We start from the raw sequence: 115,343 nt of genomic DNA on the forward strand, positions 1-115,343 counted from the left end.
AAAGCTAGTAGTTCTAAGAGAGATTGTGAAACGATTTGATCCAAATAAAATCTATCATGAAAAAGAGATTAATGAAGTGCTAACAACTATCTACGATGATTATGTGATCTTAAGAAGATATTTAATTGAGTACGGTTTTATTGATCGTAAACCTGATGGTAGTCAATATTGGCTAAAAGAATAATAAAAGTGAGGTTAATAAAAATGAATCGTAAAAAAGAATTAAAGATGCAGTATAAAGAAACAAAGATTCAAGCTGGAGTTTATCAAATTAAGAATTTGGTGAATGGTAAAGTTTTTATTGGAAGTACAATGAACTTTAAAACTTTAAATGGGAAGAAATTCGAATTAGTGGCGGGTTCTTCTACAAATAAACAACTCCAAAAAGAGTGGAATGAATTTGGAAAAGATCAATTTATGATAGAAGAATTAGAAACGCTAAAAGTAAAAGAAGAACCATACTTTGATGCAAAGCGTGAATTGAAGAAACTAGAGGAGAAATGGTTAAATGAGCTTTCTCCATATGGTGAGCGAGGCTATCATACAGAAAAAATAAAATAAGGAGGGAGGTTAATGATTCAAACTGAAAAAGTGAGTACAGTAGATGTAAATACGTCTAAACAAAAACTCACATTATTACGTCCAATGGTCATATTTCTTATACCATTATTATTCAGTAATATTTTACAGTCTATTGGCCAAGTATTTAGCATGATCGTTGTGGGGCATTGGCTAGGGGAGAGTGCATTAGCAGCAATATCGGCATTCTTTCCATTATTTTTTCTATTAATATCTTTTGCGATTGGGATTGGATCTGGTAGTTCGATATTAATAGGGCAAGCATATGGCGCAAAAATGACTGAAAGATTAAAGTCAATTGTTGGTACAACGTTAACTTTTACTTTTATACTAGGTCTTGTTCTTGCAATCATAGGGAGCTTTTTTACAGAGGATATCTTAAAAGGTATGGGTACTCCTGGGGATATATTAGAGGTTAGTGTTAAATACGCCAGAATATTATTTTGGTCAATTCCAATTATGTTTTTATATACGGTATACACGACTCTCATGCGTGGGACGGGTGATTCGAAAACACCATTCTACTTCCTAGTCCTTAGTACAATATTAAATGTAGTATTATTACCGCCATTTGTATTTGGGTGGTTAGGAATTCCGAAGTTTGGCATATATGGTGCGGCGTATGCAAGTCTTGTTTCAACAGTCATAACTTTTTTAGCACTACTAGTGTATTTACAGAAAAAACAACATTTAATTCAAATAGACTTTAAATCAAGTAGATATCTGCGTATAGATAGTGGAATCCTAAAACTATTATGTAAACTCGGAATTCCGACAAGTATTAATATGATCTTTCTATCACTGTCTGAAATAGCAGTTATTACTTTCGTAAATAAATATGGGTCTGATGCAACTGCTTCATATGGAGTAGTAAATCAACTACTGAGTTATGTACAAATGCCGTTGCTCTGTATCAGCATTACTGTATCAATTTTTGCTGCCCAATCGATTGGTGCGAAGCAATATGATAGATTAAGTCAAGTTGTTAAAGTAGGTTTGATTCTTAATTATATACTTGGTGGAGTAATTATCTTATTAATGTATTTATTCACAAAACCAATTCTTCAGCTTTTTTTAACAAGTCAAACAACATTATCTATTGCAAATAGCTTGTTAATGATCACCTTATGGAGTTATTTAATACTCGGACATACATTTATCATCACTTCAACAATGCGTTCTAGTGGAACAGTTCTGTGGCCAACTATTATTAGTATCATTTCAATTTGGTTAATTGAAGTACCCGTTGCATATCTACTGTCCCATTTTACAAATTTAGGGATGAAAGGTATTTGGATTGGTTATCCGGCAGCCTTTATCGTAGGTCTTGGCTTACAATATTTATACTACCGTTTATCATGGAAGAAAAAGAGCATTACTCGTTTAGTAACATAACTCATAGTTTCATTGAATACGTTATTTAAAGTGAAAGCTAATCTTTACAGATTAGCTTTTTTTTCTAATGGAAACCTAATTATGAAAGACTTCGTTTTGTCATTTTTTGTCGTATACCTTTAATGTAATAAGTCCATACTTTTATAGATACCAACAAATGTATTTTCGTAATCATTACTACAAATTAGTAGGTGAAACATAACTTTTTGATTAGAATAATTTTCTTTCATAGACAATATGATAGGAAATTGTAGGGGGGATTTCAGATGGAGTTGGATAATGTAACGCTCAGTAGATTACTAACGAGCATGACGTTAATTTTTCATATTATTTTCGCGACGATTGGTGTAGGAATACCCTTAATGATTGCAATTGCTGAAGGTCTTGGCATATTAAAAAAAGATCCACATTATACGCTTATGGCAAGAAGGTGGGCAAGAGGTTATACCATTACAGTTGCAGTAGGTGTTGTAACAGGGACGTGTATTGGTCTACAACTATCTTTATTGTGGCCAAGCTTTATGCGAATTGCGGGCCAAGCCATCAGTTTCCCATTGTTTATGGAGACATTTGCCTTCTTTTTTGAAGCGATTTTTCTTGGTATTTACTTATATACTTGGGACAGATTTAAAAAACCAATCTATCACTGGCTCATTATTATACCTGTCATATTAGGTTCAACATTATCTGCATTTTTTATCACAACTGTTAATGCGTTTATGAATACACCTCAAGGATTTACATTACAAAACGGTGTCATTAAAACTGTAGATCCGATTGCTGCAATGTTTAATCCTGCAGCTCCGTCTAAAACACTTCATGTAATTGTTACAGCATATGTAGCTTCGGCATTGATTTTAACGTCAATTGCTGCAATCCAAATGCTAAGAGGAAAAATTACCGATTACACGAAGAAAGGTCTTCGATTAACAGCAACAATGGGATTAATTTTTGCAGTGTTGACTGGTGTAACTGGAGATATCTCCGCAAAATTTCTTGCTCATTATCAACCTGAAAAACTAGCTGCAATAGAATGGCATTTTGAAACTGAAAAGGGAGCAGACTTTGTTTTATTTGGAACGTTAGATGATGAAACACATGAAGTAAAATATGAGATTCGCATACCGAAATTATTAAGCTTTCTATCTTTTTCTGATTTTAACGCGCCAGTTACAGGTCTAAATGAGTTCCCAGAGGATGAAATACCACCTTTATATATTCACTATTTATTTGATATTAAAATGACATTTGTTGGATTGATTATTTCTATGACCTTTTTATTTGTTGCTTTTTCAATTAAGAAAAAAAATTGGATGCATAATAAATTGTTATTAACCGGATTAGCTCTTACGGGGCCTTTAGCGATGATCAATATTGAATTAGGGTGGATGATTGCTGAAATTGGTCGTCAACCGTGGATATTAAGAGGATATATGAAAGTAGCGGAAGGGGCGACTACTGCAAAAGGATTAGGCAGTATGTTTTGGTTATTTTTCGCTTTGTATTTATTCCTTGGCATATTTTGTACAATTGTCATCCGAAAAATGTTTATTCATAATCCACCTGAAGAAGAGTTAGCATATCGTAACAAAAAATGATGTAAAAAGGAGGGTGAACTATGAATACTGAATTATTAGGAATTATTGTGTTATGGACTTTTCTTTATGGATATATTATTGTAGCTTCTATTGATTTTGGAGCGGGTTTTTTCGCATACTATGGAAAAGTTACGAAGAAAGACCATCTAATTAGTAATATTATTAGTCGTTATTTATCTCCTGTTTGGGAAATAACGAATGTGTTTTTTGTTTTTTTCTTTGTCGGTATCATCGGCTTTTTTCCTAGTGTAGCGTATTACTATGGAACGGCTTTATTAATCCCTGGAAGTATTTCTTTAGTGCTATTAGCAATTCGTGGATCGTTTTATGCGTTTTCGAATTATGGTTCAAAGGAAAATAAAATATATCTTTTTCTTTACGGAGCAACTGGATTATTAATCCCTGCATCTTTATGTACGGTTCTCACAATTTCTGGTGGTGGCTATATCGTTGAAAAAAACGGTGAAGTAGAATTTCTGGCAGAAAAACTATTATCAAGTATTTATTCCTGGAGTGTCGTCATCATTGCAATCATTTCAGTACTATACATAAGCGCTACATTTTTAACGTATTATGCAAGTAAAGCGAAAGATGAAGGTGCATTAGCAATCGTTAGACAATATGCACTGTTTTGGACAGTTCCAACTATTTTATCAAGTTTCTTAGTGTTTGTTGGTTTAAGAGATAACAATCTACACTTTTACCAAAATATTATTGACCGTTATTGGTGGATGTTTTTATTATCATTAATATGTTTCTTGGTTGCTTCATTGTTAATATTGTTAAAACGCTATTATGGAGTAGCTTTTATATTTGTCATGCTACAATTCTTTTTTGCATTTTTTGGGTACGGGGCTGCACATCTGCCATATATTTTAGACCCGTATATTACAATCTATAATGGCTATACAAATGAAACATCTGGTACGATGTTAGTTATTGTATTTGTATTAGGATTACTCTTACTAGTTCCTTCGCTATTATTTTTATTTAAACTATTTTTATTTGATGCAGAGTATGTTCAAGGGAAAAAATAAAAAGGGGAGATGGAATTGCACTCTTCTAACAAACAGGAAAAGCGGCTTGTCATCTTATGTTTTATCGTAGCATTTATCATGATACTCTCGTTTATTAGTAAATTATTTCATTAAAAAAATCCTCCAATTGGAGGATTTCATTTTTGTAAACAAAGTACAAAAACTAAGAGATTCAGTCTGATTGAAAACATTTGTCTTTCGAGGCGCGAACGTTTGTCAACAGTCTTCTGAAATGATGTTTCCTTCTTTAACGATTAAAGTGCGTGTAGAGACATTTTTAGCGAATTCCATATCGTGAGTAATTACTAGTATGCTCATTCCTTCTGCTGCAAGGTTTTTCATAATAGAAGCTACTCCATTTGTTAATTCTGGATCGAGAGCGGAAGTCGGTTCATCGAAACAAAGTATTTTTGGCTGAAGTGCACATGCTCTTGCTATGGCAACACGTTGCTGTTGACCACCGGATAATTCAAAAGGATACGCATCTGCTTTTTGACTTAAACCGACTTGCTCTAATAAAGTAAGCGCTCGACGTTTAGCCTCTTCATTATTCAAGCCTAATACTAGTATTGGGGCTTCAATAATGTTTTCAAGTACTGTTTTATGTGGAAACAAATTAAAGTTTTGAAAAACAAGGCCAACATCTTTTCGAACTTTTAATAAATCTTTTTGTGATTGAATGATTTGTCCATTAAGTTGAATTGTTCCACTATCAAAGTTTTCTAGGCCATTAACGCAGCGTAGGATTGTTGTTTTACCTGCTCCGGATTGACCTAGTAAAGTGACAATTTCACCTTTATTTACTTCAAAAGAGACTTCTTTTAAAACAGTTTGTTTTCCAAATCGTTTTGTTAATGAATTTACTTTTAACATGAAAGTCCCTCCTTATTCATAATACGAAAATCGATTTTCTAATCGCTTAAAGATATTCGTTAAAATAGCGGTTAAAAGTAGATATAAAATAGAGACAAATAGTAAAGGTATTAATGAAGCACTTGTATTTGATGCGATTTTTGCGACACGTAGCATATCATCAAGCCCAACAACATAGACAAGAGCAGAATCTTTAATGAGTGTGATGACTTCATTCGATACTGGTGGTAATACTTTTTTTGTCATTTGCGGTAAGATAATTCTTTTGAAAGCTTGAGATTTGCTAAGTCCTAAAACTTCTGCAGCTTCATATTGGCCTTTATCAATTGATTGAATGCCAGCTCTAAATATTTCACCAAAATATGCAGCATAGTTTAGTGTAAAAGCTATGATAACCGTAGTAAAACGATCAAAGACTATGCCGATTAAAGGTAAGCCAAAAAATATGAAAATTAATTGTAAAAGTAGAGGTGTTCCTCTCATTACAAGGATATATGATTGTATAAATGTTCTAAGTGCTTTATTTTTTGATAATCTGCCAAGTGCGATTACAATTCCAAGTGGAATGGATAACGCTAGAGTAATCATAAATATTTCTAGCGTTACTGTAAGTCCATCCAGCATTGAAGGAATTAAGGATATGATTGTTTCCATTGCGAATGCTCCTTTATTTCAATGTGCCAAACCATTTTTGATAAATTTTGTCATACGTACCATCTTTTTTCATTGCATCAATTTGTTTATTAATTTTATTTAGTAATTCTTTATCGTCTTTTCTAACACCAATTCCGTAATCTTCTTCACCAAAATTATCTTCTAAAATTTTGTATTTACTTTCGCCTCGTTTATTCATGTAGTAACGTGCTAATGTTTCATCTGCAACAACAGCATCAACTCGTTTTGCTTCTAAGTCCATTAATGCTTGATTATTGTTTTCGTATAATACAGGTTTGCCATCTTTGAATGAATCTACTAAGTCTTTCTCTTTATTAACAGCTTCTAAAGAACTTGAACCTTCTTGAATCCCGACAATTTGATTTTTTAAATCTGATTTAGATTGAATACTTGAATTTGCTAGTGTGATAATGACTTGTCGATTACTTAAGTAAGCTTTTGAGAAGTTAACTTTTTTCTTGCGTTCGTCAGTAATTGAATAACCATTCCAAATTGTATCGATATTACCAGAGATTAATTCAGTTTCTTTCATTGACCAATCAATTGGTTGGAATGTAACTTTCATATTTTCACGTTTGAATACTTCTTTTGCTAAATCAATATCAAAACCTACAAATTTACCTTGATCATCTTTAAAACCCATTGGTACAAAAGTATCGTCTAAACCAAGGACTACTTCATTTGCATTTCTTTTTTCTTTACCACAACCTGAAACGATTAAAATTGATATCATAAGCAAAATAATTGCTGTTATATATTTGTTCTTCATTTTTCTCTCTCCTTAAAATAATATTTATTTTATATAAACAAAAAACTCCCGTCCTCTAGCTATATAGTATAGCTAGAGGACGGGAGTATTACTCACGTGGTTCCACCTCTATTTATTGATACCTCACGATACCAACCTCTTCGAGTACAGCATTTGAATGCGTACACTCTAGCACGATAACGGGTGCAAAGGATTCCGGAAACAGTCTACTACCTAAAAAGGGTTCGGTGCTCAGCTCAGAGATGTGTTCGAAATATTGTCTTATGCCCCTCGCACCAACCGGGAACTCTCTGTTTAAGAACTTAATATTTTTACTATTTCTCATCATTGCTTTAAATGGTTTATATTATAAAATTTTTATCAACTGCTGCAGTTAAAAAATCAAACTAGTTTTTGTTTTGCGATGAACAAATAATATTACAGTTTGCAAATACCTGTCAACATATTTTATTTGAATTAAATATGACCATTGTAAAACTTTTCCACAAAAACATTAGATAAATCATGTGTTTGTCGAAAGATTTTTGTTGAAAAATCATTAATATTATCTATTTTTAACCGTTATTATTTTTAAATAAGTTTTATCCAAAAATTTCAAGATTAAATCCAAATTTTTAAAAAGTAAGTAAAACTTAGGGGGAATAAAAGTGTTAAAAAAAATAATCGCATTAATCATTGCACTTTTTATTTTTTTCAGCGTAAATTCTGGCTGGACGAAAGCTGAATCAATCTATACAGATACATTTCTAAACGCTATTCCTCTAAGTTTTGACAGTTCAGATGAATTGTCAGAGTCATATACATCGGGTGTTTTAAACCAACAAGGAGATGCAAAATACTATTCAATCAATATGCAAAAAAATGGAGAATTGTATTTTAGCATGCAACAAAATCCTTCAGTTGAAATCGGTGTTACCTTATACGATGCAAGTGGTAAGGAATATGAAACGTACTATGCGGATAAAGGTGTTAAAATAGAGGAATTATTTGGTCAGGGACTAGTAAAAGGAAATTACTATATTAAGGTTTTTGTGTATGAGGGAACAGGTACAGAATTACCTTACCAATTACATGTGATGCGTTTTTATGGTGATGATGTAGAGTATGAAACAAATAACACAATCGAAACAGCGACTCCGATTAAAATTGGGCAATACTACCTCGGCTATACTGATCAATTAGATACGAGTGACTTATTTCGTTTTAAAACAAACAATATTGGTTTGATTAACATAAAAGGCACAGCTGCACTTAAATCAGATCTTAATTATAGACTTTTAGATGAGAAAGGACACTTGATCGAAGCGAAGGTTGTAAAAGCAAGTGATCAATACTCGTTTTCATCAATATTTACGAAACAGTTAAAGCCAGGAACTTATTTTATTTCCGTTTCTGGTGATAGTAGAGTTTATTCTAATGAGAAATACGAATTTGTTGCAACGTTTATTGAAAGTATAAAATTTGAAAAAGAGTCAAATAACACGCTTAAACAAGCAAATTCAATTAGTTCAAATATACAATATCATGGGTTATTAACCGAGAAATCAGATAAAGATATTTTTAAATTTTATGCTTCTACGACTAAGTATGTAAGCGTTTATTTTAATCGCCTTGAAAAGACGGCATTTAAGATTCATGTGATCAATAGTAAAGGTAGAGTCGTTAAAACGTATACAACTAAAAAAGGTAATGAATCAATCGTAAAACTTGGTGAACTGAGACTAGCAAAAGGTAGTTATTATTTAGATGTTGAATATTACGAAGGCGAAAGTGAAAACGTATTATATCAATTTTTATTGAAATAGACTTTATATCAATTATTTAAATATTTCAATATAACGTTCAGTACCGTGAATGAGTCCTCTATATGGACTCATTTTTTATGTTTAAAAAGTAATAAAATGTATTTTGTCGAATTTTATTTGTGGAAATATCGTGTAAAAAGACCGTTAATACATAAGAATTATTTTTCCATTTTTTAGGAGAAGGAATGGTTAAGTAATCTATAAAAAAATAGTAATTGGGATGTTTAGGGGGAAAGAAAATGTTTAAAAAAGTAACTGCATTACTTGTAACACTATGTTTATGTTTTAGCATGAATGTTGGATTTACTTCTGCTGAGACAATAAGCTCTGAAGTATTCAAGGATGCAACTGCATTGAACTTTGATAGCTTAGAGGAAATGTCTGAGTCGGCAACAATGGGTGTGCTTAAAAATCAAGAAGAAGTGAAGTATTATTCCATTGAGATGAAAAGAAATGGTGAATTATATTTTACAGTTCAACAAAATCCAAATGTTGAAATCGGTGTAACACTTTATGATGCAAATGGAGAAGAGTATGAAACATACTATGCTGATCAAGGCAATGAAGAAGAAGATATATTTGGACAAGGTGTAGCAAAAGGTACTTATTATGTAAAAGTCTTCGTATATCATGGCACTGGTGAAACTCTTCCTTACAAATTGGATGTACTACGTATGTATTATGATCAAATAGAAATTGAGCGAAATAATACACTTCAAACAGCAACTCCAATTAAAGTAGGAAAAGATTATCTTGGATACACTGATCAAAAAGACACAGATGATTTATATCGTTTCACGACAACTAAAGATGGTTATTTAAATTTAAAAGGTACTTTTGGAAATGATTCAGAACTAAATTACCGTCTTTTAAACGCGAAAGGTGAAGTTTTAGAGGATTGGGTTTTAGAAGAATATGATTATTATGAAATGACTTCAATATTTACTAAATTTCTAAAATCAGGTACTTATTATATATCGGTAATGCAAGAAAATGGTAAATATTCGAATGAACAATATATATTTGAAACTTTATTTATCGATAACAAACAATTTGAAAAAGAAGCAAATAACTCAATTAAACAAGCTAATGTAATTAGTGCAAATAGTGTTTATCATGGCTTATTAAACCAAAAGACAGATAAAGACTTTTATAAGTTTAATGTAGCAAAGAATAAAACAGTAGCATTCAACTTCAAACGCCTTGAAGATACAGCTTTCAAAGTGAAAGTATTAAACAGTAAAGGGAAAGTAGTGAAAACATTTACTACGAAAGTAGGGGATGAAGCCTTTGTTAAAATTGGTAGCTTAAATTTAGCAAAAGGTACATATTATCTGGATGTTGAGTACCTTCAAGGATATAGTGAGAAAGTATTGTATAATTTTTCTTTGAAATAAATATGAAATAAAATGGCTGGATTGAATTAAACGTAGGTTTTGGAACCCTGGTTAGATTGAAGGTTTAGTAAAAACAATTTATACAGTAAGGATTAATAAAATTGGTTGAAAAAAATTAAATTATTATTGATAGCAATCTTTTCAACTAGTTTATTATTAGTTATTTATAACTTCTTACCAGGAACTATTATGTATTACACCTCACTTTGGGAGTACAAAGTAAGAGATTTTGATATTTATAAAGACGATTTCCAGACGTTAGCAAACTTGGCTTATCGTGAATACAACAAAAATCAAAAAAAAGGATATTTTTTGTATATAGATGAGGTCTTTGAGATATCAAAGTTAAATTTAATTGATATGACAAGAGATGATAGTGTGATTGTGATGAGCGAAAAAGAGCGGAAATCTCTTGAGACAGTGGTAGCAGAAGCTTTTCAAGAAGGGGATGGCGGATATTTATCACTAATTAAAGTACATAAAAACCAAGTAGAATTTGAAACCGAAAATGGACTATATTCATTGGTATACAGAAAAGATAGGAATAAACCTAAATATGTCAATAACGAATACAGGAAAGGCAAGTTTAAGTTAAAGAAGATTTTAGATCATTGGTATCACGCAAGGTTTGTAGAAGATTAAGTAAGCATTCAAAAAATTGTCCACTACTTAATATAAAAAAGCTCCCTTATTAACTAAAGGGAGCTTTTCTAACTCATTAGCCAAATATTTAGCTTTTTACAGCCCATTTCAATGTAGTCGTATTCATAAATGGAACTGTATAGATACCTTTAAGCTTTGAGCTTTGGAGAACACCAATGCTTCTTTGGTAAAGTGGGATAATGACAGTATCATCTAATAATTGTTTTTCAGCATTTAAGAAGTATGTCCAACGAACATCCAAATCTGTTTCTTTATTTGCTAGATCAATGTAATTATCATAGGTTGAATTAGAATAGCCAGTTGAATTAAATCCACTATTGGATGTAAACAAGTTTAAAAACGTAGAACTATCTACATAGTCTGGCCCCCAGCCAAAGGTAATTAAATCATAGTCTTTCATATAATCTTTATCTAAAAGTTGAGAAAACGGTACAGCTTTTACATTGATGACTAAGTTCTCTAAATTCGACTCTAATTGCTGTTTAATACGTTTTCCATATAAAATACTTAGTGAAGTGTCGCTTACAAGTAAGTTTAATTTAATTGTATCTGAATTTAGTTGTGATTTCCCTTTTTGCCAATATTCTTTTGCTTTTTGGGAGTCTTTTAATAAAATTGATTGGTTAATACTAGAAAAATCAATCCCTTTATTATAACTTAAGCCTTTAGGAACTATTGTATTTAATGCAGAATTAAATGTCCCTTCTGATAATTTGGATTTATCTAGCGTTAATGCAATTGCTTTTCGTATATCAAGATTGTTTAATGCTTTATTTTTTAAATTCGTTTTTAAGTAAAAACTAGTTTGTTCCAATTGTTGCTTTAAGTCTTTTCTATTTTTAGCTGTTGAGTAAAGTGTACTGCCCAGTATAATTCGATCTAACTTACCTTTTGAATACATAGAGTACATTGTATTTTCATTTGGGATAATTGATAAGTTTACTTCTTTTATCTTTACTGCTTTTTGATCCCAATAATATGAGTTTTTAACTAGCTTAATTGATTTGTTATAGTTCCAAGTTTTTACAATAAATGGACCATTAAATAATGTTTTTGTTGCTGTTACCCCATAGTCGTCTGAATGTTTTTTAGAGAAACTCTCTTTTTGTGGATAAAAAGTTGGGAATGCAAGTAATGAAAGAAAGTAAGGTGTAGGATTTTCTAGTTGAACTTGAAGTGTTTGGTTATCAATCGCTTTTACGCCTAATTTATCAACTGGTAATATTCCATTAATAATATCGTCTCCATTTTTTATCGAACTCATTAGGAAACTATATGCTGCTGCTGTTCTAGGGTTAACTACTTTACGCCATGCATACACAAAATCATGAGCTGTAACTTGAGCACCATCTGACCATCTAGATTTTCTAAGTGAAAATGTATATGTTTTTAAATCCGAACTTACTTTATAATTAGCAACCAAACCTGGTTTTACTTCGTTTTTACTATCCAAAAAGAATAATCCTTCCATCACATCATCAAGTACATCAAATGAAGCATCATCTGTTGCGATTGTAGAATCCAAATATACTTCTGATGAAAGAGCAAGATTTAATACATCTTTCGCTGGTGATTTTTTTTGTACAACTGCATTACTTTGAATGGGCAAGATACTAAGAGATATCAAACTTGCACAAACAATTGAAACTAACTTTTTCATAAAATCCTCCTACTATACATAAAAAATTAAGAAAATTGTAACATTTTGTCACTAGGAAGATTATACTTCTAAATGGAAAATTCTAAATGGGTATATTTTCCTTTTTTAATCGAAAACTATCATAACTTGTTGCGTTCAAAATTACTAACCCTTAGCTGGAAACTAAGGGGCTATTTTTTTCTGTTCGGTTGGCAAAAATTGTACAGTATGTTGAATTATCAATATTTATTAGAATGTAGTATGATAGAATGTATGATATTTTTATACGATAGTAAGATATTCGTGAATATAGATAAAATAATCAACAAATAGTAGGAGAGCTCAATGAGAAAATTTAAGAAGGTTTATATAGAGATTACGAATATTTGTAATTTAAAATGTAATTTTTGTCCAAGCCCAACGTTAGAACGCCCTTTAAAGTTTTTGGATGAAAAAGCATTTACACATGTTGTTAATTCAGTAAAACCATATACAGATTATATTTATTTTCATTTGATGGGTGAGCCATTTTTAAATAAGCAGCTAGGACGATTTTTAGATATTAGCCATGAGAATGGTCTGAAAGTTAATTTAACGACAAATGGTACGTTAATTAATAAAGTAAAAGATTTATTAATTGAATCTAAAGGATTAAGACAAATCAATTTTTCACTTCATAGCTTTGAGGCAAATGATTTAACAAAGGATTTGCATGATTATGTAGAAAATATTACAAATTTCATTAATGAAGCAAATGAAAAAAGTGATATGATTTGTGCGATTAGATTATGGAATATGGATAGCGAAGAATTGAAGGCAAGTAATACATTAAATATCGATATCTTAAATTTATTAGAAGAGAAATTAAACTTAGATTTTTCTTTAAGTGAAAGATTACAGGAAACGCATAATATTAAATTACGTAATAATGTGTATTTAAATATGGCTGAAAAATTCCAGTGGCCAGATATGGGTAATGATATTATTGATGAAAATGTTTTCTGTTACGGATTAAGGGATCAAATTGGCGTATTAGTTGACGGAACTGTAGTACCTTGTTGCCTAGATAGTGAAGGGAAAATCCCATTAGGTAATATTTATGAAACGTCTTTAGAGGATATTTTAAATTCTGAACGTGCAAGAGCGATTTACGATGGATTTTCTAGAAGATGTGCAGTTGAAGATTTATGTAAAAGATGTGGATATGCCACAAGACATAAGAAATAAAAAAGCAAAGCGCTTTCTTTTTTTAAAAGAAAGTGCTTTTTTTATTGATTCGTTCTGTTATGAAAAAAAGTTATATTAATATCACAAATTTTATAGTAGTATAGTTTAGTCTGTTTAAAAATTTAGGAGGATTTACATTAATGAAAGATAATATTCAGCAAGTTAAAATAACAACAGCTGATCCATCAGCAATTGGTTTATTTGGATTAGCAATGGTTACGTTAGTAGCTTCAACACAAAAGCTAGGAATTACCGATGGTGTTTCTTTAGTATTACCATGGGCGATATTTTTAGGTGCGATTGCACAATTATTTGCAAGTATTCAGGATTTTAAACATAAAAATACATTTGGCGCTACTGCATTTGGTGGCTATGCATTTTTCTGGCTTGCAGTAGGCACTACTTGGTTAATTCAATTAGGATGCTTTGGTGAAACATTAGCGAAAGCAGCTGATGTTAAACAATTAGGTTTTGCATTTATTGGTTATTTAATTTTCTCTATCTTTATGACGATTGGTGCAATGGAAACTCATAAAGTATTATTTATTATTTTTGTACTGATTGATTGTTTATTTATCGGACTTTCATTAAGCACTTTAGGAATTATGGAACATGCAACACATACATTTGCTGCTTATAGTGAATTAGGTATAGCAATTATGTCATTTTATGGTTCAGCTGCAGCAGTATTAAATGTTCATTTTGGTAGAGAGTTTTTACCAGTTGGTAAGCCATTTGGTATTTTTAAGAAATAATATGTAAGAAACTAAAACCTTATCTCTTAGTTAAATGAGATAAGGTTTTTTTTCATCAATGAAGTATCGAATTTTTATTTTTGCAAAAGATAGTATAGTGTTTTTAATTTGCTTATGATAACCTAAAAAATTTGGAAGGTGGAAATTTATATGGCAACAGTTTTGTATATCACAGCACATCCACATGATAAAACTACATCATATAGTATGGCAGTTGGAAGTGCATTTATCGACAGCTATAAAGCATCTCATCCTGATGATCAAGTAGTACATATCGATCTTTATAATGAACAAATTCCAAATATCGATGCTGAAGTGTTTTCTGGTTGGGGGAAACTTCAATCTGGTGGAGGATTTGATACATTATCCACAGGAGAACAATCAAAGGTTGGCAGATTAAATGAAATTGTAACACAATTCGTTGAGGCAGATAAATATGTTTTTGTAACGCCAATGTGGAATTTTTCTTTTCCACCAGTTATGAAAAGTTATATTGATGCAGTATGTGTTGCTGGAAAAACTTTTAAGTATACAGAAAACGGTCCTCAAGGATTATTAGGGGGTAAAAAAGCATTACATATTCAAGCTAGTGGTGGGGTGTATTCAGAAGGTCCTGCAGCTGGTATGGAGATGGGGCACAGATATATTGGTGTCATTATGAGTTTCTTCGGTATTACAGATTTTAATGGTATTTTTGTAGAAGGTCAAAATGCATTCCCTGATCGTGCTGCTGAAATTAAAGAGCAAGCAATTCAAAAAGCGACACAAGCGGCGAAGGATTTTTAAGAGTTTATAAAACCGAAAGCTCACTTTTCAGTGAGCTTTTGATGTTATTCGAGAATGTGAATTGGTAAGTAGATTCTAAAAGTTGTTCCTTTACCTTCCTTACTATACACTTCGATACTCCCCTTGAATTTTTCGATGATATTATAACAAACTGTTAAACCAATCCCGGTTCCTCTTTCTTTTAAAGAATAAAAAGGTGTTCCTAGTTTTTCAATCGTTTCAGGAGACATCCCAATTCCAGTATCAATCATTTCAATTAGTGCATAGTCATTTTCTCTTGTTAAATTAATTGTAATATACCCAGGCTCAATCATTGATTCAATTGCATTTTTAACTAAGTTAACAAGAACTTGTTTAAACTCAATTGGATTAATTTTTGTGGTAAGTATTTCATTTAAATTTAGCTGAAACCCTATATTTTGGCTATTTGCCATTGAAGCCAATAAATCTGTGATATTCAGTATTTCTTGGTTTATTTCTACTTTTTGAATTGTTTCGGTTTGTGGCTTTGCAAGAGACAAATAATCATTAATAATAATTTGGGCGTATTCTAATTCTTTTAGCATTGTTTCAATATAGAATTGATCATCAGAAGTCATTGATTTCTTTTTTTGTAAAAGTTGAACAAATCCTTTAACAACTGTAATTGGATTACGAATCTCATGAGCAATTGTTGCGGCTAATTGCCCGATTGAATTTAGTTGCTTCGCTTGTTGAATTTCATTATGATATGTTTTTAATTCGATAACTTTCGTTTCAGTTTGCAAGAATACAAATAATAGTATGAACTGAATAGCTAAGAACTCTAAAATATTTCCAACTGGATCTAAGGCAATATAAGTAAATCGATTTTTTAAACTTGTAAAAGTGATTAAAAGAACAAAAGTTGGACCAATTATTACATTTAATATCCAACCGATATAAAAGGCAACACGATTATATAAAAATATTGTAAAAATAGGAATGATCGCTACAAAACTATACATTGTTGAAGTTTCAGGGTAGGTCCAAAATTTTATATACACGTATAAAGAAGCGATTGTTGTGAATAGAACCTTTGAAAATGTATTGTCCGTTTTTACAAAATGTATTAAAGCATAAATGACAATACACATTAAAATAATTTGAGTAATAAGCTCTACTGGTTGCTCCTTAAATGTTAGTGGAGACAGAATTATTCCGATTGTAAGCAGTGTAACAATTGTAGCCATGAAGATAATATAAATTCGACGACTTCTATTATTGTAGTACTCTGTATTTTTCATCATTTAATCTCCATTCTAAAATAGAAACTCATACCTTAACATTTTACACTTTTCAGAATATTATTTATAGTTAAAATTAATGTAATTTATAAGAAAATTGTAATATATTTGTTAAATCATGCTCTTAGTCAACTGGTTATTAGGAATTACTTCAATGAATGAGCTATGAAAATACTCATAATATATCTAAAGAAAAGATACATTTTTTAAAAAACGAAAAAAGCACCTTTAAAGGTGCTTTCAGTTTGTATACAAAGTACAACAACTGAGATATTCAGACTCTTTTCAATTACTACTCTCTTGAAAAGTAACGTTAATTGTGACAATTTCAGATGGATTACCTGTACGAATTGGTGGTCCCCATGTGCCAAATCCAGAAGAAACGACAAAGTGTGATAGATTCTTCTGCAGATAGCCCCAATCTAATTCGTATAGCTTACGTGTAATAAGATGATTTGGCTTAAATTGTCCGCGGTGCGTATGACCTGATACTTGTAGGTCTACGCCTAAGTTTGTTGGAATATCTAATCGATAGGGCTGGTGATCTAATAAGATAATTGGTTTTGTATGATCAATGTCTTTTAATAAATCATGTAATTCTAACCTATTTTTACTTGCTAAGTCTTTTCGGCCAACGATATAAAAACTATTTTCAACTAGTTCTTTTTCGTCTAAAAGAATGTGAATCCCTGCGTCATTTAAATGATCAACAAGTAAATCTAAATGGCCACCGTAATAATCATGATTTCCAGGTACAGCGTAAGTGCCTATTGATGGTTTTAATTTTTTAAAAGTCTCCACCATATTTTCTTCAACAAATGGCGTAATATCTTCGTCGATGATATCACCTGCGATTAAAACTAAATCAGGAGATAGTTTATTAATCTCATCGATTAAGAACGCTAATCTTTTATTTGTTACGAGTGTGCTTAAATGTAAATCAGATACTAAAACAATCGAAAGTGCTTTCGAATGTAAATTTGATTTTTCTACGTGAATATCATAATGAATGAATTGTGTATTTAATGCATTTCTTCTTCCTTTTACAATCAGAAAAACTATGGAGAGTAAAACAATCGTCCCTAAACTTATGATTAGTTTTTCAGAAGAGAGAGGCGTAAATGTTAACAATAACCAACCGATTAAATCAGAAATCAATAATATAAAGATTAAATAGTAAATAACAGCTAGCCAGTAAGCACCTATATGATGTAAAAACTTAAAAATAGGTCTTGGGAGATGCTTTTTTAATACTCTTGATAAAATATAGGCAAAAGTAAATAACCAAAAGATGGACCAATATATTAGTTTACTAACTGTATGTAACTCGTGCTTCAATATTGTATTTATATAAATCCAACCGTGAATTCCTAAATAAAAATTTATCAATAAAAAGAAAAAGGTAACGATCACAAGATTGATAATGACTCTTCTATTCATAAATAATCCTTTCATTAATTTTTTTATTTGCATTTATAGTATAAATGTTTAAATAAATAAACTCATCTTTTATGTGAGCATAGTCCCAAATATATTCAACTTATCGTTTACAATAAATGGAGAATTACATAATATGGAAATATTAGGGATAATATCGAATATTAAAGGATATTTAGAAATTTTGTCGTAATATTAAGATTGTTATCATATAGTGTAAAAACTTCAATCAGCGAGGACTAAAATCATGTTAGTTGAGAAACTTTTATTACATGTCTTAATCATATTAAGTCCAATATTAATTTACAGTATTATTTATGAAAATCATGGTTATAAGGATAAAATTTATCTTTTCGGTATGTTTCAAGCAGTGGCAGGCTTTCTTTGTATGGCGTTTCCGTATCCCGCATATGGCCTGTTTTGGGATTTACGTTATATACCATTAGCGATTGCTTTTCTATACTGTGGTTTTGGATGGGGTATGTTAACGTTTTTATCAATCCTATTAGCAAGACTCATGTTAGGTGGAGATGCAATTCTCTTTGGAATGGTTAGTGTAACTTTATCATCATTAGGGGCACTTGCTTTATCAAGATGGTTTTGGAGATTCAAACCAAAGCAAAGAATTATATTAACTGCGGCCATAGGATTTTGGCCAGCACTCGTTCAATTTTGCATTTTATTTACATATTTAATTTTAAACAACGTCAGTTTTAAAAGGGATTATCGACTATTTGGATTAATCTTAGTATTTATATTAATTGAATTAGTGGCGATCACACTAGCTGCTAAGCTAAATGAGATATTAATAGAAAAAAAGCTTTTACAAAGAGAGATTCAGCGTGCAGAGAAGTTGAACACTTTAAGTGAAATGGCTGCATCTATTGCACATGAAGTAAGAAATCCACTTACGGTCGTAAAAGGTTTCCTTCAGTTAATGCAGCAAAATAAAGATAAGCAATCTGGGGAGTACTTACCGTTAGTATTGAGCGAGTTAGGTAGGGCAGAAGGAATCATCAATGATTATTTAAACTTTGCAAAACCACAGTTTGATAAAGTTGAGGTAGTGAATCTAAAGGAAAGTGTTTCAGATGTAGTAACATTATTAGAACCATTGGCTTTGAAGCAAAATGTAAAATTAAAAGGTGAAATTTTAGTTGAACCTTTTTTACATACTGATAAAAATCAATTAAAACAAGCACTTATTAATCTTATTAAAAATGCAATTGAAGCGACCGAATCTGGCGGTTATGTCCATACGAAACTATATGATGATGGTTACAAAGCAGTCATAACGATTCAAGACAATGGTAAAGGTATGACCAAGGAACAACTTTCACGTATCGGAACATTATTTTATTCTACGAAAGAAAAAGGCACTGGAGTAGGAACAACTGTTTCAGTTCGTATTATAGAAGCCATGAATGGAACCATCACTTTTTCAAGTAAAATAAATGAAGGAACAAAAGTTACGATTAAATTACCTAAAGTAGAAATAGTGAAACCAAAGTAAAGCTAATAAAGAATGATTGTTGGGGGAAAAGGATGCCATACGATGTAAATTGTCCGTTTTGTAATCCACTACAGGATCGTGAACAAAACATCATTTTCGAAAATGAAACATGTTATTTTTTACAACATAATTTGGAGCAGGACGTTTTGGAAGGTTGTGGAGTAATCGTTCCCAAAAAACATCGTATCACTACTTTTGATTTAACATTAGAAGAATGGAACGATACTTATGAATTGTTACAAAGTGCAAAAGATTATTTAAATGAAAAATTCTCGCCGGATGGATATACTTTAGGATGGAATGTTGGTAAGGTTTCAAATCAAACGATTCCTCATTGTCATTTTCATATCATCCCAAGATATCATGATGAACCATTTGCAGGAAAAGGTGTTCGGAACTGGATTAAGCAGCCTGAAAATAAAAGAGAAAAACTCATTCAGAAAAGGTAAATATGATTTAATGTACTTTCTTCAGTATGTAGAGGAAGTACAAAAACTATGAAATTCAGTCTGAAGGTAAGTACCAAGTATTGTACTTACCTTTTTTCTTATTTCTTTATCGCAATCCATATTGTCCAACGGTCCTTTTCAATGATAGCTGTTTGATGATTCAATTTGCTTTGTATAGTTTGGATTAACATACTAAGCTCATCATTAGTTAGTTCATGCAGTATGGAACGCCCAGTTCTTTGGCGTAAATCATCACTTAATTGTTCAAAGTTTTGATAATGTCTTCTAGCTTCCCAGAGTTTTTCTTCTGTCGTGATATAAAAGCCATTCGATTCCAAAGCCTGTATCACTTTTTGCGAAGGATATCTTCGTGATGATTCTATGCTTTCCAGTTTGGGATACTTTTCAAAGAAATAACCTCTAATGTGGTTAGGGTCTCCAGGTAGTAAACAATCCTCCGGGGTTCTATCTTGAATAATGAGCAAACCATTCTTTTTTAATAATCGATTTGCTTCTTTAAAGCATGCATCTAAATCTTTCAAGTGATGAATTAAAGCTCTTTGTAAAATAATATCGAAGCTGGATGAAGCAAGATTTGTATGGTAGGCATTTCCTTGTAAAAATGCAATGTTCTCGAGTCCTTTACAATTTTCAGTGGCTCCCTTTAACATTTCCTCTGAAAAATCTACAGCCGTTACTTTAGCACCTAACATAGCCAAAGCTTTAGAATAAATACCACCACCACAGCCGATATCAACAACCATTTTACCGTTCACATCAATATGATTCTTTATAAAATCAATCCAAGATTGATCTGCTAATCTGGTGGTATAACTAAGTTTATTTTGCTCTTCATGAAAATTAATGGACATACAAGATACCTCCTTACATATGTCATAATTTGGTGATACTCTTATTATAGTTCACCTATATTTTCTGGCTAATATTGAAAAGTTATAAAGATTAATAAGTTCTCGTTATGGCGTTTATACAGGGTATATTAAGGAAATGGTATGGTTGTTTAAACTAATAGTTTGAAATGATTAGGGAGGTATGAATCGTGTCAGGTACAATTGAGCATTTTGAAAGTCTTCGTTCTGAATTCATCAACGATTATGATGCAACAAAAGGAAGTATCTTTGGACATAAAGGTTTAAAAGTGCAAGGGAAAATTTTTGCGTTTTATAATGAACCAAATCTTGTCGTAAAGTTAAAAAAAGAGGATGTTGAAGAAGCATTAAAAGTAGTAGGAACACAAAACTTTGATCCGATGGGTGGTAAACCGATGAAAGAATGGGTTGAGATTCCATATGATCAAAAGCAATGGTTTGATTATGGATTAAAAGGCATGATGTATGTAAAAAGTTTAATAAAATAAAACCTCCGAATCGGAGGTTTTATTTTATTAAACAAGCAACAATTCCTACGATTGGAATGGCGGTTACTAAAGCATAGCTAATCTTTTCAAGAGCTGAAATAAGAGGCTTTGCTTCTTCTTTTGTAGAATGATTAATTAGTAATTCTTTACTTTGTCTTCTAATTAGAAAAGCATTAATAGCCGCTACAATTAGAATTAAGATAGCAGGTATTGTACTGTTCATTGTAGAAGATTCTATTCCGTTATAGCCTAGGATGATGAACAGGATTGGTAGTGCTTCAACAACGGCTACGCCAATAAACATTTTTGATTGAATACTAGCACTCTCATCTGGTTTTACTGCTATATTCTTTAAAGCGTTACGTACAACAAAGCTAATCCCTGTCGTAGCAATGAAGCTTGCAATGATAAAATAAATTAAAGCATCCATGATGTCACCTCAAACGTTTCTAAGTTAATTATACTAGATTAATTATACAAGATTAAATAAAAGTGAAAAGGGGTATGGTGAAATGGCTGAAAGAATTGCAATCTCATGGAGTGGAGGAAAGGATTGCTGTTTGGCATTACATAGATTAATAGAAAGCAATCAAGAAGTCGCTTGTTTATTTTCAATGGTTTCTAAAAAAGATGGTCGAAATCATGCTCACGGTACACCACTTCCTTTTTTACAAATGCAGGCAGATGCACTGGGGATACCACTTATTATGATAGATTCAGCTGGTGATTATGAACAATCGATTATAAATGGATTAAGGGAAATGAAGGAAGAATTAGAGATTACGGCTGTAGCATTTGGTACTTTATATGTAGATGAAGATAAAAAATGGAATGAAGAAATCACAATAAAAAGCGGGTTAAAGCCACTATTTCCAGTTTGGATCCATAAAAATGAATCAATAATCTTGTTAGATGAATGGATAAATAGTAACTATAAAGCTATCATCTGTAGAGCAAGAGATTCGCATTTCGATGCTAATATTGTTGGACAAACAGTAACTGAAGAGCTGAAAGAGCTACTCATTCCAAAAGAAATATGTGTTATGGGTGAGGGTGGAGAGTACCACACATTTGTAGTAGATGGTCCTTTATTTACTAAAAGGCTAAACATAACGGAGTCGGAAACGATTCTAAATACTGATTTATGGTCATTGAATATTAAAGAGATGAAAATGGTAGAATAGTAAATAAGTATACTTTAGATTTTAAAAGTATATACTTTTAATACATCACTCATATATAATAGTAGAAAGAAAGATTACTAAATTAGGAGTGATCAAGATGAAATATTCATTTGAAAAGGGATTTTTATGGGGAGCGGCTACCTCTGCAACTCAAATTGAGGGCGCTGCATTTGAGGGTGGAAAAGGTAAAAATATTTGGGACCATTGGTATGAAATAGAACCAAATCGTTTTTATAATCAAGTTGGTCCAACAAAAGCGTCTAACTTTTATGTTACATATAAAGAAGATATTCAAAGAATGAAGGAAATTGGCTTTAATTCTTATCGTACTTCGATTTCATGGTCACGTTTAATTCCTGATGGTAACGGTGCAGTGAATGAAGAGGCAGTCGCTTTCTATCAATCTTTAATAGATGAGTTAATTAATCAGAATATCGAACCAATTATTGGCTTATACCATTTTGACATGCCTTTTGCTATGCAGGAAATCGGTGGGTGGGAAAGTCGCGAAGTTGTTGAAGCGTATAGTCGTTTTGCTCGTATTTGTTTTGAGTTGTTTGGAGATAGAGTGAAAAAATGGGCAACTCATAATGAACCAATCGTTCCTGTTGAGGGTGGTTACTTGTATCAGTTCCACTATCCTTGTGTAGTAGATATGAAGCGTGCTGTCCAAGTTGCTTACAATACAATGATTTCAAGTGCTATGGCAATTAGAGAGTTTCGTAAAGTAAAAGTAGAAAATGGGCAAATCGGAATTGTAATTAATTTGACACCATCTTACCCAAGAGATGCTCAAAACCAAGATGATGTGAAAGCAGCGAATATTGCAGATTTACTCTTTAACAGAAGCTTCCTAGATCCCTCAATAAAAGGAACTTATCCAGAAGAATTAATTTCATTAATAAAAGAAAATAACTTACTACCTGTTACCAATCCGGAAGATTACACACTAATGAAAGAAAATACAGTCGATTTTCTGGGGGTTAATTATTATAGTCCACGTAGAATTAAAGCAAAAGAAGCTGCTGTTGATCCATCGAAGCCAATTATGCCAGAGTCATTTTTTGATAATTATGATATGCCAGGAAAGAAAATGAATATATACCGTGGTTGGGAAATCTATGAAAAAGCTCTTTATGATATCGCAATCAACTTAAGAGACAATTATGGCAATATCCCTTGGTATGTATCTGAGAATGGAATGGGCGTTCAAGATGAAGAGCGTTTCTTAGATGAAAATGGAATTGTCCAAGATGATTATCGTATTGAGTTTATTAGTGAACATTTAAAGTGGTTACATAAAGGGATCAGCGAAGGTTCAAATTGCTTTGGTTATCACCTATGGACTTTTATGGATAATTGGTCATGGTTAAATGCATATAAAAACCGATATGGATTTTATCGAGTAGATTTAAATAATCATTTTGAACGTACGATAAAGAAAAGTGGACTTTGGTTTAAACAAGTTGCTGAAAGTAATGAACTGGTTATTGAAGATTAATAAGCTTATTTAAAGGGAGAGCAAAACAATGAAACATTATGCAGTCATTGATTTGGGCGGTTCAGCAATAAAATATGCATTAATGAAAGAGGATGGCAGCTTTGTTGAAAAAAGTTCTGTCCCGACACCAAGAGAAGGAATTGAAAATTTTATCGATGAAGTGACGAAAATAGTAAAAGAATATGATCGTAAAGTAAAGATTGAAGGGATCGCATTAAGTATGCCAGGTGCAGTAGATGTAGAAACTGGGATCATCGCTGGGGCAAGTGCCATTCCATATATTCATGGTCCAAATATTAAAGATTTATTGTTTGAAAGCACAGGATTACGTGTTGAACTAGAAAATGATGCAAATTGTGCAGGATTAGCTGAAGCATGGATTGGTTCAGCGAAAGACGTAAATGACTTTATTTGTATTGTAATTGGAACGGGTATTGGTGGAGTTGTTGTCCTTAATAAAAAAGTGCGTAGAGGGAAAAATCTCCATGCAGGTGAGTTTGGTTGTATGCTTGTTAAGGACTATATGTCCGAAACATTAGGCAGAAACTGGAGCGATGTAGCTTCAACGACGAGTTTAGTTCATGCAGTTGCAAAACGTAAAGGGATGGACTGGAAAACACTTAACGGTAAAAAGGTATTTGAACTTTTTGATCGTGGTGATGAAGAAGTTATAATAGAGGTTGAAAAATTTATTAAATACTTAGCTGTAGGTATTTTTAATGTAGCATATGTAATTGATCCAGAGAAAATATTGATTGGTGGAGCAATTAGTGCCCGTAAGGAATTAATTGAACAACTCAATGCAGTACTGGCAACAATGAGAGGGAAGCATGCAACCTTAGATATATCAGTTGAACAGTGTGCATTCGAAAATGACTCAAATTTAATTGGTGCACTGTACCATTATATGCAACAAACAGGAGTGAACATTGTAAGTGAGCAAATATAACGAAATTGCTAAGGATATTCGGCAAAAAATTTCTAATCAAGTGTATGGAGTAGGTGAAATGCTTCCAGACGAGTTTACATTAGCCGAGCAGTATGATTGTAGTAAAATGACAGTTAAAAAGGCAATGGACATTTTAGTAAGTGAAGGGTTGATTGCAAAAAGACGTGGATACGGTACGATTGTAAAAGAAGCACCTTTATTTAATGTGCATCAATTAAATCGAAATGATAAAAAGCATTTTGGCTTAACTCAAAAAGTAGGAGCTAAACGAGTAAATTCTAAAGTTTTACTATTTCAGGTAATTCCGGCATCAGATAAATTAGCTTCATTATTGAATTGTGAAACGAACAGCTTTATATACGAAATTAAGAGAGTTCGTTATATTGACGGAAAACCATTTGCCCTTGAAGAAATATATATGCCAATATCAGTTATTCAAGGTTTATCGGAGAAACATGTAAATAAATCTATTTACCAATTCATCCAAGAAGAATTAGGTTTAAAAATAAAAAGCGCTCAAAAAATCATAAGAGCGGTTAAAGGGAATGCGCTGGACATCCAGCACTTACATATTCATAAGCATGACCCAGTAATGGAAGTAGAGCAAATCGTTTTTCTAGCAGATGGGAAGGTTTTTGAATACTCCATAACACATCATGTTTATCAATTATTTGAATTTCAAACTGTCATCATAAATGAGTAGGAAGAACAGGAAGGACGAACAAAATGTCTTTCCTGTTTTTATTTTGGACTTCGCCTTGTTATGAAAGAAGATTTTTCAAGGATTTTTAAATCAAACAAACGTTTAATTAAAAAGTTAATGGGCGTGGGTATACTAAATCTAGTGGTTGAAATTGGATAGGTGAAACTACAACTGTGAATCAAGTAAGTTAATCTTAATTGTTGGAAAACATCATCCAAGAATCTAAAATAACCAACAATTCATTTTTTACTGACGCGTTAGATAAAAAATTATCATTGTGATAAAAAATTCTTATCATTAGTTGTATTTTCAGATAAAATAGAATCAGAGAGAAAAATGTGAATGGGGGAATGAACGTGAAATTTAACTTTAATGAAGAAATTAGCCGAAAGAATACTAACAGTACGAAGTGGGATTCAATTGATCAGGTATTTGGATGCACAGAAGTTCTTCCACTATGGATTGCAGATATGGATTTAGCATGTGCGCCAGCAATAGTAGAGGCACTTACTAAAAGAGCACAGCATCCTATATATGGGTATGGGCATATTCCAGAGGAATTTTTTGAAGCGGCTATCAATTGGGGTGCAAAGCGCTTTGGTACAAAGATTAATCGTGAATGGTTAACGACTGTCCCTGGTGTTGTTCCGGCTTTAAATTTAGCAATAGATGCATTCACAAAGGTTGGAGATGAAGTCATCATTCAGCCACCTGTTTATTATCCTTTCTTTAGTGTCGTGAAAAATAATGGCCGAAATTTAGTCGAAAATCCTTTGATCGAGCAAGATGGTTACTACTATATGGATTTAGATGATTTAGAAAAGAAGATTACGAGTAAAACAAAATTACTTATTTTATGTAGTCCAGCAAATCCAGTTGGTAGAGTGTGGTCAAGAGAAGAATTGAACGCATTAGTTGAAGTATGTAAAAAGCATAAAATAATTATTATTGCTGATGAAATTCACGCAGATTTAGTGTATGAAAAAGGTACGCATATTCCTTTTTACTCTATAAGTGAGGACGCTGCGAATATGAGTATTACGTTCATGTCACCAAGCAAAACATTTAATATTGCAGGATTATTTTCTTCATTAGCTGTCATTCCGAATCCGGACTTATTTACAGAATTTACCCATTCGATTCTTCGCGCGAGCTTAGAAAATTTAAATATATTTGGAATTGAAGCTGTCATTGCCGCTTATAATGAAGGCGATGAGTGGTTAGATGAGTTACTAATTCATTTAAAAGGTAATGCTGAATATATCCACAATTATTTAAAGAAGCATATTCCAGAAGTTAAAATGAAAGTAACAGAAGCAACTTATTTAGGTTGGTTAGACTTTAGAGATCTTGGCCTAACATGTGATGAACTAAATAAATTTTTAGTAAAAGACGCAAAATTGGGATGCAATGAAGGGCGTGTTTTTGGATCCAATGGTAAAGGATTCATGAGATTAAATTATGCTTGTTCTCGTAAAACTATTGAAGAAGCTATGGTACGGTTAGATCAAGCAGTTAGAAAGTTAAAGGTATGTGTTAATGAATGAGGTAGAAGTTAAGCATTCGCGACAAGTAAATGAGTGTCACAATGAATTATTAAAAATGTATATCCCAATGGTTACATTTATTGCCAATGTGATGGGTAAGCATTGTGAAGTCGTACTTCATGATTTAACAAACCCAGAAAACTCTATTGTTGCAATCGAAAATGGGGAAATTAGCGGACGTAGAGTAGGCGGTCCAATTACTGACTTAGTATTAAAAGTAATGCAAGAGGGTGCTTATAAAGAAGTTGATTTTATCACTAATTATAAAGCAAGTGTAAAAGGCAACCGTACTTGTCGATCTTCTAGTTATTTTATTAAAAATGAAACTGGGGAAATCATAGGCGTACTTTGTGTAAATGTTGATGTAACTGTGCTAGAGAACGTGAAATCTTACTTAGATGATTTCATAATGACTAGTTTTCAAAATGAAGGTCAAAAGCCTTTGAAGGTACACAACTCAGATGTTTTTGAGAATCTTCATGAAACTGTTGAGGATGTTCTAGAAAATATGATTACGAAAGTATTGGGTGACTATCACTTGTCTCCGGATAGATTATCAATTGATGAAAAACTTGATGTTGTTCGAAAATTAAATGAAGCGGGTCTATTCCTTTTAAAAGGTGGAGTAAGTGAGTTAGCTCAAAAACTAAAAGTATCTGAAGCAACGATTTACCGCTATCTTAGCAAGGTAAAATAAAAAAAGACAGAATGATAAGAGGAGATATGCGTAATTAAATTGCATATATCCTCTTTTTTATATGAGATAAACTATTGTGATATGATTGAAGTAAAGGCAGTTCATGTACATAAGAAATGGTAAAATAAAGAAAAAATAAATGTCTATTAGTAAATACTCGATGCGTTAAAGTGAGTTCATAATTTTGAAATAGAAAAATGAAATGATAGAAAATGGATAAGAATTGATATATAGCTAACTTTACTTAGGAGTGGAAAGATGAGAGATATTTCGATATTAATTGCTGATGATGAGGAGGAAATTGCAAATCTGATTGCCATCCATTTAGAAAAAGAAGGGTATCATGTTGTGAAAGTATTGGATGGACAAGAGGCTGTTCGTGTAGTCGAGACTCAATCAATCGATTTGCTGATTTTGGATATTATGATGCCGAAATTGGATGGTTATGAAGTAACACGCCGTATTCGTGAAAAGCATAATATGCCCATTATATTTTTAAGTGCTAAAACATCTGATTTCGATAAAGTTCAGGGTTTGGTAATAGGAGCGGATGATTATATGACTAAACCATTCACTCCAATCGAATTGGTTGCGCGTGTGAATGCTCATCTCCGACGTTTTATGAAGCTAAACCAGCCTAAAACAGAGAATAAAACCTGTTTGGAATATGGTGGATTAGTTATTTCCCCTGACCAACGTACGGTTACGCAATATGGCGTAAGTATTGAGCTAACCCCGAAAGAGTTTGATATTTTATATTTATTAGCGAGTCATCCGAAGAAAGTTTTTAGTGTTGAAAATATTTTTCAACAGGTATGGGGTGAAGCGTATTTTGAAAGTGGGAATACAGTTATGGTTCATATACGTACGCTTCGGAAAAAACTTGAAGAAGATATAAGAAAAGACAAATGGATTAAGACGGTATGGGGAGTAGGGTATAGCTTCAATGGTTAAAATGATGCACAGTTTTCGTTCAAAGATGGTATTGTTATTTGGTTTAAGTATGTTTTTATCAGGTATCATAACGTATCTATTCTATAAAGGACTTCAATTCTATTATCATGTGATGGTTCGTTATGAGGATCCCTTGGCACAGTTTCGTATTTTGGTAGGAAGATTCGGAGACTTTAATATCTTTTTTATCTTATTTATCTTACTATCTTTCCTGTTCTTCTTTTTACTTACTAAACCTTACTCTACTTATTTTAAAGAGATATCAAACGGCATTCATAACCTTGCTCGCGGTGATTTTAAACATAAGGTACAAATCCATTCAAATGACGAGTTTAGAGATATTGCTCAAGATATTAATTTGGCAAGTGAAAAATTGGAAGAGGCGATTTTGCGAGGAGATTATTCAGAAAGCAGTAAAGATCAACTAGTCGTAAACTTAGCTCATGATTTACGGACCCCACTTACCTCTGTTTTAGGATATTTGGATTTGATCCTAAAGGATAAGAGTTTGACGGAAGATCAAGTAAGACATTTTTTAATGATTGCCTTTACGAAATCTCAACGATTAGAAAAGTTAGTTGATGAATTATTCGAGATCACTAGAATGAATTATGGGATGATATCAGTTGAAAAAAAGCGAATCAATTTAACTGACTTACTGAATCAATTAAAGGAAGAATTGTATCCTGTACTTGAAAAGAATCATTTAATTGCTCGAATGAATAGTAAGACCAACTTACCCATTTATGGTGATGGAGATTTGATTGTCCGTGTGTTTGAGAATCTGATGACGAATGCTATACGGTATGGAAATGAAGGACAATATGTCGATTTAAACGGATTTATTGATGGAGATGAAGTGGTTGTTCAGGTTGTGAATTACGGGAATACAATCCCTCCAGATGAACTCCCGCATCTCTTTGATATGTTTTATACCGGTGACAAAGCACGAACTCAACAAGAAGATGGTACAGGCCTTGGCTTGTTTATAGCAAAGAATATCGTAGAGCAACATAATGGATCGATTACTGCAAAAAGTAACGTAATACAAACTACTTTTGAAGTTCGTTTACCACTGGAAAGTGATAAAAATAATGAAGATTAATGAAGGACAATTTCACGATTTAAGAAAAATTTAATATTTACCCTACTCTTTTTTTTAATAGTTTTACTTATTCTTTTAAGCAAAGACGAATAAGGAGGAAGCTAGTAAAAATGAAGAAGTGGGGATTTTTATTGTTTTTATTATTGTTCTTAACTTTACCTTTCATAAAAATTGGATCGTTTTTTGAACCAAAAGTAGTCATACAAAAATATAATCAAGCTGAATACAATGAAATAGAGAATGGAAGTTCTGAAAACACCTATAAAAAAGAAATCACTGATGAACAAATCTACCAGGGAAACTTGCTTTTGGTTAACAGTAAATATCCCGTTCACCCAGAAAGTATTAAATCGGATGTCATAAATTTATCTAGTCAAAATGAATTGGCAAGGGACTTTGGGGTGATCGATAACGATATCTATTTATCAGAGGAAATAGCAAGTAAATTTTCAGAGATGATTACAGCTGCAGAAAAAGAAGGGGTTCGTAATTTCTCCATAACTAGTGGCTATCGAGACTTTGAGAAACAAAATAAACTTTATCAAGAAATGGGTTCTGCTTATGCCTTACCAGCGGGCTATAGCGAACACAACTTGGGTTTATCTCTTGATGTAGGATCTACTCAAGAGAAGATGGCTGTAGCATCTGAAGGGAAATGGATAGAGAAGAATGCATGGAAATACGGGTTCATTCTACGCTATCCAAAAGATAAAACGGATGTCACAGGAATTCAATTTGAACCGTGGCATATCCGATATGTGGGTTTCCCTCATAGTGCGATTATGAAGGAAAAGAATTTTGCTTTAGAAGAATATCTAGATTATCTAAAAGAAGAGAAAGTCATCTCTGCTAAAATAAATGGGAAATCATACGAGATTACCTATTACCCCGTTTCTCAGAGCAGATCAATTAACGTAAACGATCAAATGCATTATGAGATTTCGGGTAATAATATGGACGGCGTAATTGTGACTGTGTACGATTGAAAAATATTTAATTTATGCCTAATGAAGTTAAGAGAGCATGACTAATTAATTCTTTCGCTTTTTGAACAACACATAAGATGGTTCAATTTCAAATTTGCTAGAGTCGCTTAGGTGACTCTTTTTTAATTGCAACCAAAAGGAGTTTACCAATCTTTTTATAAATACTTTAAAGCTTTTTATGCCCTATATGAATATACATGTAAAAATAATTCATTGGAGTGATTAGAATTTTGGGGAAATTAAGTTTAAGTGTTGGATGGATAACTTTATTTCTAATGGGTACCGACTTGTTTGTAGTCTCTCCATTATTACCGTATATTTCTAAAGCGTATAGTGTAAGTCCAACAACTACGGGATGGATGGTAACCACTTTTGCGGTTACATATGCATTGTCGGCTCCTTTATTTGGGTGGCTTTCAGATAAAAAGGGAAGAAGAACATTCATTACGCTTGGTTTATTGTTATTTTCAATTTCTAACGTATTGACTGCTATTGCTCCTACATTTTTATGGCTAATTGTTAGCCGAATTTTAGCTGGTTTGTCCGTGGCTGCAATTACTCCATTGATCTATGCAATCATTGGAGATATTGCACCAACAAATCGTAGAGGTACATGGCTCTCAATTGTTGTATCTGGACACTTAACAGCTCTATGGGCAGGAGCACCATTGGGCACGATATTAGAGCATTTTCTTGGTTGGCGTTCGGTATTTGTTGTAATGGCAATCATAGGAGCTATATTGTCGATAGTGAACTTCAAAGTATGGAAATATAATCCTAAAAAAGATTTTTCAAGGAACCTATTTGATGGGAATCTGCTAAGAATACTTGGTTCAGTAAGTGTTACTACCATTTGGTCAATTTCAATGTATGCACTTTATGTTTACCTAGGTGCATCACTGTACTCCGAAAATAGATTCTCATCGTCAGAAATCGCATTAGCGGTTACATTTTATGGTATGGGAGCTGTTTTAGGAAGTCTTACCAGTGGGCAATTAACTGATAAAATTGGAGAAAGACAAATTTCGATTGCTTCATTATTTTTCTTAATTCTAATACTAATTTGTATAGGCATATTCTTCTCACATGGGGCTTGGGTTTATTGCCTTCTTTTTCTATGGGCTTTAGTCGGTTATGGAGGATTTACGTCATACCAAGCAAGATTAGCTGTGGAATATCCACAACAACGTGGTATCGTTATGGCTTGGAATAATACTGCTTTGTATATCGGTATCACCATTGGATCAATGTTTGGAGGTTATGTCATTTCCAACTGGGGATATAATATCCTTCCATATGTATGTAGTATTACTGCATTCGTAAGTTTTGTGTTAAGTACCCAAAAAGTTCAGAAAGCCAGAAAGGAATCATCTTTTTCAGTTGGTACATGACCTTAGAACGTTATTACGTAATGTCACATATAATTTGTTTCCGTCGCTTCACGATTAATTATCAGTGTTTTATAATCGTAATAAAAATAATTTTAATAGAACGGAGATATGGAGATGAATTTAAAAACGGTAGAAGCAAACGGACATATAATTGCAGTAGCTCATGGTGATTCAATATTGTTAAAAGATGAACAAAGTGCTATGGATATGATGATGACGATTAGTTTTGAAAAAGGTAGTAATCGAATTTCCTTAAATAAGGAAGCAATTTCAGAAGATTTTTTCAATCTTAGTACAAAATTAGCAGGTTCAATTCTGCAAAAGTTCGTTAACTACAATATTAAGTTTGCAATTATAGGAGATTTTTCAGTTTATACTAGTAAAGCTCTGAAGGATTTCATTTATGAGTGTAATAAAGGAAATCATATATTTTTTGTTCCATCAGAACATGAAGCGATTGACAAATTATCTAATGCGAAATAATTAATAGCAGAACGAGTACTCAATCTTGCAGTTTTTTCAGTATTTACTGTAAAAGCTAAGACATGAAACGGTGCAGATAATTAAGAAAGTAAGGGAGATTCGCATGAGTAAACAACGTAATATTATTTTATACATTGGTACTTCAATTGACGGATATATTGCAAATGATGATGGTACCTTAGAATGGTTAGAAACAACAGAAGTTGAAGGAGATTCTGGATACAATTCATTGCTTGAAAGAATTGATACTGTTGTTATGGGAAAAGGAACTTATGATGTCATTCGTGGATTTGATATAGATTATCCTTACAGTACTTATAAAAATTATGTTTTTTCTAATTCTTTAAGTGGATCAGATGAATATGCTCAATTTATTAATGAAGACGTCAAAACTTTCGTTAACAATTTAAAACAAAAACCTGGTAAAGATATATGGTTAATTGGTGGCGGTCATTTAGCGCGTGAGTTTTTTAAAGAGAATTTAATTGATGAATTCCAACTTGCCATTGCACCTATTGTTTTAGGAAAAGGAATCTCTCTTTATACAGGGGATGATATTACTCAAAATTACTCATTAACGAAAGTAGAAAAATTAGGTCAACTTGCTATGCTTCACTACATAAAAAAATAATGTAATAGCTTTATACGGGCGCCACAAGTTCGTTCAGCACACTCAAAAGTCGCTAATGCGACTTTTTTTGTTTGGACTGTTTAAGTTTTAGAAGGAATCAGAAGGAATCAATAGAAGATAAAAACAGACATGAGTAATTCAAAAATGTAGGGGGTATATAAAATGTTCGAAAAGGAATCAGAAAAAAGATTTAAAGTAATTTATAAAGAAGGTAAGCTGACAGGGAATAAAATATTAGAGGATAGAGAAACAGGAATACAATACTTATTTAGTTGGGATGGCTATGCTGGAGGTATTACGCCATTGTTAGATAAGGATGGGAAACCATTAGTAAACTCAAATAAAGAGTAACAATCGACTGCTTCGGCGGTCTCTTTTTATGTTGCATGTAGTTGAATCGCAAACAGTATTAATTGTCTTTTCTCAAGTGAATGGTGTACATGGCTAAAAATATTTTAACAAGGCAAAACTTGACATGACAAATAAAGTATCGTACCTTAAATATATAAAATAAGACACCATTTGGTGTCGCTTTTAAAGAATGTAATTGTAAGAGTAAAATGAACTGGAAAACTTTCAGTCTTGTTTATACTCTTAAGTTAAATGGAAAAATCAAACTTTTAAAAATTGGAGGAATTAAAAATGGCAAAAACAAACCTGTGTCAAAGCTGTGGTATGCCACTGAAAGGAGCAAATGACTTTGGAACTGAAAAAGATGGGACACCGTCAGAAAAATTCTGTCACCATTGTTATCAAAATGGTGAATGGGTGGAGAAAGATGTTTCATTCGATGAATTTTATGCACATAGTTTAAAAAGGTTTCAAGATTCAGATATGAACAAAATTGAAAAGTTTTTTCTAAATAAAATGTACACAAAAAAATTCTTAAAAAAATTAGAGCGCTGGAGCTAAATTTTCTGTAGAGATAAGAGAATTGTTCCATCATACGGAGCATTCAAAACTAAAATATGAATTGGTTTCAATTTCAGACAGCTGCTTCGGCAGTTTTTTTGTTTGTTAAAAAACCTTGTTTTCTAAAGTAGAAATGGAGAGCATCTTTTTGGGGTTACTAGTAGGTGTATTAAGGAATTACATCAATATGGTTTATACCTGACTGTAGTCCTGTTGATATAAAAATATTATTTTTATAGGTTTCTTTGATCTTTAATGGAATAACTAAGTTGATGAAAAGGTAATAATGGTAGTAGATTTAGTCGCTTTCTAAATTAAATTTAACCGAGAGTAATTTTTTTTGGAATTTAAAGCAACCTTGAAGTTGCACGTTAAGGAATCATGTGCTACTATTAGGTTGCACGTAAAGACAAGGAGGGAAAATAAATGAATAATGATCGAATCGAAAGGGAAATTTTCATTGAGGCATCAATTGAAACGGTATGGGAGTTGGTTAATCAACCTGCATGGTGGGTTGGAGATGCACCAGGTCCTGATAAAGTACAAGTCGATGGGTCACGTATTGTAGCGGAAACATCAAAATATGGTTCTTTTCCGGTTTTAATTGAGCATACAGAAGTGCCGACATATCTTGCTTGCAGGTGGGCAAGTTCTTTTCCTGGAGAGGAACCACGAGAAGGGAATTCTACACTTGTTGAATTTATTTTAACAGCGAAGGAAGGAGGAACTTTACTTCGTGTAGTTGAAAGTGGCTTTGCTAGTCTGGAGGCATCAGAAGAGGAAAGAAGACATTTCTTTGAAGGTAATGTTAAAGGTTGGGCTCATCAACTGGAAGTGTTGAGAAAGCAGGCGGAGAAATAAAATGGAATCCACAAATAATAATGATTTTGAAGATGTTCTGATTGCGTTAGCAGACCCAACACGCCGTCAGTTACTTAACCTCATTGCTACAATGGGACAGGCGACAGCTACGACATTGGCAAAAAGGGTATCTGTTTCCCGTCAGGCAGTAGTCAAGCACTTAACAGTCTTAAACGGGGCTGAACTCGTTGCATCCAATCGCGTTGGAAGGGAAGTAAAATATTCAGTATCACCGGAAAAACTAGCAGCAACAGCGGAGTGGATGGCAAGACTAGCGACAGATTGGGATAGACGACTAGAATGGATTAAGCTCGCAGCAGAATCTAAAAACAAAACCGATTTAAATTGAATTTAGGTTCATGGAATACTACATTTGATCTGGATAAACAAAATATATCTAAAAGGATGGTTTAAAATGAATACTCAAATAATCACTAAATTAAAAATTAACAAGCCAACTAATGAAGTATTTGAAGCAATAGTAGATCCTGAAAAAATAGGCAATTTTTGGTTTTCATCTAGTTCAAAAAGATGGGAACAAAACATGACAATTACATTGAGATACGATGAGTACAATGCAGAAGGTTCTATAAATGTAATAGAAATCAAAGATCATAAAAAAATAGTGTTTTCATGGGGCGAAGAAGGTCAAGAAACGATGGTTACAATTACGCTAAATGAAGTTGACACAAATACAATTATTGAAGTAATCGAATCAGGTCTAAAAGAAGATGATCCAGAAGTTGTGGCTAAAATGATTGGACAAAAAGAAGGTTGGGTATATACGTTAACTTGTTTAAAAGCTTATTTAGAGAATGGAATCAATAGTCTGAGGGCTTCTATTATCCACTAATATTAGGTTTCTAAGTGGACAAGTTTCCAAGATTTAAACTAATTAAGACTACATTGGCGTTCTGTTTTTAAAATTGATTAATTTGAATGTTAGTTTTTGGGGAAGCCTTAGATAATTAATAAATCTAATCATTAGTCGCATTTGCGACTTTTTTTATTGTGTTAACAAGCAGTTAGGTAGAATAAGAAGTGTTATAATGAACTCATCAAATATTGAAAATGATCTTGTCAGATGTATTTTACTCTACATTATAAGTGCTGTTTTTCTCTAATGGTAATACGTTTTTATCATAATTAAGTTCAGCATTTTTAGTATGTTTATAGATTAATCTACTTTTGTTCAACAGTATTATGGGTATGATCGACAAGGAGGAGTTAACTTTATATGGATTTTGAATTATCGAGTAGAAAAAGAAGGTTTTTTGCATCATGGATTGATGGAATGGCAAGTATTGCATTGTCAAAAATAGGATTATTACTATTTGGGTTATCTAATGAGGAATTTTTGAAAAGCTATATGTTCGATAGTTTTTCCTTATTTTTGTATACAATTTTTCTAATCGTATCAATCATTGTATTGGATATAGTGATTCCCACTTATTTTTGGAACGGGCAAACCATTGGGAAAAAATTATTAAGAATAAGAGTCGTTACCGATGAAGGCGAAGATGTAGATATTAAAACTATGACAATGCGTTCAATCTTTCTTTTAGTAAGTGGTATCAATCTACCGGTCATACCTGAAGGAATGATGGTTATTTATTTAGTGGATTCATTTATGATTTTCCGTAAAGATAAAAAGACATTGCATGACCAAATTGCAAAAACGAAAGTGGTTTATTGCTAGTTCAGCTATTAGTATAACGAAATTCTTTCCGAACAACTGTATGCCTTAAAATAGCAAAGAAGATTACATAATAAGTATTTTTATTATGTAATCTTCTTTTTCTTATTTATCTTTTTTTATATAGTTCTTAAACTATTAAATAAAATTATTCAGGATATGCACTAGTATATGAATGATCGATCGGCGGGTTTGCGCCCAGTTTCAATGCAGCATCAATTGCCCAGTAAGGGTTACGTAATAATCCTCTCGCAATTGCAATTAAGTCTGCTTGATTTGTTTGGAGTGCATGCTCAGCTAAGTGCGGTTCTTCTAGCTTCCCAACCGCAATTGTTGGAATAAACGCATTTTGTTTTATTTCATTCGAAAGTGGTAATTGATAGCCTGGATATATTTCTTGTTGAAAAGACGGTACAGCTCCACCACTAGATACGTCTATCATATCAACACCATGCTCTTTAAACACTTTACACATTTGAACCATATCTTCTATTCCATAGCCATTACGATCATATTCGGTGGCAGAAACTCTCATTAATAAAGGCATATCCTCTGGCATTACACTTTTCATAGCATGAATTACATCGGTTGCAAAGCGTAATCTCTTTTCAAAGCTACCTCCATATTCATCATTACGATGATTACTTAATGGAGATAAAAACTGTTCTACCAAATAACCATGTGCAGCATGAAGCTCAATTGCATCAAATCCTGCACGAACTGCACGTTCAGTAGAATCTTTAAAGTGATTAATCATTTCTTGTATTTCATCATATGTTAGCTCTTTTGGAGGAATGTTACCTTCATAAAAAGGAATTGCTGATGGTGCAATTAGATCATCGCCAGCAGGTGCTTTTCGTCCAGAATGATTTAATTGTATGGCAATTTTTCCACCAAGCGCATGAGATTCTTGTACGAGTTTGATAAGCTTTTCTTCTTGAATATCATTATATAATCCTAAATCACGAGGATGAGTCATACCATTTGATGCAATTGCTGTAGACTCTAGCATAACAAGACCAACGCCGCCAATGATTCGTGAAAGATAATGTACATGATGCCAATTATTTACTTCTCCAGTTTTTTCTTCCGCACGGATTGTAACCATTGGTGACATTACGACTCTATTTTTTAATTCTAACCCTTTTAACGTATATGTAGAAAATAAAGAAGTCATTTTTTTATCTCCTTAGATTTTTAATAGCCTCTAATTGAAATGTAATAGCTAGAACAGAAATTGTAAATTTATATGACTTTTACTATTGTGATAATCTTTGTACTTAAAAACTCATACTCTTATTTATGTATTTTTTACTGATTTTCTTGTAAGTACCATTTTGTATATCGATTCATTCCTTCTGATAAAGAAATCTTAGGTGTGTATTGTAAATCATTTTTTATTTTATCGATATTGAGCGTATAGTCATAACTTAAAAAGCTTGCAACATGTTTTGATAAAATAGGTGGCTTACCTGTTATATTCGCTATCATTTCTGAACTCGATGAGATAAAAGAAAGGAGCTTAGGAGAGATTTTCTTTGTATTGAGCTCCTCATTTAAATAAGAATATAACAATGTAAGTGCATCAATTAGGTAGATTGGTTGATCGTTCGTAATATTATAAAATTCTCCAATAAATTGATCCTCGGCCATTAAACTTAACATAATGACGTCTACTACATTATCGACATATGTAAAATCCATTAAGATCTTGCCTTTATTAACTAGAGGGATTCCACGTTTCTTATTTGTATCTATTAGTCTGCCAAAAATCGTATGATCATATGGTCCAAATACTTGCCTAGGTCTAAGTGATATTGCAGGTAACCCTTTTAGCACGGCTTCTTTAACAATTAGATCGGCAATATGCTTCGTACTCGCGTAATAATTGGTATGACTTTGAGGCAGTTCATCATTTTCTCGCACATTTTTGCGACTTTCATTTGTAAAGTAGACACTTGGTGTAGAAAGATAAATAAATTTTTTTATGTTTGAGGATAATGAGGCGTCAACAATATTTTGTGTTCCATCAACATTTGTTTTATAAAAAAGTTCATATTGTCCATATGGAGCTGCAAGTGCAGCACAGTGAATAACAAAATCGACATCTTTTACTAATTTTGCTAATAACTGCTTATCCTCTAAATCACCTTTTACAAAAACGACATTGTCCATAGTTTTTAAAAAAATTGCCGCTTGCTCATTCCTTCCAAAAGCGATTACATCATATCCAATTTCACTTAATCTCTTAACCGTATGCTTTCCCAAAAAACCAGTTGCCCCACTAACAAATACTCTCATTGCTTCACCTCATAATGGAATGTACTACCGTTCAAAATGTATCAATTTATTACCTTGGTATGTTAATATTCCTGTTTCGTTTTCAATAAATTTACCATAAGTTAAGCCATCGACACTTAACTCAATACTTTCTCCGCTTTCAACTTCAAATGTTAGCGAGTAAGAAGTAGGACTTGGCATGATATATTGATTTCTTTTATGCTGAATAACCTTAGTTGATTTGGTTAATAGCGTAGCTGGAACAGTTATCTTAGGTTGTTTATTATTATAATTCCATTGTTTTAATACTTTTAGAAGAGTAAGAAAGATGCTGGCGAAAACAAATATAAATAGAATTGGAAAGACAAATGCAATGATCTTAAATGCATCTAAATCAGTATCAAATCCAAACATTTAGTTTCCCTCCTAAAGTTAATGCCTTTCTATCAGTTTATTAGACACTCAGAAATTAAATCAACTAATTATTTAGAAGTTTTCACTGTATGGTAATTGGTACTTAAAATAACTCTTTTTTTTACTAACTGATCCGCAATTGGGAGAACGATAAAAGGTAACTCCTATTAATCTTAGAGATGAAAAGTATTATAAGAAGCAAAACAGAACGAAATGTGACAGATCTATAAACAAAGTAAAATAATGGTTAAATTAGGTAAAAAAATACAGAGTTTTAATTGAAAAATAGTTTGATGGGGGGTAGGATAATCCTAAGATTGTTTTCTATTATCCTTTTCAAATGATTGAGAAAACCATTTTCTTGACCAATAAAGATCATGAAGGAAGGTATTACTCAGTCATAAAAATATATTTGTAGAATAAAGGAGTGATAAATAAATGGATGTTAATGAGTTGGCATTAGTTTATAAGCGTTATTACGATTCCGATTATCGAATATTTTTTGTATCTGGCCACGATGAAAAACTGATTGAAATAGTAAATGCAAAAGAATATAACGGAAATCAAAATTTTGGTACGTATGTTTTAATCGCAAAAAATAAAAAGAATAAAATTAGACTAGTATCACTAAATTATGAAGAATTAGGGATCATTGAATTCTCATTAACAGAGCTTGCTGGTGAGAAGCTACATGATTGGACGAATTATCTTAAGAGTACAATTCGTTATTTAAAAGAAGCTGGCTATCAAATTAATCACGGTATGGATCTATTAATTTGTGGCAATATCCCTAATGAAGTTGGATTATCGTCATCTACATCAATTGAAGCATTAACAGCTGTCATCATAAAATCTTTATACCGATGAAAAAACTAGTGCTAGATTGATTTAAAATATGACAGTTAAAAACAATGTTACTTTTTCTTGGTAGACCCCACTTAACGACTTTTCCTTTACTAAAAACTTCCTAAAAAAAATAATAGATTGATTTAGCGAGATTTAAAATGTGAAAAATTACACAAATTAATAATTATGTAAAAAAATATCCATATTTCACCTGAAAAATCTCGCGAAAGACTGATACACTTCTAAATAAGATAATAAACCAGTATCAAACTTTAGGACTTTATATGAAGATAAACATTTATTGATCATCATGAATTATACGAATTACAACTTTGAAAGTGTTTAAATGTCTAGCTAAAGTTTGATCATAACAATGCGACAGCGGAAGTGTACAAGGAGAAAAGTAGAAATGACGACCATTAAAGAAATTGCAGAAAAAGCAGGTGTATCCATTGCTACGGTTTCAAGGGTGTTAAACTATGATCCTGAATTATCTGTAAGTGATGACACGAAGCAGCGCGTTTTTGAAACTGCAGAAAAGCTATCGTATAGAAAAAAACCGAAAGTAAAAAAGAATATAGCAAAGATCGCACTCGTTCATTGGTATACAGAGAATGAAGAATTAGATGATTTGCATTATATGTCTATACGATTCGGTATTGAAAATAAATGTGAAGAACATGGAATTCATGTTACAAAGTTCTTTCAAGGAACTGAAAAAGGATTAGCGGAAGAACAGTTTCAAGGGATTGTTGCATTAGGTTATTTCGATGAACAACAAATTAAAACTTTGAAAAAAATATCGAAAAAAATAGTATTTGTAGATTCATCTCCTAATGAAGAAATATATGATTCGGTCGTATCTGATTATGAAAGTGCCACAAAGAAGGTATTAGACCATTTTATTTCGCACGGACACCAAAATATTGGGTATATTGGTGGTCGTGAACGTAATAAACGCCCTTTCGTTAAGGATATGTTTACGCGCGAAAAAATATTTAAAACTTACTTGTCAGAGAAAAGCTTGTTTCAGAAGGAATATGTATATACAGGTGATTTTTCAGCTGAAGAAGGATTTAATTTAATGAATAAAGCAATTCAAGATCATGTGGACAAATTGCCAACTGCATTTTTTGTTGGATGTGATACGATGGCAATTGGATGTTTAAGGGCGCTTCACGAAGCAAATATTGCAGTTCCTGATCGAGTGAATATAATAGGAATGAATGATCTAACTTTTTCAAAATATCTTTTTCCAAGTTTAAGTACAGTAAAAGTATATTCAGAACTTATGGGGGAAACAGCAATTGATCTTTTACTTGAAAGATTAATGAACAGAAAGATTCCTAAAAAGGTAGTTGTTTCAACCAAATTAATGATTAGAAAAAGTAGTTTATAATATACTAAAAGCCGTACAATTTAAATTGTATGGCTTTTTTTATATTAATTGAAAATATAAAATATTTTACTTTTAATAAATTATCTTTTTAGTATAATTAAAAATTAAAAGGAGTGTAGTGCATGAAGATAGCGTATTTAGGTCCGGAAGCAACTTTCACGCATGTTGCAGTTCAATCAGTTTTTACATCAGATGAACATATAGCATATTCGAGTATACCTGTCTGCATGGATAGCGTAGCAGAAGGGGAAGTAGATTTAGCGGTTGTACCAATAGAGAATTCAGTTGAAGGTTCGGTAACGACTACAATAGATTATCTTGTACATGAACAACCATTAAAAATGGTTGGTGAAATTATTATACCAATCAGACAGCATTTACTAATGTCAAAAGGACAGGTTCATCGATCAAAAGATATTGAGGTGATCTATTCTCATTCTCATGCTCTAGCTCAGTGCCACACGTTTTTACATAATCAATATAAGTATACAAAATTAGAACCAGTTTCTTCTACAAGTGCTGCAGCAAAATTAGTTAGCGAGCAACCTCAGGAATGTATCGCAGCCATTGCGAACGAATTTGCAGCAAAGAAATATGGATTAGAAATTGTAGCTAGTGATATTCATTCCAATTCGTATAATCATACTAGATTTATCGTATTACAAAAAGAAGGATCTAGTGTTGAAACGAATTATTTTCAAAAAAACCATACAAAAGCTACATTTGTCATCATGATGCCGGAAAATCGTGCTGGTGCGCTTCACCAAGTATTATCGGCATTTGCATGGAGACAAATAGATCTTTCCAAAATAGAGTCTCGTCCGATGAAAACAGGATTAGGTAATTATTTTTTCATTATAGATGTCGTAATGGGATATGATGATGTTTTATTACCTGGCGTAAAACAGGAATTAGAGTCACTTGGATTTTCTGTAGAAATTGTAGGGAGCTATTCAACAATTCAATTATAAAATGAAAAAGAGAAGGATATTTTCCTTCTCTTTTATATTTTTTATGTTTCTTTTATAATAGTGTACTAGCAATAATAACCTGGAGGACAATAAGGATAATACGGGTATGACGGATATCCATAACCGTAGCCATATCCATAACCTCCAGCTAAAGTTCCTAATAAAGCACCTGTTGCTAAACCTCCAACGAATCCTGGGTAAAACGGACGTCCAATTCCGAAGCCAGGACGGCCAAAACCTGGTCGACCAAATCCGCCTCCGAAAGGTCTGCGGTATTGATAATCATTATACATCTATTCAAACCCCCTTTTTCATAAACGTAACTGTTACATAGTTACACTATGCAGGTCAGACGCGGAAAGTTTGGGCGATAGAATTTTTACGAATTGTCATCCTAAAATGAATAGAAATAATTATTTTTCATTTGTAATATTGAACTTACGAATTCGGTACTGTAAGTTTTGTCTAGAGATGCCTAATATTTTTGCAGCTTTTGTAATATTCCCATTTTGCTCACTTAGCACCGTTAAGATATGTTGCTTTTCTTTATCTAATAAAGTGCTTTTTAAATTAAAATGGTCGTCTTGGTTTTCGTTATTTGTTTTTTTTGCCTGTAATTTTTCCAGGGGCTTAGTTAGATTGTTATTCATACTACTTACTTCATTAAAAAATCTTGTCGGTAAATGAAAAGAGGTAATAGTTGTTTCATTTTCAACTAAATTCATTGCACCCTCAATCATATGCTCTAGCTCGCGAATATTACCAGGCCAGTTATGTTGTAAAAAGAATTGTGCTACATGATCATCTAGCTTCGTAACTGTAAGTCCAAATAGTCGGTTGTACTTTTGAATAAAGAAATTTGCTAATAGAAGAATATCTTCTTTTCGTTCTCTTAGAGGAGGGAGGAAAAGTGATACAACACTTAAACGATAATATAAATCTTTTCGCAAGTGGTTATTAGCAATTGCTTCTATCGGGTCTTCGTTAATAGTTGCAATAATACGAACATCAAGCTCTTTTTCAGTCATATCACCGATTCGTCTGACTTTCCGATCCTGAAGTACTCTAAGTAACTTCGCTTGTAAATTAGGACTAAGGGAATTGATTTCATCCAAAAGCAATGTTCCGCCATTTGCTTCTTCAAATAAGCCAGGTTTATCGATTGCTCCTGTGAATGCTCCTTTTTTGGTACCGAAAAGAATACTCTCAATTAAAGTTTCAGGTAGTGCAGCACAGTTTTGTGAAATAAAAGGCTTAGTAGATCGATGACTAGCATTATGAATACTTTGTGCAAATAATTCTTTACCTGTTCCTGTTTCTCCAATTAATAAAACAGAAGAAGAAGTTCTTGCTGATCTTTTCGCATCATCAATGATTATTTTAAATGACGGTGATTCACCAATTAATTGTTCAAAGGTATATCGAGTATTACGATTTTGCATAATGCCATCTTGAACTGATTGTTTTAATTCGGTTACATCTCTAACCATTTCAATTGCCCCAACAATTTTATTATCTTTCATGATGGGATATGTATCATTGATTGTTGTTACTTCTTTTCCTCTATTATTAAAATATGATTGTTTAATATTTTTGCGTATTTTCCCTTTTTGAAGTGCTTCTAATAAGGTACTGGATTGATTGTTTTGAAATGTGAATACATCTAATAGGTTCTTGTGAAGTACATCTTCTTCATTCATCATTTCAATTTCCATCATTTTTCGATTATAGACAATCGTTTTTCCCTCGTGGTTTACTACATGAATACCGATGTCAATTTCTTCTAATATTAGTTGAAGTAATTCATCGACGACTAAATTTGGATCTTTATCTTTTTTCATTGAAATCTCTCTTTTCTTGGAGTGATCGAAAAACTGGAATTCTTTTCATTCGCAGAGAGGGTTGATAAACTAACAAAGGATTTGGTATTCACTCCAGTATGCAGAACGATGTATTCTAGCTGTGCATTTGCTTATAGTAAATAACGATCTCTTAGAAAAGAACCTGCGTTTTTGATATGATTATAAACGGATTTAAAATTGGTGCAAAAATTTACAGTTTATCTTTTTGCACTGCAAAGATTATATGCATATTCTAATGTAATTTGCACTTTAAGGCAAAAAAAATTTGCGCTTTATGAAAACGTTAACAGTTTTATGATGGAAAAAACATCTAAATGAGTACATTTTGTGAATTTTGAAGTTTTAGACATAATTGGCATGGAAATTGCTAAATAATTAAGTAAGACACTAAAATTAATAAGAAATAATGGAGGAAAACATATGACAACTTACTCACAAAAAATAATTGATCAAACAAATCAATTCGGCGCAAATAACTATCATCCACTACCAGTAGTTATCTCTAAAGCAGAAGGTATTTGGGTAACAGATCCAGAGGGTAATAAATATTTAGATATGTTAAGTGCTTACTCGTCTGTAAACCAAGGGCATCGTCACCCTAAAATTATCCAAGCTTTAAAAGATCAAGCTGATAAAGTTACATTAACTTCTCGTGCTTTCTATAGTGAAAACATGGGTGAGTGGTATGAAAAGGTTGCAAAGGTAACAAACAAAGAAATGATTTTACCTATGAATACTGGTGCAGAAGCTGTAGAAACTGCATTAAAAGCTGCTAGAAGATGGGCATATGATGTAAAGGGTGTTGAAGAAAACCAAGCAGAAATTATTGCTTGTATTGGAAACTTCCATGGTCGTACTTTAGCTGCAGTATCATTATCATCTGAAAAAGATTACCAACGTGGCTTTGGCCCATTCTTACCAGGAGTTAAGTTAATTCCTTACGGTGATATTGAAGCATTGAAAGCAGCAATTACACCAAATACTGCTGCACTATTAATTGAACCAATTCAAGGTGAAGCTGGAATTAACATTCCTAGAGATGGATTCTTACGTGAAGTTTCTGAAGTTTGTAAAAAAGAAAATGTATTATTCATTGCTGATGAAATTCAAACAGGTTTATGCCGTACTGGTAAAACTTTTGCATGTGATTGGGAAGAAGTTATTCCAGATATGTACATTTTAGGTAAAGCACTTGGAGGCGGTGTATTCCCAATTTCATGTGTGGCTGCTGATCGTTCAATCTTAGGTGTATTTGAACCAGGATCTCACGGTTCTACGTTTGGTGGAAATCCATTAGCTTGTGCAGTTTCTGTAGCAGCTTTAAACGTTCTAGAAGAAGAAAAATTAGCAGAACGTTCAAATGAGCTTGGAAATTACTTTATGGAAAAATTAAAAGAAATAGATCATCCTCATATTAAAGAAGTAAGAGGACGTGGATTATTTATTGGTGTTGAACTTCATGTGCCAGCACGTGTTTATTGTGAAGCATTGAAAAAACAAGGCTTATTATGTAAAGAAACACATGATACAGTTATTCGTTTTGCACCACCATTAATTATTTCAAAAGAAGATTTAGACTGGTCAATTCAACAAATTAACGAAGTATTTAGCCAATATAAAGCCACTGTATAAATGGAGCGAGAACAATGACAACTATTATCCCAGGAAATGAAAAAGAATTAGAAATTCAAAAGAAAATCAAAGAAGAAGGCAGAGAGTTAATTGAGTCTACTCAAGAAGTAATTTCTGAAGCACTTCATAAACTTGGTTATTCAAAGGAACTTTATGAATTATTAAAAGAACCTTTACGATTTTTAACAGTTCAAATTCCAGTGCGAATGGATGATGGCTCAGTGAAGATTTTCACTGGCTATCGTTCACAACATAATGATGCTGTAGGTCCTACAAAAGGTGGAATTCGTTTCCATCCAGAGGTAAATGAGGATGAAGTTAAAGCTTTATCAATGTGGATGAGCTTAAAATGTGGAATTGTTGATTTACCTTATGGTGGTGGAAAAGGTGGCATTATTTGTGATCCACGAAAAATGTCATTATATGAACTTGAGAGATTAAGTCGTGGATATGTTCGTGCAGTAAGTCAAATCGTTGGTCCAACGAAAGATATTCCTGCTCCGGATGTTTACACAAATCCTCAAATCATGGCATGGATGATGGATGAATATAGTAGAATTCAAGAGTTTGATTCACCTGGATTTATTACTGGTAAACCACTTGTGTTAGGTGGTTCAGCGGGACGTGAAGCTGCTACAGCTCAAGGTGTAACAATCTGTATCGAAGAAGCTGCTAAACGTAAAGGTATTGAATTAAAGGGTGCTAGTGTCATTATTCAAGGATTCGGAAATGCGGGAAGCTTTTTAGCGAAATTTATGATTGAAGCTGGTGCAAAGGTAGTTGGAATTTCAGATGCACTTGGCGCATTGTATGATCCAAATGGTTTAGATATTGAGTATTTATTAGATAGAAGAGATAGCTTCGGAACAGTTACAAACTTATTTACAAATGTTATATCAAATAAGGAATTACTTGAGAAACCTTGTGATATTTTAGTACCGGCTGCAATTTCTAATCAAATTACAATTGATAATGCTCATAATATTCAAGCATCGATTGTAGTTGAAGCTGCAAATGGTCCGACTACGTTAGAAGCTACTAAAATATTAACAGAGCGTGGAATTTTATTAGTTCCAGACGTACTAGCAAGTGCTGGTGGGGTATCTGTTTCTTATTTCGAGTGGGTTCAAAACAATCAAGGCTATTACTGGTCAGAAGAAGAAGTAGCAGAAAAGTTACGTGATAAGATGGTTCGTTCATTTGATAGTGTTTACCAAACTTCAGTAAATCGTCAAGTAAATATGCGATTAGCGGCTTATATGGTTGGTATTCGTAAAATGGCGGAAGCTTCTCGTTTCCGTGGCTGGGTTTAATCTTAATTTATGCTCCAGATGGAAATATTTCATCTGGGGCACTTATTATCTTAATCTATCAAAGTTTGACACAATTTAAAAAATATGAAAAAATATATTTTTTAAATTGTAATATAATTTAGAAAGAAAAATAATGTATACGCTTTCAACTGTTGTGTGAAAAAATTCGATAGAGTACTTCATAGAATAGAGTCAACTTGCTTCTATCCAATATGAGAGGAAAAATATATCCACTTCTATCAGAATATTTCAATAAATGGAAACAATTTATCAGTCAAGGGAGGTATTTTTCATGTTCCAACAAGAACAGGGGTTAAAAAAAGAGCTAAAAAGTAGACATTTGTTTATGATTGCGCTTGGGGGAATTATTGGTACAGGTTTATTTATGGGATCTGGCTTAACAATTAGTGAAGCAGGGCCAGGTGGTGCAATCGTTGCCTATTTAGTAGGTGGACTAGTAATGTATTTAACAATGCTATGTCTTGGAGAGCTTGCTGTAAGATTACCTGATGCAGGATCTTATCAAACATATGCTACTAAATATGTATCACCATCAACTGGTTATGTTGTAGGTTGGATGTCATGGTTAAACTGGTCAGTGACCATTGGTTTAGAATTAATTACAGTGAGTATGTTAATGAAGAGATGGTTCCCAGATGTATCTACATGGATATGGTGTGTAGTGTTTGGTGTACTATTATTTGCAGTTAATGCATTATCTACTAAAAGTTTCGCTGAAGTAGAGTTTTGGTTTGCTAGTATTAAAGTAGTTACAATCGTTGTATTTATTATTTTAGGTGCGGCTGTAATGTTTGGTATTGTATCTGTAGAAGGTACAAAGGCACCGATGCTTACAAACTTTACTGACCACGGTGGTTTATTCCCGAATGGGATCTTAGCAATTATTGTTACGATGGTTGCAGTTAACTTTTCGTTCCAAGGAAGTGAACTAGTAGGTATTGCAGCTGGTGAAAGTGAAGACCCAGCAAAAGCAGTACCTAAGGCTATTAATAATACTGTTTGGAGAATTCTAGTATTCTATATTTTATCAATGTTCGTTTTAGCAGGTTTATTCCCATGGGAAAAAGCTGGTTTAGTAGACAGCCCGTTTGTTGTTGTATTTGATAATATCGGCATTCCATATGCTGCAGATATTATGAACTTTGTTATTATCACAGCGGTATTATCTGTTGCAAACTCAGGATTATATGCAACTTCACGTATGATGTATTCAATGGCTCAAAAAGGGATGGTTAGTCCGGCGTTAGGTAAATTAAATAAAAAAGGTGTACCTTTAAACGCATTAATTTTCAGTATGATATTTGGATGTTTATCTCTATTATGTGGAATTTTTGCAGAGGATACAGTTTATTTATGGTTATTATCAATTGCTGGATTCGGAGCAGTGTTCATCTGGGCTAGCATTGCTTTATCAAATCTTTTAGGTAGAAAAAAATATATTCAAGAAGGTGGAAAAGTAGAGGATTTAAAATATAAAACTCCACTTTATCCATTGGTACCAATTGTTGCTTTAGTACTTAACGTCGCTGTAATGGTCAGCTTGGCGTTTATTCCTGAACAACGCATTGCTTTATACTGTGGTATACCGTTTATGATTATTTGTTTAATCTATTATCATTTTTCGGCAAAGAACAAAATTGAGAAGTTTGAACTTGAAGAAAATAAAAAGATTAGTTAATTTTCAATCAGTCTGACCACTAAAAAAGGAAGAGTAGCTCTAAGCGACTCTTCCTTTCTTTATGCTTATTTATTTTTTTCTGATTCTTCACTTGTTACAGTGATTTCATGTAAATGACCTTGGAAGCCTTGACCAGGAGTAATATCATAACCTTTCACTCGGTTGTTTACTCCATCTAATCCAAAGCGGAATAGAGTAGGGATTAATGGTACTTCTTCACTTACAAGCTCTTGCCAGTTGTTATAAACCTCTTGACGGTGGTTTTCATCAAAAGAATCAGGAGAAATACCATCTTTTAATAGTTGATCATTTTCATCATTTACCCAACGAACATAGTTAAATGGTGCATTTTTAGACCAAATTCCAGATGGATCTGGGTCAGAACCAGTTCCCCAAGCTGCTGCGAATACTTCGATTTTTGGATCATCTTTTTCAACCATTTCATAGAATGAGTTGAATTCATGTAAACGTCCATCTAATAATTGAACATCTAAACCAACATCTTTCCAAGCTTGTAGGTAGAATTGTGCTAATGGTTCCGCGATATCGCCACCACTCATAGATGCAAAGTTAATTTTGAACTCTTTACCATTTGGATCTTCACGTAATCCGTCTCCAGTTACATCTTTGTAGCCAGCTTCATCAAGTAAAGATTTTGCTTTCTTAGGATCATATTCATAACCTTTAAGGTTTTTATCAAAGTATTTCGGGAATGAAGGTGGAATAACAGATGTTGCAGGGAATCTTAGCCCTTTATAAAGTTTTTCACCTACTGATTTGTTATCAAGTGCATAAGCCATTGCTTTACGTAAACGTTTATCAGCGAATTTTGGATTATCCATTACGTTTACACCGTTTTTCGCGTCATAATGACCTAATTTAAATCCAATATAAGAGTAAGATAACTCAGTTCTACCTAGTAACTGAATATTTTTTAATGATTTTGCTTTATCATATTGATCAGCAGAAACTGAAGCAATATCAATATCACCATTTTCTAATGACGCAGTTGCAATCGTAGGGTTAACTACTTTTAATAGTACGCCATCTAATTTTGGTGCACCATTCCAATAGTCTTTAAATGCTTCGAACTCAACAGCTTCACCTGGTGTGATTTTCTTAATTTTGAAAGGACCAAATCCGATTGGTTCTTTACGAATTTGTTTAGATTCTACTAATTTATCGATTGCCACATCGCCTAGATATTTTTTAGGAAGTGGGTAAGTCCATAAACCAGTTAGTACTGATGGATTTGCTTCCTTAAACGTGATTGAAATCGTTTGTGGATCGATTACTTTAACACCAGAAATATTTTTTGCTTTTCCTGTGTGATATTCTTCCATACCTTCAATCATTGACATTTGTGTATCGTAACGTACACCAGTGTATTTAGGGCTACCAATTACTAGGTAAGCATATTCTAAATCTTCTGCAGTTACTGGATTACCATCATGCCATTTTACATTATCTTTAATTTTTAAAGTGATTACTTTTTTATCTTCACTTAATTCGTATGTAGCTGCACCATCTTGATCATATACATAGTTTTCATCTGTTGAAAGTAGCGCTTCATCAAAGAACTGTAATACTTCAGAGTCTGGTTGACCTTCATAAAATACAGTATTTAAAATACCTTCAAATGGTGTATCAGAAATTAGACCATACTTTAACACACCACCAGCAACTGCTTCTTTATCATTTTTTACTTTTACAGGAAACGCAGATGTTTCTACTTTTTCAGTAGGTTTAGCTGATGTTGGCTTATCGTCTCCACCTTTACAAGCTGAAAGAATTAACATAGAAACAGCCATTGCACTTAATACTTTTGAAAAGCTTTTTACATTTTTCATACTTTCACTCTCCTTAAAGTTGTTTAACCTCTTCTTTGCCTTGCATCAGCTGCACGCTTTAGCGCTTCACCGATAAAATTTATACTTAGCATGAGCACTAAAATCATGCCCGATGCAGGTAACCAAATCCACCATTTATTCTGTAGAACATCTGGGTTTGTTGCATATGCAACGAGTGTACCTAAGCTTGGAGTGCTTTCAGGTAATCCGAATCCTAAGAATGTAAGACCAGATTCGATCCCGATATTTCCAGCTAAGTTTAGGGTAAATGCTACAATAATCAGTGAGCTTACATTTGGTAAAAGATGAGTTAATATGATTTTCCAGTTAGGTGTTCCAAGAGCTTTTGCTGCTGCAATGTAATCCAATTCACTTTCAGACAATACTTTTGAGCGAATCAGCCTTGCTTTACCTGTCCATAAGAAAATACTCATAATTAACACGAAATTAGGAATCGTAAATTTTGGTACTACAGTTACAAATACTATGATTAACATTAATGTTGGCAGAGATAGGATAAAGTCGATGATGCGCATGACAATACCATCAACCAAACCACCAAAGTAGCCAGCTATTAATCCTAATGATAAACCTAGAATATTCGTAATGATTGTGATAAATAAACCGATTGTAAAAGAGTTTTTCGTCCCAATAATTAATTGTCCAAATACGTCACGTCCGCCATAATCAGTACCAAGCCAATGTAGTGAAGAAGGCGGTTGATAGATTGATAGGAAGTCAACCTTCGTAATTTGGTCTTGATCTAAAATAAGCGATGCACCGTAAACAGTAATTAGGATTAGACTCAAAATAATTAGTGACGCTAATGCCATTCGGTCACGTTTGAACTCTGACCAGATTACACTAAAGCCAGAGGGACTTTTTGATTTGTCTATTAGTTGTTTTTGATTTTCAAGTTTCAATTCCATTATTTTCACCTACCTTAATCGATCCGAATACGAGGATCAACTATGCTTAATATGATGTCAGAAATCAATGTTCCAAATAATGTTGCTAAGCTTGTCATAAGTACAAGTGCATTAACAACTGTAAAATCGCGAAGCATCACGGATTTAATGAAGAGCTGTCCAATTCCTGGGTAACCAAAAATTGATTCTAAGAAGATAGATCCAGCTATTAAACCAGTAATCTCGTAACCTAAAAAAGCAGCGATTGGTAAAAATGAATTTCGTAGAATATGTCTTGAATATATCTTAGATTCAGGAACACCTTTTGACTTGGCTGTTCTAACAAAGTCTTTGACCTTCGTATCTATAATTTCACTACGTAAATACTGTGAAATTCCAACAGTAGAGATTAGGGCACCGGCCATTGAAGGCAGGACAAGATGTTGAAGTTTACTCATATAATAAGCAAATGTTCCATTATCAATTTGCGGGTCAACACTACCGCCAGTAGGGAATAGATCTAAGTAAAAACCAAAAATAAATAATATGATAAGTCCAAAGATAAATAATGGTGTTGCAAAACCAATATAGTTATACCCGGTGACGAGCTTATCGGCCCAGGTATCATTCCAACGACCACTTATTATGCCGAGTGGGATCGCTAAAATATATGTAAGGATAAATACACATAGAGCAAGAAGTACAGTGTTACCAATTCGTTCTCCAATAACATCCGTTACAGCTAGTTTATGTGTGTAAGAGATTCCAAAATCACCTTTTACTACATTTTTTATCCAATTAACATATTGCACATGTACAGGATCATCTAATCCCATCTGCTTTCGAATCTCAGCGATACGTTCTGGAGATGCTTTTGGATCCAATTGTTTACCGGTAAGAGCATCACCTGGCATCGCTTTAGCGAGTGCAAAAATTAATATACTCAAAATAATCATTTGAGGAATCATAATGAGCACTCTGCGAAGTAAAAATTTCCACATATAGCTTTCTCCTTTCTATGGAAGTGCTACTCGATGAGTATCAGATATTTGTTTTAAATCATAAGGACGACCATTTGCATCAAAGTAAGAAGAAGAGTTCTTTTCATATTCATTTCGAACTTCCTGTCTAGCATTAATTTTTTCTGCTCTTACTTCCGGGCGAATATCCGGAATAGCTGCAATCAGACGTCTTGTATAAATATGTTGTGGGTTAGATAAAATATCTTCCGTTGTTCCTTCTTCAACAAGCCTTCCACGATACATAACACCAATTCGATCACATAAATGACGAATAACGCCAAGGTCATGACCAATAAATAAATAAGTTAATTTGAATTCCTCTTGTAGGTCCTGTAAAAAGTTTAGTACTTGTGCTTGTACAGAAACATCAAGGGCCGAAACTGGCTCATCAGCAACAATTAATTTTGGTTGTAAAGTTAAAGCTCTAGCTATACCAATTCGTTGACGTTGTCCACCGGAAAACTCATGTGGATATTTGAAAAGCGCTTCTGGTGGTAATCCAACCTTTTGTAAATAGTAAAGTACTTTTTCTCGCTCTTCATCAGGCGATAGTTTTTCAAAGTTCCTTAATGGCTCTGCAACTAAATCTATGATTCTTTTCTTAGGATTTAATGAAGAGTATGGATCCTGGAAGATCATTTGAATTTCTTTTCGAAATGCTCTCATTTGCTTCTTACTTAAAGAAATTAGATCATTTTGCTCGAATTCAATACTTCCGCCAGTTGCTTTTGTTAACTGTAAAATCGCCTTACCAGCAGTCGACTTACCACTACCAGATTCACCGATTAAACCATATGTTTCACCTTCTCGTAATTCAAATGAAATTCCATCGACAGCTCTAACATAATCAACAACTGTTCTGAAAACTCCACCACGTATTGGATAATGTACTTTTAAATCTTCAACCTTTAATAGAGACATTTACAATCGGTGCTCCTTTCTCATTCTTGAAATGAAAATGCTTATAACAAGAACAACGGACATAATGGTTTGGTGTTACTTCATGTAAACCCGGCTGCTCCTCGTGAGCATAAGATTGAATCCACGGAATGCGGTGACTAAATCGGCAACCCGTTCTTGGTAATTTATCTAAAGGTGGGACAGTACCCTCGATAATATGTAGTCTTTGATTTTTTGAATGAGTAGTAGGTATAGAGTTTAATAGAGAACGAGTATATGGGTGTAAAGGTTGATTGAAAATTTCTTCAACTGTTCCCGTTTCAATAATCTGACCCGCATACATTACGGCTACTCGATCAGCGACCTCAGCAACAACACTTAAATCATGTGTGATCAAGATAATACCAAGTTTTGTTTCTTTTTGAATTTCTTTCAGTAAATCCAATATTTGTGCTTGAATCGTTACATCTAGCGCAGTTGTAGGCTCGTCCGCGATTATAAACGATGGATTGCAGGCAATCGCAATAGAAATCATAACCCTCTGCCTCATACCACCAGAGAGTTCATGTGGATATTGCTTATATGTAATTGAAGGCTTTGGAATTCCAACTTGAGCAAGTAATTGTAAAGCACGTTCTTTTTTTTGTGAGGATGATAAGTTTGTATGGTAATCCAAATTTTCTTCAATTTGTTTACCGACTGTCATTAATGGATTAAGTGCAGTAAGAGGTTCTTGGAAAATCATTCCGATTTCTTTACCTCGAATTTTATTCATATTACTATCAGATAATGATAATAAGTTGCTTCCCTTATAATTGATGGAACCTTCCATCTTAGTACGTTTATTTTGATGAAGGCCTAAAATAGAAAGAGCTAAAGCACTTTTACCGCAGCCAGATTCACCAACAATTGCTAATATTTCATTTTCGTGAACAGTTAACGAAACATCATCTACAGCTGGGTAATACTGATTACTTATACGAAATGATGTTGTTAAATGCTCAATTTCCAAAAGAGGTTTTGACATTATTAGTCTCCTTTCGCGTAATTGTAAGGAAATTGTTAGTTTATTTAGAATTTTCATAAGTATAATATATATTATGCAAATGTTTCAATATTAAAACAATTGATACAACTTATAGGTATTTCGAATCATTTTTATTATTTTCTTAATTTCGACTTTGGTAAAAAATGGGTCGGAAAGATGAGGGTAACAATTAAAATCATTGAAAATTTGCGATGAATACTGGAAGAAGAGGAAGAAATAGAACTTAAATTAATTAGAAAAAATTCGTTGTAATTGGAAATAAAGTGATAGAGAGGTGATAGAGAATTAAGAAGAATCGTGTCGATTATTGATGTAATTTTGTGGAAAATATAATAGGATATATGGGGTAGGTAGGTGGAAATCCCTAGTCACTTTCACCTAGTTAGTATAGGTAATTGTGACTAGACCGTGTTGATTTACTCATAGATTAGAACAATATACTTTACATTCTATTAATAAATTGAGATAAATAGCTTTGTTGTTTTCAATCATTAAGGATGCGTTAGTTGATTACAACTCCAGGATCGCCCTTTCCGTGGGGTTTGAGCCGAGAATGGTAGGCATGCTAAAACCACGACGTCCTGTCGTAACGAATGCAAGATCCACATCTCCCACAGGAGTCTCGCACCTTTGTTATAATCAACTTCTGTCTTTATAGTTTTAAATGCAAAAAGCATCAATCTTTTTGCACTAATCATAATAAGTTGTATCATTACAATCGTATTTGATTTAAAACCAATAAAAGTCATATATTCGATACTATCAATGGATATGAAAGAGGCCAGATAAATTAAACAAATGTTTGTTTAAACGAAAAGAACATCTTTTTTACAGACAAAAACAAGTAATAATAGAAAAAACAGTGTAAGCAACAGAGAATGATGAATCATTCAATGAAGTTATACACTGTTTTCTATTAACCTAAGAATGCATTTAACATCCAAACATGTTTTGAAAGTTGTTCGCGAATTGCTAATAACATATCATGTGTGACAGAATCGTTTTCAAAATCTGTAATTTCCATGCCCTCTTTTAAATCTTCTATTAAATATTGGTAGTCATGAATTAGATCTTGAACCATTCCTTCTGCCTTCACTAATTTGTTAGCTTCGTTAATCCCAGAAGTATCTAAATACTCTCTCATAGTAGCAAGTGGTTTTCCACCAATTATTAATACACGCTCTGCTAGCTCATCAATATGTATACTCGCTTCGTTGTATAGTTCCTCGAATTTAGCATGTAAAGTGAAGAAGTCTCCTCCTTTAACATACCAGTGATAGTTATGTAATTTTACATATAACACATTCCAGTCAGCTAATTGTTTGTTTAATACATCTACAGTCGTTTTTGTGATGGACGTATCCATTTAAAATTCCTCCTCTAATAATTCAAGAGTTCATGGTGTCTACGATAATCATGTACAACCATCATATATGATATTAAGCAGAAATAGTCATGGTAATATTTGATAACTAAGTGAACAATTAGTAAAATTAACGATTTATAGAAAATAATGATCCAAAAAAAATAAAACCATCCATTATATGAATGATTTTACAAATTTTTCAATTAGAATGATCCCCTTTTTCAGCATTGGGAGGTTTAGCATCAATGAGATGTTCATCGTCCACTTGTAATGAATTTTTTAATAGCATGAAAAATGCTCCAATACCACCTAAAAGTATAATTGTAAAAATGAAGAAAATGAGGATGTCATAAATCAAAGCTTAAACCTCCTTTGATATTTTTTACTGTATTTATTTATATGAGGGAGGATCGGAGCAAATAACTATAATTCACAAAGTGTTCAATAATATTATGAATATTTTACTCAGACTGCTGACAAGCGCTCGCTTTCTTCGTTACTTCGCCTGCTTGCGGTGCTCATTACCGTAAGAAGGTAATTCTGCTCCTCGAAAGGCAAGCGTTTTCAGTCAGTCTGAATCTATACTTTTGTCTACTCATTTTGAAAACTGCCCTAGATAGAAAAAAACCCTACTCAAGAAAGAGTAGGGTAATGTGTAAATGAATGATGAAACTTAAGCAGCTTGATTCTTTTTAACATTCGCAAGAACTGGAGCTGTTGAAAGTAAAAATATTAAAATGATTGCACAAATGATAAATGATGGAACCATATACCATGCATTATAAACTAAAGAATATAATGATACTGGTGTTCCTTTTGGAGCGTATGAACCAAAAAACACGATTCCTGAAATATAGTGACAGATAAAACGGACTAGTGAACCAATAAAAGTACCTACTATAATAAAAATAGTTACAGCTGCTTTATTGCCACTCGTTAAATTAGTTTTAACTTGTTTGTAAACAATGCCAGCTAAACCTAGACCAGTAAAAGCAATGATGTAATCTAATAATATTTGGATTGGATGAACAAAATAAAAGTTGGTTACTAATTGTAGTGCAGCAAGTAATAAGCCAGTTATTAAACCTTGTTTAATTCCCCATCGAAATGCGATTAAAAAAACAGGAAGCATTGATAACGACACAGATCCACCTTGTGGTGCTTTAAATAATGGCAGTAAATCAAAAACCATTGCTAAGGCCGCACACATAGCAATTTCAACCATCATTTGTATTTTTGAATTTCTCATAAAAAATTCCCCCTTATCTCTCTTTGACAACACTCATTGTAAATGAAGCACTTTGGAATAGAGTTTGGATAACTCTTTCAATGGAAGTGTAAATTAGGGAGAGGAATGGTAAAAATAAAAAAAGTAACACTGGTAGCATGATGATCCCAGGGTTACTTTTTCATCGTGCCACATCCCTACGTTAGTATTAACTAACAGGTTCGAAGGGTAAGAATAGTTATACTATTCACTCTCAGCCTCATGGCTCCCCTTGTGGTTCATCGTACATTTAGTTGTCATTACTAAATATAGTCAATGTGTTTTAAAAATACAATCATTTTATACGATTAAAAGTTAAAAATTTTAATCATAAAAAGAAAGTAGCCCTATTGATATGGTTATATCAATGAATTATCTGTGTACTTACTAGAAGATAGTCATTATGAGTATAATTTTGTTGATTTAAAGTTAAATTATTCACTTTAGCTTTCCTTTTCTTTTTAAATTAGAAAGTGTAGAATGGAATCGAAACTAACAGCTAAATTTTGGCAAAAAGTGTAAATAATTTGAAGGAGACATCGAAATGATTCATGTATTATTTGTCTGTTTAGGTAACATTTGTCGCTCGCCAATGGCAGAGGCTGTTTTTCGTCAGATAGTGACAGAAAAAGGGTTAGAAAAACAATTTGTGATTGATTCTGCAGGTACTGGAGATTGGCATATTGGTCACCCACCACACAAGGGAACAAAGGAATTACTAGGTCAAAAAGGCATAAATTGCGATGGTATGAAAGCTCGAAAAGTGACAGATAATGACTTTAAATATTTTAGTTATATTGTTGCTATGGATGCACAGAATAAAGAGGATTTAATGAATTTAGCAAGAAATAATTCTATAGGAGAAATATCACTCCTTTCAGATTACGTACCATCTTCATTATGGAAGGAAGTACCTGATCCGTATTATACGGGAAATTTTGATGAAGTATATAACATTGTTGAGGAAGGCTGCTCACATTTACTTCAGCATATTTTAAAGCAACACCAACTAACTGTTTAGAGGAGGATGTAGAATGTCAAAACGTAACAAAGCTTTACGCAATATTCTTGTCGGAGTCGCAATTGGTGCAGGAGTTACTTTACTGAACAAAGAAAATCGTGAAAAAATTTCACGAAAAGGTAAGAGTGTAACGAAGAAATTAAATCAAATTAAAGAAGATCCAGAATTAGTAAAAGGAGCAGTTCGCTCTCAACTGAAGGTTGTTCAGAATTCTGTTGAAAAATTAGAAGATAACGTTCAACTTGTTAAAGACAAGTGGATTGAAATTAAAGACTCTACAATCAGCAAGTTTGAAACTGTTAAAGGTGCTTCAAAGGTAGTATCTGGGGACGCTGCAGAAGAAGTAGAAGAGAAAGTAGAAAATGTGATTCAAGCTGTTAATGAGCCTGTAGAAAAAAGAGTAGATCCATTTGAAGATAAAGTGGAAGATCAAGTAGAAGCGCAATTAGCTGCAACTCTTGAAGGTGTTGAAGACATTAATGAAGAGAATGCAGAAGAAGTAGAAGAGAAAGTTGAATCTGTTTTATTATCGAGTATATCTACATCAACTCCATCAAAAGAATAAACACATTGAAGGTGTAAACTTGATTAGCAAAAAGAATTTGATTGTAGCATTTGTATGGGATTTAGTGAAAAAGTGTATGGCAGACGATATTGTGTCTCGTTCAGCGGAGCTAGCATATTACTTCATGCTATCTCTTTTTCCATTTCTATTGGTTTTAACGCAGGTTATTATCTATTTACCGATATCAAATGAGGAAGTTCTTGCATTTTTAAGTCAATATGCTCCTCCAGATGCTATGGCGATTATTAGGAGTAATTTGCAATTAATAATCGGACAGTCACACGGTGGAGTATTATCATTCGGGTTAATTGCAACAATCTGGGCATCTTCTAATGCGATTAATGCAATTATTAGAGCTTTTAACGATGCATACGACGTAGAAGATAAAAGAAATTACTTTGTTACAAGAGGAGTTTCGATTTTACTAACTTTAATTATGGTGTTTGTAATCGTATTTGCTCTTTTAATCCCAGTATTTGGGAAGGTTATTGCGGAGTTCTTATTTGAGTTTTTAGGTATTTCTGACCGTTTTTTATATACTTGGAGTATTATCCGTTGGTCCTTGAGTTTTATTATTTTATTTCTAGTTTTTACCGTCCTATATTCCATAGGACCAAGTAAGGTGGTACATGTTAAAAAGGTGTTTTTTGGCTCACTATTTGCAACGCTAGGATGGATCATCTCGTCGTTTGGTTTTGCATATTATGTAGATAATTTCGGCGATTTCACTGGTCATTACGGAAGCTTGGGTGGCATTATTGTTTTAATGATTTGGTTTTATATTTCAGCCATGGTCGTAGTGATTGGTGGAGAGATTAATGCCTATTTAAAGCAAAGAAAAATACGTGTTTAACATTTTTGGGCGTAACTTCCATGAGTAGTCTTTTATTGATTAGATAAACTATAAAAGACTTCAAATAAGGGAGGGAATGTTCATGAGTAATAACAAACAAAACCATAATGATAAGTCTAACAAAAAACAAAAAAGTAGTTCTCATCCAAAACATAAAACGAGTGGTTCAGCAAACGGACATAACGATTATCATTAAGTAAAAAAGCGCAAAGTACAATGAATAGATCATCGTACTTTGCGCTTTTATTATTAATTTCTCAATAATCTTAATGAATTTAAAATAACTAAAATTGTACTACCTTCATGTCCGATAACCCCGTAAGGTAGATCAATGATTTGTAAAAAGTTTGAACAAATTAAAAAAGTAATCACTGTTAATGAGAAAATGATATTTTGCTTAACAATTTTATTCATACGCTTTGATAATGTAATGGCCTTTGAGATCTTTGTTAAGTCATTTTTCATTAATACAACATCGGCAGTCTCTAATGCGACACCAGTACCGCCACCCATTGCAATACCTACATTTGCAGTAGCTAGCGCTGGAGCGTCATTAATTCCATCACCGACCATTGCCACCTGACCATAACGATCTTTCAGTTTTTTAACGATCGTTACTTTTTCATCAGGTAAGCATGAAGCGAAGAATTCATTAATTTTGCTTTCTGCAGCTATAGCTTTTGCAGTTTGTTCAGAATCCCCAGTAATCATAACTGTTTGGACACCTAACTTATTTAAAGTTTTTAATGCATTTTTTGTTTCACTTCGTACTAAATCTTTTAAAGAGAAGATAGCGATTAAAGTGTCTTCAGTTCCTACATAAACAATTGTATTTCCTTCTTTTTCAGCATTTTCTTCAAAATGGATAAAAGGATTATGTTTTACAGTGACAAATTCTTTTTTTCCAACTCGGTATGTTGAACCATGAACGACTGCAGATACACCAAAACCAGCATGATCATCAATCTGTTCAAAAGAAGTAGATACAGTAGCCCCTTGTTTAGTAGCATAATCAACAATTGCTGCAGCAAGTGGATGAGTAGAATAACGTTCAATTGAAGCAATAATTGATAATAATTCAACACGGTCCATTTCATTAATCATTTCAAATCCAGTAACTTCTGGTTTTCCTAAAGTTAAAGTTCCAGTTTTATCAAAGGCAATCGCTTTTAAAACGGCCAATCGTTCTAAATGAATACCACCTTTAACAAGGATACCGGACTTAGCGCCATTTGAAATTGCTGATAGCACAGCAGGTGTAATCGATGCTACTAATGCACAAGGTGATGCAACTACTAATAAAATCATTGCGCGATAAAAAGTTGTTGTCCATGACCAATCTAAAAGGAAATGAGGTAAAAACATCATAATGAATACTGCGATTAAAACACCTTTTACGTAGACACCTTCAAATTGATCAATAAACTGTTGAGAAGGTGTTTTTTCACTTTGAGCTGTTTGAACAAGATTGATAATTTTTTGGAAAAGTGTTTCATCACTATGTTTCGTAATCTCTACAACTAAAGTACCTTTAATATTAATTGTACCTGCGAAAACTTCATCTTTTAAAGCCTTAACAACCGGAATGGATTCTCCAGTTAGAGCTGATTCATCTACTAATGTTTCACCTTTAATAATTTGACCGTCAGCAGGAATTCGTTCACCAGCCTTAATTAGAATCAAATCACCAAGATTTAAATGCTTGATGCTTACAACTTCCTCTAATTCTCCATTCATACGAATGGCAGTTTGAGGTTGTAAAGATAATAGAGAAGATATTTCTTGATTTGTTTTGTTTAATGTATAAGTTTCAAGTGCTCCACTTAAAGCAAAGATAAAAATTAATACTGCGCCTTCAGTCCAATATCCGATAATAGCTGAACCGATTGCTGCGAAAATCATTAGCATTTCAACATTTAGTTCTTTCTCAGCGATTGTATCCTCAATACCTTCTTTCGCTTTAGCAAAACCACCTATACAAAAAGCCAACACATATAACGAGATAGATAAAGTTGAATGCTTGTCGTTTACAAATGAAGCAATTAATATTAAAACCCCTGAAAATAAAGCGGCAATTAGTTCACCGTGCTTTGTAAGAAAATTAGATGAAGCTTCGTGATCGGCTTCATATGTACTTTGTATATTTGATACTTTTGTACTTGCTTCCATAATAATACCCCTTTCTTTTTATGCAATTGAGAAAAATAATCAAATTCACTACCCTTATAAAACGACGAAAGCTGCCGTCCTTAGGACAGCAGCATACTTTTATAAGTTGGTTTTTCCATAATATATAGTTTCTAAGTTGAAAAAGAATCATGTAGCTAGATTAAAATAATTCTTATTAAATATATATTACCATATTCCAACAAGTGTGATGAAATTATTTGCTTAAAAGTCAAAAATTAAGCAAATTTAATCAAAAAAAATTATAAATGTAGTAAGATTGACATTGGATTAGGATCTATAAACGTTCTACTATCAAATATAGAAGAGAAAGGGAGGGGAATTCTGTGACAGCTAAAAAATTTTTTACACATCCATTTGGCGTTATATCTTCAGCTATTATTACAACATTTTTATGGGGAAGTGCTTTTCCATTTATTAAGCTTAGTTACGAACATTTAGATATTGGGAAAACTGACATTTGGGAGCAAATGCTATTTGCAGGCTATCGATTCTTCTTGGCTTCGATTTTAATCTTAATATTTTTTACGCTGCTCGGTCGTAAATTAACATTTAAACGGGATACAGTGCTAATTGTTGGGAAAGTAGGGCTGTTTCAGACTTTTTTACAATATGTACTTTTTTACATTGGTCTAAGTTACTCAACAGGTGTTCAAGGATCAATTATCGCAGGAACTACTTCGTTCTTTCAACTTCTAGCCGCACATTTTATGTATAAGAATGATCGATTATCATTCAAAAAAATACTAGGTGTTACAGTTGGATTTGCTGGTGTTATTATTGTAAATATAACGAAAGGAACACTTTCGTTGCACTTAGGTATAGGTGAAATATTATTATTAATTGCGATGGCATTTGGCGGTTACGGAAATGTTTTTGCAAAGGAAGCAGCAAAAAAAGTGGACGTAGCTTATTTGACTGCTTATCAAATGATGATGGGATCGTTTGGCTTATTATTAATAGGTGGTATAGCTGCAGGCTTTTTACCGTTTCATTTTAATTTAGTAACTTTTGGTATGTTACTTTATTTATCACTTTTATCATCCGTGGGCTTTATTTTATGGAATAATGTGATGAAATATAATCAGGTTGGTAAAGTTTCAATGTATTTATTTTTAGTACCTGTTTTTGGTGTTATGTTATCATCTTTTATGCTTCACGAAGCTTTGTCTTATCTAGTATTTATTGGTTTGATGATGGTAACAGCGGGGATTATTATTGTAAATTATCAAAGAGATCAAAGGGATACTGAGATTAGTAAGAGTGCATCTTAAGATGTTATAAATCTGTATTCATATATAAATAGGAAAAACCGTCTATGTAAATAGGCGGTTTTTTGTTTGTTTACTCATAGTAAAGAGGTTTGTTGATTTACGATACAGGAGCTACAAAATTGCTTGAGTGGGTTTGGCTTAAGATTCTAAATTTGGGTAAGAAATTTTATATTTCTTGGATACTTCAATTAGTTTTTTTATTGTTTCAGGTGAGGGTGGACCATCTGGTTTCACAAAATCTTTTGTATAAGGTATACCTAATTCTTTAACAAAACGATCGAAACCTGCTGGATAAGATGTTACAAGTGTTTTTGAAGTTTCGGAAATTGTTTTAATGGTGTGGGGAATTCCACGTGGAGCAAACACATAGTCTCCTTGTTTAGCGTGAATCGTTTCATCACCAACTCTAAAAGTTAATTCACCTTCTAAAATATAAAACGACTCATCTTCTAATTCATGGATGTGTAGTGGTGGTCCACCGCCTTGTATTCCGTGACAAAGAACAATTCCAAATGCCCCATCTGTCTCTTCTCCACTAACTATAATAGAAGCGAAATTATTCAAGAAGTAATAGGTATTATCTTCTGAAATCGTACGGTGCATAATATTTGCTAGGCTATTGTTTTTGAAAGCCATACTGATAAGTCCTTTCAAATAGTTTTATATAATACATACTTAAGCTTAGTTCTACATTATTAACTTTTTTGTAAATATACCCACTTGTTTTTTGAGAATAAATAGAAACATGTGAATAAGATTTTACTCCCTTTTATATTACTTCCACAGTTAAACTGTGTAATTTCATTTTGCATACTATCGAACTTTATATTATTACTTTTACACCAATCAATTTCTAGATAGATAGAGTGTTTTCCAGGTGCTACTTCTAAGGTTAATTCTTCACCGTCTTTTATTTTACCTACCACTTTATTATCAACATAAACTTTGTAACTTCTTAATTTATTAACATATTGAGAAGTTCGTGAAATGATTATTTTTGGATTCGAATTTATATTCATATATTTCTCCTTCATTGAAAATAATGCGATTACGATAATATATCTATTCAATAGGAAAACAAAAATATCCTTTCTTTATATTACTATGCTGTTATAACGTGAAAAAAGGATGATCTATTAAGAATCATCCTCTTTTTTTGTTCAACTAAAGCATGCGTTAGCCATCCATGAGTCTTCAGATTCATCACAGTGATTCTGGTTCGATTTCCGTGTGGGTGAGGGAGAGTCAAAAGATTTGTTAATCAATCTGTTTTGTAGATTCATAGAAAAATAAATATTAGTCAATATATTCCACCCTATTGTTCAAACCATTCTGTTTTCACTATTTCGTTGGTAAATTAAGATGAAGTTGGAGGTGGTTATATGTTGGAAACAAACAAGGTTTCAAATGAATCCGTTATTGAGGGAAATAAAAGGGTGAAAAGAGCGGGTGGAAAAAAATTAAAAAAGGCGTTAAATTTTTTTAGTTTTGTTGGACCTGTTTATCTAGTATTTATAGCAATTGTATTGGTTCCTTTTATAATGGGCATTTATTATTCATTTACTGATTGGAATGGAATTACTGGACATATAAAAATGGTAGGTTTAGACAACTATAAGTATATTTTTAAGGATGATTTAGCTTTTATTGCTTCCTTTAAATTGACAGCAAAATATACTGTAATTGCCGTCATTTTAACGAATATAGTGGGGTTTGGATTGGCTTTATTAGTTACGCAGGCATTAAAGTCACGGAATATTTTGCGAACAATCTTTTTTATGCCAAATCTCATTGGTGGTTTATTACTAGGCTTTATTTGGCAATTCATATTTAATCAGGGATTAATCTCGCTTGGAAGTATATTAAAGTTAAAATTTTTAGAGACTGCGATGCTTGGGACAGCTAATGGAGCATTTTGGGCAATCGTCATAGTCGCTGTGTGGCAAGGTGCAGGCTATATTATGGTTATTTACGTAGCGGCATTGCAAGGTGTGCCAAATGATTTAATTGAGGCAGCTAAAATTGATGGAGCGAATAGATTTCAAGTTTTAAAGAAAATTACGATTCCGATGGTTGCTCCAGCGGTTACTGTTTGCTTATTTTTAACAATCTCTTGGTCTTTTAAAATTTTTGATACGAATTTATCATTGACGGGTGGTGGCCCGTTCGGATCGACAGAAATGCTAGCTTATAATATTTACAAAGAAGCATTTACGAATAATAATTTCGGAATTGGAGAAGCAAAAGCAATTGTGTTTTTCGTAGTTGTATCTGTTATTACGATTGTTCAAGTGTATTTATCTAAGAAAAGGGAGGTAGAGATGTGATGAAAAAGGAAAAGTACACATTTAATCTATTTTCGTTAGAAATTCTGGCTATCTTAATCGCATTGTTATTCTTAGTCCCTTTTTATTATGTAATTGTTAATTCATTCAAATCGTTTGCGGACATTCTTTCAAATACATCTGCTTTACCTAAGTCCTTGGATATTTCGAATTACAAAGAAGCATGGAAAATTATGCATTTTGGAAAAGCTCTTCTCAATTCGCTGATTATTACAATTGCTAGTAACTTGGTGATTGTTGTGTTTTGTTCAATGGCGGCATACAAACTGGTTAGAACAAAGAATAAAATATCAGCAGTATTGTTTTTTATATTAGTATCAGCAATGGTCATTCCTTTCCAATCGATCATGATTCCATTGATGAAAGTGGGAGATAAATTACATTTAATAGAAAGTCATTGGGGATTGGTTGTGATGTATTTGGGATTTGGCTCTGCTTTATCTATCTTTTTATATCACGGTTTTATTAAAACAATTCCAATTGAATTAGAAGAAGCTGCAATTATTGATGGATGCTCGCCCTTTATGGTTTTCTGGAAGGTAGTTTTTCCATTATTAAAACCGATTACAGTCACAATTGTAATATTAAATACACTATGGATCTGGAATGACTTTTTATTGCCGTCCCTAGTTTTAGGTGAGGAACAAAGAACTATTCCATTATCTACTTTCTATTTCTTCAGTGCCTATATGAAGCAATGGCATTTAGCATTAGCTGGCTTAATTTTAGGGGTTACTCCTCTACTAATCTTTTTCTTTGCTGCACAGAAACATATTATTAAAGGAATTACGAGTGGTTCAATTAAGTGATATTGGACTTAGAAAATATCATCAATTTTTTCCACCCAATAGGTCAATTTTAACTATCTATGTAGGAAAACTTTTACAAGTATAATGTAAACGTATTCATAATATTTTTTAAAAAAATGGGGGTTTTAAAGTGAAGATTAAAGCAATTAAAGCTGTAGCTGCACTATCAGCATCATTTGTACTATTAACTTCAGTCGGTGCAAATGGCGCATTTGCAAAAAGTACAACACAAGCAACAAGTAGTAAAAAAGTTACATTAAATGTTTTCCAATTTAAAGCTGAAATTGCAAAAGATTTTGAAGCGATGGCAAAGGATTACCATAAGGCTTATCCAAACGTAACAGTAAAAGTAACGACTGTTGGTGGAGGAGCGGATTATGGAGCAGCTCTTAAAGCGGAATTTGCAAAAGGAAAAGGGCCAGATATTTTTAACAATGGTGGATTCCAAGAAGCAGTTACATGGAAAGATAAATTAGAAGATTTATCAAAAGAACCATGGGTAAAAAACCTTTACAAAGGTACTGAAAAACCTATGACGATGAATGGTAAACTTTATGGTATGCCAATGAATACTGAAGGTTATGGTTTTATCTATAATAAAGATTTATTCAAAAAAGCTGGCATTACAACTTTGCCAAAATCAATTTCTGAATTAGAAGCAGCTAGTAAAAAGCTTAAAGCAAAAGGGATTACAGCGTTTTCTGTAGGGTATGCAGAGTGGTGGATCCTAGGTATTCATTTACTTAATATTCCGTTTGCACAACAATCAAATCCTGATCAATTCATTAAAGATGTAAATTCAGGTAAAGTAAAAATTTCAGATAATAAGAAGTTTAAAGAGTGGGTTAAATTACTAGATTTAACTGTTAAATATGGTAATAAAAATCCATTAACTACAGACTACAATAAACAAGTTACTCAGTTTGCAAAAGGTGAAGCAGCTATGATGCAACAAGGTAACTGGACTCAAACTACTATTGATGGAATTAAGAAAAACATGAAGATTGGTGTTTTACCAATGCCAATTAACAACGATAAAGCAGCGATGGATAAATTACCTGTAGGTGTTCCAAATAACTGGGTTGTAAATAAAAATTCTGCTAATAAAGCTGAAGCGAAAAAGTTCTTAAACTGGATGGTAACTTCAAAAACAGGACAAAAGTACATCGTTGAAAAATTCAAATTTATCCCTGCATTAAAAACAATTAAAGGTACAAACTTAGGACCTATTGCAGATGATATCCAAAAGTACTCTGCAGCTGGTAAAACATTAACTTGGAACTGGTTCAAGTTCCCAGATGGTGCAACGAATGATTTTGGAGCTTCAATTCAAAAGTATATTGCAAAACAATCTAGTTCGACGCAAATGCTAAAAGAATTTGATGCTACATGGAAAAGTAAATATAAGAAGTAATATAAAAAAGAAAGCTGATGAGTAGGATCATTAGCTTTCTTTTTTTCTAATTATTTAAAATTTTTAGTTTTTAATTTAATATAGAAGATAAGGTGGTGAAATATTGAAACGCGGAATACGTTTTAAATTAATTATTTTTCTTTTAGCAGCTACGATCATTCCATTTGGAATTTCAATCATATCTATTTACATTTATACAAAAAATTCAGTTGTTAATCGTTTTGTAAAAAATAATCATGTTTTAATCAACAAAAGTGGAAGTGATTTAAAAAACTACTTTGAGGAAATTAATAATATTCCTTTATCAATTTACACGAACCGTCCTTATCTAGAAGTATTAGAAAATGGTGCTACAGAGTTTATAGACAAAAATCAATTTGAAATCAATCGTAATCTACTAAACTTGTATTTTAACCGAAGAGAAATCGAACAAATGCATCTTTATATCGAACGGGGGAAAGATGATTTTTCTGTCTACAATGCAAAAGTGAGCGGAAGAGGTAAGCTCTTGAACTTTAAGGATTTCCCGATTTATAAGACATTAATGAAAGATGAGCAGTTTGTTGAAATTGAATCAACACATGACATTAAAAGCTATAATGATCTTTCTGATTTTCGAGTTAAACCTGCTAAACAAGTCATTTCATTTCATTATCGTTTAATGAATGTTACGACAGATCAGTTATTAGGTTTTCTCTCAATTGATGTTAGGTTAGATCGTATTAAAGAAATCTTTGATCGTATATATGATAAAAATCGAGAGCATTTGTATGTACTAGACGAGGATGGAAATGTATTTTACTCCTCAAACGGAAATCGTATTGGAGAAAAGTTAACCAATTCTTGGTATAAGGAAATAAATAATACGAAGGTTGAGAAAGGCCAATATGATTTTGAAGGCAAGAACAAACATTTCAAAGGTGTTTACGTTTCAGATCAAGTTAAGGCCAGCGGGAAAACATGGACAATCATAAAGAGTATTCCTTATACAAATCTTTACCAAGATGCCAATAAAATTTTAATCATTAATATAACAATTGGTGCGATTTCTGTACTTTTTGTAACGGTACTTACGATTCTCGTTTCAGTAAAATTTACGAACCCAATACATACACTCATTCGGAACATAAAACGTATTGAAGAAGGAGAGTTAGCTGTTTCTTTTGATTCACTTGGTGATGATGAATTTGGACAACTGGGTCAACACTTTACTTCAATGATTGAGAAGATAAATGATTTATACATAAAGGAGTATAAACTACAAATAGAAAATAAAACGAATCAGCTTAAAGTACTACAGTCACAAATAAATCCACACTTTTTATACAACTCATTGCAGTCAATTGGTACTTTATCTTTGAAAAATGATGGAAAAAAAGTATATAAGCTATTAACATCACTTTCAAAAATCATGAGATATAGTATGAGAAATAATGAGGATTTCGTCAGAGTAGTAGATGAAATTAATCATATTAAAGATTATCTAGCCCTACAAAATGAAAGGTATGACGGGAAGTTTGAATATAAATTGAATGTTGATGAACATTTATATTTTACGAGCATGCCGAAAATGACGTTACAACCACTAGTAGAAAATTATTTTAAGCACGGTTTTGAACGGAAACAAAACTTAGGGAAGCTAGAAATTTCGATTAGTCAATTTGATTTTGACACGATGTGTATAAAGTTAATCGATAACGGTGTTGGAGTGGATCAAAAAAAATTAGAGAAGATTCAATTTTCGCTAATGAATCAGGCGAAAAATCAAAAGGAAAGTATCGGATTAAAGAATATTAATGACCGTATCCAATTATATTACGGTGAAAAAGGTAAGTTTTTTATAGAGAGTAAACAGCATGAGCATTTCATTGTCACAATATATTTGCCACTACATGTAGATAGAGGAGCAATAGAAAATGAAAGTGTTAATTATTGATGATGAAACCCATGTAAGAGAAGGGATCAAATTATTAGCGAATTGGGATGAAATAAATACAACGGAAATATTTGAAGCTGAAAATGGAAGAATTGCTAAGGACATTATCATAAGTGAGCGTCCACAAATCATCTTTACAGATATGATGATGCCCGAATTAGATGGAAGAGAATTATTAAAGTGGATTAAGTCAGAAAAATTAACGAGTAAAATCATTGTAGTAACTGGATATGAAGACTATCAGTTTATGAGAGAAGCAATTCAAAATGGAGCTTCAGATTATTTATTAAAGCCAATCGATCCTGACACATTAAATGAAACGATTAGTAAAGTCGTTGAAGAATGGAACAAAGAAGACCAAGAGCGAAGAGAATCAATCAAACATACAAGGAAATTGGATGAAATATTACCTTTTTATCGAGATCAACATTTAAGTAATGCCATTATCGGGAACGAATACGATGGAAATCTTCTAACAGGTGTAGAGAAAACATCTATTACATCCGTTCATGTGTCCGTCATTAAATTAAGAAATTTAAAAGCGTTTATCGGTATATGGTCTGAAGAATTGTGTTATTTTGCTATTTTAAATGTTGTAAATGAAATTCTTCAAAACAAGAATGTGGGTATCGCATTTAGAAATATTCATGCAAAACAAGAGGTCTGTATGATCTATTGGGGGGAACATGTTGAAAATTTCAATAAACAGCTATCAGAAATATTAATGACAGTTGTTCCTTTTCCATTTCATATTTCCAGTAGCGGACAGTATGAAGTAGAAACATTGCAGGATGCTTACATAGAAGCAAAGCAGATTATACATGAATTCAATTTGCTTGAAATGATCGAATGTCCCGTCTATTTAAAAGCAAACATACAGGAGCAAAAAGGATTAAATGCTATCGAATTATTAAAATTACTAGATAAAATGATGGAGAAAAACGATATTTCATTTTTTGATGAAATCATAAATCGGATTGTAAATCATTTGAAAGAATTCAATTATTTCTCATACGCTCAATTAGAAAATTGGCATCAGGAATTCGAGTTATTTTTAAATAGATGGATCACGAAGAATTCAATACAAACTTTACATAAAATTAGTATCGATGCTTATTGGAATATTCGAGGACATTTCGAACTAAAAGATTTCCTACTAGCTCAAAGAGAAAGAGTTAGTTCACTTTTACATCAAATAGGACGACCAGCCAAAGAACTCAATACGATCGAAGAAATTGCTTACTATATACAAAATCATTATTCAGAAGAAATCTCTCTACAAGAGTTTTCTGAGAAATTTTATTTAAGTAGAGAATATATTTCGCGTAAGTTTAAACAAATTTACGGTGAAAATTTATCAGATTATATCGTACGAATTAGAATGAATAAAGCAAAAGAATTACTTAAATTTCCACGCTTAAAAATATATGAAATAGCAGGAGAAATTGGATACCAGGACGATAAATACTTTCGGAAAATATTCAAAAAAATGGTAGGCATGACTCCTAATGAATATCGAAAAGAATTTGAAGTAAAAGAAAGAGAGATATTTTAAAGAAGCAAAAAAGTCTCGCCACTTAAAGTCTACTAAAAAAAAGAATGTTGATTTACGTTCCAGGATGCTCGCTTTCCGTGGGGCGTGCGATGAGCCTCCTCGGCACGCCTCCGGGGTCTCCTCTGTCCCACTACTCCCACAGGAGTCGAGCACTCTGCTCCAATCAACTTCTCTTATTAATTACTTTCTGATAAATAAAGAGAAAAAATGAAGGGATATAGCCTAATTATTTAGAACTAATTAAAGTAGTCATAAAGTAGGTTTTTTTGGAGGATTAAACAATGGAACATACTGTAGAAAGAGTTTTTACGAAAGAAATATTGCATAATGCTGCATCAGGGTTCGGAATCGAGGTAGATGAGAAGCCGGTAGGTGATTTTGAAAACTATATTTTTAAAGGTCATACAAAAGATGGAATAGCTAGGGTATTGCGACTAACTCACTCCTCGCATCGTCAAAAAAATGAAATTGAAGCCGAACTTACCTTTTTAAAATATGTAAGAGAAAATGGTGCAAATGCAGCGGGTTCTTTATTATCTCTAAATGGGAATTTGGTAGAAGAACATATTGCTAGTGATGGAACTAGCTTTTTTGCAGCAATGTTTGAATGGGCTGATGGTAAATTAGTTGATCGAACAAACCCTAACGTTTGGAATGACGATTTAATGTTTAAATTAGGGAAAACGCTGGGAAAATTACATGCTTTAACTGTTAATTATCCGGTTACAAGCGCAAGAGAATCTTGGGATGAAGAAGCATATCTTCAAGTGATGTTAAATCATGAAGAATTAGGTCCACATACAAAAGTGCTATTAGAAGAAATGAGTCATTATCCAAGACAAACAAATTCGTATGGATTAATCCATAGTGATTTACACTTTCATAATTTTTTTGTGAATGATGAAGGGGAAATCACTGCCTTCGATTTTGACGATTTACAATATAATTATTTTATTTCGGATATCGCGATTGTACTTTACTATACTGCTTGGGGAAGCAAAAAGTCTTATGAAGAGAATTCTGCATACGCTAAAAAACAATTAGCTATCCTTAGAAAGGGATATGAAACTGAGTTTGTTTTAGAAGAAGAGTGGTATAGTCGAATTCCTGCATTTTTAAAGTGCAGAGATCATGTTTTATATTATGTATTAAAAATGAAATATGAAGGTAAAGAAGAACATTCACAGAGAGTAAATGAACTTTGTGAACAAATTCGTGAACGAATTGTTAATGGAAAAACGATTGTAGACTTAGGTTAATAAAAAAACTCGGAATCAGTTAGTTGACTCCGAGTTTTTATTTATTTATAAATTGCTGGGGGAGCAAATTTAGAATCTGTTTTGGAATTTATTACGAATCCATACAGCAACACCATTCATAACAATTAACATAACAAGTAGCACGATGATTCCTGCAGCTGCAACAAATTGGAATGCTTCTTGTGGACGAGAAGTCCAGTTGTAAATTTGAATTGGCATAACCGTGAATCCTGAGAAGATATCAGTTGGTACGAATGCAACATAAGAAAGGGCTCCAATAACTAATAGCGGAGCAGTTTCACCAATTGCACGTGAGAATGCTAATATACTTCCAGTTAATATACCTGGTAATGCAGTTGGGAAGACAATGCGATATATCGTTTTCCATTTTGTACTACCTAATGCAAATGAAGCTTCACGTAATTGGTTAGGAACCGAACGAATTGCTTCTTGTGAAGAAACAACAATAACAGGAAGAATGACAAGGGACATTGTTAATCCACCAGCTAAAATACTGCGTTCAAATCCAAATAAACGAACAAATACTGTTAATCCTAATAAACCGAATACGATAGATGGCACACCTGCTAAATTTGAAATATTTAATTGAATAAAACGAGTTAAAAAGTTTTTCTTTGCATATTCTTCTAAATAAATTGCTGTTCCGACACCTAAAACTAATGAAACAGGAATGACTACTGCCATTAACCACATCGTTCCATAAAGTGCAGCTTTAATCCCTGCTCTTTCAGGTATACGAGAAGCAAAGTTTGTGAAGAAATCCGGTGTTATAAATGAAAATCCTTGACTACCAATTCTGTAAAGTAAAACTGCTAATACGAATAAGCCAAACATAGTAGATAAGAAGAAAATTTGTGAGCTTATTTTATTTTTTACTAATCGGTTACCAATTTTAGCAGAAACTTTATTGTGATCGATGAAATTCATGATTATACCTCCTCTTTAAATCGTTTCGAGATAAAATGTGCAATTACGTTCATCACTAATGTAAAGATGAATAATGTTGTACCTACTGCGTAAATACTGTAGTAACCAATCGAACCGTAACCTACATCACCTTGACTGACTTGTGCAATAAATGCAGTCATCGTTTGTACTGCTTTTGTAGGATCAAACGATAGAATTGGGTTTGCACCACCAGCTACAGATACGATCATTGTTTCTCCAATTGCGCGAGAAATTCCAAGTACAAAAGATGCGATTACACCTGACATAGCTGCAGGTAAGACAACTTTTAAAGAAACTTCAAGTTTTGTTGAACCTAAGCCATATGCACCTTCACGTAGTGAATTTGGAACAGAACTCATTGCATCCTCAGATAAAGAGGTAATCATAGGGATAATCATAATACCGATTACTAGACCTGGACTTAAAGCATTGTAAATACCTAATGTTGGAATGATTTCTTTTAAAATTGGTGTAACAAATGTTAATGCAAAGAAACCATAAACAATAGTTGGTACGCCTGCTAATACCTCAAGAATTGGTTTAATTGTTCGGCGTGTTTTATCTGAAGCATATTCACTTAAATAAATAGCTGACGTTAAACCAATCGGTACAGCGACAATCGTTGCAATAAGTGACGTTAATAAAGTACCTGATATAAGTGGTAAAATTCCATAATCTGGATCAGATAATGTTGGATGCCATTCTTTACTTGTTAAAAATTCAACGATTGATACTTTTTCAAAGAAGTGAACTGTTTCTGCAAGTAAGGTAAAAACAATACCAAATGTTGTAAAGATTGCAACAAGTGCACAAACTAAAAATAGTTTTGGCATTAATTTTTCTAAGATTGTATCCATTGAAACTTTTTTCTTTTTATTTGCAGCAATCGCTTGTTGAACAGGCGAAATCTTTTTTGTTTCTAACATTTTTAAAAACCCCCTAATTTCAAGAATGAAAGAGGTAAGGCTTCATCCGGGTCCTTACCTCTCTTAAATTCAGTTAAATTTAATTATTTTTTTGCAGCTTCGTCTAACTTTTTAAGGTTATCTTCGTATTTTTCATCTTCTAAAGGTACATATCCAACTTCTTCAGCTAATGTTGGGACGTTTTCGTTTGCGAATTTTAGGTAATCAATTACTTCTGCACGCTCTAAAGATTTTTTATTTACATAAGTGAAGATTTCACGTGAAAGTGGTGCATAAGAACCGTCTTTAATTGTTTCTTCAGTTGGTTCAACAGCTTCGCCAGTTTCAGGATTTACAACTGGTACAACTTTTAATTTATCTTTGTTTTCTTCATAGTAAGCATGACCGAAGAATCCAATCGCATTTTTCTCTCCAGCTACACCAGTAACTAGAACGTTATCATCTTCTGACATTTGAGTATCTTTACGAACATCACCTTTGTCTAAGATTGCTTCTTTAAAGTAGTCAAATGTTCCTGATTCAGTACCTGGGCTAAAGAATTTAATTTCTTCTTTTGGCCAAGCAGGGTTTACATCGTTCCAAGTTTTTACTTTTGAATCAACTGCCCACATTTTAGCTAACTCTTCTACAGTTAATTTATCTACAAAATCATTATCCTTACTTACTACTACTGATAAACCATCGTAAGCTAATTCTAATTGAATATATTCAATGTTATTTTCCTTTGCGATTGCAGCTTCTTCATCTTTGATTGGACGAGATGCATTACTTAAGTCAGTTTCACCTTTTGTAAATTTCTCAAATCCTCCACCAGTACCACTGATACCAACTGAAGCATGTACATCTGGTTGAGCTGCTGTATATTCTTCAGATACTGCTTCCATAATAGGAGCAACTGTTGATGATCCATCAATTAAGATATCTCCAGATAACTGTTTGCCTGACGTGTTTTCAGTTTTATCTGTATTTCCACAAGCTGCTAATGAAAGAAGAGCTGCTGCTGATAATAATAGTAAAGGTTTTTTAATCAATTTCATTTTAAGTTTTCCCCCTAAAAGTGGTTGTTTGTTATTTCTTACATTTCCTACTATATTCCACAAAAGTTAACTAGCTTTTAACTGAACGTAAAGAATTTGTAAATGTATAACGAATGTCCCCCTTTTTATAAAAGAATTCATTACAATGACTGTAAAAATAAAAATATAGTTTATACCAAAAAAAATATAGGGGTTGAAAAAGCGTGGAGCAGGTTGTCATCGTTCAGGAAAAAAATGAAATTGAAAGTGCGCTTTTGCAAAGTAACCAATTTGACTTGTATAAAATAAGTACCTATCCATATAGAGAGTTTAAAGAAGAGGTACATTTAGGGTTTTTAAAGGGATGTCTTATTTTAAAGAAAAGCCGTATTTTAGATGAATTTATACCGATTATCTTAAGAATCAGGCGGATCACAAATGTTCCAATTATATTATTGGTAGAACAATACGATACTTTCGAAGCGGCAATTTGCATGGAAGCGGGTGCAGATGAATATGTTAAATATCCAATCCATCCTAGAGATTTATCAGCTAGAATTAAAGCCGTTATGCGCAGGAGCTATCAAGATAAAATAGAAGAAAAAGAAACAATAATACACGTTGGAAACATTTCTATTTATGTAAATAGAGAAGAAGTATATAGAAGTAATAATAGAGTAGACATAAATGCAAGAGAATTTGCGATCTTGATCTATTTAGTGAAAAAAGCAGGGCGTATTGTGACTAGAGAAGAATTAATGGAGGTTATTTCGGTATATAAAAATAAAAGGCTGATTGATATTTATATCCATGGATTACGATCTAAAATTGAAGAACTCCCGAATTTTCCTAAATATATAAGAACAATAAAAGGAAAAGGATATCGTTTTGAGCCTGTTTATTCTAATTGAAAGGGCTCGTATCAAAGCCAGTAAAAAATGCTCCTATATATAGGGGCATTTTTTTTGAAATTCACATTAACTTTACACTTTATTTATATAAGGTAAATATTGTCAAATTATACTTTAAATTAGGAGTTTATGTAATAAAATTAGGAAATGTGGTGTGAATTGGTGAAAAACGACGCAGTAAAAAACACTATAAAGAGATTCATTCAACGAGACCAAAACAAAAAAGATAATCGTAAAATAAAAGAAGCATTGTTTAGTTTTTTTAGAAAAGTTATTGTGAAAAAAGAACATGAACCAAGAACAGAAAAGGAAGATGGTAGTAATCGTAAAAAGAAGCTTGTTGAACGATTTACACTTCAGTCTCGTTTAGTTTTATTTACTGTTGGTTTAATTACTTTATCTATGTCTGTCGTATCATTGATTTCTTATCAAAAAGCCAAGGAAACAACTATTACTACAATGAATAGCAGAATTGAGCGAGAAGCTTCTATTATGAAAGAAATCTCTCAAAGCCTTCAATACAGATATATTGGAGATGAGAAAGGTTTTGAAAAAGCTATTAATAATGTTGTAAAGAATCAAATGGCAAATTTATCTCAAGACGGATTAAAAGCATCAGCGTTTTTTGTATCAGAAGAAACGAAAGAAGTGAAGGCATACAAAGCCAACTTACATAGCGACGTAAAAATACTTGATAAAGCAAAGAAAGAGATTCAAAAAAGTCAACATGGTGTTGGCCAAACAAAATTTCATGAAGTGTCTTATACATATGCGTTCGAAAAAATTAGTGAGCTAAAGGGATATTATGCAGTGGTAATTGATGATCGCTCGTTTATGTGGATGTTAGATGATATGAAAAAAATCTTTATGTTGTCAATTTTGATATGTATTTTTATGACAATCGTTATGACATACTTTGCAGTTAGAAATATCATAAAGCCGTTGGAAAAATTAAGGGATGTAATGAGGGTCGTTCGAACAGGAGATTTAACGATTAAGGTGGATACTAACTCAAATATCCCGGAAATCGTTTCATTAACAAAAAGCTTTAAAAGTATGATTGAACAAATGCGTCAAATGCTTTCGAATATAGATGCTACAACAGTTTCTTTAGTTACTACTAGTAAAGAGCTACAACATACAGCAAAGCATTCATTTCAATATACGAAGGCTTCTTTAGAAACAATGAATATTGTCAAAATGGGTGCAGAAGAAACAGCTGCTAGTTCGACTAATAATAGCAATATGTTTCTTCATATGAAAGACGAATCTTCTAGTGTATTACAAACAATGGAAAAAGTAATGGATGCATCGAAGAATATGAATCATTCAGCAATAAAAGGCGAAGAAAATGTAGCTGAATTATTAAAATCATTCCAACACATTCAACAAAAGTGTAAGCAAGTAGCCGGCACGATTCATGAGGTTTCTGGGTATAGTTCGCAAATTACAAAAGTAGTAACATGGATTCGTTCCATTGCAGATCAAACGAAATTATTAGCATTAAATGCCTCAATTGAAGCAGCGAGAGCAGGGGATGCAGGTAAAGGCTTCGCTGTTGTTGCACGTGAGGTTCAAAATCTAGCTAGCCAGTGTTCAACTGCTACTGAGGATATTGCCGAATCAGTAACAAATATGAATAATATGATGTCGATTGCAACAAAGGAATTTAATCTGCTTGCCATTGATACTGAAAATAGTACAGAAACAGTTGAAACATCTCGATTAGCTTTTAATTCCTTATTAACAACTATTACTGATATAAACTATAAAATTGAAAAAATGCATACGGAACTATCAAAATTAAAAGACACAATTCCTTTAATGGAAGAATCAACATTACATTTTGGTTCAATTTCACAACAAACATTAGCAAGTGCTGAAGAAATGTTGAATACTTCAGATGAGCAAATGAAACGAATGCAATTAACCTTTAATAATAGTCAGCAGTTAAATACAGTGGCACTTTCACTTACAGCATTAACTAAGAAGTTTATTGTAAAATAATTGGTTATTAGAAGAACCTAAATAAAAACTAGGTAGATCCTAATGCAGGAACTACCTAGTTTTTATATGAATATTTATTATTCCGCGTGGTGTAACATATATGTGTAAGTTGAGTTATAAATATGTTCTAAATCTGCATCTGTCATAAATACCAAATCCTCAGATGAAAGCCCTCTCGCTTGCTCTAAAAATCGAACCATGTTTTTACGCTCTTCTCTACTCATTGTCAACACTCCTTATTATTTTGTTGTTTCTGTTTTACCATTCTGTATTAATACAGTATATTTAATTACTAATTATTATATAACAGAATGTTCAAAAAGTGCTAGGAGAATTTATCAAAATAAATAAAAAATTTTAATCGTTACAAAAGAATTGATTTCCATTAAATTTCGTTTAAAGATATATAAAGTTACTGTGAACAGAGAATTAGTCCAAATTAATTATGTAAAGTACAATAGTCGGTACGATATAAGTTTAAAGGTATTTCTTTCTTTCATGTTAGTTTTAATGGAATTGTAGAGATATTCTCATATAAGGAAATGATGAAAGGGTTGAAAAAATGGGGATATTAAAAAAGTTAGTGATCGTGTTCTTAATTAGTTATTTTACAATTATCTCATTAACAGGCTCTTTGCCATTAAAAGCTAATGAAATATCGAAAAATACTACTGAACCAATAAAGTACATAGAAAGAATAAAACCATCAAAATCAGTTGTTACATATGCAAATCAAATATTAGAGAATAAAATCTACTTAGGGAATCAATTTCCTGTATATCAATTACAAAAAGATTTAACGTGGAAGGAAAACCCATATAATAATCGAACATGGCAACTATTTTTCCACAGTCTTGAGCATGTTGGATATTTATTGAGTGCCTATGAGTATACAAATGATGTTAAGTATTTAAAGAAATCAGAATCAATTATTAGTAGTTGGAAGAAATACAATGGAAATTCAAAAAAGGCTGCTAGTCCTTGGGCATGGTATACAAATAGCACTCCGATTAGAACAGTTTACTTAATTCAATTTGAAAAGCTATATCAAAACTCTTCTATATATAATAAGAAATTTTATAATGAAGTTTTGTCTCTAATTGAACAACATGGTAACTATTTAGCTGATCAAAAAAATTATGTTTGGGAGTCAAATCACGGGATTTTCCAGGATCAGGCATTATTAGAAATTGCGAAACTTTTCCCTGAATTATCGAAAAGTAAAGTTTGGTACGATACTGCATCGAACAGACTGATTAGACATATCGAGAAACTGATTACAAAAGAAGGGGTAACAAACGAGCATAGTATCAGTTATCAAATAGTGGTACTGGATTTATTGAAACAAATTTCGCCTCTTTTGGATGATTTAGAGTATACAAAGATTTTTGTTGAAGATAAGATTGGCATGTTAGAGGATTCGCTTGCAACACTACTGCAGCCAAATGGAACGATTCCACTTTATGGTGATTCAAAAAATAGTTATGTTGTTAATAATAATATAAATGATATAAGAGGCTATAAATTAAAATTCTTAGCATCAAATGGTACAATTGGAACAAATCCATATACAGATATATTGTATAAAGAGAGCGGAATCAGTGTTTTCAGAAATGAATCAAATCATTTTCAATCTTATTTATTTTTTGTTTCTGCTTTTCATTCAACAGTACATAAACACGCAGATGACCTTTCTTTCATTTTTATGAAAGGTAAAACAGAATTTTTTGTTGATTCAGGCTTATACAACTATGAATTAAATGATTCAATGCGAAAATATATGACGAGTACATATGCCCATAATACAATTACTGTTGATAATAAATCATATGAAATAAAGAAAGAGAACATAGATCAAGCTGTTATTCAAAACGGAGATATAGAAAGCGACTATTCATACGTTGTAGGTAAACATGAATTGTATCCTGGAGTTACAATTAACAGAGTGATGTTATATGTGAAAAATACAGATTCTATTTTAATTTTTGACAAAATGAATTCAAAAAAGATACATACATATACAAAAGTATTTAATGTTGGAGAAAATGTGAATTTCAGTCAGAAGGCTCAAAATCAATTTCTACTTTCAAGTAAAATTGAAAGTAATCAGATTGAACTCATCAATTTAGACAATAAATCTACATATCAGTCATATATTGGATCTAAGAATCCACTGGCTGGTTATAAATCAAACGTGTTTAATAAAGCTATTTCAATTCAACAAATACGTTTTTCTACAAAAGATAAAGTTGCTAATTTTAGAACGATTTTGAATGCGGAAAATGGTAAAGGAATTAGTAATTTTTATGTTACGGGAGATAATAAAATTTTAAATTTTGATTTACGTTTTAAAGACGGCACAAATCAAATAATTAATGTAAATTTATACTAAATAATAAACTCACCATTATGGTGAGTTTTTTTATTTGTTCAAGTAGGTAAAATTTCATATTCATTTTTTGGTTAAATTATCATGTTCGTTTTTATAAATATTATCTCGATATAGGTAAAATGATATGTTATTATTTATTAAGGCTTTATTAGAAATTGAATAAAATCATTTAATATATATATATCTAAGAATAAGGAGTGACACAATGGGAGAAGTTAGCAGCATGAGTAACACAGATAATATCACTCTTTCTATTAATAAAAATCATTTAAAAGAAGTAGTTGTCAGTAATTTAAGTAGTGAAATGTTAACAGAAAAGTTAAAACAAAATAATTTACCTGTTGAAGAAGATTTGCTAAAGCAAATCAATTTTAAAGAAACAGAAATAAAATTATTAGAAAATAAAATCGTAGATTTGCAAAACACTATACTAATACTAGAAAACGACCTTGAATTAAATATATTGCAAAATATAGAAACCATTATTAAACAAGAAGAGTTTTTATTAGAAGTTAATCAAGTCATTTCCAATTTAGAAATGAAAAATGAAAACTATCAAGCTAGTATTATAAAACAAACAAAAGAATTAAAAAAAATAAATGAAAAATACAATAAATTAAAGAAATCTAAACTCGGAAATATTGTCATTAAATATTGGGACATGCGTAGAAAAATTAAAAAGTAGGTGAATAGATTGAATGAACTTATTGATAGACATTTAAACAGTCTTGGTGAACTGAAGAAAAATTCGAAGATTTTATTAAATAACTTGAATTCAGATTATAAAGGGATTAGTTTTAACTTTTTTGAACAATTTGTATTTGATAAAACTGATTTTTCAAATGAAAAAAACATAACTGTTGATAAAACTGATACAGGAGTTCAGTTTACATCTACTTTAAAAAACGACGAGTTTAAATATATGTTCCTAAAAAATACTGATAAGATTGATAGAATGTTAGATTTTTTAGTATCAAATAATGTTAAGAATAGACATATTAAAACAATTGGAATCGTTGAAGGTAAATGTAATGTAGAAATCAATGTCATTGCTATCTATAAAGATGGTGTTAGATATGTTTCGAAAGCTAGATTTGATAAAACAATCAATATGAAAAATATTGTCTTAGATAATATTGACCATATTAAGTTAGCCGTTAGAATTAGTGGAAAAGGTAAATTTAATCTGCAAAGTATTACGTTCTTAGCAGAGAAGCCTAGTCTGAAACATAAATCGAATCTAAGCAAAAAGAAGAAAAAAATTAAAGATTTAAATGTAGCATTCATTGCTGACGAATTTACGACAAGATGTTTTGAACCTGAATTTAATATTATGAAAATTAAACCTGAGAACTGGTATGAAGAGCTAAAAAGTAATCAACCTGATCTCTTTTTTTGTGAGTCTGCATGGTTAGGTAATAATGGAAGTTGGACTAATAAAGTTGGGACTGGCGGTCCGAGAGATAATTCAGAATTACTGAATTTGGTTTATTGGTGCAAAGAAAATAATATTCCTACAATCTTTTGGAATAAAGAGGACCCATTCCATTTTAGTGCTTTTATCAATACAGCTTTACATTTTGATTATGTATTTACGACAGATCAAAACTCAGTAGAATTATATAAGCAAGAAGGGTTAATGAATGTATATTCCTTCCCATTTGCAGCACAACCAAAATACCACAATCCAATCGAATCATTTGAAAGAATTGAAAAAGTAGTTTTTGCTGGGGCATATTATGGTGATAAATTCCCAGAACGAACAAAAGCTATGGATAATATGATTAGCATTTCTGGTAAATATGGGATCGATATTTATGATCGAAACTATAATAACCCGAGTTCTCCTAACCAATTCCCATTAGAATTTAAAAAGCATATTGTTGGAACACTTAAAGGTGATGAAATAGATTTAGCGTATAAAGGCTATAAAATTGCTTTAAATGTGAATAGTATTATTGATTCACCTACAATGTTTGCAAGAAGGGTGTTTGAATTACTAGCTAGCAATACACCTGTTGTTAGTTCGGAATCACTTGGAATAAATAATATGTTTGGCGATTTAGTTGTTGCTTCTTCAAATTATCATGAATTAAAAGATATCATAAGTCGTTATTTTGAAGATGAGCAATTCTTTAATCAAAATCGTCTAGTATCACTTCGCCATGTACTAGAAAATCACACTTATAAAAATCGTATTCAAACTATGTTAGATGATATCGGTTTTGCATATACTAAGAGCGATGATTCCGTAGCGATGATTGGTATTGTTAGAAGTAAAGAGGATTATCAGAATCTGATGAAAATCTTTAATAAACAATCTTTAGAAAATAAAAAGTTAGTCATACTATTAGATATATTTGATGGTTATTTAGAGATTTTTAATAAAAATAATAATGGACAAGTTAAATCATTCTTAATTGATTACATCCATCATTATTCAAACATTGGTCAAATAATTGATACGTCACATGTTGCTCCTGTTCAATACGGTCATCATTATGGTGAAAATTATTTAAAAGATTTGTATTTAACGACCACTTATATTGATGATGCTATTATTGTGAAAGATCAGGGACAACCATATACTTTTGTAACAAATGGTTTATTTAATTCATCATTGATTAACAAAACATCATTAAAGTTAATAAATCCTAAAATGTTTATTAACTCTTTAGAAAACGATAGTGATTTTAAACACTGGTTTAAATATGGCGTGAGATTTTTTAATATTGATCAATTTAACTTTGCAGAGAAACGTAATGTTTCAAAAAAAACTTTGGACGAGATAAATATATAGGAGTAATTTTGGATGAAAATAGCATTTATTGGGCATGATTTAAAATTTTTAAATGATGCTATAGAATTTTTTGAACACTCACCAAATATATCGGTGAAAATTGATAAATGGGAAGGCCATGAGATTAAAGACGAGCAAGCCAGCTTGGAAATAGTCGAATGGGCTGATATTCTATTTTGTGAGTGGGGCCTAGGCAATGTTGTGTGGTATCAAAAACATAAAAAACCACATCAGAAGTTAATTGTAAGAATGCATAGATTTGAAATGAATACAATTTATCCAAGTCAATTTGATTATCATAAAATAGATAAAATAATTGCTATTTCTCCTTATGTTTATGAAGAGTTTCATCGTGTTGCTAGTATTCCTAGAGAAAAAATGACGGTTGTATATAACGGGGTACAAACTGAAAAGTTTGAGAAAGTTAAATCATCAAAAGCTAAATACAATATAGGAATTATCGGGATTGTTCCTAAATTAAAGCGATTAGATAGAGCAATCGAGATCTTTGAAGAATTATATAGAAGAAATAATAAATATCAATTATATATTAAAGGGAAACACCCAAAAGAATTCGGTTGGGTATGGAATAATCAAGCTGAACGAGAGTTTTACGAAGAAGTGTTTCGAAAGATAGAAAACTCTCCATTCAAAAAGAACGTGCATTTTGAAGGATGGGGAGATGTAACAAGTTGGTTAAAAAAGGTTGGATATGTACTTTCAGTGAGTGATTATGAAAGTTTCCATATGGCTCCAATAGAAGGAATGGCTTCTGGTGCTTTTCCAGTGGTACTAAAACGAGAAGGCGTAAACGTTGTTTTTCCAAAAGATTATATTTTTGAGACAATTGAAGATGCAATAAATTTTATTTCTGAAAATGACTTCTCAACTAATAACAATTTAAAAACATTTGTAAAGGAAAATTATTCGTTAACTAATATGTGTAATCAAATAATGGATATTTTCCTTGAAAAATGAAAAGTAGGCGAACTATTTGAAAAAGAACGTAATTATTTTAGGTAGTTGTATTACAAGAGACGCATTTAATTTTAGTAATGATCAGTACGTTATTCCACATTACTTTGCTAGAACTTCATTAATCAGTTTGATGTCTAAATCATTGCTAATAGATCAATCTAAAATCAATTTAACATCTGCTTTTCAGAAAAAATGCATTGTACAAGATATAGAAAAAAGTTTCTTCCAAATAATAAGTGAAAGTAAATTTGATTTTATACTGATTGATTTCATAGATGAACGATTTAATTTACTAAAATTAAATGATAGTCTCATTACAAAATCAAATGAATTAGTTGCGTCAGGACTGATTGATGAATATGATTTTACCGAAATTGTACGAAACGAAGACTTACTAAGTACTTGGGAAAAAAGTGCTAAGGCATTTTTCAACACTTTATTAAAATATATTCCAGCACACAAAATCATTATTCACAAAGGTGCATGGAAAACAAAGTATATAAATGAAGATGGAACGATAAGTGAATTTTCGAATCAGTTACAACAGATTGAAAAACAAAATAAATATTTATATTATTACTACCAATTTATTGAAGAGAACTTTACTGAAATGAAAGTATTAGATATGACAAATGAAGAATTGTATTGTTCCGTAGACCATAGATGGGGGCTTAGTCCTTATCATTTTGAAGATAAATACTATGAACTCTTCTTACAAAAATTAGATCAAATCGTTAAGGAAATGGATTCTAAAAACTTAGCTGACATTTTTGATGTGATTCAGAAAAAAAGTGTTGTTCTTTATGAAAATGATTTGTTTGTTCATAAACTAAACAATGTAGATGTAAATATAAACTTTGAAGATTTATCTATCGCTTATTATGTAAAGTTTAATAATGAAGTCTTATATCAGCAATGGTATGGGGAAAATAGAATATTGAATTATCACCCAACGCAAAAGGGTGAATACGAGATTGTGATATTTTTAAGAGATCCGATACATTTGGAAAACGTTAAATACTTTCAATATAAAATTAAGATTTAATTACAATACGGTCGTACTATTGTGTATGACCGTATTTTATTGAGTAGTTTTATTTTGTCTGATAACTTTAAATTTTGTAGATAAAAGTATGCAGATTATGACAGATAAAGTAAAATATTGTTAATGACAATAGTTCAAAATATTAAAATTATTTTAATTTAAGGAGAATCATCTTGTCTAGAAAAGAAAAACATTCGAAAAAAAAGATGTCGACAATTAAAAAGGTGTTATTAAGTCTTTTACTGATTTTAGTTGTTATTACTGCAGGAGTAGGTATATATGCTTACTCAATTTACAATAATGTTAACAATACATCAAAGAAAATTCACAAAGATATAAAGAAGACGGATAAGCGTAAAGAGGTAGTTAGTGTTCAAAAAAAGCAACCTTTTTCAATACTATTAATGGGTGTAGACCATCGTAAAGGTGATAAAGGTCGTTCTGATTCTATGATCTTATTGACAGTTAACCCAGAAAAGAAAACAACTAAGATGGTAAGTATTCCACGTGACACTCGAACTGAAATCGTTGGTAAAGGGAAACAAGATAAATTAAACCATGCTTATGCATTTGGTGGAGTACAAATGACGGTAGATTCAGTCGAAAATTTCTTAAATGTACCGATTGATTACTATTTAGAAGTTAATATGGAAGGGTTTAGAGACATCGTAGACGCAGTAGATGGCGTTGATGTTGTAAATGATTTAGATTTTACGTACGAAAATACTCACTTTAAAAAGGGTGCAATTCACTTAAATGGGAAAGAAGCATTGAGCTTCGCACGAATGAGAAAAATGGACCCTCGTGGTGATTTTGGACGTCAATTAAGACAACGACTTGTAATTGAAGCAGTTATTAAAAAAGGTGCAAGTGTATCATCTTTAGGGAATTACCAAGACATCTTAAAAGCGATTGAAGAGAATGTCGTTACAAATTTAACGTTTAATGAAATGGTTTCAATACAACAAGATTATCGTGAGGCCGCAAGTAATATTGATAAAATTCAAATTACTGGTAAGGGTACTAAGATTGATGGTATTTATTATTTACAAGTGCCAGATGAAGAACGTAACTATGTAATAGCGGAACTTAGAAATCATTTAGACTTATCTGTTGGTAATAATGAGGAATAAAAATAGACAAAATTTTTTAAAAATGTAATTTTTTAGCAAAGTAAGTTATGATAGGTAAGTATATACTACATAATACTTACTCTTTGCATAAAAGGAGAATGAACATGACAGTAAAAGTAATGACAATTTTTGGGACAAGACCAGAGGCAATTAAAATGGCTCCACTTGTTCTTGAGTTAGCAAAGTATCCTGAACAAATCGAATCAATTGTGACAGTAACTGCTCAGCATCGTCAAATGCTTGATCAAGTACTAGAAATTTTTGAAATAACACCAGATTATGATTTAAACATCATGAAGGACCGTCAAACTTTAATTGACGTAACAACTCGTGGATTAGAAGGATTAAATAAAATCATGCAAGAAGTGAAGCCGGATATCGTTTTAGTACATGGTGATACGACTACAACTTTTATTGCTAGTCTTGCTGCGTTTTATAATCAAATCGCGATTGGTCATGTGGAAGCTGGTTTACGTACTTGGGATAAATACTCACCGTACCCAGAGGAAATGAATCGTCAATTAACAGGCGTTATGGCAGATTTACACTTTGCTCCGACAACTAAATCTGCACAAAACTTAATTGCAGAAAATAAAAAAGAAGAAACAATATATATTACTGGTAACACGGCAATTGATGCATTAAAAACTACAGTAAAAGATGAGTATTCACATCCAGTACTTGATACGGTTGGAAACGATCGTTTAGTATTAATGACGGCTCATCGTCGTGAGAACCTTGGAGAGCCAATGCGCAATATGTTTAAGGCAATTAAACGCCTTGTTGAAAAACATAATGACATTCAAGTTGTTTATCCAGTTCACATGAATCCAGTTGTTCGTGAAATTGCAAATGAAATCTTAGGTGAAGATCAACGCATTCACTTAATTGAGCCATTAGATGTAATTGATTTCCACAACTTTGCTTCTAGATCTCATTTAATATTAACTGATTCAGGTGGGGTTCAAGAAGAAGCACCTTCATTAGGCGTACCTGTTTTAGTATTACGTGATACGACAGAACGTCCAGAAGGCATCGAAGCTGGTACATTAAAACTTGCAGGAACAGATGAAGAGGTTATTTTCTCTTTAGCTGACGAACTTCTTTCAGATAGTGAAGCACATGCAAAAATGTCAAAAGCATCTAACCCATATGGAGACGGTGAGGCATCTCGTCGCATCGTAGAAGCAATCTTAAAAAACTTCAGTAAGTAACACGTGTAGCTGTAAAAAAACAGGACATTGAGTAGACAATGTCCTGTTTTTTATTTTTTTCTACTATTATAATGGTTGATCGTTGCTTTTAATCCTTCATGCAATGTGTATTTTGGTTTCCATGACAAAAGTGATTCAGCTTTTTGACAAGTTAAATAACTATATTTGATGTCACCAGGTCGTTCTTCTTCATATTCAATTTCAATTTTACGTTCAATAACATCCTCAGCGACTCTTATTAAATCATGTAGGGTTGTCGGTATATTTGTACTAATATTGCATGTATCGTTAATTGGATGCTCGCTAGCAATCAGATTTGCATTAACGATATCCTGGACGAATATGAAGTCTCTTGTTTGTTCTCCATCACCATATAAGGTAAAAAGAGAATTGTTTACAATCCGATCGACTAATATACTGATGACGCCACCCTCACCTTTAGGGTCCTGTCCAATACCGTAAACATTCGCATATCGGAAAATGGAATATGGAATCGCATATAAATCATGAAATATTTTGATATACATTTCTGGTGATAGTTTAGATGAGCCATAAAATGAAATTGGATTGGTTGAATGTTTTTCGTCCACTCCTAGATACGATGGATTCCCATAAGCAGCTGCAGAAGAAGCGTAAATTAAATTGCAGTTTTTAATTTCTTTTATTTGTCTTAATGACTCAAGGACGTTAATCGTACCAAGGATATTAATACTTGCATCTTCAATTGGATTTTGAATAGAGAACTGTACGTCAATTTGTGCTGCATGATGATTTATGATATCCGGTTGTTCTTTCAAGATGATTTCTATAAACTGTGGGTTACGAATATCCATCTCATAGAACTTTATGTCATTAGGTATATTTTCTAATTTGCCAGTTGTTAAATTATCCACAACTATTACTTCAAATCCATGGGATTTATATGCTTGTACTAAGTTAGAACCGATAAAGCCAGCTCCACCAGTAACAACTACTTTTTTCATAATGAATCTCCTCTAATTAACTTGCTGCAATTTATGTAATTCTTACAATCTATTATACATTTTACCATAATTATCAAGGATTAATCCAATCATGGTAAATAATGAAAAAGTAGTAATAGATTTGTTAGTTAAATCAAATTGCATGTTCTTAATTGTGGTGGATTTTTAAATTTTGTCATAATAAGTATTTACATTTGAAATCAAATGGTAATGGATTATCTACCCAATTTATGCTAAAATTATTTTGTTTTGTAGCATTTTGGTGAACAATGTAAATATATGATTTCTAATAAGATAGACTTTCGACTTTTGCAAGCAAAGGAGGTGCTGTCGGATATGTCATCAAAGAAACGAATACTCTTAATTTCTCAGCATTTTTATCCTGAAATTGGTAGTGCAGCAAACCGAATGAAAAATATTTATTTAGAGTTGCATGCAAAAGGTTATGATGTAAAAGTTTTAACTTTAGAGCCTAGATATCCTAGTAAAGAATTATATGAGAATGAACGATTTTGGGACAGTGATTTAAATGAGGAAGATGTTATACGAATTGAACCTCTTGTCAAAAAACATTCAACAAGTATTATTAAACGTTTATTTCTTTATTTAGAGGTTATGTTTCGTTTTATCCTCGAAATACTTCGATATAAGAAAGAAGTAGATTATGTTTTTGTCACGTCTCCACCGATATTTGTTGGAGTGGCTGGATTAATTGCAAAATGGAAATTGAAAGCACCATTAATTCTAGATATTAGAGACCTATGGCCTGAATCAATCATTGGTGTTGGAGTGTTTTCAAATAAACTACTACTATCGACTGCTTTTAAACTTGAGGATTTATTGTATCGTAAAGCAACTAAAATTTTTGTAAATAGCAGAAGCTTTATCGACTATATGAATAGCAAAAATGTTCCAATAGATAAAATATACTTTATGCCTAACTCACTTACTGAAGAAGAGCTCAGCATTGAAGTTGAGCAAAAGGCTAATGATACTAAAAAAACTGTTATTTATACCGGGAATTTAGGATTAGCACAAGATATCCAAAAGTTAATAAAAGTTGCAGAAAAGTTAAAAGATGAAGCAAATATTCAATTTACGATTGTTGGTTATGGTTATCATTTGAATGAATTAGAAAAAGTGATTAAAGAGAAGAATTTAAACAATATTAATCTTCAATCAGCTAGATCGCGAAATGATACATTACGATTAGTTGCAAATTCGGATATAGCTTATGTAAGTTTGGTTGATAAGGATGTTTTTAAAACTGTTTTACCAGGTAAAATTATCGATTATATGTGCGTAAGAAAACCGATAATTGGAGATGTTTCTGGTTATGCAAGTGATATTATTCATACGTCAAACTGTGGTATTGTTTCAAAAGAAAATAGCGTAGACGATTTAGCGGACAATATTTTGAAACTAGCAAAAGATGATGAGTTATGCCAGAAGTTAGGTCAAAATGGATATCAATATGCATATGAACAATTACGTTGGAAAACGAACATTCTTGTTTTAGAAAAAGCGATGGAGGACATCGATGAATAAAAAAGTTTGTGCATTTGTCTTTAATCATTTTACGAATGATGCACGTGTATTACGGGAATGCTCAGCACTTGTTGAAGCGGGGTACGAAGTAGATTTAATTGCATTGCATAATTTTGAAATGAAAGACTTACCTAAAAAAGAACATAGAAAAGAAGGTTTTAGTGTCATCCGAGTAAATGATCGTTTACCATTTATTTTACGATGGCCGTTTTCAATAGCTGAAGCTGTGAAAGGTATTGCAACTATTAATTTGGTGACTAAGATTTTATCTTTGGTTTTAGTCTTACTATGCTTGTATGCCTCTCCAATCGCTACAATTGTTACTGTATTGTTATTGATGATCTTTAGTCATCGTATAGTAAGAGTTGCTAGTAAAAGAGGTTATTCAATATTAGAAATGACATTATACGGCTTACGTAAAAATTATGATATTTATCATGCAAATGACTTAAATACATTACCACAAGCAATTGTAGGTGCTAAACTGTTTCGTCGTAAGAAATTAGTGTATGACTCACATGAGGTTCAATCAAGTCGTTCTGGTTATGAAAATCCTATCTTTGGAAAAATTGAAAAGTTTTTAATTAAGTTCATTGATATTATGATTCATGAGAACGATACTCGTGCTAAGTTTACTCAAGAACTTTACGATATTCCTTATCCTGAAGTGATTCATAACTATCCATTTGTATCTCATCCTGAAAAGAATCAATCAGTAAATCTACATAAATTAGTAGGTATTTCAGAAGATGAACCAATTCTTTTATATCAAGGTGGAATACAAAAAGGAAGAGGATTAGAACAAATTGTACAGGCTACACCACAATTTAAACGTGGTATTGTCGTTTTTATCGGTGATGGGAAAATAAAACCCAATTTGTTAAAACTTGTAGACGAGCTTAATTTACATGATCGTATTAAGTTTATTTCAAAAGTGCCGGTAGATGAATTATTAAACTATACTCGAAACGCGTATTTAGGCTTTCAAGTATTAAATAATATTAACTTCAACCACTATTCTGCTTCTTCTAATAAGCTTTTTGAATATATGATGAGTGGGGTTCCAGCAATTGCTTGTAGCTTCCCTGAAATTCAAAAAGTTGTAGAAGCTGAAAATACAGGAATATGTGTTGATTCACATGATCCTAATTCAATTGCAGAAGGGGTAAATTATTTATTAGATCACCCAGAGCTAAGGGATGAAATGAGTCAAAACTGTCTTGTTGCTCGTGAAAAATATAATTGGAATGAAGAAAAGAAAATCTTTATAGACATTTATCGGAAGTTATACTAATTCATGATATTTAACAATTATATGAACATAATACAATTAAGTATAAAAATATTTGAAGTATAAGTAGAATAGAGATAGAATGTAATATGGCGAAATGCTTATATTTTCACATAAAATTGTCGTTTTATGGCAATGAACTAAATCGAATGTGAGGGAATTTAAAATGAAAATTTGTACTATGGGCTTAGGATATATTGGATTACCAACATCAGCAATGTTTGCTAAATACGGAGCGACAGTTGTAGGGGTAGACCTATTTCCAGAAGTAGTGAATAAATTAAATAATGGTGAAATTCATATTGAAGAGCCAGGTTTAGGCGAAGTAGTGAAAGAAGTAGTAGAAAAAGGGAACTTCCGTGCTTCATTAACTCCTGAAGAAGCTGATGCTTTCATTATCGCAGTACCAACACCTAACAATGACGATATGTATAAATCATGTGACTTAAGTTATGTACTGAAAGCAACAGAAACTGTATTACCATTTGTTAAAAAAGGTAATGTGATTATTGTTGAGTCAACAATCGCACCACGTAGTATGGATGATCATGTTAAACCACTTGTTGAAGCAGCTGGCTTTACAGTAGGTGAAGATATTTTCTTAGTACACTGCCCTGAGCGTGTATTACCAGGTCAAATCTTACACGAATTAATTCATAACAACCGTATCGTTGGTGGTGTTACTGAGGCATGTTCAGAAGCTGGTGCTAAAGTTTATGGTTTATTTGTTGAAGGTGAAATCATTAAAACTGATGCTAAAACAGCTGAAATGTCTAAATTAATGGAAAATACTTTCCGTGATGTAAACATTGCATTAGCAAATGAGTTAACAAAAATTTGTAACGTATTAGAAATCAACGTATTAGATGTAATTCAAATGGCTAATAAACACCCACGTGTTAACTTACATTCACCAGGACCTGGTGTTGGAGGACACTGTTTAGCAGTTGACCCTTACTTCATCGTTGCAAAAGCACCTGAACAAGCTCAAATGATTAACTTAGCTCGTGGTATTAACGTTTCAATGCCTGAGTACGTAGTTAGCAATGTAAAAGAAATGGTAAGTGGAGTTGAAAATCCAAAAATCGCTGTGTTTGGTGTAACATACAAAGGAAACGTTGACGATATGCGTGAGAGTCCAGCAATGGATATTATCGATATTCTTCGCAACGAAGGTTTAGAATGTGCTGTTCATGATCCACATGTTGAATCAGACACTTTCAAATTATTATCAGCTGACGAAGCGGTAACAGACGCACACTTATTATTAGTTCTTACTGATCATGATGAATTTAAAACAATGAACACTGATGAGTTAGCTGAAAAAATGGCTAAACCAGTATTATTTGATACACGTAATTGCGTGAAAACAAATGAGGGAAAAATGCAATTCGTAAACTTTGGTAATTTATATACAGTAGTAAATTCTAAAAAGGTTATGGCATGAATTCGTTAAAAACCGTATTCTCTGAACAATTTAATAATGTATATATGATAGGTAGACTGTCTGCATATGAGCTTAAAAAGCTCTATGCAAACAGTTTTCTTGGCGGTATATGGATATTTTTAAATCCAATTATCCAAATTGCTGTATATGGTCTAACTTTTGGTCTTGGTATTCGCGGTGGTGAATCAGTTCATGGAATTCCATACTTCACATGGATGGTATGTGGACTTATACCTTGGTTCTTTATTAGTGGATCTATCATGCAAGGTTCTAATGCGATCTATGCAAGGATTAATACAGTTGCTCGGATGAATTTCCCTCTAAGCATTACGCCAACATATGTTATTGTTGCTCAATTATATACGCATGCAGTATTAATGATTTTATGTTTAGCGATTGTTTCGTTATCTGTTGGAATTAGTAACATCCACCTGTTGGAATTACTTTACTTTATTTTATCAAGTTTTTGTTTTTTAGTAGCATTGTCTTTTATTACATCAACTTTATCGACAATGATGAGAGACATTCATTTGTTAATTCAACAAACAACAAGATTGTTACTATATTTAACACCAGTTTTATGGGAACCAAGTGCGAATGCTCCTGAGTTTCTATTAAATTTAATGAAATTAAATCCATTTTATTATGTAGTAGAAGGCTATCGTTCAGCATTAATTTATGATGACACTAGCGTCTTCTTATCTCCATTAACACTTTATTTCTGGGGCTTAGTATTAGTAATGTTAGTTTTAGGAACAACATTACATGTTAAGTTTAGAAGAAATTTTGTGGACTATCTGTAAAGGTGAATGCCTATGAGTACAAAAGTTGAATTTAAAAATGTAACAAAAAAATACAAGATGTACACTAGACAAATTGATAAAATAAAAGATTTATTTACTTCAAAAGAAAGTGGAGATTTCCACTATGCTTTAAGTGATGTATCTTTTTCAGTTGAATCTGGTGAAATTGTTGGGATTATTGGATTAAATGGTTCGGGTAAAAGTACCATGTCGAATTTAATTTCAGGTGTTACGATGCCCAATGAAGGGGACGTATATGTAAATGGTACTGCTTCCCTTATTGCAATTTCTGCAGGTTTAAATGGTCAATTAACAGGATTAGAAAACATCGAACTAAAAGGCCTAATGATGGGCTTAAGTAAAAAACAAATTCAAGAAATAACGCCAAAGGTAATTGAATTTGCAGAAGTTGGGAAGTTTATTAATCAGCCAGTTAAAAACTACTCGAGCGGAATGCGTTCACGATTAGGTTTTGCAATTTCTATTAATATAGATCCTGATGTTCTAGTAATAGATGAAGCATTATCGGTTGGGGATCCAACATTTACTCAAAAGTGTTTAGATAAAATGAACGAATTTAAAGAAAATGGTAAAACGATTTTCTTCATTAGTCATTCACTTGGTCAAGTTAAATCATTCTGTACAAAGGCGATATGGGTTCATTATGGTAAGATTAAAGATTACGGTGATGTATTACCAGTAACAGCACAGTATCAAAAATTCTTAGCAGATTACCAAAAAATGACGCCAGAAGAGCGCATAAAGTTTAAAGCAGAACAATTAAAAGAAAACAATCATGGTTTATTAATGACAAATGATGTTAAAACAAAAAAAGGATTTTTTGATATTTTTAAAAAGTAAAGCGTAAGTATCAAAATATCATCATGGCTAGTTAACGATAATTTTTTTATATATGGTACTGAAATTGCACTCTTTAACTATTGAACTTATTCAAGCAACTAGCTTGTCAATAGTTAGAGTGTTTTTTCATAAAATCGCTACTTACTTGCTTAACCCGTTTTAAAAAGGAGTGAGAAGATGAGTAATACAATTTTTGGAAGAACTAAAAACATTCTAAAAAAAGCTACAAGTACAATATTTGAAAAAAGTAGAGAGAAACGATTCGAAGAAAGATGGATCATTAATTCACCATCTGTGAAAGTTGAACCTAGATTTACGTTAAAAGAATTTAACGTAAAGTATGAAAATGAAGCATTAAAAAGTGATTCCTATAGTAACCATAAAAAATTATTACTGGATTTTCCAGTGAGTAATGGTAGTAAGTATTATTTAAGACATACTGTAAAACTTGGAATTCTTTCAGATAATCCATTCTTTCATACATATGAACCAGTGGCTAAAACAAAAAGAGTTACAGATCAAAACTATCAAACGATTTCTGAAGAAACAGATTTATTATTAATTGCATTTGATTTAGAAAATTTACCAGCAGAGTGGAATGGACTAGGAAGTTCAAAATCAGATGTGGTTCGTAAGAAATTAGTTAAAATCATTCAGCATTTTAAAAGTAAGTCGAAAAAAGTTGTTTTTTATTCCTTAGATGATACGGACTTATACAAGAGACTTGAGTTAGTCATGAAGGAAGTAGACGCGGTTTTTACAATTCAGCAAAAAAACGCAGATTCGATTTTGTCTGAAAATATTAATCAAAATGTACATGTTTTAAAAATGGGAATTAACCCACTAATCCATAATCCAATTGGGACTAGACTTCACAAATATAAAAATAAGTCTGCTTTATATGAATATTGGGACCCTAAAAATACGAAGCGAAAAACGATTCTAAATACCTTTATTAACGGATCTATTAAAAGTCAAAATGAAGTAGTGCTTTATGACACGAAATTGAGCCAAAATGAATCTAACGTTTATCCAGAAGACTTACAAAAGTATTTAGCACCAAATGTAAATGAACAATATAAATACTCTTATTTGAAGTTTTTTCAGACAATCTTTTTGTATAATGAAAATAAAGAAAAATACTTTTCGTACCATCGTAATCTTCATCATTACATGGCATTAGGAAGCACATTAATTTCCAATTATCATTCTGAAATACATAATCGATTTCCAAATGTATATAATGCATATTCTGAAAGTGAAATTAAGGAAATCTTAAGTAATTATAATGATAATGATATTTATGAAAATCAAATGGCTGGCGTTCGTAACGTCTATAAACAAGATACGATTTTTGATCGTTTTCATGAATTGTGTTCAAAGTTAGAATTAGATGAAAAGATGCCGCAAAAAAGAATTGCAGTCATTACTGAAGAGAAAACAGAACATGTTCTAAGTATGTTCAGTTACCAAACATATCCATATAAAGATTTATTATTAGAATCAGAGTTAACTGAATCTAAAAAATCCCAGTATGATATGATTGCCTTCTTTAAAGATGAATACCAGTATGGAGAGTTTTATTTAGAAGATTTAGCAAATGGCTTTAAGTACACTTTTTGTGATTATATAACGAAAGATTCTTATCTTCATACTGAAGGAATTGAACATAATTATGTGAATCAAGTTAAGGATAAATATTTAACTTTATTTTGGGCTAGTTCATTTAAGGCTTCGACATTATTAAAGATAGACAATCCAATAGACGTAAAAAATGGCTACAGTATTGATCCATTTGAAGTTGAGGAAAAACCTGTACCTTTAAGCGAACCAAAAAATAAATCATATAAGCTAACAATGATTATCCCAATTTATAACAATGGATTATTTTTATTAAATAAATGTATGCAGAGTTTAAAGCGAAGCAGCATGTTTAATGAAATGGAAATTTTGCTTATAGATGATGGTTCAACCGACCAGTTTACGCCAAATATGGTGAAAAGACTAAGCAGGCAATATGATAATGTAAAGTCTTTCTTCTTTAATGACGGTGGAAGTGGTAGTGCTTCACGTCCTAGAAATAAGGGGATTGAGCTAATGACTACAGATTATGTTATCTATTTAGATCCTGATAATGAAGCGGTTTGTGACGGTTATGCAAAATTATATAAAGAAATTACAACAAATGATGTAGACTTAGTTGTTGGAAATATTTATCGCGTTTCGGATCGTGAAATGCGCTTGAACTATGTGAATGCAGTGAAGAGTGTAAATGACGGTCAAGACATGATTGAAGGAAACACGACAAAAATTCTAGTGGATTCAGGTTTTAAAGTGGCAAGTATCCAAGCTTTGATTGCTAAAAAATCATTAATTACTGAAAATAATATTATAATGGTTGAAGGAGCTGCTGGAGAGGATTCTTTATTCTTTGAAGAACTTGTTACTTATTCTAATAAAATTAAATTAGTTAATGAGGATATTCATATTTATTATGCAGAAGTTGAAGGGTCAGTAGTAAATACAGTTACTTCTAAATTCTTTAGGAAATATATGATTGTTCAACAACCTCGTGTTAACTTCCTTAACAAACATGGTTTATTGGAAGCCTATTCAGAAAAACGCTTTGAGGCCTATTTTAAAGACTGGATTTTAGAAAAATTAAAATTGGTGAAACAAAATGAAGCATTAGAATCTGTAAAGCTTACATGTGAAATCTGGGATTATTATAAAGATTATGTAAAGATTACCTATCCAGTAGTTGCAAGATTTGATGAACTAAGTAAACTTAAAGAGTATGACAAAATAATCGCTGAATACATTAATTCATAATCACTTTAGAAACAGACATGAATATACACTCTTTGCTTTGTTGTATAAGAGTAAAATAAAGAGGAAAAAATAAAAATACCTCAACAACTTGATTAACCATTTGAATGGGGGAGAAATTTTGTCTGATAATCAAAAGAAGAGCTCTGACTTTAAACTAAAACTGAAGAGATCACTTGAAATTGATCCGAAAACGGATAGTCCATTATTGATGAATTTAAAAAAGGTTGTAAGAAAATCAATTAGAACTGTGCAATTAATTAATAACGGACAGATCATTCCGGTCTTGAAAAAGAAGCTTAAAGGCGGAACGAATAAGTCAAACACGAATACTAACCGTAAAATGACGGAAATGGAAAAAGGGGAATATATTAAGTATCTAAAAGAACACAGTGATACTGGTTATTATGATGAAGTAAAACCTATTATTGATAAAATTCCTGTAAGTAATGGTAGTAGATACTATCCACAAATTAATGCAAATATTGGGATTATCGCAGATGAGTTTTTATTTAATTCCTTTAACGGTATTGCAAATTTCGTTTATATTACAAGAGATAATTACATGGAGCATGTAAACACATTAGATATATTTATCGTTGCCTCAGCTTGGAAGGGATTAAATAATGAATGGAAGGGACTTGCGAATGCAAAAAACCGTCCATTAAGAGATGAATTATTCCATATTATTGAGACATATAAATCAAATGGTATTAAATGTGTATTTTATTCTAAAGAAGATCCTGTTAACTATGATCGCTTTATTGAAATTGCTCAAAAAGCTGATTACATCTTTACGACTGCAGAGGAAGTAATAGAGAATTATAAAACTGATTGCAACAATCAAAATGTGGACGTTCTTAAATTCGGTGTAAATCCTCTGTACCATAATCCAGTAGGATTTAGAAAAAGTAGAAGAGAAAAAGAAGTGTTCTTTGCAGGGTCTTGGTATCTGAAATACCCACAAAGACAAAAAGATTCACAAACAATTTTTGATGGTGTAATCGATGCAGGATATAAATTAAAGCTAATTGACCGAAATTATAATTTATTTTTAGAACAACATTTTTTCCCGAAAAAATATGTAGATTATATTTCACCTGCAATTAATCATGAAGATTTACAGAGAATTCATAAGTTATATGATTGGTCGCTTAACTTAAACTCAGTTAAATATAGCCCAACAATGTTTGCAAACAGAGTATTTGAATTGCAAGCACTTGGTAATTTAATGCTTTCTAATTATAGTATGTCGATTAACAATAAGTTCCCTAATGTGTTTATTGTTCATGACTCAAATGAAGTTGGACATATTTTAAATGGATATACAGCTGATGAACTTTATAAACACCAAGTACAAGGAATCCGAAAAGTAATGAGTCATGAGACAACTGTTCAAAGATTAGAGAGACTATTACAATTTGTTGGCTTTCCTCATAAACCATATGAACGTTCAGTTGCAGTAGTAGTCGAAGATAAAACTGATAAAATTGAAGAAATGTTTCAGTATCAAACGTATGAAAACAAACATTTATTCAAAGCAAGTGAATTTACTGAAACAATTAAGTCTCAATATGATCTAGTTGCATTTTTCCATGAAGAAAAAGAGTATTATGAGTACTATTTAGAAGATATGATTAATGCTTTTAAATATACAAACAGTGCGTATATTACAAAAGATGGATGCTACGATGGAGAAACGCTTATAAATGGTGTTGAACATGATTATGTTTCTACGATGAAGGACAAGTATCGTACAATTTTCTGGGCAGAGCTGTTTAGCGTAAACAATTTGCTTGAAATGAATGGCGAACAAGCAATTGAAAATGGTTATAGTGTTGATCATTTTGAATTTAATAATAAAGTTAAAGTTGCTCAGGAAGGCAACAAACAATATAAGTTCTCTGTCATCATTCCAGCTTATAATAATGGAGAATACTTATTAAATAAATGTTTCTATAGCTTGCGTAGAAGCAGTATGTTTGACGATATGGAAATCATTATTGTAGATGATGGTTCAACTGATTCTTACACACCGATGATCATCAATCGTATAGCAAGAGACTATTCAAACGTCACTACTTACTTCTATAATGATGGTGGAAGTGGTACTGCTTCAAGACCACGTAATAAAGGTGTTGAATTGAGTACAACTGACTATATCACTTTCTTGGATCCTGATAATGAAGCTGTTAATGATGGATATGCTAAATTATACAAGGAAATAGTAGAAAATAATTATGACTTTGTAGTTGGTAATATTTATCGAGTATCTGATCGCGAGGTACGCTTGAATTATGTAAATGCTGTGAAGGATGTAAACAGTCAACAGTATGAAATTAAAGGGAACACGAAAAAAGTATTAGTTGATTCTTCATTTAAAGCAGCAAGTATCCAGGCGTTACTTGTTCAAAAATCATTAATAACGAATAATAATTTACAAATGGTAGTTGGTGCTGCAGGACAGGATACACTATTCTTCCATGAATTATTATTAAACGCTCAAAATGTAAAATTAATGAACCTAGATATTCATATTTACTATGCAGCAGTTGCTGGTTCGACCGTAAATACAATTACGAAAAACTTCTTTAGAAAGTTCAAAATACTAGAAGATCAAAGAATAGAAGCGTTGAAGAAGTATGAAGTTTTAGATGATTACTTAGAAAAACGCTTTGAATACTACTTCAAAAATTGGTATTTAGTAAAACTAAAGAAAATTAAAGAAACTGATGCGATGGAATCCATTGAAATTCTTTGCAGTATTTGGGATATATACAAAGACGAAGTAACCCCTATTGATCCAGAGATTATTCGTTTTTCTAAATTCGCAGAGAAGCAAGATTTTGAAGGCATCTACAATGAATATGTTTTAAAAGAAAATAATTTAGTAAATGTTTAAATTTTGAAGGAATCCTTATTAGGGTTCCTTTTTTATTTTTGTCTTTTTGAAGGCTCTGTTAAATAAGAATGTTGATTTCCATTCCAGGTACTTCGCTTTCCATGGGGCGTGACCCTGAGCCTCCTCGCTCTCAAGTTTCCCGCATCTCCCATAGGAGTCTTCGCACCTTCCATTCCAATTACTCTCGAACCAGCTACTCTTTTCATACTCTTAATATATTTAATTAAAATCAACAATTAATATTAACAGAGCCTTTTTCGATAGATCGTTGCTCTAGTGAAACTTTTTTAAACAAACCAACGTCTAATTGTGTAAGGAGGTGTTGGCTATTGAAAAAGACATACATGATTTTTTTAGTACTCTTGCTAATTATTGTTTCGGGTTGTACAAAAGTATTTGATACAGAACCACCCGAAGCGATAGCGAAAATAAATAATAAAGAAATAGCATTAAAAAGAGGGGGATACCATTGGACGACTGAGGAGGGGGCTTTAACAAAAGCAACGATTGCTGATGCTGCTTCTCCTAATCAAATTGCACAAGATCTGATTGCATCACCTGTTGAAAAAGGATCAGAGGCAACCATAGAGTTTAGTGATCATTCAAAACCGCAGCTTACATATAATTTTTGGGAAGGGGATCAATCGGGGAAATCCATCTCAATGGAAGGAAATAAAATCACATTTCCTTCTAATAGTGGTAAGTACGTCATTGAAGTGAATGCTACTTGGTCTAATGGGGATGCTTCCTATACATTTGTTATTGATGTTAAATAAAAAAGTAAAACGCCTAGAATTGAAGTCCCCCGTTGTTAGACAACACCTAACAATTGGAGGGCACTTCAATTATACCAAGCGTTTTTTTTGTAAGTAATTTTTTACTTTGTATTTTTTACCTTGTTGATATAGTAAATTGTATCTTCTAATTCAAGTGGATTATGTCCTTGTTCTTTATTAGAGTACATCTCTACAGTTAGACGGTTGTAAGTTAATGTATCTTTTAATGTATTAAGACCTCTTACAAATGGCATGAAGTGTTTTACAACGTCATGGTCACAAGCTGTATTTTGTAAGTAAAAAATATAAGGCATATAATTAATCTCTTTGAAAAATTCTAGTATATTTAATCGTGTTACGTATTTTTTAGCTGATTCCTCAGTTGGCAGAGAGGGGTGAGCAGCTTCTAAAAGTCGATTAACATGTGTTTGATAATAGTTTGGAATAATCGTTTGTGGATTATTTACTAATGCTTTTGACCCTTTAATATATCCAGCGAGTATCATTGACATAAACCCGCCACCAGAAGAACCGTAGAATAATGTATCCTCTGCTTTGACAGACATTTTTTTCATTAATTTTTCAATGACTTTAGCTATTTTTTCTAAGAAAAATGTATCATCATTACCATGTCCCCAACCTAGACTCATTTGTCCTAAATAAAGAGTTGGGTCATTATAGTAAATCATATTTGAATCAAAATGCTCAGTCCATGAATGACGTTGGAAAATCGGTGGTTTCATTTTTGCCGGATCATAAGCACCAGATCCAAATACAAGTAATTCATTTGAAGATGAGTTCGCTCTAATTAAAAACTCATATTTAACATTATCCCAATTTACAGTTAGGATAAATGGTGTACGACTAGTTAAGTCAATTTCATCAATTTTTTGGAAAGTAGTATGTATATTTTCATATTTATTGAGCATTCATTTTCACTCCTAGTACTGAAATTTAATCATATCCAAATTTAAGTATACATATAGTTTTATCGATAAATCAACGGTATCACCCATTTTCATAAAAAAGATATAAAGGATTTCATTCGAATTTTTAACTTGAAATGAAGCAGAAGAAACAATGGAAATTGACCCATTACAGAAACTTGAACTATTATAGGTGTATAAATATATATAGGCTTTTAGATGTTTGTTGATTTTGGGATTTGAATTAAAGACAGAAGTTGATTACAACAGAAGGTACGTGACTCGTGTGGGAGATGCGGGAAGGCTGAGATCCCGTATCAAGCAAGGTAGGCATGCTAAAACCACGACGTCCTGTCGTAACGCATGCATAATCCACATCTGGACTTCCCAGGAAGATCAGCTCACGCCCCACGGAAAAGGAGCATCATGGAGTTGTCATCAACTAACACATTCTAAGATGTAACACTAGATACGAAAATAGCCTTCAAAATATAAAAGTAAGGATTGAGGACCATTTTATTAGAAAATAAGTTCATTCGTTATTGGCTACCCGTTCTATTAATAGCAGGTGGTATTTTTTATTCATCATCGACACCGTATGGAGATCAGGATATAAGGCCACAATTAAATCAGTTAAATGGTATATATCATTTTGTTGGGCAATTCGATTTTGTTCAATTTACATATGCTGGCAAAGAAATCAGTATCGAACACCTAGGAAGTGCAGGGTTTGTAGAGTTCTTTATACGAAAGCTTGCCCACTTTTCAGTATTTTGTTTACTTGCTTTTTTTATAACAAGACTAGTAAGTGTTTATAGACATAAATTCTTTATAATTGGTCTATTGTTAACAATACTTTATGCTGCTTCAGATGAATTCCATCAATCATTTACGGCAGATAGAACGCCATTAATTCAAGACGTCTTGATTGATTCGAGTGGTGCCATTTTAGGTGCTTGTTTATTTTTTATCCTATATAAAAAATTTCATAAAAAGAAAGTAAATTAGAAAAGACATTGAACATATGTCAATGTCTCAGAGGATAGACAATAGTATAAAAATAGAGATTCAATCTGAATTTACAAACTTTCAAAAAAAGTAATCTTATTCGAAAAAGGATCAATGACTGTTATTTCTTTCGTATTCCACGGTGTTTTTTCGAGACCGGGTTTATTATATTTATAGCTTTTTGTTTTTAATGTTGAGTGTAGTGCTTCAATGTTATTTACTTTTACTCTAATTGCAGAGCCAGGGCTACAATCACCGTGATGTTCCGATAAATGAATCACGCAATTACCACGTGATACTTGCATATAAATTGGGAAATGACTTTCGTACTGGTGCTCCCAATCTAGTTGGAAATTTAGAAAATGTATATAAAACTCCTGAGCCTTTGCAATATCAAAAATACGAAATATCGGGGTAATGTCATGATATTCAATCAATCGTTCTTCCATTTTAAAACCTCCAAGGCGGAATTATCTAAACATAGGTCATATTCTTTAATTCTATAGATATTCCTTCCTTGTTAGGCTTAATGTCTAAATTTACTCTATTCTCAATACTAGAACCCCTGAAACCATAGTTTTTATTACAATCTGTTTTAAATGTTATTCGTAAATACTCCCGTTTGATAACAATTTGAGTTTTTCTTTATTTTTTACAAGTAGACTACCTCTTTTACGTTCGATAATTTCTTCCTTACAAAATTTATTTACCACTCTATTTAAATGTCGATAGCTTGTCCCTAAAAGTTCAGCAATTTCAGTTAGCTTAGATGATTTGATTTCATTTGCAAACGATGAATCAGCATCGTCCAATAGCGTTGATGCAAGATAACTTGCAAAACGATTTTCGACTGGGAACAATAGATTTAAGCTAGAAGAATTAGAAAATGTATATAATTTATAGCTTACGTTTTTTAGTAGAAATTTTAAGAAGTCTGGATTGTTCGATTGAGTTTCGTGTAGTAATTTATTATGAATGCCAATCAATATACTACTTTTTACAGCTTCAACATTACTTCTTACTTCAGAGTTATTGATAAATTCAACATCCCCAATTAGAGCCAACGGATTATTAAACCGCAGCAATAAAGACTTTCCGTTCGGTAAAATGATAGAAATCTTTAATTTACCTTCAACCAAAATATAAAAACGATCCAGTAACTGTCCATTGCTACAAATAATATCGCCTTGATCAAATTGAAATAATTTCATTTCTTGAATGATTGGATTCTCAAAAATATCTTCTAATTTATATTGTGTAACATATTGTTTTAATAAATCTTGGTTTACCAATTCACGCATGATAAATTCTCCCATCGATCACCAAAGGATATATTTATTAAAATATAATTGATCAAACAAAAAAAGGACATATGTCCTTTTTATTTCTTTTCAAGACTTTTGTCTTTATCGTCGTTTCAAATTCTACAATCCATTTTAGAAAAGAGCCTTTCAAAAAGATTATTCACATATGAATATTAAACAGTAAGGACAGAAGATAATAAAAGTTTTTAAAAAAGTAAAAACCTTATCGGTAGTTGATAAGGTTTAAATACATTTTATCGTTAGTTACAGTGTTATGAAGTTCGGCTCCGCGCCTGCTTGATCTACATAGCCAACTTTAACGGGGTGCATTTGAATTAATATGTAATTAGGGTCATCTGGACCTTTAATCCATTTAGATAATTCATCTGTCCACACCTTCTCTTTTGCATCTGCATTTTCTATTATTTCAGCTTTAGCAAACATTTCTACAAAATTATCGTCTAATTGATTTCCATCATGCCCGATTAGTAGGTGGACATTGGGATTGTTTTTTATATCGTCCACTTTTTTTGATTCTTTATGAGTTGCGATATAAGGGGTTAATCCTTTAAAGAAAAAAATCATAAAACAACTATGAGGAAAGTCCTCTCGTATCGTTGTGAAAATTCCTAATTGCTTTGCTTTTAGCACCTTCATTATATTTTCTTGAATCACCATAAAACTCCTTTCAACGATCGTCTACGGGTTAAACAGATACAGATTGCATCTAATAACCAGCTTTTATTCGTCTTTACATTTTATCTTTAGAAACTTGCTATCAGGCTTATCTGACTAAAGAGAGCCGCCTACTCTTTTAAGTCTTTGTTAATTGATTTTGATTTAAACCTATTTTTTTGTGTCTTTTGCATATGATAGTTGTAAGCAATATTTTTTAGGAGGTTACATATGGCTCATCGTTTGTTTTTTATTATTTCATTTATCGGTGTTCCACTATCTGTTCTTGGGAGTATCATGCACTGGAATGAGATTATATTATTTGTCATATATTGTGTAACAATTGTTGCTTTGGCAGGTATTATGGGTCGAGCTACAGAGAGTCTTGCAATTGTAGCAGGTCCACGTATTGGAGGACTGTTGAATGCGACGTTTGGAAATGCAGTTGAATTAATTATTGCTATTTTTGCATTGAGAGAAGGTTTAGTGGAGGTTGTATTAGCTTCCCTTACAGGTTCTGTAATTGGAAACTTGTTGCTTGTTGGTGGACTCTCATTTTTTGTTGGGGGATTAAAGTACAAGCGTCAAAGCTTTAATGTGTATGATGCTAGACATAATTCAGGCTTATTAATTTTTGCAGTTGTACTAGCTTTTGTGATCCCGGCTATTTTTGCGGATCGAATGAACAAAGCAGATACGATGACACTAAGTGTCGGTGTATCGATTATTTTAATGGTTTTATATTTAGCAGCTTTATATTTTAAACTTGTTACGCATCGAGGGGTATATGTAACGAAAGGACAAGAAGAAATAGAGGAGCATGAAACAGCCGAATGGGGAAAATGGAAAGCAATTTTTATTTTAGCGATTGCCACAGTAGCTGTTGGATATGTTTCTGAGAATTTAGTTCATACATTTTCAACGGTTGGAGAAAAATTTGGTTGGACAGAATTGTTTATTGGTATTATTGTAGTTGCTATTGTAGGTAATGCAGCAGAACATGCTTCTGCAATTGTTATGGCCTATAAAAATAGAGTCGGGGTAGCAGTTGAAATAGCTGTCGGTTCTTCTCTTCAAATTGCTATGTTTGTCGCACCAGTATTAGTTATACTGTCATTATTTATGGATCATAGAATGCCATTGATTTTCTCAATTCCCGAACTAGTTTCAATGGTAACATCGGTATTTCTAACGATCGCAATAATGAATGATGGGGACACAAACTGGTTTGAAGGGTTAACACTTTTAGGTGCCTATGTTATTATGGGAATCGGTTTCTATTTATTATAAAGATTGAATTGAAGGTGGTAATACTTGAGAATAACTAGGATATTATTTTACGTTATTGGGTTATTAATTTTGACATTGGGAATTAGTTTAGCAATTACAGCAGGAAAAGGTGCAAGTGCTTGGGATGCATTAGCAGTAGGTGAATCGACAACTTTTGGGTTAACAGTTGGTACATGGATTATTATTAATTCGTCTATTCTTCTATTTGTAAATGCTTTTTTACAAAAGAAGAGACCTGATTGGCTAGCTGCAATCACATTTATTTTAATTGGCAGGTTTCTTGATTTATGGTTATATATTGATTTAGAGCATATATTTGATGCGAATACATATACAAGATATCTACAATTAATTTTATCTATTTTCGCTATGACCTTAGGTATTGCGATATATTTACAAGCAAAATTCCCTTTAAGTCCGATTGATGATTTAATGATCTCTTTAAATAAACGTTTTGGCGTTAGTTTAGGAGTAGCTAAGACAATTGGTGAAGTATTTGCTTTAGTCATTGCGTTTTTGTTACATGGCCCTATTGGAATTGGAACATTATTAATCACGTTTAGTATTGGTCCGATTTTGCAACGGATTAGAATCCCAATCGAAAAACTGTATATAAAACTTATTACGTAAGAAAAAATTTTTGACATGTAATTTTGAAAAAGTGAATAATCACAAATACATATATTTACAAAATATGTTCATGCTAAGAATAAACTAATTTCTTTATACCGAAAGGGGCATGAACATGTCTAAATGGGTAAAGCCATTCATACTGTTAAATATAGTTTTTTTAGTTATTTTATTAACAAATTTACAACATACTGATGCGGCGAAACCAGAAGTAAATGTCCCAAGTTTTGCTGCAAATGTGTCGAAAGAAAATACTTATCCAAATCCATCTCAAGATTTACCAGAGTTACAACCAGGAGAATTTGCTAAGCAATTACTTAAATCCTCCAATGTAAAAATTGAAAATCCAAATCTGATTCGTATGTTTAATGAGTCTTCAGTTGGAAGAGCTCCGTTTGCAGTTGGATATAATGCAAAGATTTTTTTAGGAGTATGGCCATTAAATTATGAATCAAATGAAACAACTGTAAATTGGCAATACAAAAAAATAAATACGAATTATCTTGATAATCGTGGTGAAAAGAACTATAAGCGCGTTAAATATTATCAAAACGCTCAACATATTATTCGTGGAGGTTTAACTTCAAAAGTACGTGATTCTGACGATGTCATCAATTTAATGATGCATAGAGCTTCAGAAAAAACTACGCTACCTTTGGCGTTTCAAACTGTTATTGGAGCTGGGACTAAGAATGAAAGAGTGTATAATGTGCCACCAAAACAACTTGGTTATTTATACACATATGCTCCAGCTGTAAATGAAAAAGGTAAAGTAACTTTTGGAGAAGTTTACTTAATTTTAAAAGGGAACAAAAAAACACTTCAAGTTAAAAATGTAGTTTCTCAAGGAATCGGTGCATGGATTCCAGTACAAGATTATGTTTCGTTTGGATATATTGCAACGTCTCAGCCAAAGTAAAATATAGATCATAATAAAGAAGGGCAGGCTTACTACTTTATAGTTTAAGTTTGTTCTTTTTTAGTTTTAATGGGGAGAGTGTCAAAATGAAATTAATTTTATCTTCGGTCCAATGGACACTTTTTATATTAGCAGGAAGTATTGTTGCTCCTATTTCAATTGCCTCCATGTACGGGTTAAACGGAATGGAAACAGTTGAATATGTACAAAGAACATTATTTGTTCTGGGGATTGCTGGGATTTTACAGGCATGGAAAGGTCACAGATTACCGATTCAAGAAGGTCCAGCAGGTTTATGGTGGAGTGTTATCACATTATATGCAGGTCTAGGGGTTATTTTATACGGGTCACATATTCAAACACTTCAAGTTATACAATTTGCATTTTTATTGAGCGGTTTGATTTTCCTAATATTAGGTTTTTTAGGTTCTATTCAAAAAATCGCTAATTTAATAACACCCGTCGTTGTCAGTACATATTTAATTTTACTTGTGGCTCAGCTAAGTGGTTCATTCATAAAAGGAATGTATGGATTAAGTAGAGTGAACAGCTCAGTTAATTTAAAAGTATTGGGTCTATCAGCTTTTATCGTTATACTTTCAATCTTTTTATCAAAACACCCGAAGCTCGGTCAGTTTTCAATCCTGATTAGTTTAATTTTAGGTTGGGTATTATTTTATGTATTCGATGTTTCAAATTCGATTCAGCATGTGGATTCCATTTTCAAAATACCAGAAATATTTGCGTTTGGAAAACCAATTTTTAAAGGAAACATGATTGTATTAATCATTGTCATTACTTTTTTATTGTTAGCAAATATGTTGGCTTCCATTAAGGTTGTACAAATAGTGATGAAAAAGCAAGGTGTTAGCTTTAAAGCAGATATATACAATTCATCTGGTAAAATGGCAGGGGTGATCCATCTGATAGGGGGCCTATTTTCTGCTATTGGTGCAGTTCCAATTTCAGGTACAGCGGGTTTTATTGAAAACACTAAACTAACAAAAAAAATGCCATTTATCTATGGGTCCATTATCATCATTATCATCAGTCTAATTTCTCCTCTTACCGCTTTTGTATCTTCAATTCCAGAAGCAGTCGGATATGCAGCAATTTTCCCTGTGTTTTCAAGCATATTGACTTTAGCCTTTAATGAGTTAAACGCTATTGAAAATAAAAAGATTGCTTATGAAATTGTAAGTGTTTCTGTTTTTATTGGCATTGGGGCAATGTTTGTGCCATTAGATTCATTCGCGTCTCTATCGCCAACTTTAGCTTCAATCTTTAGTAATGGATTGGTTTTTGGGACGATTATTGCATTGATTTTTGAGCAATTACAAAAAAGAAAATCAAATATAAAAGGATAACTAAGATTCTTAACGCTAAACAAAAAGATCCCTTTTAAGTAGTGGAAACACATTCTACTAAAAGGGATTTTTTATCATTATTTAGATAGCTTTGTCTTTTTAATTGTAAAATCTGTATTTGGATAATAGCTATTTTTCACAAGAATATTAGGTCCAAGACATTGAACAGCTGGGCAGTGACAACTTAATTCAGCAGCAGTTTTTGAAGCTGACCAAGTATCATATGCTTGTTGTAATGTATTTTCTTGTATGTTTCCTAAGTGAGGCACATCACCAAAGTCAGTTACGATAATGCTACCATCAAATATATTTACATTTAATCGTGAGCGTCCATCAGGGTCATTACGTAATGTAACATTTTTACTAGAGTATAGTTTCTGGATGATTTCTAAATCTTGTTGGTTATCACTACATGGATAAAAAGGTAATGTTCCAAAAAGCATCCACGTATCTTGGTCGCGTACATTTAATAATGTTGAAATTGCTTCTCGAAGTTCCTCTTTAGTTAGTACTTCTAAGTTACTTGCAAAATCGCTTGGATACATAGGGTGTACTTCATGACGTTGGCATTTCATCTCTTCTACGATTTGACGATGAATTTTTTCTAAATAAGGAAGTGTACGTTTATTTAACATTGTTTCAGCGGAAACCATTACGCCTGCTTCAACTAGGCGTCGGCTATTTTCAATCATATTATCAAATAGTTTTGCACGTTGTTCGTAAGTAGGCTTACGTTCCATCATGGCAAATCCTGCTTCTACAAATTCGTCAACAGTGCCCCAGTTATGTGAAATATGTAATACGTCTAAGTAAGGAATAATTTTTTCATAACGTCCAAAATCTAATGTAAGATTTGAATTGATCTGTGTGCGAACACCACGTTCATGAGCATACTTTAATAATGGTACAACATAGTTATCAACCATTTTATTTGAAAGCATCGGCTCTCCACCAGTAATACTAATACAACGTAAGTGCTCAATTTCTTCTAAACGATGTAATATTAAATCGATGGGTAATGCATTAGGATCCTTTGGTTGTAGTGTATATCCTACCGCACAATGCTCACATCTCATATTGCAGATGGTTGTCGTTGTAAATTCTACATTTGTTAGTATGTTTTTCCCATACTCTTCTACATCCATATATGCTTCCCAAGGATCATAAATAGGTGTAATTTGTTGCAATACATTTTTCATAAAAAGACTCCTTCAGGTGCTTTTGCACCTATCAGTGATAAATAGTATAAATTGATTTTTCCTCAACTATTATAAGTAAGAAAAGTGAGGATTGTATAGAAATAAATTTTAAAATATGTCGAAATGCTACGATATATAGACAGAGAAGGGTATAATAAATTGTAAAATGTAGAAGAGGAGTGTAGATTCGTGGCAAACTCAGTTGAGCAATTATCATACATTAAAGAACGTTTTCATTCAGTTATGGAAACAATTGAATCGTTAGAAGCAGAAGAAATTAGTTTAGATGAATTAGATCAATTATTATCAGTGTTAGATGATATTGAGAGTAAATGTCGTGAAGTGAATCAAGTAGATTAAAGTCCATATCAATGGGCTTTTTTTCATGAATGGAACGTTTTATACAACCGTTTATAAGAAATTGTATTATAATGAAAAGGGGAAAATTCTTTCTTTTTTATAAAGGGTTGAGGGGGAGCAGTATGCAACAGTTACAAGAAAGTATATATCAGTTAATTGTAGAAACATCAACGAACCTACCGAAGGATGTGCGTAAAGCCATTCGACAAGCAAAAGCTAATGAAAGTGCTGGTACAAGAAGTGCCATCGCATTGGAAACGATTACAAATAATATTATGATGGCTGAGGGTGACGTTTCACCGATTTGTCAGGATACTGGTATGCCTACATTTAAAGTGAAAACTCCAGTTGGTGTAAACCAGCTTGAAATAAAAAAAGCGATCTTTGCAGCAATGGAACAAGCAACAAAAGACGGAAAGCTTCGTCCAAATTCAGTTGATTCGTTGTTTGGTAAAAACAGTGGAAATAATTTAGGACCAGGCACACCTGTTATTAAATTCGAACAGCATGAAAACGATTATATTGATATTCGCTTAATCTTAAAAGGTGGCGGATGTGAAAATAAAAACATTCAATACAGTCTTCCTTGTGAATTAGAAGGTCTTGGTAAAGCAGGTCGTGATTTAGATGGAATTCGTAAATGTATTCTGCACAGTGTTTATCAAGCACAAGGACAAGGGTGTAGTGCAGGATTTATAGGAGTAGGGATCGGTGGAGACCGTACGAGCGGGTACGAACTTGCGAAGGATCAACTATTCCGTTTAACTGATGATGTGAATCCAATTGAAGAGCTTAAAGCAATGGAAGAATATATTCTAGAAAATGCAAATAAGCTTGGTGTCGGAACGATGGGCTTTGGTGGAGAAACTACCTTACTAGGTTGTAAAATTGGTGTAATCAACCGTCTACCAGCAAGTTTCTTTGTGTCTGTAGCATATAACTGTTGGGCTTTCCGTCGTTTAGGTATGAAAATTAATGCGGAGTCTGGTGAAATTTCAGAATGGATTTATCGTGATGGAGAAGAAATAAGCTTTACTAACGAAACAAATGAATCAGGTGAACAGCCGCGTGAAGTGAAATTAGTGGCTCCTATTACTGAAGAACAAATTCGCGAGCTTCGAGTTGGCGATGTAGTTTCGATTAGTGGCATGATGTACACTGGCCGTGACGCAATCCATCATCATTTAAATGACCATGATTCTCCAGTAGATTTAAATGGTCAAATTATCTATCACTGTGGACCTGTAGTTGTAAAAGACACAGACGGAAATTATCAAATTAAAGCTGCAGGACCAACAACAAGTATTCGTGAGGAGCCATATCAAGGTGATATCATGAAAAAATTTGGCATTCGCGCAGTAATTGGTAAAGGTGGTATGGGTGCAAAAACATTAAAAGCATTAGGAGAACATGGTGGTGTTTACTTAAATGCAATTGGTGGAGCAGCGCAATATTACGCACAATGTATTAAAGAAGTAAAAGGTGTCGACTTACTAGAATTTGGTATTCCAGAGGCAATGTGGCATCTTCAAGTTGAAGACTTTAAAGCGGTTGTAACAATGGATTCTCATGGAAATTCATTGCATCAAGAAGTTGATCAAGATTCTCTTCAAAAGCTAGCAACTATGGCTGAAAAAGTATTTTAATATGTATTGATAAAAAGCAATGTTATTCGATTGAATAACATTGCTTTTTTGTACCTGAGACTAAGAAAGGGAATATATAAGCATCTATTTTAGTTTTCAAAGATAAAAAGTTTATTTCTTTCATATTTCTAACGTATTTACAAATACTACAAAAAAGTGAGGTGAATGAATTGAGAAAGTTGGCAAGCTATGTTGCTTTAAGTATCGCTTTTTTCTTGGTAACACCACTATCGACGTTTGCATATAGTAATGTCCCTCAGCATTGGGGAATTGCTCGCACAAAAAATGAGGTACCTCCAGATGCCGGAGCAGCATTTAATAAGATGCTAGAAAACACAGGATCGGTCTATTTAGGCAATACATCTAAAAAGGATATTTATTTAACCTTTGATAATGGATATGAAAATGGTTTTACACCAAAATTTTTAGATGTGTTGAAAAAGCATGATGTACCAGCAACTTTTTTTATTACAGGTCATTATATTAAAACAAATCCGGAATTAGTCAAACGGATGGTGAATGAAGGTCATATTGTCGGTAATCATTCATGGAGTCACCCTGATATGACAACTATTAGTGATGATAAGATCCTGCAGGAATTAGAACAGGTGAAAATGGCATATCAAGAATTAACTGGACGAGACGATATGAAATATTTCCGTCCTGCCCGTGGCATTTTTAGTGAACGTACACTAGCAGTTGTTAACAAAGCAGGGTATGATAATATATTTTGGTCTCTTGCCTATGTAGATTGGAAAATCGATCAACAACGTGGTTGGAAATATGCTTATGATAATGTGATGAAGCTCATTCATCCAGGAGCAGTAATCTTAATGCATACTGTATCTAAAGATAACGCAGAAGCAATGGATGCAGTTATCACCGCCTTACATAAAAGAGGCTACACATTTAGAAGTTTGGATGATTTAATGATGGAACGAAGCGGATTTAATCCATATTTTTATGTTCCAAAATAAGTTGCTGTATAAAAAACATATCATTTAATACATTACCCTTAAATCCCAAAAAAGCTTGGTTAGTCCCCAAGCTTTTTTTGTCGTTCAATTTGATATTGCATTCTCTAGTTTTTTATTTATACTGAAATTTCTTCGATGGTTCAGCTTGTGCTATAATACTCAACAGAGTATTAAAGGAGGAAACGGAAAATGTGGAAGGAAGAGGTAGCATTAAAAACACCGTATCAATGGGATGAAGTTCTAAAAAGATTAGAACATGAGCCTACTTTCTCAGTCCATTCGGCAGAGAAACGCTTAAGTATTCCTTTGTATATTGACGGTGATTATGCAGTTGTAAAGGTTAAAAGGATAAGTGATGATCCGGTATTGTTTGAAATAAATAGTGGGCACCATAATAAAGAAAAAATTCTTGAAGAAGTTTATACTATTTTGCAATTGGAAACTCAATTTGAAGAATTACATCATCATTTAAGTCAGACTACCATTTCACCTCTTATAGACCAATTCGCACACACACCAATTACCGTTTCTAATGATCCTTTTGCATGTTTGATTTCGTGTATTATTCATCAACAAATTCAACGAAGCTTTGCGATACAAGTAACAAAGAGATTTGTTCGAATGTATGGAGAGCGAGTTGAAAATGCTTGGTTTTTTCCTTCTCCAGAAAAAATTGCATCTTTAACAATCGAAGAATTAAGGGATTTGCAGCTCAGCGTTCGAAAAGCTGAATATATGATCGGAATCGCAAAAGCCTGGAGTGAAGGAACTTTGAGGCATGAAGAATATAGAGACCTACCATCTGAAGAAATTGGAAAAGAGCTACTTAAACTAAAAGGAGTCGGACCATGGACGGTCGAAAACTTTCTCCTATTTGGTTTAGGAAGAAAAGACATTTTTCCAGTTGGAGATGTAGGTATTCAAATAGCACTTCAAAAACTGTTAAATTTAGATGAAAAACCTTCTAAAGAGATAATGGAATATGTAAAAGAGCAAGCTTCACCGTATGGAAGCTATGCAGCACTGTATCTTTGGAAGAGCATAGAATAATGGAGTTGTAAACAATGAGTAATCAATTAACAAATAAATTAGAGGTTGGACAAAGCTTCCCAATTACAATTAAACGGATTGGTATTAATGGGGAAGGTGTTGGATATTTCAAGCGACAAGTTGTTTTCATCAAAGGTGCTTTACCAGGTGAAGAAGTAGTTGCTGAAGTAACAAATGTACGAAATGGTTTTGCAGAGGGTAAAATTCAAAGAATACGAAAAGCATCAGCTGATCGAGTAGAACCGACTTGTAAAATTTATGATAAATGCGGTGGATGTCAAATTCAGCATGCTTCATATGAAGGTCAGCTTGGATATAAAAAAGAC

General features: G+C 32.4%; 108 protein-coding genes, 2 pseudogenes, 1 riboswitch and 1 other annotated feature (2 of these 112 running past the window's edge). Of the genes and pseudogenes, 76 read left to right on the forward strand and 34 right to left on the reverse strand.

The window, feature by feature from the left end:
- The 5 genes from CAB05_RS16735 to CAB05_RS16755 form a co-directional block, all read left to right on the forward strand.
- On the forward strand, window positions 1-184 hold the 3' portion of the coding sequence (locus tag CAB05_RS16735; protein WP_088001918.1) for a DUF2087 domain-containing protein. 572 nt of this gene lie to the left of the window's left edge; only the last 184 of its 756 coding nucleotides appear in the window; its start codon lies beyond the left edge, outside the window; the stop codon is at window positions 182-184.
- A gap of 20 nt (window positions 185-204) precedes the next feature.
- Window positions 205-561, forward strand: a complete 357-nt coding sequence (locus tag CAB05_RS16740; protein WP_088001920.1) for a GIY-YIG nuclease family protein — start codon at window positions 205-207, stop codon at window positions 559-561.
- Between the two features lie 84 nt (window positions 562-645).
- Entirely contained in the window at window positions 646-1,974 is a 1,329-nt protein-coding gene (locus CAB05_RS16745) for an MATE family efflux transporter (protein WP_088002401.1), read from the forward strand.
- Between the two features lie 266 nt (window positions 1,975-2,240).
- On the forward strand, window positions 2,241-3,572 hold the full coding sequence (locus CAB05_RS16750; RefSeq protein ID WP_088001922.1) for a cytochrome ubiquinol oxidase subunit I: 1,332 nt from the start codon (window positions 2,241-2,243) through the stop codon (window positions 3,570-3,572).
- A gap of 20 nt (window positions 3,573-3,592) precedes the next feature.
- Complete coding sequence (locus CAB05_RS16755; protein ID WP_088001924.1) at window positions 3,593-4,609, forward strand: cytochrome d ubiquinol oxidase subunit II; 1,017 nt, start codon at window positions 3,593-3,595, stop codon at window positions 4,607-4,609.
- 216 nt (window positions 4,610-4,825) lie between these two features.
- On the opposite strand, the gene CAB05_RS16760 is transcribed toward CAB05_RS16755, so the two are convergent.
- The 3 genes from CAB05_RS16760 to CAB05_RS16770 are packed head-to-tail and all read right to left on the reverse strand — an operon-like array spanning window position 4,826 to window position 6,926.
- A complete protein-coding gene (locus tag CAB05_RS16760; protein WP_088001926.1) occupies window positions 4,826-5,482 on the reverse strand; it encodes an amino acid ABC transporter ATP-binding protein in 657 nt (218 codons plus the stop codon).
- 12 nt (window positions 5,483-5,494) lie between these two features.
- Window positions 5,495-6,136: an amino acid ABC transporter permease gene (locus CAB05_RS16765; protein WP_088001929.1), complete on the reverse strand. Its 642-nt coding sequence runs from the start codon at window positions 6,134-6,136 to the stop codon at window positions 5,495-5,497.
- A gap of 13 nt (window positions 6,137-6,149) precedes the next feature.
- Window positions 6,150-6,926: an amino acid ABC transporter substrate-binding protein gene (locus CAB05_RS16770; RefSeq protein ID WP_088001931.1), complete on the reverse strand. Its 777-nt coding sequence runs from the start codon at window positions 6,924-6,926 to the stop codon at window positions 6,150-6,152.
- Between the two features lie 72 nt (window positions 6,927-6,998).
- Window positions 6,999-7,263: a binding site (T-box leader), on the reverse strand.
- A gap of 310 nt (window positions 7,264-7,573) precedes the next feature.
- Here CAB05_RS16770 and CAB05_RS16775 point away from each other — a divergent pair.
- The 3 genes from CAB05_RS16775 to CAB05_RS16785 all read left to right on the forward strand — a co-directional run bounded on the left by CAB05_RS16775 (window position 7,574) and on the right by CAB05_RS16785 (window position 10,770).
- A complete protein-coding gene (locus CAB05_RS16775; RefSeq protein WP_088001933.1) occupies window positions 7,574-8,731 on the forward strand; it encodes a hypothetical protein in 1,158 nt (385 codons plus the stop codon).
- 239 nt (window positions 8,732-8,970) lie between these two features.
- Window positions 8,971-10,128 carry a hypothetical protein gene (locus CAB05_RS16780; RefSeq protein ID WP_088001935.1) on the forward strand — a complete coding sequence of 386 codons (1,158 nt, stop codon included), beginning with the start codon at window positions 8,971-8,973 and terminating at the stop codon, window positions 10,126-10,128.
- Between the two features lie 105 nt (window positions 10,129-10,233).
- Window positions 10,234-10,770 carry a hypothetical protein gene (locus tag CAB05_RS16785; RefSeq protein ID WP_088001937.1) on the forward strand — a complete coding sequence of 179 codons (537 nt, stop codon included), beginning with the start codon at window positions 10,234-10,236 and terminating at the stop codon, window positions 10,768-10,770.
- 88 nt (window positions 10,771-10,858) lie between these two features.
- Here the strand turns inward: CAB05_RS16785 and CAB05_RS16790 are convergent, their stop codons facing one another.
- Window positions 10,859-12,451: a peptide ABC transporter substrate-binding protein gene (locus CAB05_RS16790; protein ID WP_088001939.1), complete on the reverse strand. Its 1,593-nt coding sequence runs from the start codon at window positions 12,449-12,451 to the stop codon at window positions 10,859-10,861.
- Window positions 12,452-12,775: 324 nt separating this feature from the next.
- Between CAB05_RS16790 and CAB05_RS16795 the strand changes: the two genes are divergently transcribed.
- The 3 genes from CAB05_RS16795 to CAB05_RS16805 all read left to right on the forward strand — a co-directional run bounded on the left by CAB05_RS16795 (window position 12,776) and on the right by CAB05_RS16805 (window position 15,198).
- Window positions 12,776-13,657 (forward strand): radical SAM/SPASM domain-containing protein, encoded by an 882-nt coding sequence (locus CAB05_RS16795; protein ID WP_088001941.1) that lies wholly within the window; start codon window positions 12,776-12,778, stop codon window positions 13,655-13,657.
- 140 nt (window positions 13,658-13,797) lie between these two features.
- The gene (locus tag CAB05_RS16800; RefSeq protein ID WP_088001944.1) at window positions 13,798-14,412 is read left to right on the forward strand and encodes an acetate uptake transporter; all 615 of its coding nucleotides are present in this window, start codon (window positions 13,798-13,800) and stop codon (window positions 14,410-14,412) included.
- A 150-nt stretch (window positions 14,413-14,562) separates the two neighbouring features.
- Window positions 14,563-15,198 carry an FMN-dependent NADH-azoreductase gene (locus tag CAB05_RS16805; RefSeq protein WP_088001946.1) on the forward strand — a complete coding sequence of 212 codons (636 nt, stop codon included), beginning with the start codon at window positions 14,563-14,565 and terminating at the stop codon, window positions 15,196-15,198.
- Window positions 15,199-15,242: 44 nt separating this feature from the next.
- On the opposite strand, the gene CAB05_RS16810 is transcribed toward CAB05_RS16805, so the two are convergent.
- Both CAB05_RS16810 and CAB05_RS16815 read right to left on the reverse strand, forming a co-directional pair.
- Entirely contained in the window at window positions 15,243-16,463 is a 1,221-nt protein-coding gene (locus tag CAB05_RS16810; protein WP_158093301.1) for an ATP-binding protein, read from the reverse strand.
- Between the two features lie 285 nt (window positions 16,464-16,748).
- Complete coding sequence (locus tag CAB05_RS16815) at window positions 16,749-17,936, reverse strand: metallophosphoesterase (RefSeq protein WP_088001950.1); 1,188 nt, start codon at window positions 17,934-17,936, stop codon at window positions 16,749-16,751.
- A 211-nt stretch (window positions 17,937-18,147) separates the two neighbouring features.
- Between CAB05_RS16815 and CAB05_RS16820 the strand changes: the two genes are divergently transcribed.
- Together CAB05_RS16820 and CAB05_RS16825 are read left to right on the forward strand one after the other, a co-directional pair.
- Window positions 18,148-19,413 (forward strand): ATP-binding protein, encoded by a 1,266-nt coding sequence (locus CAB05_RS16820; RefSeq protein ID WP_088001953.1) that lies wholly within the window; start codon window positions 18,148-18,150, stop codon window positions 19,411-19,413.
- A 32-nt stretch (window positions 19,414-19,445) separates the two neighbouring features.
- On the forward strand, window positions 19,446-19,862 hold the full coding sequence (locus tag CAB05_RS16825; RefSeq protein ID WP_088001955.1) for an HIT family protein: 417 nt from the start codon (window positions 19,446-19,448) through the stop codon (window positions 19,860-19,862).
- Between the two features lie 98 nt (window positions 19,863-19,960).
- On the opposite strand, the gene CAB05_RS16830 is transcribed toward CAB05_RS16825, so the two are convergent.
- Window positions 19,961-20,734 (reverse strand): class I SAM-dependent methyltransferase, encoded by a 774-nt coding sequence (locus CAB05_RS16830; RefSeq protein ID WP_088001957.1) that lies wholly within the window; start codon window positions 20,732-20,734, stop codon window positions 19,961-19,963.
- A 188-nt stretch (window positions 20,735-20,922) separates the two neighbouring features.
- Between CAB05_RS16830 and CAB05_RS16835 the strand changes: the two genes are divergently transcribed.
- Window positions 20,923-21,240, forward strand: a complete 318-nt coding sequence (locus CAB05_RS16835; protein ID WP_088001959.1) for a hypothetical protein — start codon at window positions 20,923-20,925, stop codon at window positions 21,238-21,240.
- A gap of 19 nt (window positions 21,241-21,259) precedes the next feature.
- Here CAB05_RS16835 and CAB05_RS16840 read toward each other — a convergent pair whose 3' ends face one another.
- Window positions 21,260-21,670: an ATP synthase subunit C-like protein gene (locus tag CAB05_RS16840; protein WP_088001962.1), complete on the reverse strand. Its 411-nt coding sequence runs from the start codon at window positions 21,668-21,670 to the stop codon at window positions 21,260-21,262.
- A gap of 82 nt (window positions 21,671-21,752) precedes the next feature.
- Here CAB05_RS16840 and CAB05_RS16845 point away from each other — a divergent pair, with 82 nt between their 5' ends.
- The 18 genes from CAB05_RS16845 to CAB05_RS16930 all read left to right on the forward strand — a co-directional run bounded on the left by CAB05_RS16845 (window position 21,753) and on the right by CAB05_RS16930 (window position 36,843).
- Window positions 21,753-22,424, forward strand: a complete 672-nt coding sequence (locus CAB05_RS16845) for a Dph6-related ATP pyrophosphatase (RefSeq protein WP_088001964.1) — start codon at window positions 21,753-21,755, stop codon at window positions 22,422-22,424.
- Window positions 22,425-22,521: 97 nt separating this feature from the next.
- Complete coding sequence (gene gmuD / locus CAB05_RS16850; protein ID WP_088001966.1) at window positions 22,522-23,925, forward strand: 6-phospho-beta-glucosidase GmuD; 1,404 nt, start codon at window positions 22,522-22,524, stop codon at window positions 23,923-23,925.
- Window positions 23,926-23,953: 28 nt separating this feature from the next.
- Window positions 23,954-24,874, forward strand: coding sequence for an ROK family protein (locus tag CAB05_RS16855; protein WP_088001968.1), 921 nt, complete (start codon window positions 23,954-23,956; stop codon window positions 24,872-24,874).
- On the forward strand, window positions 24,861-25,577 hold the full coding sequence (locus tag CAB05_RS16860) for a GntR family transcriptional regulator (RefSeq protein WP_088001970.1): 717 nt from the start codon (window positions 24,861-24,863) through the stop codon (window positions 25,575-25,577). Before CAB05_RS16855 ends, CAB05_RS16860 begins: the two co-directional genes overlap by 14 nt.
- A gap of 356 nt (window positions 25,578-25,933) precedes the next feature.
- Window positions 25,934-27,124: a MalY/PatB family protein gene (locus CAB05_RS16865; RefSeq protein ID WP_235821547.1), complete on the forward strand. Its 1,191-nt coding sequence runs from the start codon at window positions 25,934-25,936 to the stop codon at window positions 27,122-27,124.
- Entirely contained in the window at window positions 27,117-27,821 is a 705-nt protein-coding gene (locus CAB05_RS16870; protein WP_088001976.1) for a helix-turn-helix transcriptional regulator, read from the forward strand. The genes CAB05_RS16865 and CAB05_RS16870 overlap by 8 nt, the downstream gene beginning before the upstream one ends.
- A 258-nt stretch (window positions 27,822-28,079) precedes the next feature.
- Window positions 28,080-28,775, forward strand: a complete 696-nt coding sequence (gene vanR / locus CAB05_RS16875) for a vancomycin resistance response regulator transcription factor, VanR-F/VanR-M family (RefSeq protein WP_088001978.1) — start codon at window positions 28,080-28,082, stop codon at window positions 28,773-28,775.
- On the forward strand, window positions 28,768-29,880 hold the full coding sequence (locus CAB05_RS16880; RefSeq protein WP_088001980.1) for a HAMP domain-containing sensor histidine kinase: 1,113 nt from the start codon (window positions 28,768-28,770) through the stop codon (window positions 29,878-29,880). The genes vanR and CAB05_RS16880 overlap by 8 nt, the downstream gene beginning before the upstream one ends.
- 110 nt (window positions 29,881-29,990) lie before the next feature.
- Window positions 29,991-30,866 carry a VanY-A/VanY-F/VanY-M family D-Ala-D-Ala carboxypeptidase gene (vanY, locus tag CAB05_RS16885; RefSeq protein WP_088001982.1) on the forward strand — a complete coding sequence of 292 codons (876 nt, stop codon included), beginning with the start codon at window positions 29,991-29,993 and terminating at the stop codon, window positions 30,864-30,866.
- A 230-nt stretch (window positions 30,867-31,096) separates the two neighbouring features.
- On the forward strand, window positions 31,097-32,257 hold the full coding sequence (locus CAB05_RS16890) for an MFS transporter (RefSeq protein ID WP_235821548.1): 1,161 nt from the start codon (window positions 31,097-31,099) through the stop codon (window positions 32,255-32,257).
- 114 nt (window positions 32,258-32,371) lie between these two features.
- Entirely contained in the window at window positions 32,372-32,740 is a 369-nt protein-coding gene (locus tag CAB05_RS16895) for a DUF4180 domain-containing protein (RefSeq protein WP_088001984.1), read from the forward strand.
- Window positions 32,741-32,843: 103 nt separating this feature from the next.
- Window positions 32,844-33,371 (forward strand): dihydrofolate reductase family protein, encoded by a 528-nt coding sequence (locus tag CAB05_RS16900; RefSeq protein WP_088001986.1) that lies wholly within the window; start codon window positions 32,844-32,846, stop codon window positions 33,369-33,371.
- Between the two features lie 162 nt (window positions 33,372-33,533).
- Window positions 33,534-33,722 carry a DUF6440 family protein gene (locus CAB05_RS16905; protein ID WP_088001988.1) on the forward strand — a complete coding sequence of 63 codons (189 nt, stop codon included), beginning with the start codon at window positions 33,534-33,536 and terminating at the stop codon, window positions 33,720-33,722.
- Between the two features lie 291 nt (window positions 33,723-34,013).
- On the forward strand, window positions 34,014-34,283 hold the full coding sequence (locus CAB05_RS16910; protein WP_088001990.1) for a zinc ribbon domain-containing protein: 270 nt from the start codon (window positions 34,014-34,016) through the stop codon (window positions 34,281-34,283).
- A 426-nt stretch (window positions 34,284-34,709) separates the two neighbouring features.
- On the forward strand, window positions 34,710-35,144 hold the full coding sequence (locus tag CAB05_RS16915) for an SRPBCC domain-containing protein (RefSeq protein WP_088001992.1): 435 nt from the start codon (window positions 34,710-34,712) through the stop codon (window positions 35,142-35,144).
- A gap of 1 nt (window position 35,145) precedes the next feature.
- Window positions 35,146-35,493, forward strand: coding sequence for an ArsR/SmtB family transcription factor (locus CAB05_RS16920; protein WP_088001994.1), 348 nt, complete (start codon window positions 35,146-35,148; stop codon window positions 35,491-35,493).
- A gap of 66 nt (window positions 35,494-35,559) precedes the next feature.
- Entirely contained in the window at window positions 35,560-35,997 is a 438-nt protein-coding gene (locus CAB05_RS16925; RefSeq protein ID WP_088001996.1) for an SRPBCC family protein, read from the forward strand.
- 384 nt (window positions 35,998-36,381) lie between these two features.
- Window positions 36,382-36,843 (forward strand): RDD family protein, encoded by a 462-nt coding sequence (locus tag CAB05_RS16930; RefSeq protein ID WP_088001998.1) that lies wholly within the window; start codon window positions 36,382-36,384, stop codon window positions 36,841-36,843.
- A 145-nt stretch (window positions 36,844-36,988) separates the two neighbouring features.
- On the opposite strand, the gene CAB05_RS16935 is transcribed toward CAB05_RS16930, so the two are convergent.
- The 3 genes from CAB05_RS16935 to CAB05_RS16945 form a co-directional block, all read right to left on the reverse strand.
- Window positions 36,989-38,017, reverse strand: coding sequence for an NADH:flavin oxidoreductase/NADH oxidase (locus CAB05_RS16935; protein WP_088002000.1), 1,029 nt, complete (start codon window positions 38,015-38,017; stop codon window positions 36,989-36,991).
- Between the two features lie 134 nt (window positions 38,018-38,151).
- Window positions 38,152-39,141, reverse strand: coding sequence for an NAD-dependent epimerase/dehydratase family protein (locus tag CAB05_RS16940; protein ID WP_088002002.1), 990 nt, complete (start codon window positions 39,139-39,141; stop codon window positions 38,152-38,154).
- Window positions 39,142-39,165: 24 nt separating this feature from the next.
- Window positions 39,166-39,534, reverse strand: a complete 369-nt coding sequence (locus CAB05_RS16945) for a DUF2500 domain-containing protein (protein WP_088002004.1) — start codon at window positions 39,532-39,534, stop codon at window positions 39,166-39,168.
- A 438-nt stretch (window positions 39,535-39,972) separates the two neighbouring features.
- Between CAB05_RS16945 and CAB05_RS16950 the strand changes: the two genes are divergently transcribed.
- The 3 genes from CAB05_RS16950 to pheA all read left to right on the forward strand — a co-directional run bounded on the left by CAB05_RS16950 (window position 39,973) and on the right by pheA (window position 42,750).
- A complete protein-coding gene (locus CAB05_RS16950) occupies window positions 39,973-40,401 on the forward strand; it encodes a GHMP family kinase ATP-binding protein (protein WP_088002006.1) in 429 nt (142 codons plus the stop codon).
- A 388-nt stretch (window positions 40,402-40,789) separates the two neighbouring features.
- Entirely contained in the window at window positions 40,790-41,779 is a 990-nt protein-coding gene (locus CAB05_RS16955; RefSeq protein ID WP_088002008.1) for a LacI family DNA-binding transcriptional regulator, read from the forward strand.
- A gap of 122 nt (window positions 41,780-41,901) precedes the next feature.
- A complete protein-coding gene (gene pheA / locus CAB05_RS16960; RefSeq protein WP_088002010.1) occupies window positions 41,902-42,750 on the forward strand; it encodes a prephenate dehydratase in 849 nt (282 codons plus the stop codon).
- Window positions 42,751-42,815: 65 nt separating this feature from the next.
- On the opposite strand, the gene ymaG is transcribed toward pheA, so the two are convergent.
- Together ymaG and CAB05_RS16970 are read right to left on the reverse strand one after the other, a co-directional pair.
- Window positions 42,816-43,043, reverse strand: coding sequence for an inner spore coat protein YmaG (gene ymaG / locus CAB05_RS16965; protein WP_088002012.1), 228 nt, complete (start codon window positions 43,041-43,043; stop codon window positions 42,816-42,818).
- 120 nt (window positions 43,044-43,163) lie between these two features.
- Complete coding sequence (locus CAB05_RS16970; RefSeq protein WP_088002014.1) at window positions 43,164-44,591, reverse strand: sigma-54 interaction domain-containing protein; 1,428 nt, start codon at window positions 44,589-44,591, stop codon at window positions 43,164-43,166.
- 441 nt (window positions 44,592-45,032) lie between these two features.
- Between CAB05_RS16970 and CAB05_RS16975 the strand changes: the two genes are divergently transcribed.
- The 3 genes from CAB05_RS16975 to CAB05_RS16985 all read left to right on the forward strand — a co-directional run bounded on the left by CAB05_RS16975 (window position 45,033) and on the right by CAB05_RS16985 (window position 49,256).
- The gene (locus tag CAB05_RS16975; protein ID WP_088002016.1) at window positions 45,033-46,244 is read left to right on the forward strand and encodes an ornithine--oxo-acid transaminase; all 1,212 of its coding nucleotides are present in this window, start codon (window positions 45,033-45,035) and stop codon (window positions 46,242-46,244) included.
- Window positions 46,245-46,258: 14 nt separating this feature from the next.
- A complete protein-coding gene (locus CAB05_RS16980; RefSeq protein WP_088002018.1) occupies window positions 46,259-47,557 on the forward strand; it encodes a Glu/Leu/Phe/Val family dehydrogenase in 1,299 nt (432 codons plus the stop codon).
- 292 nt (window positions 47,558-47,849) lie between these two features.
- Window positions 47,850-49,256 (forward strand): amino acid permease, encoded by a 1,407-nt coding sequence (locus tag CAB05_RS16985; RefSeq protein WP_088002020.1) that lies wholly within the window; start codon window positions 47,850-47,852, stop codon window positions 49,254-49,256.
- Window positions 49,257-49,321: 65 nt separating this feature from the next.
- Here the strand turns inward: CAB05_RS16985 and opp4A are convergent, their stop codons facing one another.
- The 8 genes from opp4A to thiT form a co-directional block, all read right to left on the reverse strand.
- The gene (opp4A, locus tag CAB05_RS16990; protein ID WP_088002022.1) at window positions 49,322-51,106 is read right to left on the reverse strand and encodes an oligopeptide ABC transporter substrate-binding protein; all 1,785 of its coding nucleotides are present in this window, start codon (window positions 51,104-51,106) and stop codon (window positions 49,322-49,324) included.
- Between the two features lie 23 nt (window positions 51,107-51,129).
- Complete coding sequence (locus CAB05_RS16995) at window positions 51,130-52,035, reverse strand: ABC transporter permease (protein ID WP_088002024.1); 906 nt, start codon at window positions 52,033-52,035, stop codon at window positions 51,130-51,132.
- Window positions 52,036-52,049: 14 nt separating this feature from the next.
- Window positions 52,050-53,015, reverse strand: a complete 966-nt coding sequence (opp4B, locus tag CAB05_RS17000; protein WP_088002026.1) for an oligopeptide ABC transporter permease — start codon at window positions 53,013-53,015, stop codon at window positions 52,050-52,052.
- Window positions 53,016-53,030: 15 nt separating this feature from the next.
- Entirely contained in the window at window positions 53,031-53,957 is a 927-nt protein-coding gene (locus CAB05_RS17005) for an ABC transporter ATP-binding protein (protein ID WP_088002028.1), read from the reverse strand.
- The gene (locus tag CAB05_RS17010) at window positions 53,938-54,963 is read right to left on the reverse strand and encodes an ABC transporter ATP-binding protein (RefSeq protein ID WP_088002030.1); all 1,026 of its coding nucleotides are present in this window, start codon (window positions 54,961-54,963) and stop codon (window positions 53,938-53,940) included. Before CAB05_RS17010 ends, CAB05_RS17005 begins: the two co-directional genes overlap by 20 nt.
- Before the next feature lie 937 nt (window positions 54,964-55,900).
- Window positions 55,901-56,350, reverse strand: coding sequence for a Dps family protein (locus CAB05_RS17015; protein ID WP_088002032.1), 450 nt, complete (start codon window positions 56,348-56,350; stop codon window positions 55,901-55,903).
- A gap of 199 nt (window positions 56,351-56,549) precedes the next feature.
- Window positions 56,550-56,708 carry a hypothetical protein gene (locus CAB05_RS22210; RefSeq protein ID WP_158093302.1) on the reverse strand — a complete coding sequence of 53 codons (159 nt, stop codon included), beginning with the start codon at window positions 56,706-56,708 and terminating at the stop codon, window positions 56,550-56,552.
- A 315-nt stretch (window positions 56,709-57,023) separates the two neighbouring features.
- Entirely contained in the window at window positions 57,024-57,599 is a 576-nt protein-coding gene (gene thiT / locus CAB05_RS17020) for an energy-coupled thiamine transporter ThiT (RefSeq protein ID WP_088002034.1), read from the reverse strand.
- Window positions 57,600-57,755: 156 nt separating this feature from the next.
- A riboswitch (TPP riboswitch) is annotated at window positions 57,756-57,860 on the reverse strand.
- A 301-nt stretch (window positions 57,861-58,161) separates the two neighbouring features.
- Here thiT and CAB05_RS17025 point away from each other — a divergent pair.
- The 3 genes from CAB05_RS17025 to CAB05_RS17035 are packed head-to-tail and all read left to right on the forward strand — an operon-like array spanning window position 58,162 to window position 60,056.
- Window positions 58,162-58,638, forward strand: coding sequence for a low molecular weight protein-tyrosine-phosphatase (locus tag CAB05_RS17025; protein ID WP_088002036.1), 477 nt, complete (start codon window positions 58,162-58,164; stop codon window positions 58,636-58,638).
- Between the two features lie 13 nt (window positions 58,639-58,651).
- Window positions 58,652-59,203: a hypothetical protein gene (locus CAB05_RS17030; RefSeq protein ID WP_088002038.1), complete on the forward strand. Its 552-nt coding sequence runs from the start codon at window positions 58,652-58,654 to the stop codon at window positions 59,201-59,203.
- Between the two features lie 19 nt (window positions 59,204-59,222).
- The gene (locus CAB05_RS17035; protein WP_371870407.1) at window positions 59,223-60,056 is read left to right on the forward strand and encodes a YihY/virulence factor BrkB family protein; all 834 of its coding nucleotides are present in this window, start codon (window positions 59,223-59,225) and stop codon (window positions 60,054-60,056) included.
- 249 nt (window positions 60,057-60,305) lie between these two features.
- Here CAB05_RS17035 and CAB05_RS17040 read toward each other — a convergent pair whose 3' ends face one another.
- Complete coding sequence (locus tag CAB05_RS17040) at window positions 60,306-62,225, reverse strand: heavy metal translocating P-type ATPase (RefSeq protein WP_088002040.1); 1,920 nt, start codon at window positions 62,223-62,225, stop codon at window positions 60,306-60,308.
- Window positions 62,226-62,569: 344 nt separating this feature from the next.
- Between CAB05_RS17040 and CAB05_RS17045 the strand changes: the two genes are divergently transcribed.
- On the forward strand, window positions 62,570-63,517 hold the full coding sequence (locus CAB05_RS17045; RefSeq protein ID WP_088002042.1) for a DMT family transporter: 948 nt from the start codon (window positions 62,570-62,572) through the stop codon (window positions 63,515-63,517).
- A 138-nt stretch (window positions 63,518-63,655) separates the two neighbouring features.
- On the opposite strand, the gene CAB05_RS17050 is transcribed toward CAB05_RS17045, so the two are convergent.
- Together CAB05_RS17050 and CAB05_RS17055 are read right to left on the reverse strand one after the other, a co-directional pair.
- Window positions 63,656-64,153, reverse strand: coding sequence for a quercetin 2,3-dioxygenase (locus CAB05_RS17050; RefSeq protein WP_088002044.1), 498 nt, complete (start codon window positions 64,151-64,153; stop codon window positions 63,656-63,658).
- 59 nt (window positions 64,154-64,212) lie between these two features.
- Window positions 64,213-64,587, reverse strand: coding sequence for a hypothetical protein (locus tag CAB05_RS17055; RefSeq protein ID WP_142283120.1), 375 nt, complete (start codon window positions 64,585-64,587; stop codon window positions 64,213-64,215).
- A gap of 312 nt (window positions 64,588-64,899) precedes the next feature.
- Here CAB05_RS17055 and CAB05_RS17060 point away from each other — a divergent pair, with 312 nt between their 5' ends.
- The 6 genes from CAB05_RS17060 (at window position 64,900) to CAB05_RS17085 (ending at window position 72,835) form a co-directional block, all read left to right on the forward strand.
- On the forward strand, window positions 64,900-65,844 hold the full coding sequence (locus CAB05_RS17060) for a carbohydrate ABC transporter permease (RefSeq protein WP_088002048.1): 945 nt from the start codon (window positions 64,900-64,902) through the stop codon (window positions 65,842-65,844).
- Window positions 65,844-66,671: a carbohydrate ABC transporter permease gene (locus CAB05_RS17065; protein ID WP_088002050.1), complete on the forward strand. Its 828-nt coding sequence runs from the start codon at window positions 65,844-65,846 to the stop codon at window positions 66,669-66,671. The genes CAB05_RS17060 and CAB05_RS17065 overlap by 1 nt, the downstream gene beginning before the upstream one ends.
- A 130-nt stretch (window positions 66,672-66,801) precedes the next feature.
- Window positions 66,802-68,085, forward strand: coding sequence for an ABC transporter substrate-binding protein (locus tag CAB05_RS17070; RefSeq protein ID WP_088002052.1), 1,284 nt, complete (start codon window positions 66,802-66,804; stop codon window positions 68,083-68,085).
- A 103-nt stretch (window positions 68,086-68,188) separates the two neighbouring features.
- Window positions 68,189-70,021 carry a sensor histidine kinase gene (locus CAB05_RS17075; RefSeq protein ID WP_088002054.1) on the forward strand — a complete coding sequence of 611 codons (1,833 nt, stop codon included), beginning with the start codon at window positions 68,189-68,191 and terminating at the stop codon, window positions 70,019-70,021.
- On the forward strand, window positions 70,002-71,576 hold the full coding sequence (locus CAB05_RS17080) for a response regulator transcription factor (RefSeq protein ID WP_088002056.1): 1,575 nt from the start codon (window positions 70,002-70,004) through the stop codon (window positions 71,574-71,576). Before CAB05_RS17075 ends, CAB05_RS17080 begins: the two co-directional genes overlap by 20 nt.
- 281 nt (window positions 71,577-71,857) lie before the next feature.
- A complete protein-coding gene (locus CAB05_RS17085; RefSeq protein ID WP_088002058.1) occupies window positions 71,858-72,835 on the forward strand; it encodes a phosphotransferase enzyme family protein in 978 nt (325 codons plus the stop codon).
- A gap of 69 nt (window positions 72,836-72,904) precedes the next feature.
- On the opposite strand, the gene pstA is transcribed toward CAB05_RS17085, so the two are convergent.
- The 3 genes from pstA to CAB05_RS17100 all read right to left on the reverse strand — a co-directional run bounded on the left by pstA (window position 72,905) and on the right by CAB05_RS17100 (window position 75,767).
- A complete protein-coding gene (gene pstA / locus CAB05_RS17090; protein WP_088002060.1) occupies window positions 72,905-73,783 on the reverse strand; it encodes a phosphate ABC transporter permease PstA in 879 nt (292 codons plus the stop codon).
- Between the two features lie 2 nt (window positions 73,784-73,785).
- Window positions 73,786-74,730, reverse strand: a complete 945-nt coding sequence (pstC, locus tag CAB05_RS17095; RefSeq protein ID WP_088002062.1) for a phosphate ABC transporter permease subunit PstC — start codon at window positions 74,728-74,730, stop codon at window positions 73,786-73,788.
- Window positions 74,731-74,813: 83 nt separating this feature from the next.
- Window positions 74,814-75,767, reverse strand: coding sequence for a PstS family phosphate ABC transporter substrate-binding protein (locus CAB05_RS17100; protein WP_088002064.1), 954 nt, complete (start codon window positions 75,765-75,767; stop codon window positions 74,814-74,816).
- 203 nt (window positions 75,768-75,970) lie between these two features.
- Between CAB05_RS17100 and CAB05_RS17105 the strand changes: the two genes are divergently transcribed.
- Together CAB05_RS17105 and CAB05_RS17110 are read left to right on the forward strand one after the other, a co-directional pair.
- Window positions 75,971-76,657, forward strand: coding sequence for a winged helix-turn-helix domain-containing protein (locus tag CAB05_RS17105; protein WP_088002066.1), 687 nt, complete (start codon window positions 75,971-75,973; stop codon window positions 76,655-76,657).
- A 162-nt stretch (window positions 76,658-76,819) separates the two neighbouring features.
- Window positions 76,820-78,664, forward strand: coding sequence for a methyl-accepting chemotaxis protein (locus CAB05_RS17110; RefSeq protein WP_158093303.1), 1,845 nt, complete (start codon window positions 76,820-76,822; stop codon window positions 78,662-78,664).
- Window positions 78,665-78,741: 77 nt separating this feature from the next.
- On the opposite strand, the gene CAB05_RS17115 is transcribed toward CAB05_RS17110, so the two are convergent.
- A complete protein-coding gene (locus CAB05_RS17115; RefSeq protein ID WP_088002071.1) occupies window positions 78,742-78,888 on the reverse strand; it encodes a BH0509 family protein in 147 nt (48 codons plus the stop codon).
- A gap of 338 nt (window positions 78,889-79,226) precedes the next feature.
- Here CAB05_RS17115 and CAB05_RS22755 point away from each other — a divergent pair.
- From CAB05_RS22755 to wecB, 8 genes and pseudogenes are all read left to right on the forward strand, one after another.
- Window positions 79,227-80,165 (forward strand): annotated as a pseudogene (locus tag CAB05_RS22755) (heparinase II/III family protein); the annotation flags it as partial.
- A gap of 78 nt (window positions 80,166-80,243) precedes the next feature.
- Entirely contained in the window at window positions 80,244-81,056 is an 813-nt protein-coding gene (locus CAB05_RS22760) for a heparinase II/III domain-containing protein (protein ID WP_407920422.1), read from the forward strand.
- A gap of 205 nt (window positions 81,057-81,261) precedes the next feature.
- A complete protein-coding gene (locus CAB05_RS17125; RefSeq protein WP_088002075.1) occupies window positions 81,262-81,741 on the forward strand; it encodes a hypothetical protein in 480 nt (159 codons plus the stop codon).
- Between the two features lie 9 nt (window positions 81,742-81,750).
- Complete coding sequence (locus tag CAB05_RS17130; protein ID WP_088002077.1) at window positions 81,751-83,856, forward strand: CgeB family protein; 2,106 nt, start codon at window positions 81,751-81,753, stop codon at window positions 83,854-83,856.
- Between the two features lie 12 nt (window positions 83,857-83,868).
- Window positions 83,869-84,834, forward strand: a complete 966-nt coding sequence (locus CAB05_RS17135; protein WP_088002079.1) for a glycosyltransferase family 4 protein — start codon at window positions 83,869-83,871, stop codon at window positions 84,832-84,834.
- 16 nt (window positions 84,835-84,850) lie between these two features.
- Window positions 84,851-85,879 carry a DUF6270 domain-containing protein gene (locus tag CAB05_RS17140; protein ID WP_088002081.1) on the forward strand — a complete coding sequence of 343 codons (1,029 nt, stop codon included), beginning with the start codon at window positions 84,851-84,853 and terminating at the stop codon, window positions 85,877-85,879.
- 206 nt (window positions 85,880-86,085) lie between these two features.
- On the forward strand, window positions 86,086-87,012 hold the full coding sequence (gene tagU, locus CAB05_RS17145; RefSeq protein WP_088002408.1) for a polyisoprenyl-teichoic acid--peptidoglycan teichoic acid transferase TagU: 927 nt from the start codon (window positions 86,086-86,088) through the stop codon (window positions 87,010-87,012).
- A gap of 98 nt (window positions 87,013-87,110) precedes the next feature.
- Entirely contained in the window at window positions 87,111-88,226 is a 1,116-nt protein-coding gene (gene wecB / locus CAB05_RS17150; protein WP_088002083.1) for a non-hydrolyzing UDP-N-acetylglucosamine 2-epimerase, read from the forward strand.
- A 50-nt stretch (window positions 88,227-88,276) separates the two neighbouring features.
- Here the strand turns inward: wecB and CAB05_RS17155 are convergent, their stop codons facing one another.
- Complete coding sequence (locus tag CAB05_RS17155) at window positions 88,277-89,209, reverse strand: GDP-mannose 4,6-dehydratase (RefSeq protein WP_088002085.1); 933 nt, start codon at window positions 89,207-89,209, stop codon at window positions 88,277-88,279.
- A 336-nt stretch (window positions 89,210-89,545) separates the two neighbouring features.
- On the opposite strand from CAB05_RS17155, the gene CAB05_RS17160 reads away from it, so the two are divergent.
- From CAB05_RS17160 to CAB05_RS17195, 8 genes and pseudogenes are all read left to right on the forward strand, one after another.
- Window positions 89,546-90,757 carry a glycosyltransferase family 4 protein gene (locus CAB05_RS17160; protein WP_088002087.1) on the forward strand — a complete coding sequence of 404 codons (1,212 nt, stop codon included), beginning with the start codon at window positions 89,546-89,548 and terminating at the stop codon, window positions 90,755-90,757.
- Complete coding sequence (locus CAB05_RS17165; protein ID WP_088002090.1) at window positions 90,750-92,051, forward strand: glycosyltransferase; 1,302 nt, start codon at window positions 90,750-90,752, stop codon at window positions 92,049-92,051. The genes CAB05_RS17160 and CAB05_RS17165 overlap by 8 nt, the downstream gene beginning before the upstream one ends.
- A gap of 163 nt (window positions 92,052-92,214) precedes the next feature.
- Window positions 92,215-93,495 carry a nucleotide sugar dehydrogenase gene (locus CAB05_RS17170; RefSeq protein ID WP_088002092.1) on the forward strand — a complete coding sequence of 427 codons (1,281 nt, stop codon included), beginning with the start codon at window positions 92,215-92,217 and terminating at the stop codon, window positions 93,493-93,495.
- Window positions 93,492-94,298 (forward strand): ABC transporter permease, encoded by an 807-nt coding sequence (locus tag CAB05_RS17175; protein ID WP_088002095.1) that lies wholly within the window; start codon window positions 93,492-93,494, stop codon window positions 94,296-94,298. The genes CAB05_RS17170 and CAB05_RS17175 overlap by 4 nt, the downstream gene beginning before the upstream one ends.
- Before the next feature lie 12 nt (window positions 94,299-94,310).
- Window positions 94,311-95,132 (forward strand): annotated as a pseudogene (gene tagH / locus CAB05_RS17180) (teichoic acids export ABC transporter ATP-binding subunit TagH); the annotation flags it as partial.
- A gap of 204 nt (window positions 95,133-95,336) precedes the next feature.
- Complete coding sequence (locus tag CAB05_RS17185) at window positions 95,337-97,991, forward strand: glycosyltransferase family 2 protein (protein ID WP_088002099.1); 2,655 nt, start codon at window positions 95,337-95,339, stop codon at window positions 97,989-97,991.
- Window positions 97,992-98,109: 118 nt separating this feature from the next.
- Window positions 98,110-100,890: a glycosyltransferase gene (locus tag CAB05_RS17190; protein ID WP_235821550.1), complete on the forward strand. Its 2,781-nt coding sequence runs from the start codon at window positions 98,110-98,112 to the stop codon at window positions 100,888-100,890.
- A 329-nt stretch (window positions 100,891-101,219) separates the two neighbouring features.
- Window positions 101,220-101,666 carry a hypothetical protein gene (locus CAB05_RS17195; protein ID WP_088002101.1) on the forward strand — a complete coding sequence of 149 codons (447 nt, stop codon included), beginning with the start codon at window positions 101,220-101,222 and terminating at the stop codon, window positions 101,664-101,666.
- 101 nt (window positions 101,667-101,767) lie between these two features.
- On the opposite strand, the gene CAB05_RS17200 is transcribed toward CAB05_RS17195, so the two are convergent.
- Window positions 101,768-102,595, reverse strand: a complete 828-nt coding sequence (locus CAB05_RS17200; RefSeq protein ID WP_088002103.1) for a glycosyl transferase family 2 — start codon at window positions 102,593-102,595, stop codon at window positions 101,768-101,770.
- A 501-nt stretch (window positions 102,596-103,096) separates the two neighbouring features.
- Between CAB05_RS17200 and CAB05_RS17205 the strand changes: the two genes are divergently transcribed.
- Window positions 103,097-103,600, forward strand: coding sequence for a VanZ family protein (locus CAB05_RS17205; RefSeq protein ID WP_088002105.1), 504 nt, complete (start codon window positions 103,097-103,099; stop codon window positions 103,598-103,600).
- A gap of 71 nt (window positions 103,601-103,671) precedes the next feature.
- On the opposite strand, the gene CAB05_RS17210 is transcribed toward CAB05_RS17205, so the two are convergent.
- The 3 genes from CAB05_RS17210 to CAB05_RS17220 form a co-directional block, all read right to left on the reverse strand.
- Window positions 103,672-104,049: a glyoxalase superfamily protein gene (locus tag CAB05_RS17210; RefSeq protein ID WP_088002107.1), complete on the reverse strand. Its 378-nt coding sequence runs from the start codon at window positions 104,047-104,049 to the stop codon at window positions 103,672-103,674.
- 153 nt (window positions 104,050-104,202) lie between these two features.
- A complete protein-coding gene (locus CAB05_RS17215; protein WP_088002109.1) occupies window positions 104,203-104,901 on the reverse strand; it encodes a cyclic nucleotide-binding domain-containing protein in 699 nt (232 codons plus the stop codon).
- A 267-nt stretch (window positions 104,902-105,168) separates the two neighbouring features.
- A complete protein-coding gene (locus CAB05_RS17220; protein ID WP_158093304.1) occupies window positions 105,169-105,579 on the reverse strand; it encodes a pyridoxamine 5'-phosphate oxidase family protein in 411 nt (136 codons plus the stop codon).
- A 231-nt stretch (window positions 105,580-105,810) separates the two neighbouring features.
- On the opposite strand from CAB05_RS17220, the gene cax reads away from it, so the two are divergent.
- The 4 genes from cax to CAB05_RS17240 all read left to right on the forward strand — a co-directional run bounded on the left by cax (window position 105,811) and on the right by CAB05_RS17240 (window position 109,785).
- Window positions 105,811-106,869 carry a calcium/proton exchanger gene (gene cax, locus CAB05_RS17225; RefSeq protein ID WP_088002113.1) on the forward strand — a complete coding sequence of 353 codons (1,059 nt, stop codon included), beginning with the start codon at window positions 105,811-105,813 and terminating at the stop codon, window positions 106,867-106,869.
- 24 nt (window positions 106,870-106,893) lie between these two features.
- Window positions 106,894-107,499, forward strand: coding sequence for a YczE/YyaS/YitT family protein (locus tag CAB05_RS17230; RefSeq protein WP_088002115.1), 606 nt, complete (start codon window positions 106,894-106,896; stop codon window positions 107,497-107,499).
- Window positions 107,500-107,614: 115 nt separating this feature from the next.
- Window positions 107,615-108,418, forward strand: a complete 804-nt coding sequence (locus CAB05_RS17235; protein WP_088002117.1) for a YfkD famly protein — start codon at window positions 107,615-107,617, stop codon at window positions 108,416-108,418.
- An 86-nt stretch (window positions 108,419-108,504) separates the two neighbouring features.
- Window positions 108,505-109,785, forward strand: coding sequence for a purine/pyrimidine permease (locus tag CAB05_RS17240; RefSeq protein WP_088002119.1), 1,281 nt, complete (start codon window positions 108,505-108,507; stop codon window positions 109,783-109,785).
- Between the two features lie 77 nt (window positions 109,786-109,862).
- On the opposite strand, the gene yfkAB is transcribed toward CAB05_RS17240, so the two are convergent.
- Window positions 109,863-110,984, reverse strand: a complete 1,122-nt coding sequence (yfkAB, locus tag CAB05_RS17245; RefSeq protein ID WP_088002121.1) for a radical SAM/CxCxxxxC motif protein YfkAB — start codon at window positions 110,982-110,984, stop codon at window positions 109,863-109,865.
- A gap of 189 nt (window positions 110,985-111,173) precedes the next feature.
- Here yfkAB and CAB05_RS22215 point away from each other — a divergent pair, with 189 nt between their 5' ends.
- From CAB05_RS22215 to rlmD, 5 genes are all read left to right on the forward strand, one after another.
- The gene (locus tag CAB05_RS22215; RefSeq protein WP_088002123.1) at window positions 111,174-111,344 is read left to right on the forward strand and encodes an SE1561 family protein; all 171 of its coding nucleotides are present in this window, start codon (window positions 111,174-111,176) and stop codon (window positions 111,342-111,344) included.
- Window positions 111,345-111,466: 122 nt separating this feature from the next.
- The gene (locus tag CAB05_RS17255; RefSeq protein WP_088002125.1) at window positions 111,467-112,990 is read left to right on the forward strand and encodes a fumarate hydratase; all 1,524 of its coding nucleotides are present in this window, start codon (window positions 111,467-111,469) and stop codon (window positions 112,988-112,990) included.
- 170 nt (window positions 112,991-113,160) lie between these two features.
- Complete coding sequence (gene pdaA / locus CAB05_RS17260; RefSeq protein ID WP_235821551.1) at window positions 113,161-113,967, forward strand: delta-lactam-biosynthetic de-N-acetylase; 807 nt, start codon at window positions 113,161-113,163, stop codon at window positions 113,965-113,967.
- 189 nt (window positions 113,968-114,156) lie between these two features.
- Window positions 114,157-115,017, forward strand: a complete 861-nt coding sequence (locus CAB05_RS17265; protein WP_088002129.1) for a DNA-3-methyladenine glycosylase family protein — start codon at window positions 114,157-114,159, stop codon at window positions 115,015-115,017.
- Window positions 115,018-115,031: 14 nt separating this feature from the next.
- Window positions 115,032-115,343, forward strand: partial view of a 23S rRNA (uracil(1939)-C(5))-methyltransferase RlmD gene (gene rlmD, locus CAB05_RS17270; RefSeq protein WP_088002131.1) — the 5' end (the start) only. The gene runs 1,068 nt beyond the window's last position; 312 of the gene's 1,380 nt are visible here — the first part of the coding sequence; the start codon lies at window positions 115,032-115,034; its stop codon lies off the right edge, out of view.

Origin of the sequence: Gottfriedia solisilvae, from assembly GCF_002128405.1 — a bacterium.
Lineage (GTDB): Bacteria > Bacillota > Bacilli > Bacillales > Bacillaceae_G > Gottfriedia > Gottfriedia solisilvae.

What these genes read in the sequence shown, in the direction of transcription:
- CAB05_RS17210 (WP_088002107.1), bottom strand. Translation starts at nt 104,049, where the DNA reads ATGGAAGAACGATTGATTGAATATCATGACATTACCCCGATATTTCGT.
- CAB05_RS16935 (WP_088002000.1), bottom strand. Translation starts at nt 38,017, where the DNA reads ATGACTTCTTTATTTTCTACATATACGTTAAAAGGGTTAGAATTAAAA.
- pstA (WP_088002060.1), bottom strand. Translation starts at nt 73,783, where the DNA reads ATGAATTTCATCGATCACAATAAAGTTTCTGCTAAAATTGGTAACCGA.
- CAB05_RS16880 (WP_088001980.1), top strand. Translation starts at nt 28,768, where the DNA reads ATGGTTAAAATGATGCACAGTTTTCGTTCAAAGATGGTATTGTTATTT.
- CAB05_RS17115 (WP_088002071.1), bottom strand. Translation starts at nt 78,888, where the DNA reads ATGAGTAGAGAAGAGCGTAAAAACATGGTTCGATTTTTAGAGCAAGCG.
- CAB05_RS17005 (WP_088002028.1), bottom strand. Translation starts at nt 53,957, where the DNA reads ATGTCTCTATTAAAGGTTGAAGATTTAAAAGTACATTATCCAATACGT.
- CAB05_RS17215 (WP_088002109.1), bottom strand. Translation starts at nt 104,901, where the DNA reads ATGCGTGAATTGGTAAACCAAGATTTATTAAAACAATATGTTACACAA.
- CAB05_RS16945 (WP_088002004.1), bottom strand. Translation starts at nt 39,534, where the DNA reads ATGTTTGGATTTGATACTGATTTAGATGCATTTAAGATCATTGCATTT.
- CAB05_RS16840 (WP_088001962.1), bottom strand. Translation starts at nt 21,670, where the DNA reads ATGGATGCTTTAATTTATTTTATCATTGCAAGCTTCATTGCTACGACA.
- CAB05_RS16925 (WP_088001996.1), top strand. Translation starts at nt 35,560, where the DNA reads ATGAATACTCAAATAATCACTAAATTAAAAATTAACAAGCCAACTAAT.
- vanY (WP_088001982.1), top strand. Translation starts at nt 29,991, where the DNA reads ATGAAGAAGTGGGGATTTTTATTGTTTTTATTATTGTTCTTAACTTTA.
- CAB05_RS17085 (WP_088002058.1), top strand. Translation starts at nt 71,858, where the DNA reads ATGGAACATACTGTAGAAAGAGTTTTTACGAAAGAAATATTGCATAAT.
- CAB05_RS16760 (WP_088001926.1), bottom strand. Translation starts at nt 5,482, where the DNA reads ATGTTAAAAGTAAATTCATTAACAAAACGATTTGGAAAACAAACTGTT.
- CAB05_RS17155 (WP_088002085.1), bottom strand. Translation starts at nt 89,209, where the DNA reads ATGAAAAAAGTAGTTGTTACTGGTGGAGCTGGCTTTATCGGTTCTAAC.
- CAB05_RS16815 (WP_088001950.1), bottom strand. Translation starts at nt 17,936, where the DNA reads ATGCAAATAAAAAAATTAATGAAAGGATTATTTATGAATAGAAGAGTC.
- CAB05_RS17060 (WP_088002048.1), top strand. Translation starts at nt 64,900, where the DNA reads ATGTTGGAAACAAACAAGGTTTCAAATGAATCCGTTATTGAGGGAAAT.
- CAB05_RS16770 (WP_088001931.1), bottom strand. Translation starts at nt 6,926, where the DNA reads ATGAAGAACAAATATATAACAGCAATTATTTTGCTTATGATATCAATT.
- yfkAB (WP_088002121.1), bottom strand. Translation starts at nt 110,984, where the DNA reads ATGAAAAATGTATTGCAACAAATTACACCTATTTATGATCCTTGGGAA.
- pstC (WP_088002062.1), bottom strand. Translation starts at nt 74,730, where the DNA reads ATGTTAGAAACAAAAAAGATTTCGCCTGTTCAACAAGCGATTGCTGCA.
- opp4A (WP_088002022.1), bottom strand. Translation starts at nt 51,106, where the DNA reads ATGAAAAATGTAAAAAGCTTTTCAAAAGTATTAAGTGCAATGGCTGTT.
- CAB05_RS16870 (WP_088001976.1), top strand. Translation starts at nt 27,117, where the DNA reads ATGAATGAGGTAGAAGTTAAGCATTCGCGACAAGTAAATGAGTGTCAC.
- CAB05_RS17240 (WP_088002119.1), top strand. Translation starts at nt 108,505, where the DNA reads ATGAAATTAATTTTATCTTCGGTCCAATGGACACTTTTTATATTAGCA.
- CAB05_RS16765 (WP_088001929.1), bottom strand. Translation starts at nt 6,136, where the DNA reads ATGGAAACAATCATATCCTTAATTCCTTCAATGCTGGATGGACTTACA.
- CAB05_RS16800 (WP_088001944.1), top strand. Translation starts at nt 13,798, where the DNA reads ATGAAAGATAATATTCAGCAAGTTAAAATAACAACAGCTGATCCATCA.
- CAB05_RS16825 (WP_088001955.1), top strand. Translation starts at nt 19,446, where the DNA reads ATGCCATACGATGTAAATTGTCCGTTTTGTAATCCACTACAGGATCGT.
- CAB05_RS17010 (WP_088002030.1), bottom strand. Translation starts at nt 54,963, where the DNA reads ATGTCAAAACCTCTTTTGGAAATTGAGCATTTAACAACATCATTTCGT.
- cax (WP_088002113.1), top strand. Translation starts at nt 105,811, where the DNA reads ATGGCTCATCGTTTGTTTTTTATTATTTCATTTATCGGTGTTCCACTA.
- CAB05_RS16740 (WP_088001920.1), top strand. Translation starts at nt 205, where the DNA reads ATGAATCGTAAAAAAGAATTAAAGATGCAGTATAAAGAAACAAAGATT.
- CAB05_RS16895 (WP_088001984.1), top strand. Translation starts at nt 32,372, where the DNA reads ATGAATTTAAAAACGGTAGAAGCAAACGGACATATAATTGCAGTAGCT.
- pheA (WP_088002010.1), top strand. Translation starts at nt 41,902, where the DNA reads ATGAAGATAGCGTATTTAGGTCCGGAAGCAACTTTCACGCATGTTGCA.
- CAB05_RS16950 (WP_088002006.1), top strand. Translation starts at nt 39,973, where the DNA reads ATGGATGTTAATGAGTTGGCATTAGTTTATAAGCGTTATTACGATTCC.
- CAB05_RS16805 (WP_088001946.1), top strand. Translation starts at nt 14,563, where the DNA reads ATGGCAACAGTTTTGTATATCACAGCACATCCACATGATAAAACTACA.
- CAB05_RS16755 (WP_088001924.1), top strand. Translation starts at nt 3,593, where the DNA reads ATGAATACTGAATTATTAGGAATTATTGTGTTATGGACTTTTCTTTAT.
- CAB05_RS17255 (WP_088002125.1), top strand. Translation starts at nt 111,467, where the DNA reads ATGCAACAGTTACAAGAAAGTATATATCAGTTAATTGTAGAAACATCA.
- CAB05_RS16985 (WP_088002020.1), top strand. Translation starts at nt 47,850, where the DNA reads ATGTTCCAACAAGAACAGGGGTTAAAAAAAGAGCTAAAAAGTAGACAT.
- CAB05_RS16970 (WP_088002014.1), bottom strand. Translation starts at nt 44,591, where the DNA reads ATGAAAAAAGATAAAGATCCAAATTTAGTCGTCGATGAATTACTTCAA.
- CAB05_RS16830 (WP_088001957.1), bottom strand. Translation starts at nt 20,734, where the DNA reads ATGTCCATTAATTTTCATGAAGAGCAAAATAAACTTAGTTATACCACC.
- CAB05_RS16915 (WP_088001992.1), top strand. Translation starts at nt 34,710, where the DNA reads ATGAATAATGATCGAATCGAAAGGGAAATTTTCATTGAGGCATCAATT.
- CAB05_RS17200 (WP_088002103.1), bottom strand. Translation starts at nt 102,595, where the DNA reads ATGCTCAATAAATATGAAAATATACATACTACTTTCCAAAAAATTGAT.
- CAB05_RS17135 (WP_088002079.1), top strand. Translation starts at nt 83,869, where the DNA reads ATGAAAATAGCATTTATTGGGCATGATTTAAAATTTTTAAATGATGCT.
- CAB05_RS17235 (WP_088002117.1), top strand. Translation starts at nt 107,615, where the DNA reads ATGTCTAAATGGGTAAAGCCATTCATACTGTTAAATATAGTTTTTTTA.
- CAB05_RS16750 (WP_088001922.1), top strand. Translation starts at nt 2,241, where the DNA reads ATGGAGTTGGATAATGTAACGCTCAGTAGATTACTAACGAGCATGACG.
- vanR (WP_088001978.1), top strand. Translation starts at nt 28,080, where the DNA reads ATGAGAGATATTTCGATATTAATTGCTGATGATGAGGAGGAAATTGCA.
- CAB05_RS16940 (WP_088002002.1), bottom strand. Translation starts at nt 39,141, where the DNA reads ATGAGAGTATTTGTTAGTGGGGCAACTGGTTTTTTGGGAAAGCATACG.
- CAB05_RS16845 (WP_088001964.1), top strand. Translation starts at nt 21,753, where the DNA reads ATGGCTGAAAGAATTGCAATCTCATGGAGTGGAGGAAAGGATTGCTGT.
- CAB05_RS17030 (WP_088002038.1), top strand. Translation starts at nt 58,652, where the DNA reads ATGTCAAAACGTAACAAAGCTTTACGCAATATTCTTGTCGGAGTCGCA.
- CAB05_RS16930 (WP_088001998.1), top strand. Translation starts at nt 36,382, where the DNA reads ATGGATTTTGAATTATCGAGTAGAAAAAGAAGGTTTTTTGCATCATGG.
- CAB05_RS16975 (WP_088002016.1), top strand. Translation starts at nt 45,033, where the DNA reads ATGACAACTTACTCACAAAAAATAATTGATCAAACAAATCAATTCGGC.
- CAB05_RS16790 (WP_088001939.1), bottom strand. Translation starts at nt 12,451, where the DNA reads ATGAAAAAGTTAGTTTCAATTGTTTGTGCAAGTTTGATATCTCTTAGT.
- CAB05_RS17040 (WP_088002040.1), bottom strand. Translation starts at nt 62,225, where the DNA reads ATGGAAGCAAGTACAAAAGTATCAAATATACAAAGTACATATGAAGCC.
- CAB05_RS17065 (WP_088002050.1), top strand. Translation starts at nt 65,844, where the DNA reads ATGAAAAAGGAAAAGTACACATTTAATCTATTTTCGTTAGAAATTCTG.
- CAB05_RS17165 (WP_088002090.1), top strand. Translation starts at nt 90,750, where the DNA reads ATGAATAAAAAAGTTTGTGCATTTGTCTTTAATCATTTTACGAATGAT.
- opp4B (WP_088002026.1), bottom strand. Translation starts at nt 53,015, where the DNA reads ATGTGGAAATTTTTACTTCGCAGAGTGCTCATTATGATTCCTCAAATG.
- CAB05_RS16820 (WP_088001953.1), top strand. Translation starts at nt 18,148, where the DNA reads ATGTTAGTTGAGAAACTTTTATTACATGTCTTAATCATATTAAGTCCA.
- CAB05_RS17080 (WP_088002056.1), top strand. Translation starts at nt 70,002, where the DNA reads ATGAAAGTGTTAATTATTGATGATGAAACCCATGTAAGAGAAGGGATC.
- thiT (WP_088002034.1), bottom strand. Translation starts at nt 57,599, where the DNA reads ATGAGAAATTCAAAAATACAAATGATGGTTGAAATTGCTATGTGTGCG.
- CAB05_RS17125 (WP_088002075.1), top strand. Translation starts at nt 81,262, where the DNA reads ATGGGAGAAGTTAGCAGCATGAGTAACACAGATAATATCACTCTTTCT.
- CAB05_RS17170 (WP_088002092.1), top strand. Translation starts at nt 92,215, where the DNA reads ATGAAAATTTGTACTATGGGCTTAGGATATATTGGATTACCAACATCA.
- CAB05_RS17185 (WP_088002099.1), top strand. Translation starts at nt 95,337, where the DNA reads ATGAGTAATACAATTTTTGGAAGAACTAAAAACATTCTAAAAAAAGCT.
- CAB05_RS16795 (WP_088001941.1), top strand. Translation starts at nt 12,776, where the DNA reads ATGAGAAAATTTAAGAAGGTTTATATAGAGATTACGAATATTTGTAAT.
- CAB05_RS17015 (WP_088002032.1), bottom strand. Translation starts at nt 56,350, where the DNA reads ATGGATACGTCCATCACAAAAACGACTGTAGATGTATTAAACAAACAA.
- CAB05_RS17175 (WP_088002095.1), top strand. Translation starts at nt 93,492, where the DNA reads ATGAATTCGTTAAAAACCGTATTCTCTGAACAATTTAATAATGTATAT.
- CAB05_RS16980 (WP_088002018.1), top strand. Translation starts at nt 46,259, where the DNA reads ATGACAACTATTATCCCAGGAAATGAAAAAGAATTAGAAATTCAAAAG.
- CAB05_RS16780 (WP_088001935.1), top strand. Translation starts at nt 8,971, where the DNA reads ATGTTTAAAAAAGTAACTGCATTACTTGTAACACTATGTTTATGTTTT.
- CAB05_RS16745 (WP_088002401.1), top strand. Translation starts at nt 646, where the DNA reads ATGGTCATATTTCTTATACCATTATTATTCAGTAATATTTTACAGTCT.
- tagU (WP_088002408.1), top strand. Translation starts at nt 86,086, where the DNA reads ATGTCGACAATTAAAAAGGTGTTATTAAGTCTTTTACTGATTTTAGTT.
- gmuD (WP_088001966.1), top strand. Translation starts at nt 22,522, where the DNA reads ATGAAATATTCATTTGAAAAGGGATTTTTATGGGGAGCGGCTACCTCT.
- CAB05_RS16905 (WP_088001988.1), top strand. Translation starts at nt 33,534, where the DNA reads ATGTTCGAAAAGGAATCAGAAAAAAGATTTAAAGTAATTTATAAAGAA.
- CAB05_RS16955 (WP_088002008.1), top strand. Translation starts at nt 40,790, where the DNA reads ATGACGACCATTAAAGAAATTGCAGAAAAAGCAGGTGTATCCATTGCT.
- CAB05_RS16855 (WP_088001968.1), top strand. Translation starts at nt 23,954, where the DNA reads ATGAAACATTATGCAGTCATTGATTTGGGCGGTTCAGCAATAAAATAT.
- CAB05_RS17050 (WP_088002044.1), bottom strand. Translation starts at nt 64,153, where the DNA reads ATGGCTTTCAAAAACAATAGCCTAGCAAATATTATGCACCGTACGATT.
- CAB05_RS16900 (WP_088001986.1), top strand. Translation starts at nt 32,844, where the DNA reads ATGAGTAAACAACGTAATATTATTTTATACATTGGTACTTCAATTGAC.
- CAB05_RS17265 (WP_088002129.1), top strand. Translation starts at nt 114,157, where the DNA reads ATGTGGAAGGAAGAGGTAGCATTAAAAACACCGTATCAATGGGATGAA.
- CAB05_RS17160 (WP_088002087.1), top strand. Translation starts at nt 89,546, where the DNA reads ATGTCATCAAAGAAACGAATACTCTTAATTTCTCAGCATTTTTATCCT.
- wecB (WP_088002083.1), top strand. Translation starts at nt 87,111, where the DNA reads ATGAACATGACAGTAAAAGTAATGACAATTTTTGGGACAAGACCAGAG.
- CAB05_RS16810 (WP_158093301.1), bottom strand. Translation starts at nt 16,463, where the DNA reads ATGAAAAATACAGAGTACTACAATAATAGAAGTCGTCGAATTTATATT.
- CAB05_RS16995 (WP_088002024.1), bottom strand. Translation starts at nt 52,035, where the DNA reads ATGGAATTGAAACTTGAAAATCAAAAACAACTAATAGACAAATCAAAA.
- CAB05_RS16910 (WP_088001990.1), top strand. Translation starts at nt 34,014, where the DNA reads ATGGCAAAAACAAACCTGTGTCAAAGCTGTGGTATGCCACTGAAAGGA.
- CAB05_RS17025 (WP_088002036.1), top strand. Translation starts at nt 58,162, where the DNA reads ATGATTCATGTATTATTTGTCTGTTTAGGTAACATTTGTCGCTCGCCA.
- CAB05_RS17100 (WP_088002064.1), bottom strand. Translation starts at nt 75,767, where the DNA reads ATGAAATTGATTAAAAAACCTTTACTATTATTATCAGCAGCAGCTCTT.
- CAB05_RS16920 (WP_088001994.1), top strand. Translation starts at nt 35,146, where the DNA reads ATGGAATCCACAAATAATAATGATTTTGAAGATGTTCTGATTGCGTTA.
- ymaG (WP_088002012.1), bottom strand. Translation starts at nt 43,043, where the DNA reads ATGTATAATGATTATCAATACCGCAGACCTTTCGGAGGCGGATTTGGT.